The sequence below is a fragment of the Pseudomonas sp. PSPC3-2 genome (genome assembly GCF_049897085.1).
Taxonomy (GTDB): Bacteria; Pseudomonadota; Gammaproteobacteria; order Pseudomonadales; family Pseudomonadaceae; genus Aquipseudomonas; species Aquipseudomonas paraveronii.
The window spans coordinates 678,065-791,385 of sequence record NZ_JAFCVO010000001.1; the positions used below are offsets into that span (position 1 = coordinate 678,065).

105 protein-coding genes and 2 pseudogenes (2 of these 107 running past the window's edge) are annotated in these 113,321 nt (G+C 58.8%); 71 read left to right on the forward strand and 36 right to left on the reverse strand.

What is annotated here, in order from left to right; all coding sequences use genetic code 11:
- The 3 genes from topA to ACP7CJ_RS03150 all read left to right on the forward strand — a co-directional run.
- Positions 1-1,048: the end of a type I DNA topoisomerase gene (topA, locus tag ACP7CJ_RS03140; protein ID WP_276197040.1), read on the forward strand. It extends 1,574 nt beyond the left edge of the window; the window shows 1,048 of its 2,622 coding nt (coding positions 1,575-2,622); its start codon lies beyond the left edge, outside the window; it ends in the stop codon at positions 1,046-1,048.
- Positions 1,049-1,174: 126 nt separating this feature from the next.
- Positions 1,175-1,696, forward strand: a complete 522-nt coding sequence (locus tag ACP7CJ_RS03145; protein ID WP_247401998.1) for a DUF6586 family protein — start codon at positions 1,175-1,177, stop codon at positions 1,694-1,696.
- Between the two features lie 178 nt (positions 1,697-1,874).
- Entirely contained in the window at positions 1,875-2,108 is a 234-nt protein-coding gene (locus ACP7CJ_RS03150) for a hypothetical protein (RefSeq protein WP_053255041.1), read from the forward strand.
- A 118-nt stretch (positions 2,109-2,226) separates the two neighbouring features.
- Here ACP7CJ_RS03150 and sulA read toward each other — a convergent pair whose 3' ends face one another.
- Both sulA and lexA read right to left on the reverse strand, forming a co-directional pair.
- Complete coding sequence (gene sulA / locus ACP7CJ_RS03155; protein ID WP_426099487.1) at positions 2,227-2,700, reverse strand: SOS-induced cell division inhibitor SulA; 474 nt, start codon at positions 2,698-2,700, stop codon at positions 2,227-2,229.
- A gap of 10 nt (positions 2,701-2,710) precedes the next feature.
- On the reverse strand, positions 2,711-3,319 hold the full coding sequence (lexA, locus tag ACP7CJ_RS03160) for a transcriptional repressor LexA (RefSeq protein WP_247401992.1): 609 nt from the start codon (positions 3,317-3,319) through the stop codon (positions 2,711-2,713).
- Positions 3,320-3,582: 263 nt separating this feature from the next.
- Here lexA and ACP7CJ_RS03165 point away from each other — a divergent pair, with 263 nt between their 5' ends.
- Together ACP7CJ_RS03165 and nagZ are read left to right on the forward strand one after the other, a co-directional pair.
- Positions 3,583-4,290 carry a TetR/AcrR family transcriptional regulator gene (locus ACP7CJ_RS03165; RefSeq protein ID WP_253394130.1) on the forward strand — a complete coding sequence of 236 codons (708 nt, stop codon included), beginning with the start codon at positions 3,583-3,585 and terminating at the stop codon, positions 4,288-4,290.
- Between the two features lie 143 nt (positions 4,291-4,433).
- Positions 4,434-5,444, forward strand: a complete 1,011-nt coding sequence (nagZ, locus tag ACP7CJ_RS03170; RefSeq protein WP_426099486.1) for a beta-N-acetylhexosaminidase — start codon at positions 4,434-4,436, stop codon at positions 5,442-5,444.
- A 49-nt stretch (positions 5,445-5,493) separates the two neighbouring features.
- On the opposite strand, the gene ACP7CJ_RS03175 is transcribed toward nagZ, so the two are convergent.
- From ACP7CJ_RS03175 to mfd, 3 genes are read right to left on the reverse strand one after another with little or no spacing between them, the layout of a single operon-like run.
- Positions 5,494-8,187, reverse strand: a complete 2,694-nt coding sequence (locus ACP7CJ_RS03175; RefSeq protein ID WP_426099484.1) for a DEAD/DEAH box helicase — start codon at positions 8,185-8,187, stop codon at positions 5,494-5,496.
- A gap of 9 nt (positions 8,188-8,196) precedes the next feature.
- A complete protein-coding gene (locus tag ACP7CJ_RS03180; protein ID WP_426099483.1) occupies positions 8,197-8,763 on the reverse strand; it encodes a CsiV family protein in 567 nt (188 codons plus the stop codon).
- Between the two features lie 11 nt (positions 8,764-8,774).
- Positions 8,775-12,224 (reverse strand): transcription-repair coupling factor, encoded by a 3,450-nt coding sequence (gene mfd / locus ACP7CJ_RS03185; protein ID WP_276197046.1) that lies wholly within the window; start codon positions 12,222-12,224, stop codon positions 8,775-8,777.
- Between the two features lie 340 nt (positions 12,225-12,564).
- Between mfd and ACP7CJ_RS03190 the strand changes: the two genes are divergently transcribed.
- Positions 12,565-14,028, forward strand: coding sequence for a glyceraldehyde-3-phosphate dehydrogenase (locus ACP7CJ_RS03190; RefSeq protein WP_247399966.1), 1,464 nt, complete (start codon positions 12,565-12,567; stop codon positions 14,026-14,028).
- A gap of 205 nt (positions 14,029-14,233) precedes the next feature.
- Here ACP7CJ_RS03190 and ACP7CJ_RS03195 read toward each other — a convergent pair whose 3' ends face one another.
- Positions 14,234-14,767: a chalcone isomerase family protein gene (locus tag ACP7CJ_RS03195; RefSeq protein ID WP_276197047.1), complete on the reverse strand. Its 534-nt coding sequence runs from the start codon at positions 14,765-14,767 to the stop codon at positions 14,234-14,236.
- Between the two features lie 64 nt (positions 14,768-14,831).
- On the opposite strand from ACP7CJ_RS03195, the gene ACP7CJ_RS03200 reads away from it, so the two are divergent.
- Together ACP7CJ_RS03200 and sthA are read left to right on the forward strand one after the other, a co-directional pair.
- Positions 14,832-15,842, forward strand: a complete 1,011-nt coding sequence (locus tag ACP7CJ_RS03200; RefSeq protein WP_426099482.1) for an FAD:protein FMN transferase — start codon at positions 14,832-14,834, stop codon at positions 15,840-15,842.
- Between the two features lie 188 nt (positions 15,843-16,030).
- Positions 16,031-17,425 (forward strand): Si-specific NAD(P)(+) transhydrogenase, encoded by a 1,395-nt coding sequence (sthA, locus tag ACP7CJ_RS03205; protein ID WP_247399972.1) that lies wholly within the window; start codon positions 16,031-16,033, stop codon positions 17,423-17,425.
- Between the two features lie 42 nt (positions 17,426-17,467).
- Here the strand turns inward: sthA and ACP7CJ_RS03210 are convergent, their stop codons facing one another.
- Both ACP7CJ_RS03210 and ACP7CJ_RS03215 read right to left on the reverse strand, forming a co-directional pair.
- Complete coding sequence (locus ACP7CJ_RS03210) at positions 17,468-18,190, reverse strand: glycerophosphodiester phosphodiesterase (protein WP_276197049.1); 723 nt, start codon at positions 18,188-18,190, stop codon at positions 17,468-17,470.
- 44 nt (positions 18,191-18,234) lie between these two features.
- Positions 18,235-18,819: a PilZ domain-containing protein gene (locus ACP7CJ_RS03215; RefSeq protein ID WP_426099480.1), complete on the reverse strand. Its 585-nt coding sequence runs from the start codon at positions 18,817-18,819 to the stop codon at positions 18,235-18,237.
- A gap of 94 nt (positions 18,820-18,913) precedes the next feature.
- Between ACP7CJ_RS03215 and ACP7CJ_RS03220 the strand changes: the two genes are divergently transcribed.
- From ACP7CJ_RS03220 to ACP7CJ_RS03230, 3 genes are read left to right on the forward strand one after another with little or no spacing between them, the layout of a single operon-like run.
- Entirely contained in the window at positions 18,914-20,164 is a 1,251-nt protein-coding gene (locus tag ACP7CJ_RS03220; RefSeq protein WP_247399978.1) for a lipoprotein-releasing ABC transporter permease subunit, read from the forward strand.
- A gap of 7 nt (positions 20,165-20,171) precedes the next feature.
- A complete protein-coding gene (gene lolD, locus ACP7CJ_RS03225) occupies positions 20,172-20,855 on the forward strand; it encodes a lipoprotein-releasing ABC transporter ATP-binding protein LolD (RefSeq protein WP_017477213.1) in 684 nt (227 codons plus the stop codon).
- Between the two features lie 60 nt (positions 20,856-20,915).
- Entirely contained in the window at positions 20,916-22,160 is a 1,245-nt protein-coding gene (locus ACP7CJ_RS03230) for a lipoprotein-releasing ABC transporter permease subunit (protein WP_276197051.1), read from the forward strand.
- Between the two features lie 136 nt (positions 22,161-22,296).
- On the opposite strand, the gene ACP7CJ_RS03235 is transcribed toward ACP7CJ_RS03230, so the two are convergent.
- Positions 22,297-23,652: a heavy metal sensor histidine kinase gene (locus ACP7CJ_RS03235; RefSeq protein ID WP_426099728.1), complete on the reverse strand. Its 1,356-nt coding sequence runs from the start codon at positions 23,650-23,652 to the stop codon at positions 22,297-22,299.
- Positions 23,649-24,329, reverse strand: a complete 681-nt coding sequence (locus ACP7CJ_RS03240) for a heavy metal response regulator transcription factor (protein ID WP_426099479.1) — start codon at positions 24,327-24,329, stop codon at positions 23,649-23,651. Before ACP7CJ_RS03240 ends, ACP7CJ_RS03235 begins: the two co-directional genes overlap by 4 nt.
- 156 nt (positions 24,330-24,485) lie before the next feature.
- Between ACP7CJ_RS03240 and ACP7CJ_RS03245 the strand changes: the two genes are divergently transcribed.
- Both ACP7CJ_RS03245 and queF read left to right on the forward strand, forming a co-directional pair.
- On the forward strand, positions 24,486-25,007 hold the full coding sequence (locus ACP7CJ_RS03245; RefSeq protein ID WP_276197052.1) for a cupredoxin domain-containing protein: 522 nt from the start codon (positions 24,486-24,488) through the stop codon (positions 25,005-25,007).
- Positions 25,008-25,093: 86 nt separating this feature from the next.
- A complete protein-coding gene (gene queF / locus ACP7CJ_RS03250; RefSeq protein WP_276197053.1) occupies positions 25,094-25,924 on the forward strand; it encodes an NADPH-dependent 7-cyano-7-deazaguanine reductase QueF in 831 nt (276 codons plus the stop codon).
- A gap of 138 nt (positions 25,925-26,062) precedes the next feature.
- On the opposite strand, the gene ACP7CJ_RS03255 is transcribed toward queF, so the two are convergent.
- Together ACP7CJ_RS03255 and ACP7CJ_RS03260 are read right to left on the reverse strand one after the other, a co-directional pair.
- The gene (locus tag ACP7CJ_RS03255; RefSeq protein ID WP_247402236.1) at positions 26,063-26,329 is read right to left on the reverse strand and encodes a DUF4404 family protein; all 267 of its coding nucleotides are present in this window, start codon (positions 26,327-26,329) and stop codon (positions 26,063-26,065) included.
- A gap of 110 nt (positions 26,330-26,439) precedes the next feature.
- Positions 26,440-27,048: an HAD family phosphatase gene (locus ACP7CJ_RS03260; RefSeq protein ID WP_276197054.1), complete on the reverse strand. Its 609-nt coding sequence runs from the start codon at positions 27,046-27,048 to the stop codon at positions 26,440-26,442.
- A 195-nt stretch (positions 27,049-27,243) separates the two neighbouring features.
- Here ACP7CJ_RS03260 and ACP7CJ_RS03265 point away from each other — a divergent pair, with 195 nt between their 5' ends.
- Entirely contained in the window at positions 27,244-27,933 is a 690-nt protein-coding gene (locus tag ACP7CJ_RS03265; protein WP_426099478.1) for an MlaA family lipoprotein, read from the forward strand.
- Between the two features lie 60 nt (positions 27,934-27,993).
- On the opposite strand, the gene ACP7CJ_RS03270 is transcribed toward ACP7CJ_RS03265, so the two are convergent.
- Positions 27,994-28,290, reverse strand: coding sequence for a PilZ domain-containing protein (locus tag ACP7CJ_RS03270; RefSeq protein ID WP_247402245.1), 297 nt, complete (start codon positions 28,288-28,290; stop codon positions 27,994-27,996).
- Between the two features lie 277 nt (positions 28,291-28,567).
- Between ACP7CJ_RS03270 and rssB the strand changes: the two genes are divergently transcribed.
- Together rssB and rssC are read left to right on the forward strand one after the other, a co-directional pair.
- The gene (rssB, locus tag ACP7CJ_RS03275) at positions 28,568-29,749 is read left to right on the forward strand and encodes a two-component system response regulator RssB (RefSeq protein WP_247402248.1); all 1,182 of its coding nucleotides are present in this window, start codon (positions 28,568-28,570) and stop codon (positions 29,747-29,749) included.
- A complete protein-coding gene (gene rssC / locus ACP7CJ_RS03280; protein WP_017848891.1) occupies positions 29,749-30,231 on the forward strand; it encodes an anti-sigma factor antagonist RssC in 483 nt (160 codons plus the stop codon). Before rssB ends, rssC begins: the two co-directional genes overlap by 1 nt.
- Positions 30,232-30,355: 124 nt before the next feature.
- On the opposite strand, the gene tal is transcribed toward rssC, so the two are convergent.
- Both tal and dusA read right to left on the reverse strand, forming a co-directional pair.
- Positions 30,356-31,282, reverse strand: a complete 927-nt coding sequence (tal, locus tag ACP7CJ_RS03285; RefSeq protein WP_247402250.1) for a transaldolase — start codon at positions 31,280-31,282, stop codon at positions 30,356-30,358.
- Positions 31,283-31,490: 208 nt separating this feature from the next.
- A complete protein-coding gene (gene dusA / locus ACP7CJ_RS03290; protein ID WP_247402252.1) occupies positions 31,491-32,477 on the reverse strand; it encodes a tRNA dihydrouridine(20/20a) synthase DusA in 987 nt (328 codons plus the stop codon).
- Between the two features lie 468 nt (positions 32,478-32,945).
- On the opposite strand from dusA, the gene ACP7CJ_RS03295 reads away from it, so the two are divergent.
- On the forward strand, positions 32,946-33,311 hold the full coding sequence (locus ACP7CJ_RS03295; protein ID WP_247402254.1) for a DUF6124 family protein: 366 nt from the start codon (positions 32,946-32,948) through the stop codon (positions 33,309-33,311).
- 144 nt (positions 33,312-33,455) lie between these two features.
- Entirely contained in the window at positions 33,456-33,677 is a 222-nt protein-coding gene (locus ACP7CJ_RS03300; RefSeq protein ID WP_426099476.1) for a hypothetical protein, read from the forward strand.
- Positions 33,678-33,774: 97 nt separating this feature from the next.
- On the opposite strand, the gene ACP7CJ_RS03305 is transcribed toward ACP7CJ_RS03300, so the two are convergent.
- Positions 33,775-34,962: an MFS transporter gene (locus ACP7CJ_RS03305; RefSeq protein ID WP_276197100.1), complete on the reverse strand. Its 1,188-nt coding sequence runs from the start codon at positions 34,960-34,962 to the stop codon at positions 33,775-33,777.
- Positions 34,963-35,465: 503 nt separating this feature from the next.
- Here ACP7CJ_RS03305 and mqo point away from each other — a divergent pair.
- On the forward strand, positions 35,466-37,112 hold the full coding sequence (gene mqo, locus ACP7CJ_RS03310) for a malate dehydrogenase (quinone) (RefSeq protein WP_276197101.1): 1,647 nt from the start codon (positions 35,466-35,468) through the stop codon (positions 37,110-37,112).
- 64 nt (positions 37,113-37,176) lie between these two features.
- On the opposite strand, the gene ACP7CJ_RS03315 is transcribed toward mqo, so the two are convergent.
- On the reverse strand, positions 37,177-37,848 hold the full coding sequence (locus ACP7CJ_RS03315; RefSeq protein WP_276197102.1) for an NADPH-dependent F420 reductase: 672 nt from the start codon (positions 37,846-37,848) through the stop codon (positions 37,177-37,179).
- A 99-nt stretch (positions 37,849-37,947) separates the two neighbouring features.
- Here ACP7CJ_RS03315 and ACP7CJ_RS03320 point away from each other — a divergent pair, with 99 nt between their 5' ends.
- Both ACP7CJ_RS03320 and ACP7CJ_RS03325 read left to right on the forward strand, forming a co-directional pair.
- Positions 37,948-38,844, forward strand: a complete 897-nt coding sequence (locus ACP7CJ_RS03320; protein ID WP_276197103.1) for a LysR family transcriptional regulator — start codon at positions 37,948-37,950, stop codon at positions 38,842-38,844.
- A 176-nt stretch (positions 38,845-39,020) separates the two neighbouring features.
- Positions 39,021-39,350 carry a hypothetical protein gene (locus tag ACP7CJ_RS03325; protein WP_276197104.1) on the forward strand — a complete coding sequence of 110 codons (330 nt, stop codon included), beginning with the start codon at positions 39,021-39,023 and terminating at the stop codon, positions 39,348-39,350.
- Between the two features lie 7 nt (positions 39,351-39,357).
- On the opposite strand, the gene ACP7CJ_RS03330 is transcribed toward ACP7CJ_RS03325, so the two are convergent.
- The 4 genes from ACP7CJ_RS03330 to ACP7CJ_RS03345 form a co-directional block, all read right to left on the reverse strand.
- On the reverse strand, positions 39,358-39,753 hold the full coding sequence (locus ACP7CJ_RS03330) for a PIN domain-containing protein (RefSeq protein WP_276197105.1): 396 nt from the start codon (positions 39,751-39,753) through the stop codon (positions 39,358-39,360).
- Entirely contained in the window at positions 39,750-40,064 is a 315-nt protein-coding gene (locus ACP7CJ_RS03335; RefSeq protein WP_276197106.1) for an AbrB/MazE/SpoVT family DNA-binding domain-containing protein, read from the reverse strand. The genes ACP7CJ_RS03330 and ACP7CJ_RS03335 overlap by 4 nt, the downstream gene beginning before the upstream one ends.
- A 111-nt stretch (positions 40,065-40,175) precedes the next feature.
- The gene (gene ppnN, locus ACP7CJ_RS03340) at positions 40,176-41,549 is read right to left on the reverse strand and encodes a nucleotide 5'-monophosphate nucleosidase PpnN (protein ID WP_426099475.1); all 1,374 of its coding nucleotides are present in this window, start codon (positions 41,547-41,549) and stop codon (positions 40,176-40,178) included.
- 151 nt (positions 41,550-41,700) lie between these two features.
- On the reverse strand, positions 41,701-42,525 hold the full coding sequence (locus ACP7CJ_RS03345) for an aspartyl/asparaginyl beta-hydroxylase domain-containing protein (RefSeq protein ID WP_276197108.1): 825 nt from the start codon (positions 42,523-42,525) through the stop codon (positions 41,701-41,703).
- A 320-nt stretch (positions 42,526-42,845) separates the two neighbouring features.
- On the opposite strand from ACP7CJ_RS03345, the gene fabV reads away from it, so the two are divergent.
- A complete protein-coding gene (gene fabV / locus ACP7CJ_RS03350) occupies positions 42,846-44,039 on the forward strand; it encodes an enoyl-ACP reductase FabV (RefSeq protein ID WP_276197109.1) in 1,194 nt (397 codons plus the stop codon).
- Between the two features lie 159 nt (positions 44,040-44,198).
- Entirely contained in the window at positions 44,199-44,822 is a 624-nt protein-coding gene (locus tag ACP7CJ_RS03355) for an HAD family hydrolase (protein ID WP_426099474.1), read from the forward strand.
- Here the strand turns inward: ACP7CJ_RS03355 and ACP7CJ_RS03360 are convergent.
- Positions 44,819-45,724 (reverse strand): LysR family transcriptional regulator, encoded by a 906-nt coding sequence (locus ACP7CJ_RS03360; protein ID WP_276197111.1) that lies wholly within the window; start codon positions 45,722-45,724, stop codon positions 44,819-44,821. The two genes, ACP7CJ_RS03355 and ACP7CJ_RS03360, sit on opposite strands and share 4 nt — an antisense overlap.
- A gap of 102 nt (positions 45,725-45,826) precedes the next feature.
- On the opposite strand from ACP7CJ_RS03360, the gene ACP7CJ_RS03365 reads away from it, so the two are divergent.
- Positions 45,827-46,996 (forward strand): aspartate aminotransferase family protein, encoded by a 1,170-nt coding sequence (locus ACP7CJ_RS03365; RefSeq protein ID WP_247401556.1) that lies wholly within the window; start codon positions 45,827-45,829, stop codon positions 46,994-46,996.
- Positions 46,997-47,112: 116 nt separating this feature from the next.
- Here the strand turns inward: ACP7CJ_RS03365 and punR are convergent, their stop codons facing one another.
- Entirely contained in the window at positions 47,113-48,027 is a 915-nt protein-coding gene (gene punR, locus ACP7CJ_RS03370; protein WP_247395832.1) for a DNA-binding transcriptional activator PunR, read from the reverse strand.
- A 122-nt stretch (positions 48,028-48,149) separates the two neighbouring features.
- Here punR and punC point away from each other — a divergent pair, with 122 nt between their 5' ends.
- Both punC and ACP7CJ_RS03380 read left to right on the forward strand, forming a co-directional pair.
- A complete protein-coding gene (punC, locus tag ACP7CJ_RS03375) occupies positions 48,150-49,334 on the forward strand; it encodes a purine nucleoside transporter PunC (RefSeq protein ID WP_426099472.1) in 1,185 nt (394 codons plus the stop codon).
- 309 nt (positions 49,335-49,643) lie between these two features.
- Positions 49,644-51,146 (forward strand): nucleobase:cation symporter-2 family protein, encoded by a 1,503-nt coding sequence (locus ACP7CJ_RS03380; RefSeq protein ID WP_426099471.1) that lies wholly within the window; start codon positions 49,644-49,646, stop codon positions 51,144-51,146.
- 38 nt (positions 51,147-51,184) lie between these two features.
- On the opposite strand, the gene ACP7CJ_RS03385 is transcribed toward ACP7CJ_RS03380, so the two are convergent.
- Both ACP7CJ_RS03385 and ACP7CJ_RS03390 read right to left on the reverse strand, forming a co-directional pair.
- Complete coding sequence (locus ACP7CJ_RS03385; RefSeq protein WP_276197114.1) at positions 51,185-52,117, reverse strand: proline iminopeptidase-family hydrolase; 933 nt, start codon at positions 52,115-52,117, stop codon at positions 51,185-51,187.
- A 93-nt stretch (positions 52,118-52,210) separates the two neighbouring features.
- Positions 52,211-52,975 carry a LuxR family transcriptional regulator gene (locus ACP7CJ_RS03390; protein ID WP_276197115.1) on the reverse strand — a complete coding sequence of 255 codons (765 nt, stop codon included), beginning with the start codon at positions 52,973-52,975 and terminating at the stop codon, positions 52,211-52,213.
- A gap of 183 nt (positions 52,976-53,158) precedes the next feature.
- Here ACP7CJ_RS03390 and ACP7CJ_RS03395 point away from each other — a divergent pair, with 183 nt between their 5' ends.
- From ACP7CJ_RS03395 to ACP7CJ_RS03420, 6 genes are read left to right on the forward strand one after another with little or no spacing between them, the layout of a single operon-like run.
- Entirely contained in the window at positions 53,159-54,046 is an 888-nt protein-coding gene (locus ACP7CJ_RS03395) for a proline iminopeptidase-family hydrolase (protein WP_276197116.1), read from the forward strand.
- Positions 54,047-54,049: 3 nt separating this feature from the next.
- Positions 54,050-54,997: an ABC transporter permease gene (locus tag ACP7CJ_RS03400; protein WP_426099470.1), complete on the forward strand. Its 948-nt coding sequence runs from the start codon at positions 54,050-54,052 to the stop codon at positions 54,995-54,997.
- On the forward strand, positions 54,994-55,851 hold the full coding sequence (locus ACP7CJ_RS03405; protein WP_426099469.1) for an ABC transporter permease: 858 nt from the start codon (positions 54,994-54,996) through the stop codon (positions 55,849-55,851). The genes ACP7CJ_RS03400 and ACP7CJ_RS03405 overlap by 4 nt, the downstream gene beginning before the upstream one ends.
- Positions 55,848-56,804, forward strand: coding sequence for an ABC transporter ATP-binding protein (locus ACP7CJ_RS03410; RefSeq protein ID WP_426099467.1), 957 nt, complete (start codon positions 55,848-55,850; stop codon positions 56,802-56,804). Before ACP7CJ_RS03405 ends, ACP7CJ_RS03410 begins: the two co-directional genes overlap by 4 nt.
- Positions 56,801-57,808: an ABC transporter ATP-binding protein gene (locus ACP7CJ_RS03415; RefSeq protein WP_426099466.1), complete on the forward strand. Its 1,008-nt coding sequence runs from the start codon at positions 56,801-56,803 to the stop codon at positions 57,806-57,808. The genes ACP7CJ_RS03410 and ACP7CJ_RS03415 overlap by 4 nt, the downstream gene beginning before the upstream one ends.
- A gap of 15 nt (positions 57,809-57,823) precedes the next feature.
- Positions 57,824-59,338 carry an ABC transporter substrate-binding protein gene (locus ACP7CJ_RS03420; RefSeq protein ID WP_276197121.1) on the forward strand — a complete coding sequence of 505 codons (1,515 nt, stop codon included), beginning with the start codon at positions 57,824-57,826 and terminating at the stop codon, positions 59,336-59,338.
- 130 nt (positions 59,339-59,468) lie between these two features.
- Here the strand turns inward: ACP7CJ_RS03420 and ACP7CJ_RS03425 are convergent, their stop codons facing one another.
- The 4 genes from ACP7CJ_RS03425 to ACP7CJ_RS03440 form a co-directional block, all read right to left on the reverse strand.
- On the reverse strand, positions 59,469-60,209 hold the full coding sequence (locus ACP7CJ_RS03425; RefSeq protein WP_128192170.1) for a YciK family oxidoreductase: 741 nt from the start codon (positions 60,207-60,209) through the stop codon (positions 59,469-59,471).
- A 187-nt stretch (positions 60,210-60,396) separates the two neighbouring features.
- Positions 60,397-61,068, reverse strand: a complete 672-nt coding sequence (mupP, locus tag ACP7CJ_RS03430) for an N-acetylmuramic acid 6-phosphate phosphatase MupP (protein WP_276197122.1) — start codon at positions 61,066-61,068, stop codon at positions 60,397-60,399.
- A 4-nt stretch (positions 61,069-61,072) separates the two neighbouring features.
- Positions 61,073-61,771: a bifunctional 2-polyprenyl-6-hydroxyphenol methylase/3-demethylubiquinol 3-O-methyltransferase UbiG gene (ubiG, locus tag ACP7CJ_RS03435; RefSeq protein ID WP_276197123.1), complete on the reverse strand. Its 699-nt coding sequence runs from the start codon at positions 61,769-61,771 to the stop codon at positions 61,073-61,075.
- Between the two features lie 62 nt (positions 61,772-61,833).
- Entirely contained in the window at positions 61,834-63,165 is a 1,332-nt protein-coding gene (locus tag ACP7CJ_RS03440) for a TRZ/ATZ family hydrolase (RefSeq protein WP_426099465.1), read from the reverse strand.
- Between the two features lie 109 nt (positions 63,166-63,274).
- Between ACP7CJ_RS03440 and mtnA the strand changes: the two genes are divergently transcribed.
- From mtnA to ACP7CJ_RS03575, 27 genes and pseudogenes are all read left to right on the forward strand, one after another.
- Positions 63,275-64,351 carry an S-methyl-5-thioribose-1-phosphate isomerase gene (mtnA, locus tag ACP7CJ_RS03445; protein ID WP_426099464.1) on the forward strand — a complete coding sequence of 359 codons (1,077 nt, stop codon included), beginning with the start codon at positions 63,275-63,277 and terminating at the stop codon, positions 64,349-64,351.
- Between the two features lie 423 nt (positions 64,352-64,774).
- Complete coding sequence (gene gyrA / locus ACP7CJ_RS03450; RefSeq protein ID WP_426099463.1) at positions 64,775-67,429, forward strand: DNA gyrase subunit A; 2,655 nt, start codon at positions 64,775-64,777, stop codon at positions 67,427-67,429.
- Positions 67,430-67,539: 110 nt separating this feature from the next.
- A complete protein-coding gene (serC, locus tag ACP7CJ_RS03455) occupies positions 67,540-68,625 on the forward strand; it encodes a 3-phosphoserine/phosphohydroxythreonine transaminase (protein WP_426099462.1) in 1,086 nt (361 codons plus the stop codon).
- Positions 68,625-69,719, forward strand: a complete 1,095-nt coding sequence (gene pheA, locus ACP7CJ_RS03460) for a prephenate dehydratase (RefSeq protein ID WP_247403410.1) — start codon at positions 68,625-68,627, stop codon at positions 69,717-69,719. The genes serC and pheA overlap by 1 nt, the downstream gene beginning before the upstream one ends.
- A 9-nt stretch (positions 69,720-69,728) precedes the next feature.
- A complete protein-coding gene (hisC, locus tag ACP7CJ_RS03465) occupies positions 69,729-70,841 on the forward strand; it encodes a histidinol-phosphate transaminase (RefSeq protein WP_426099460.1) in 1,113 nt (370 codons plus the stop codon).
- A gap of 28 nt (positions 70,842-70,869) precedes the next feature.
- Complete coding sequence (locus ACP7CJ_RS03470) at positions 70,870-73,080, forward strand: bifunctional prephenate dehydrogenase/3-phosphoshikimate 1-carboxyvinyltransferase (protein WP_426099459.1); 2,211 nt, start codon at positions 70,870-70,872, stop codon at positions 73,078-73,080.
- Entirely contained in the window at positions 73,077-73,766 is a 690-nt protein-coding gene (gene cmk, locus ACP7CJ_RS03475; protein ID WP_177031808.1) for a (d)CMP kinase, read from the forward strand. The genes ACP7CJ_RS03470 and cmk overlap by 4 nt, the downstream gene beginning before the upstream one ends.
- Before the next feature lie 119 nt (positions 73,767-73,885).
- Entirely contained in the window at positions 73,886-75,580 is a 1,695-nt protein-coding gene (gene rpsA, locus ACP7CJ_RS03480) for a 30S ribosomal protein S1 (RefSeq protein WP_253394215.1), read from the forward strand.
- A 162-nt stretch (positions 75,581-75,742) separates the two neighbouring features.
- A complete protein-coding gene (locus ACP7CJ_RS03485) occupies positions 75,743-76,027 on the forward strand; it encodes a hypothetical protein (RefSeq protein WP_426099458.1) in 285 nt (94 codons plus the stop codon).
- Positions 76,028-76,158: 131 nt separating this feature from the next.
- Entirely contained in the window at positions 76,159-76,455 is a 297-nt protein-coding gene (ihfB, locus tag ACP7CJ_RS03490) for an integration host factor subunit beta (RefSeq protein WP_017848846.1), read from the forward strand.
- 24 nt (positions 76,456-76,479) lie between these two features.
- Entirely contained in the window at positions 76,480-76,722 is a 243-nt protein-coding gene (locus ACP7CJ_RS03495; RefSeq protein WP_426099457.1) for a LapA family protein, read from the forward strand.
- Positions 76,723-77,149: 427 nt separating this feature from the next.
- On the forward strand, positions 77,150-78,499 hold the full coding sequence (locus ACP7CJ_RS03500; RefSeq protein ID WP_426099456.1) for a Wzz/FepE/Etk N-terminal domain-containing protein: 1,350 nt from the start codon (positions 77,150-77,152) through the stop codon (positions 78,497-78,499).
- A 610-nt stretch (positions 78,500-79,109) separates the two neighbouring features.
- Positions 79,110-80,003, forward strand: a complete 894-nt coding sequence (gene rfbA, locus ACP7CJ_RS03505; RefSeq protein ID WP_426099455.1) for a glucose-1-phosphate thymidylyltransferase RfbA — start codon at positions 79,110-79,112, stop codon at positions 80,001-80,003.
- Positions 80,000-80,542, forward strand: a pseudogene (rfbC, locus tag ACP7CJ_RS03510) (dTDP-4-dehydrorhamnose 3,5-epimerase); the annotation flags it as partial. The gene rfbA and the pseudogene rfbC, both read left to right, overlap by 4 nt.
- A 36-nt stretch (positions 80,543-80,578) precedes the next feature.
- Positions 80,579-80,977, forward strand: coding sequence for a sugar 3,4-ketoisomerase (locus ACP7CJ_RS03515; RefSeq protein WP_426120542.1), 399 nt, complete (start codon positions 80,579-80,581; stop codon positions 80,975-80,977).
- Positions 80,978-81,125: 148 nt separating this feature from the next.
- Positions 81,126-82,256: a DegT/DnrJ/EryC1/StrS family aminotransferase gene (locus ACP7CJ_RS03520; RefSeq protein ID WP_426099454.1), complete on the forward strand. Its 1,131-nt coding sequence runs from the start codon at positions 81,126-81,128 to the stop codon at positions 82,254-82,256.
- A 1-nt stretch (position 82,257) separates the two neighbouring features.
- Positions 82,258-83,517: an O-antigen translocase gene (locus tag ACP7CJ_RS03525; protein ID WP_426099453.1), complete on the forward strand. Its 1,260-nt coding sequence runs from the start codon at positions 82,258-82,260 to the stop codon at positions 83,515-83,517.
- Between the two features lie 13 nt (positions 83,518-83,530).
- Positions 83,531-84,979 carry a hypothetical protein gene (locus ACP7CJ_RS03530; protein ID WP_426099452.1) on the forward strand — a complete coding sequence of 483 codons (1,449 nt, stop codon included), beginning with the start codon at positions 83,531-83,533 and terminating at the stop codon, positions 84,977-84,979.
- Entirely contained in the window at positions 84,976-86,211 is a 1,236-nt protein-coding gene (locus ACP7CJ_RS03535) for a hypothetical protein (RefSeq protein WP_426099451.1), read from the forward strand. The genes ACP7CJ_RS03530 and ACP7CJ_RS03535 overlap by 4 nt, the downstream gene beginning before the upstream one ends.
- Positions 86,186-87,061: a hypothetical protein gene (locus tag ACP7CJ_RS03540; protein WP_426099450.1), complete on the forward strand. Its 876-nt coding sequence runs from the start codon at positions 86,186-86,188 to the stop codon at positions 87,059-87,061. Before ACP7CJ_RS03535 ends, ACP7CJ_RS03540 begins: the two co-directional genes overlap by 26 nt.
- Positions 87,061-87,750, forward strand: a complete 690-nt coding sequence (locus ACP7CJ_RS03545) for an acyltransferase (protein WP_426099449.1) — start codon at positions 87,061-87,063, stop codon at positions 87,748-87,750. The genes ACP7CJ_RS03540 and ACP7CJ_RS03545 overlap by 1 nt, the downstream gene beginning before the upstream one ends.
- Positions 87,751-87,763: 13 nt before the next feature.
- Positions 87,764-88,858, forward strand: a complete 1,095-nt coding sequence (locus ACP7CJ_RS03550) for a glycosyltransferase family 4 protein (RefSeq protein ID WP_426099448.1) — start codon at positions 87,764-87,766, stop codon at positions 88,856-88,858.
- Complete coding sequence (locus ACP7CJ_RS03555; RefSeq protein WP_426099446.1) at positions 88,848-89,954, forward strand: DUF1972 domain-containing protein; 1,107 nt, start codon at positions 88,848-88,850, stop codon at positions 89,952-89,954. Before ACP7CJ_RS03550 ends, ACP7CJ_RS03555 begins: the two co-directional genes overlap by 11 nt.
- A 2-nt stretch (positions 89,955-89,956) precedes the next feature.
- Positions 89,957-90,967, forward strand: a complete 1,011-nt coding sequence (locus ACP7CJ_RS03560; RefSeq protein WP_426099444.1) for a UDP-glucose 4-epimerase family protein — start codon at positions 89,957-89,959, stop codon at positions 90,965-90,967.
- Positions 90,960-92,066, forward strand: a complete 1,107-nt coding sequence (locus ACP7CJ_RS03565) for an acyltransferase family protein (RefSeq protein ID WP_426099442.1) — start codon at positions 90,960-90,962, stop codon at positions 92,064-92,066. The genes ACP7CJ_RS03560 and ACP7CJ_RS03565 overlap by 8 nt, the downstream gene beginning before the upstream one ends.
- 26 nt (positions 92,067-92,092) lie before the next feature.
- A complete protein-coding gene (locus ACP7CJ_RS03570) occupies positions 92,093-92,653 on the forward strand; it encodes a sugar transferase (RefSeq protein ID WP_426099440.1) in 561 nt (186 codons plus the stop codon).
- A 122-nt stretch (positions 92,654-92,775) separates the two neighbouring features.
- Entirely contained in the window at positions 92,776-94,773 is a 1,998-nt protein-coding gene (locus ACP7CJ_RS03575) for a polysaccharide biosynthesis protein (RefSeq protein ID WP_426099439.1), read from the forward strand.
- Between the two features lie 277 nt (positions 94,774-95,050).
- Here the strand turns inward: ACP7CJ_RS03575 and ACP7CJ_RS03580 are convergent.
- Together ACP7CJ_RS03580 and ACP7CJ_RS03585 are read right to left on the reverse strand one after the other, a co-directional pair.
- Positions 95,051-95,175: pseudogene (locus ACP7CJ_RS03580) on the reverse strand (IS5/IS1182 family transposase); the annotation flags it as partial.
- 65 nt (positions 95,176-95,240) lie between these two features.
- Positions 95,241-95,762: a GNAT family N-acetyltransferase gene (locus tag ACP7CJ_RS03585; protein ID WP_426099438.1), complete on the reverse strand. Its 522-nt coding sequence runs from the start codon at positions 95,760-95,762 to the stop codon at positions 95,241-95,243.
- Positions 95,763-96,009: 247 nt separating this feature from the next.
- Between ACP7CJ_RS03585 and ACP7CJ_RS03590 the strand changes: the two genes are divergently transcribed.
- The 3 genes from ACP7CJ_RS03590 to ACP7CJ_RS03600 all read left to right on the forward strand — a co-directional run bounded on the left by ACP7CJ_RS03590 (position 96,010) and on the right by ACP7CJ_RS03600 (position 98,030).
- On the forward strand, positions 96,010-96,342 hold the full coding sequence (locus ACP7CJ_RS03590; protein ID WP_426099437.1) for a ComEA family DNA-binding protein: 333 nt from the start codon (positions 96,010-96,012) through the stop codon (positions 96,340-96,342).
- 179 nt (positions 96,343-96,521) lie between these two features.
- Positions 96,522-97,166, forward strand: coding sequence for a GntR family transcriptional regulator (locus ACP7CJ_RS03595; protein WP_426099436.1), 645 nt, complete (start codon positions 96,522-96,524; stop codon positions 97,164-97,166).
- Between the two features lie 15 nt (positions 97,167-97,181).
- Positions 97,182-98,030 (forward strand): urea carboxylase-associated family protein, encoded by an 849-nt coding sequence (locus ACP7CJ_RS03600; RefSeq protein WP_426099435.1) that lies wholly within the window; start codon positions 97,182-97,184, stop codon positions 98,028-98,030.
- A 73-nt stretch (positions 98,031-98,103) separates the two neighbouring features.
- Here the strand turns inward: ACP7CJ_RS03600 and ACP7CJ_RS03605 are convergent, their stop codons facing one another.
- Together ACP7CJ_RS03605 and eat are read right to left on the reverse strand one after the other, a co-directional pair.
- Positions 98,104-98,271 (reverse strand): DUF2897 family protein, encoded by a 168-nt coding sequence (locus ACP7CJ_RS03605; protein ID WP_177033373.1) that lies wholly within the window; start codon positions 98,269-98,271, stop codon positions 98,104-98,106.
- Between the two features lie 110 nt (positions 98,272-98,381).
- On the reverse strand, positions 98,382-99,746 hold the full coding sequence (eat, locus tag ACP7CJ_RS03610; RefSeq protein WP_276197151.1) for an ethanolamine permease: 1,365 nt from the start codon (positions 99,744-99,746) through the stop codon (positions 98,382-98,384).
- Positions 99,747-100,158: 412 nt separating this feature from the next.
- Between eat and kdpF the strand changes: the two genes are divergently transcribed.
- The 6 genes from kdpF (at position 100,159) to ACP7CJ_RS03640 (ending at position 108,163) form a co-directional block, all read left to right on the forward strand.
- On the forward strand, positions 100,159-100,248 hold the full coding sequence (gene kdpF / locus ACP7CJ_RS03615; RefSeq protein WP_003218754.1) for a K(+)-transporting ATPase subunit F: 90 nt from the start codon (positions 100,159-100,161) through the stop codon (positions 100,246-100,248).
- Between the two features lie 9 nt (positions 100,249-100,257).
- A complete protein-coding gene (kdpA, locus tag ACP7CJ_RS03620) occupies positions 100,258-101,952 on the forward strand; it encodes a potassium-transporting ATPase subunit KdpA (RefSeq protein ID WP_426099433.1) in 1,695 nt (564 codons plus the stop codon).
- Positions 101,953-101,957: 5 nt separating this feature from the next.
- The gene (gene kdpB / locus ACP7CJ_RS03625; protein WP_276197153.1) at positions 101,958-104,021 is read left to right on the forward strand and encodes a potassium-transporting ATPase subunit KdpB; all 2,064 of its coding nucleotides are present in this window, start codon (positions 101,958-101,960) and stop codon (positions 104,019-104,021) included.
- 67 nt (positions 104,022-104,088) lie between these two features.
- Entirely contained in the window at positions 104,089-104,634 is a 546-nt protein-coding gene (gene kdpC / locus ACP7CJ_RS03630; protein WP_276197154.1) for a potassium-transporting ATPase subunit KdpC, read from the forward strand.
- A gap of 150 nt (positions 104,635-104,784) precedes the next feature.
- A complete protein-coding gene (locus ACP7CJ_RS03635; protein ID WP_276197155.1) occupies positions 104,785-107,436 on the forward strand; it encodes a sensor histidine kinase in 2,652 nt (883 codons plus the stop codon).
- 37 nt (positions 107,437-107,473) lie between these two features.
- Positions 107,474-108,163, forward strand: a complete 690-nt coding sequence (locus ACP7CJ_RS03640) for a response regulator (RefSeq protein WP_276197156.1) — start codon at positions 107,474-107,476, stop codon at positions 108,161-108,163.
- A 68-nt stretch (positions 108,164-108,231) separates the two neighbouring features.
- Here ACP7CJ_RS03640 and ACP7CJ_RS03645 read toward each other — a convergent pair whose 3' ends face one another.
- The gene (locus tag ACP7CJ_RS03645) at positions 108,232-109,269 is read right to left on the reverse strand and encodes a patatin-like phospholipase family protein (RefSeq protein ID WP_177033360.1); all 1,038 of its coding nucleotides are present in this window, start codon (positions 109,267-109,269) and stop codon (positions 108,232-108,234) included.
- A 217-nt stretch (positions 109,270-109,486) separates the two neighbouring features.
- On the opposite strand from ACP7CJ_RS03645, the gene ACP7CJ_RS03650 reads away from it, so the two are divergent.
- From ACP7CJ_RS03650 to ACP7CJ_RS03660, 3 genes are all read left to right on the forward strand, one after another.
- Entirely contained in the window at positions 109,487-109,765 is a 279-nt protein-coding gene (locus ACP7CJ_RS03650) for a hypothetical protein (protein WP_177033358.1), read from the forward strand.
- Between the two features lie 83 nt (positions 109,766-109,848).
- On the forward strand, positions 109,849-110,610 hold the full coding sequence (locus ACP7CJ_RS03655; protein WP_247401550.1) for a CHAD domain-containing protein: 762 nt from the start codon (positions 109,849-109,851) through the stop codon (positions 110,608-110,610).
- Between the two features lie 90 nt (positions 110,611-110,700).
- A complete protein-coding gene (locus ACP7CJ_RS03660; RefSeq protein WP_426099432.1) occupies positions 110,701-111,498 on the forward strand; it encodes an acyl-CoA thioesterase in 798 nt (265 codons plus the stop codon).
- A 3-nt stretch (positions 111,499-111,501) separates the two neighbouring features.
- Here ACP7CJ_RS03660 and ACP7CJ_RS03665 read toward each other — a convergent pair whose 3' ends face one another.
- Positions 111,502-111,864 carry an Mpo1-like protein gene (locus ACP7CJ_RS03665; protein ID WP_426099430.1) on the reverse strand — a complete coding sequence of 121 codons (363 nt, stop codon included), beginning with the start codon at positions 111,862-111,864 and terminating at the stop codon, positions 111,502-111,504.
- A gap of 109 nt (positions 111,865-111,973) precedes the next feature.
- On the reverse strand, positions 111,974-113,321 hold the 3' portion of the coding sequence (locus ACP7CJ_RS03670) for a methyl-accepting chemotaxis protein (protein ID WP_276197159.1). 134 nt of this gene lie beyond the right edge of the window; 1,348 of the gene's 1,482 nt are visible here — the last part of the coding sequence; the start codon falls outside the window, past its right edge; its stop codon occupies positions 111,974-111,976.

Below are 113,321 nucleotides of genomic sequence, written 5' to 3' on the forward strand. Positions count from 1 at the left end.
TTCGGAAAAGATGGGCGACATCGTCACCGAGCGTCTGTCCGAGAGCTTCTCCAACCTGATGGACTACGGCTTCACTGCCGGCATGGAAGAGAACCTCGACGACGTGGCCCACGGCGAGCGCGACTGGAAGAGCGTACTCGACGAGTTCTACGGCGACTTCAAGAAGAAGCTCGAAGTGGCCGAAAGCCCGGACAGCGGCATGCGTGCCAACCAGCCGGTGATGACCGACATCCCGTGCCTGACTTGCGGCCGGCCGATGCAGATTCGTACCGCGTCCACCGGCGTATTCCTCGGTTGCTCGGGCTACAGCCTGCCGCCGAAAGAACGCTGCAAGGCCACCGTCAACCTGGTGCCGGGCGATGAAATCGCCGCCGACGACGAGGGTGAATCCGAATCGCTGGTCCTGCGTGGCAAGCACCGTTGCCCGATCTGCAGCACGGCGATGGATGCCTACCTGTTGGACGAGAAGCACAAGTTGCACATCTGCGGTAACAACCCGGATTGCGACGGCTACGAGATCGAAGAGGGCAGCTACCGCATCAAAGGCTACGAAGGCCCGAGCCTGGAATGCGACAAGTGCGGCAGCGAGATGCAGCTCAAGACCGGCCGTTTCGGCAAGTTCTTCGGGTGCACCAACGCGACGTGCAAGAACACCCGCAAACTGCTGAAAAGCGGTGATGCGGCGCCGCCGAAGATGGACCCGGTGAAGATGCCTGAGCTCAAGTGCGAGAAGGTCAACGACACCTACATCCTGCGTGATGGCGCTTCGGGGCTGTTCCTGGCTGCCAGCCAGTTCCCGAAAAACCGCGAGACCCGTGCGCCGCTGGTGCTGGAGATCGCGCCGCACAAGGATGAGATCGATCCGAAGTACCACTTCCTGTGTGAAGCGCCGAAGAAGGACCCGGACGGTCGCCCGGCCGTGATCCGCTACAGCCGCAAGACCAAGGAGCAGTACATACAGTCCGAAGTGGACGGTAAGCCTACCGGTTGGAAGGCGTTCTACGACGGCGGCAAGTGGAAGGTCGAGGACAAGCGCCAGGGCGCTTGATCCGTTAAGCTGCGAAAAACAAAGGCCGCCTGCCCAGGCGGCCTTTTTTTGCCCTTGCAGTGGGGTCGGCTGATCCGTGACACTGTTGAGCCAGCATCACGTCTATTCGTTGTGGAGATTGCCGTCATGGCCAACGAACTCTATACCCGTACCAATCAGAAAATTTACTTCGCGGGTTTGTCCCTGGAAGCCCTTGGCCGCGCCGAGGCAGGGAAGGAGATGAACGCCATCGCGCTGGTCCAGGCGGGACGTGAGGCGGCCTTGTTTCACCTCTACGGCGCCTTGCTGGGGTTGTGTCATGAAATCGCCGGGTTCTACCGTTTACCCCAGGCCGGTTCGCCGCGTGCGGAAATGATCATGAATCGCGAAGTGCTGGACAGCATGGCGATTCCTGAGCTCGCCGAGCTGGTGGAAATGGCGCAAAGCCCCGACAGTTGGGTCGCGCGCCTGCTCAAAGCGCATGCCGATATGTTCCAGCCGCCGCGTGTTCCTCATGTCCCCAAGGGCGATGTGACCCAGCCGTTGATCGTGGCGCTGGCGCTGGAAGAGGATGAACCGAAGCCGTTGAGCCGCGAAGAGCTGGAAGGCTGGCGCCAAGAGCTGAAAAAGATGGCGCTGCGTTTTCGCGAAGGTTTGAACGAGTGCTGAGCTAAGTTATCTGCCAATTGCTCTGGGCAATGTGGGAGCAGGCAAGCCAGCTCCCACCGCGGCAGCGGTGATCCAAAGGACACCATTCATCCAGCCGTAAAGAAACCTCGCCAGATCCTCTGCGAGGCCCGGCAGATGACTGATATAATCCCCCGCCTTTCGTGGAGAATAGACTTTTATGCCGACGTCCTTTCTGGAAATTGTTGAATTGCCTGACGGCCGAATCGAGCTGCGCCGGGCTGAGGACGAGGGTTCTCTGGTTATCTTGGACTTTTCCGAGGACGCCAAGGCGTTCCTGCAAGGCCAGCACGTGGAAGTGGCAAAAGCCATGTTGAGCGTTGGTGTGCAGATGGCTGGCCGCCTGGCGGAAGGCGAACCGGAGAAGGACGACGGTCCACGGGTTCTGCACTGAGTCTCGTTGGTCGCTTTTTTTGGCTGTATGTTGCAGATCGGCTTCTCAGCCTGAAGAAGCCTCGCGTCGATCGCGGGCACTGACCAAGGTCAGCTAGCCGCGAGTCTGACTGTTGCATTTACCCCAAACGAATATTCAAGCTCTGTGCATCGCCAGTGCGCGCTGCACTGATCAACTGCTGCTTGGCGTTCGCATTCAGCGGGTTCAACCAGCTCACGACCGTATGGCTGCGGCCCAGGCGCAGGGCTTCGCAGGTCAACTGCTGCGCGCTTTGCGCTCCGCGTGGTTGTAGCAACAGGATGCGCTCGCGGTTGAGACCGGCATCCCGCAACCAGGCTTGGGTCAGGCTGGCGGGCGGGGCGATCAGCGTCAACCAGCGTGCATCCTGTTCCTGGCTCAGTTCGCGAAGGATCGGCGCCAGCAGGCTCAGGCAGCTCCCGGCCGCACCGCGCAACGACAGTTCACTGAACGCCTCAGGCTCGGCGCTCCAGGGCGCCTCGACCGTTTCCTTGAGGATGGGCGCAAGGGGTTGGGCCATAAAGGCCTCGAACAGCGACAGTTGTGTGTGTTGGGGTGTGTGCACGAGCTGCATGATGCCTCCTTTAGCGGCGAATGACGCCGACGCTCAGGCCTTCGATCACCAGGTCCTGGTCTTTCAGGTTGACTTCAATCGGGGCGAACTCAGGGTTCTCGGCCAGGAGCCAGACCTTGCTGCCTTCGCGCTTGAAGCGTTTGACGGTGACTTCGTCGCCGATACGGGCGACGACGATCTGGCCATTACGGGCTTCGCGAGTGGTGTGGACAGCCAACAGGTCTCCGTCGAAAATGCCCACGTCCTTCATGCTCATGCCATGGACCCGCAACAGGTAGTCGGCGCGAGGATGGAAGAAGGTCGGGTTGATGTTGCAGGACTCCTCGACGTGCTGCTGCGCGAGGATCGGCGCACCGGCAGCGACGCGGCCGATGATCGGCAGGGTCGATTCGTCGGCCTTGGCTTCGAAACCGGGGATACGAATGCCCCGCGAAGCGCCCGGGGTCATCTCGATCGCGCCTTTGCGAGCGAGGGCCTTGAGGTGTTCTTCGGCGGCGTTGGGGGATTTGAACCCCAGTTCCAGCGCAATTTCCGCGCGCGTCGGCGGGTAGCCGTTGTCGTCGAGGCAGCGCTTGATAAAAGCCAGAATCTCAGCTTGGCGTGGCGTCAGTTTTATCATGTTGATCGCTCTGTCTTTTTATACAGTGACTGGGATTATATACAGTGAACTGCGCTTGGCAATCATCCTTTTTTTAGCGTCCGCTGGACGGTCATTTGTTATCTCTCCTACAAGGTAGAGACAGCGCTGCCTACAGAGTTGAAAGGATGTGATTAAATAGCGCTCAAATAGATGACTGCCCGGCCGGAAAGCGAACCCGCAGGCTTGACAAGACACAACCTGAAACGTATGTTTCAAACAAGTGTTTGTCAGGCGGAGTAGCCATGGCCCAGTCGGAAACCGTTGAACGCATTCTCGATGCTGCCGAGCAATTGTTCGCGGAAAAAGGATTTGCTGAAACTTCATTGCGGCTGATCACCAGCAAGGCCGGGGTCAACCTCGCCGCCGTGAACTACCATTTCGGCTCGAAAAAAGCCCTGATCCAGGCGGTCTTCTCGCGTTTCCTAGGGCCGTTCTGTGCGAGTCTCGACCGTGAACTCGAGCGCCGCCAGGCCAAGGCTGACCATAAGCCAAGCCTTGAAGAACTGCTGGAAATCCTCGTTGAGCAAGCGCTGGTGGTACAGCCCCGCAGCGGCAACGACCTGTCGATCTTCATGCGCCTGTTGGGCCTGGCGTTCAGCCAGAGCCAGGGCCACCTGCGGCGTTACCTGGAAGACATGTACGGCAAGGTATTCCGCCGCTATATGTTGCTGGTCAACGAAGCCGCCCCGCGCATCCCGCCGATCGAATTGTTCTGGCGCGTGCACTTCATGCTCGGTGCAGCGGCATTCAGTATGTCCGGGATCAAAGCGTTGCGGGCAATTGCCGAGACTGACTTTGGCGTCAACACCTCCATCGAACAGGTGATGCGCCTGATGGTGCCGTTCCTCGCTGCGGGCATGCGCGCCGAAACCGGCGTGACCGACCAGGCCATGGCCGCCGCCCAATTGCGTCCGCGCAGCAAATCCACGCCAATCCCCGCGAAGGTTTGACCGCCCCGGGTGTGCGCGGCCGCTGGCATCCGCTAAGCTAGCCGCCCATGCCGAATTCAGCTATTTACTCGCAACCTGTTGTTCTCGCCGCGCCCGTCGCGCCGCGAGAGTAACGGGCTGTGTGCGTTATATAAGGAAGGTTTATGACTGCTGCCCTGCAAGGTTCTTTGATGGTCGACGTTGCCGGTACCTGGCTGACGGCCGAGGATCGCCACCTGTTGCGCCAGCCTGAGGTGGGCGGCCTGATCATTTTTGCACGCAATATCGAGCATCCGCGCCAGGTGCGGGAATTGAGCGCGGCGATTCGTGCCGTGCGCCCGGACCTGCTGCTGGCGGTCGACCAGGAAGGCGGTCGTGTGCAGCGCCTGCGCCAGGGCTTTGTGCGTCTGCCGGCCATGCGCGCGCTGGCGGATAACCCCAACGCCGAATATCTGGCCGAGCAGTGTGGCTGGATCATGGCCACCGAAGTCCTGGCCGTTGGCCTGGACCTGAGCTTCGCCCCGGTGCTGGACCTGGACTACCAGCGTAGCGCCGTGGTCGGCACCCGCTCCTTCGAGGGCGACCCCGAGCGCGCTGCACTGCTTGCCGGTGCGTTCATCCGCGGCATGAACAGCGCGGGCATGGCCGCCACGGGCAAGCATTTCCCGGGGCACGGTTGGGCTGAGGCGGATTCCCACGTTGCAATTCCCAATGACGAACGCAGCCTGGAACAGATTCGCGCCAATGACTTGGTGCCTTTCGCACGCCTGAGTCAGCAATTGGCGGCGGTGATGCCGGCACACGTCATTTACCCGCAAGTCGACGCCCAGCCTGCCGGTTTTTCGCGCCGCTGGTTGCAGGACATCCTGCGCGGCGAGCTGCAGTTTGACGGGGTGATTTTCAGTGACGACCTGTCCATGGCCGGTGCCCATGTTGTCGGGGATGCGGCCAGCCGTATTGAAGCCGCACTGACGGCAGGTTGCGACATGGGCCTGGTGTGCAATGATCGGGCGGCTGCCGAACTGGCACTGAGTGCGGCCCAGCGCATGAAGGTCATACCCTCGGCGCGGATTGCGCGGATGCGTGGGCAAGCGATTGCGTCGACGGACTATAAGCAAGATCCGCGTTGGCGGGTGGCGCTCGGGGCACTGCGCGAGGCGCAGTTGATCGATTAAGGCGGCGGCGCGCCTATCGCGGGCAGGCCCGCGATAGGCGACCTAACCGTCAGCGCTTTTCTTGTTTATTGGGCAACGGCGCAAACAGCGCCTCGATATCCTCGTTGCCCAACTGCCAATCCCCGGTGGTCCGTCCATCCAGGACGCCCGCTGCCAGATCGGACTTTTCCTTCTGCAGGTGCTGGATTTTCTCCTCCACCGTGCCCCGCGCAATCATCTTGTAGACGAATACCGGCTTCTCCTGGCCGATGCGATACGCACGGTCGGTGGCCTGGTTTTCCGTGGCCGGGTTCCACCACGGGTCATAGTGGATCACGGTGTCGGCTTCGGTCAGGTTCAGGCCCACGCCACCCGCCTTCAGGCTGATCAGAAAGATCTGCAGCTTGCCGCTCTGGAAGTCCTTCACCGGCGTGCGCCGATCGCGGGTCTGGCCGGTCAGCAGCGCGTAGGCGACGCCGCGTTTTTTCAGCTCGACTTCAATCAAGCTCAGCATCGAGGTGAACTGGGAAAACAACAGAATTCGGCGACCTTCGGCAAACAGTTCTTCGAGCATCTCCATCAAGCTGTCGAGCTTGCCCGAGCTGCTGCCGCGCGCCGGTAGGGTGGCATCGTTGACCAGGCGCAAGTCGCAGCACACCTGGCGCAACTTGAGCAGCGCTTCAAGAATGATGATCTGGCTGCGCGCCACGCCTTTGCGGGTGATCTCGTCGCGGACTTTTTTGTCCATGGCCAGGCGCATGGTTTCGTACACGTCGCGCTGGGCTTCATTGAGCTCGACCCAGTGGATGATCTCGGTCTTCGGCGGCAATTCCGTCGCCACCTGTTCCTTGGTACGACGCAGCAGGAAGGGTTTGATCCGACCGTTCAGGTGCTGCAGTCGCACATCACTGGCGCGTTTTTCAATGGGTACGCGGTAATCGCGGTTGAAACTTTTTATGTCGCCCAGCCAGCCCGGCAGCAGGAAGTGGAACAGCGACCACAGCTCGCCCAGGTGGTTTTCCAACGGCGTGCCGCTCAGGCACAGACGCTGCCGTGCGTTGAGCTCACGTGCCGCCTGGGCCGCCTTGCTCGAAGGGTTCTTGATGTACTGCGCTTCGTCGAGGATCAGCACATGCAAGGGCAGGGCGGTGAGCTGCTCGATGTCTTTGGGCAGCAACGCATACGTGGTCAGCAGCAGGTCGTAGTCCTGCAAGTTCGCGAAGTGCTTTTTGCGCGTGGCGCCGTACAGCGCCAGGACCTTGAGTTGCGGCGTGAAGTGCGCGGCTTCGTCAAGCCAGTTGGGAATCAGGCTGGTGGGCATCACCACCATGCACGGGCGGTCCAGGCGCCCGGCGATCTTTTCGCTGAGAATATGCGCCAGGGTCTGTAGGGTTTTGCCCAGGCCCATGTCGTCCGCAAGAATGCCGCCCACATCCAGCTGGCGCAGCGACTGCATCCAGCTCAAACCCTCCAACTGATAGGGGCGCAAGGTCGCGTTCAAGCCCTCGGGCGCGACGCAGGTGAAATCCTTGATGTCGCGCAGGCGCTGGGCGAAGTTGCGGATTTTCTCGCCGCCTTCCCATTGCAGGGGCAGGTCTTCCAGCGGGTTGAGGCGGATCGCGTCGGCTTTGGCCAGGCGCAGCGTGGTGGTGCCGGGTTCCTGCAGGTAAAACTCGCCGAGGGTGGCCAGTACGGGTTTCAAACGGCCGTAGGGCAGTGCCACTTGCAGCGGGCCATGGCCACCGTTGGGCAGGCCGGGGATGTTTACCAGGATCAGTTCGTCATCGCGGCGCCGCGCGAGTTTTTCCGGGTTGAGGATCTCGGTGTGGGAGCGCATCAGGTTCAGCAGGATCGGTAGCAGGCTCAGGCGCTCACCGTTGACGATGATCCCCAGTTCCAGATCGAACCAGTCACGCTCCGGCCCTTCGTCGACGGTGGCATACCAGTCGTCCACCGGGCTCAGGTCGAAGCCGAAGTCGTCGTCGATCTGCAACTCCCAACCTTCGGCCCGCAGTGTCGGCGATGCGTTGAGGGTGAAGTTCAGCCAGGCGCTGTCGTTGACCATCTCGAACAGCTCGCCGGCACTTTCCGGCAGCGCTTTGCTCTGGCGCGTGGCGATCTTGAAGCCGAGCAGGCGCAGTTGCTCGCGATAGCGCTGTTCCTGCTCGGGGTGCCGCTTGATCCGCAGGCTCTGGGTTTCCTGGCGGACGATGATGTCGGCGTTCTTTTGCCCGCTGACGTAGTTGCCCAGATAATTGAACGACAGCGCCGCACGGTGCTGGATATAGCGCTGCATCTTGCCGTTGCGCGGCTCGAAGGCGCTGAACTCGACACTCGCCAGCCACAAGCGTGGCACCGGCAGCACATCGTCCATCACCACTTGCGGCAGCACTACGCGGTTGTCCAGCACGGCCTGGAGTTTTTCCAGCAGTTCGGCGTCCTGGGCCGCCGCCGGGTAGGCCAGGGTTTCCTGGACCTTGAGCAGCACCGCCGCGATGTGTTTGCAGTTGGTGTGTACCGGGCAGGTACAGCGGCTGTCCACCAGGATCAGCGTGCCCTTGGCCGATTCGCGCAACGAGATGGTCTGCCGGTAGACGTTGCTGCCCGAGCCTTCGCAACTGGCGATGATGGTGCTGTCGCCCGACTCGACGATGCGCACGCGGTTTTCCAGGGCATAGCGCCGCCCGCGCTCCAGGCTTTGTTCTTTAAAGCGATTGGCCCACGAAGGGGCCAAGGGCTTGGTCAGCGGCGACGTCAGGGGCATGGCGCTGGATCAGTCCTGAAGGTCGGTGGGCGGTGCGCTGGGCTGCTTGGCGGTCAACGAGGTGATCTTGATCAGCAGCGCCAGGTGGCCGCCATCCAGGTAGTTGAGCTGGTTGTTCTTGGTGCGCACGTCTTTCTGCGCCAGGTGCTCGCTGGCGATGACGCTGCCGTTGCCGTCGAACTGGTTGATCCAGAAGTCGGCGTCGATATCGGTAAAACGGCCCAGTTGCAGGTTCAGCACGCCCTCGATGGGAAACTGGCCGAACTGCTCCTGGCCGTCGGTGATCGCGATTTTTACCGGCTGCTCACCGAGGTTCTGTTCCCAGGCCTTGTGTGCGAGCACGGTGTAGTTGGTGTCTGCGCGAAGTTTGTCGACGATCGTACCCAGGCGCGGCGGGCTCTTTCTGTCGCCCAGGCGCACGGCACCGGCATCCCAGTCTTCCGGCGCGGCGCGACTGTTGATCACCGGCTCCATGTTCTGGCGCACCAGAACCATTTCCACTTGGTACAGGCTGTCGGCAAACGCCGAGGGTGCGAGTACCACTAATAACAAGCTCAGAATGCGGAACACGCGCATTGGGGCGTCCTTCAAGCAGATTTCGGGATGAGGCGCTCAAACAGCGCCTCCAGGGTGTTGAAGCGTTCTTCGGCGCGTTCCATCGGAATCATGAACTTGAACAGCGTAGCCCCTTCGAACTTGTAACGGTTGGGCTGGCCCTGGATCAGCTTGATCAGCACCAGCGGGTCCACCGGCGTCTGCGCTTCGAACTCGATGCGCCCGCCCTGCGGCCCGGCGTCGACCTTCTTGATGCCCAGTTGCTCGGCCTGCAATTTGAGCAGGGTCAGACGCACCAGGTTCTTGGTCGGTTCCGGCAACAGGCCGAAGCGGTCGATCATCTCTACTTGCAAGTCCTTGAGGCCTTCTTCGTCGGTGGCCGAGGCGATGCGCTTGTACAGGATCAGCCGTGCGTGGACGTCCGGCAGGTAGTCTTCGGGAATCAACGCCGGCAAGCGCAAGTTGATCTCCGGGCCGCCGCCCAGCGGTTGGTCGAGGTTCGGTTGCTCGCCCTTGCGGATGGCTTTCACCGCACGTTCGAGCATTTCCATATACAGGGTGAAGCCCACGGCCTGGATCTGCCCGCTCTGGCCGTCGCCGAGCAGTTCGCCGGCGCCACGGATTTCCAGGTCGTTGGTGGCCAGCACAAAGCCGGCGCCCAGGTCCTGGGTGTTGGCGATGGCTTCCAGGCGTTTTTCCGCGTCGCCGGTGATTTGCTGGCGCGGTGGCGTCAGCAGGTAGGCGTAGGCCTGGTGGTGACTGCGTCCTACGCGGCCGCGCAGTTGATGCAGTTGCGCCAGGCCGAACTTGTCGGCGCGCTCGATGATGATGGTGTTGGCGCTTGGCACGTCGATGCCGGTCTCGATGATGGTCGAGGCGATCAGCACGTTGAAGCGCTTGTGGTAGAAGTCGCTCATCACCTGTTCGAGGTCGCGCTCGCGCATCTGCCCGTGGCCGATCGCGATGCGCGCTTCCGGCACCAGTTCGGCGAGGTCGGCGGCGCATTTCTCGATGGTCTTCACGTCGTTGTGCAGGTAATACACCTGCCCGCCGCGCAGCAATTCACGCAGCAGCGCTTCCTTGACCGTGCTGTTGTTCTGCTCCATCACGAAGGTGCGCACCGACAGGCGCCGCGCCGGCGGGGTGGCGATGATCGACAGGTCGCGCATGCCCGACACCGCCATGTTCAGCGTGCGCGGAATCGGCGTGGCGGTGAGGGTCAGAATGTCGACTTCGCTGCGCAGGGCCTTGAGCTGTTCTTTCTGGCGCACCCCGAAGCGGTGTTCTTCGTCGATGATCACCAGGCCCAGGTTCTTGATCTTCACATCGTCCGACAGCAGCTTGTGCGTACCGATCACGATGTCGATCTTGCCCTCCGCCAGGTCGGCGACGGCGGCATTCACTTCCTTGGCGGACTTGAAGCGGCTCATCACTTCCACGGTCACCGGCCAGTCGGCAAAGCGGTCACGGAAACTGTTGTAGTGCTGCTGGGCGAGTAGGGTGGTCGGCACCAGGATCGCCACTTGCTTGCCGCCATGCACCGCGATGAAGGCTGCGCGCATCGCCACTTCGGTCTTGCCGAAGCCCACGTCGCCGCACACCAGGCGGTCCATCGGCTTGGGCGCGAGCATGTCGGCGCGCACGGCGTCGATGGTGGTTTGCTGGTCCGGGGTTTCTTCGAAGGCGAAGCCGGCGCTGAAGGTGGCGTAGTCGGCTTTTGGGTCGGCGAAGGCGTAACCTTCGCGCGCTGCACGCCGGGCATAAATGTCGAGCAGCTCGGCCGCGACGTCGCGCACCTGTTCGGCGGCCTTGCGCTTGGCTTTCTGCCAGGTCTCGGAACCGAGGCGGTGCAACGGCGCCAGGGCATCGTCGCTGCCGGTGTAGCGGGCGATCAGGTGCAAGTTGGCCACCGGCACATACAGCTTGGCGCCTTCGGCGTACTCCATGGTGAGGAATTCGGCGGCCTGGTTGTCGATTTCCAGGGTTTGCAGGCCGAGGTAGCGGCCGACGCCATGGTCGATATGCACCACTGGCGCGCCTTCGCGCAGCTCGGTGAGGTTCTTGATCACGGCGTCGTTGTTGGCGTCGGCGCGTTTATCGCGGCGACGACGCTGCATCACCCGTTGGCCGAACAGCGGGCTTTCGGCGATCAGTGCCAGGGCCGGATCGTCCAGCAGCAGGCCTTCATTCAGCGGCGCGATGGTGATCGCCAGGCGCTCTTTGCTGGCGATGAAGTCCGGCCAACTGTCGACGGTTTTCGGGCGCAGCTTCAGGCGTTCCAGCAACTCCAGCAGCACTTCGCGGCGCCCGGCCGATTCGGCGGTAAACAGCACGCGACCGGGGAAATCGCCGAGGAAGTTGGACAGCGCTTCGAGCGGCTGGCTGGCCTTGGCTTCAATCGCCAGGTTAGGCAGGTTTTGCGCGGGGAAGCGCGCGCGGCCCGTGCCAGCGTCCACATCCTCTTGGCTGGCGACGACGCGCGGCCAGTTTTTCAGGCGGGCGAAGCACTCTTCCACCGGCAGGAACAGTTCGGCGGGCGGTAATAAAGGCCGGGACGGATCGACGCGACGCTCTTCATAGCGGTTGCGCACGTCGTTCCAGAAGTTTTCCGCCGCTTGCTCGATGCCCGGCAGCGAGAACACCTGGGTGTCCTGGGGTAGGTAGTCGAACAGGGTGGAGGTTTCGTCGAAGAACAGCGGCAGGTAGTACTCGATACCGGCGGGGGTAATTCCGCTGCTCAAGTCCTGGAAGATCGGGCAGCGCCGGAAGTCCACGTCGAAGCGCTCACGAAAGCGCGCCTTGAAGCGCGTCACCGCGTCTTTTTGCAGCGGGAACTCCCGCGCCGGCAGCAGTTTGACCGACTCGACCTTGTCGATGGAACGCTGGTTTTCCGGATCGAAGGTGCGCAGGGTCTCGATTTCGTCGTCGAACAGGTCGATGCGGTACGGCAACTTGCTGCCCATCGGGAACAGGTCGATCAGCGCACCGCGCACTGCGAATTCGCCGTGCTCATATACCGTGTCGACGCAGCGATAGCCGCTGGCTTCCAGGCGCGTGCGCATTTGCTCCACGTCGAGCTTCTGGCCGATATCCAGCACCAGGCTGCTGCCCAGCAGGAACTTGGTCGGCGCCAGGCGATGCAGCGCCGTGGTGATCGGCACCACCAACACGCCGTGGGCCAGTTCCGGCAGGCGGTACAGGCTGGCGATGCGCTGGGAAATGATGTCCTGGTGCGGCGAGAACAGGTCGTAGGGCAGGGTTTCCCAGTCGGGAAAGTGCAGCACCGGCAAATCGGGGGCGAAGAAGCTCAGCTCCTGCTCCAGCCGTTCGGCACTTTGGCTGTCGGCGGTAAGCAGCAGGGTAAAGCGCTTGGCTGCGCTGGCAGCCTCGGCGATGGCCAGGCTCAGGGCGGCACCGGGCAAGTTACCCCAGTGCTGTTTACCTGCCGCGGCAGGGAGTAACGGTAGACGCAGAACGGGCACGGAAGGTTGAGCTCCAAGCGTTGCGACAAAGTCGGTAATTGTAACGGCCCGAGGTGCCGCCTGTCAGTTGCTGACTGAGCCTATTACGGTTTGTGGGAAATGTAGTGGCTAAGACAAACAATGGCGTGTTTTGACTCAATATGTAGTGCTGAAATACACATAGTTTTCGGAGGGTTACGGACAAGTCGTCCCGCCTGCTCCACTAGTGGCCTTCTGGAACCCGCGTATTTACTGGGCTGCAGCGGGGTGGCTTTTTTGGATAAGGGCTTTTTGTTGTGGGACGCGCATTGCTCCTGGGGCGGTCGGGCGGCATAATGTAGCCCCTTTTTTCAGCCCCTACATGTGGAAGGTTCCCGTGACTCAGAAGCCCGACCAGTGTCTTGGTGAATGGATCGACCGTGAAGCACTCGCTGAAGCGATGATCCCGCTTATCGGTCAGCTATACCGCAATAACAATGTGGTGAGCTCGATCTATGGCCGCAGCCTGATCAACCAATCAGTCATCGCGATTCTCAAGGCGCATCGCTTTGCTCGCCATCGTTCTGCCAACGACAGCGAACTCTCCGTCCACGAAACATTCCCTCTGCTCAAAGCCATGAGCGAGCTCAAGCTCGGCGCGGCCTCGGTAGACCTGGGCAAGTTGGCCGCCAAATTCCGCGCTGAAGCCAACGGCCGTTCCGTCGAGCAGTTCGTGCGTGAAGAAATGGCCGACGTGGTGGGCAAGCAGAACGCCTCCGCCCGCAAAGGCACTGACGTTGTGCTTTACGGCTTCGGTCGTATCGGCCGCCTGCTGGCACGCATCCTGATCGGCAAAACCGGTGGCGGCGATGGCTTGCGCCTGCGTGCCATCGTGGTGCGCAAAGGCGCCGAGAACGACCTGGCCAAGCGCGCGAGCCTCTTGCGTCGCGACTCGGTACACGGTCCGTTCAACGGCACCATCGTCATCGACGAAGAAAACAACACCATCACCGCCAACGGTAACCTGATCCAGGTGATCTACGCGAAGAACCCGACTGAGGTGGATTACACCCAGTACGGCATCAAGGACGCCCTGCTGGTGGATAACACCGGCGTATGGCGTGATGCCGAAGGCCTGGGCCAGCACCTGACCTGCCCGGGTATTGCCCGCGTTGTCCTGACTGCGCCTGGTAAAGGCAAGCTGAAGAACATCGTTCACGGCATCAACCACGCGGAAATCACCGCTGACGACAAGATCGTGTCCGCCGCTTCCTGCACCACCAATGCCATCGTGCCGGTGCTGAAGGCCGTCAATGACAAGTTCGGCATCGTCAACGGCCACGTCGAGACCGTTCACTCGTACACCAACGACCAGAACCTGATCGACAACTTCCACAAGGGCGATCGCCGTGGCCGCAGCGCCGCGTTGAACATGGTGATCACCGAGACCGGTGCCGCCACCGCTGCCGCCAAGGCCCTGCCTGAGCTGGCCGGCAAGCTGACCGGCAACGCGATCCGCGTGCCGACGCCTAACGTATCGATGGCGATTCTCAACCTGAACCTTGAGAAAGCCGCTACCCGTGAAGAGATGAACGAGTACCTGCGCTACATGGCGCTGCACTCCGATCTGCATAAGCAAATCGACTTCGTCAACTCGCAGGAAGTGGTCTCCACCGACTTCGTTGGCTCGCGCCACGCCGGCGTGGTGGACGCGGAAGCGACCATTTCCCAGGACAACCGCGTTGTGCTGTACGTGTGGTACGACAACGAGTTCGGCTACAGCTGCCAGGTCGTTCGCGTGATGGAAGACATGGCCGGGGTCAACCCGCCTGCATTCCCGCGCTAAGCGTTCAGGTTGAATGAAAAAGCCCCGACTGGTTCGGGGCTTTTTTCTGGCTGGGGATTTATGTTGTTTGCACAGGCCTCATCGCGGGCAAGCCCGCTCCCACTGGGGAGTGCAGTGCGTCAGGCGGTACGCCGTCAAATGTGGGAGCGGGCTTGCCCGCGATAGCGGTGGATCAGTCGCAGCCTTTGCCACGGCCCCGACGCCATCAGTTCAGCAACTTGCTGCGCAAACTATCGGACAGCCCCTTCGGCGCCAGCCAGATGCCCAGGTACGCCCTCGCCAGTTCCTCATCGCGACTGCTGAACACCACCTGGCCATTGATCTCCAGGTTCAGGCCGCGTCCCGGACGAAAATCCAGGGCGTAGCGATCACCGCTGCGGATGTTGCGAAAACGCGCATGCAGTTGCGCAAGCTCTGGTTTCAGGCGGGCGCTGGCCTGCTGGCGTTCAAGGGTGGCGTTCGCGGCTTTAATCACATCGTTGCGGTCGATATCGCGAAAGTAATACAGCACCAGGCGCAGGTCTTTTTGCCGATCCCAGGACTGCTTTGCGCTGATCTCGGCCGGGGCATACAGCGCCGCGGCATACACATCCGCCCAGAGGTAAGTCAGCAGCGCCTGGTTTTTCAGTACCAACTGCTCGGACTGCGCCGGAAAGTTCGCCTGGGTGAGACGATCCGCCTCATTGGCGAACGCCGGGATCGAGAACATCAGCCATAAACAGATAACTGCATGCCGCATAATGGTGGGTCCTGCAAAGGTGTGTGCCTACAGGGTAATTCAATTTTCGACGGCGATTAAGTTTATGGGCAGGCTGCGACAGATAGCGATGGTGTGCGGTTTTGCGGCGCTGGCCGGCTGTGGCGGCGATACGCTGGAGCAGTTTGGTGGCCCGACCATGGGCAGCACCTATTCGATTCAGTATGTCAGAAGCTCGACGGCACCCGCGCCGAAAGAGCTCCAACGCAAGGTGCAAAATATCCTGGCGGATGTCGACCGACAGATGTCGACCTACCGCAGCGACTCCGATATCGAGCGTTTCAACAACCTGCCGGCCAATAGCTGCCAGCCGATGCCGGCGCCGGTTCTGCAACTGGTGCGTACCGGCGAGCAGCTGTCCCAGGCCAGCGCGGGTGCGTTTGACCTGACGGTGGAACCGCTGCTGAACCTGTGGGGGTTCGGGCCTCAGGCCCGGCAACTCAGGGTGCCGGACGCCGCGACGCTGGCGCAGGTGCGCCAGCGGGTCGGTCATCAGCATCTGCGTATCGACGGCGAGCAACTGTGCAAGGACGCCGCCGTCGAAGTCGATTTCAACAGCATTGCTGCCGGTTACGCGGTGGATCGCATCGCCGAGCTGTTGAGCGGCCTGGGTATTCATCACTACCTCGCCGAAGCCACCGGCGAACTCAAGGCTGCCGGTCACAAACCTGACGGCTCGCCCTGGCGCGTGGCGTTGGAAGAACCCCGTGACGATCAACGGGTCGCCGAAAGAGTCATCAACGTCGACGGCTTTGGTGTGTCCACGTCTGGTGACTATCGTAATTATTTCCAGCAGGATGGTCGGCGCTATTCCCACACCCTGGATGCGCGGACCGGTGCGCCGATTACCCATCAACTGGCATCGGTGACGGTGTTGCATCCGTCGGCGCTGATGGCCGATGGGGTGTCGACGTTGCTGTTGATCCTTGGGCCGGAGCAAGGCTGGGATTACGCTGAGCAGCACCAGATCGCTGCGTTTTTTGTGCTTCGCGAGGGCGATGCTTTCGTCACGCGCAGTAATCAGGCGTTCGAGCAACTGACTGCGGTGAAACCGTAATCCGCGCCATGTAGTAAAGGCAAAACTGGCCTACGACGCGACCAAGGGTTAATGTGCGCGGCATTGAGCCTTATATAGACTGTGCCCCGGTTCACACACTTGAGCCAAATTGTCCTTCATGACCGCTGGCCGCGGCATGATTTAGCCAGGCGTCCAACCGTGGGCCTGGCCTGTTCTGAGGAGTATGCATGGCTGTCTACAACTACGACGTGGTAGTACTGGGTTCCGGCCCGGCTGGAGAAGGTGCGGCGATGAACGCCGCGAAGGCAGGGCGCAAGGTGGCGATGGTCGATAGCCGTCGTCAGGTCGGCGGTAACTGCACCCACCTGGGTACCATCCCGTCCAAGGCCTTGCGTCACTCAGTGCGCCAGATCATGCAGTTCAACACCAACCCGATGTTCCGGGCCATTGGCGAGCCGCGTTGGTTTTCGTTCCCGGACGTGCTGAAAAGCGCGGAAAAAGTCATCTCCAAACAGGTGGCGTCGCGGACCGGCTATTACGCCCGTAACCGTGTCGACCTGTTCTTCGGCACCGGCAGCTTCGCCGACGAGCAAACCATCGAAGTGGTCTGCCCCAACGGTGTGGTCGAGAAGCTGGTGGCCAAGCACATCATCATCGCCACCGGGTCGCGCCCGTATCGCCCGGTGGATCTCGATTTCCACCACCCGCGTATCTACGATAGCGACACCATCCTCAGCCTGGGCCACACCCCGCGCAAACTGATCATCTATGGCGCCGGCGTGATCGGCTGCGAATACGCCTCGATCTTCAGCGGCCTGGGTGTGCTGGTAGAGCTGGTGGACAATCGCGAGCAGTTGCTGAGCTTCCTCGACTCGGAAATTTCCCAGGCGTTGAGTTACCACTTCAGTAACAACAACATCACCGTGCGCCACAACGAAGAGTACGAGCGGGTCGAAGGCCTGGACAACGGTGTGATCCTGCACCTCAAGTCCGGCAAGAAGATCAAGGCCGACGCCTTGCTGTGGTGCAACGGCCGTACCGGTAACACCGACAAGCTGGGCATGGAGAATGTCGGGGTCAAGGTCAACAGCCGTGGCCAGATCGAAGTGGACGAGAACTATCGCACCTGTGTGCCGAATATCTACGGTGCCGGTGACGTGATCGGCTGGCCAAGCCTGGCCAGTGCCGCTCATGACCAGGGCCGTTCGGCCGCTGGCAGCATTGTCGATAATGGCAGCTGGCGCTATGTGAACGACGTGCCGACCGGTATCTATACGATTCCGGAGATCAGTTCGATCGGTAAGAACGAACACGAACTGACCAAGGCCAAGGTGCCTTACGAAGTGGGCAAGGCGTTCTTCAAGAGCATGGCGCGTGCGCAGATCGCCGGTGAGCCGCAAGGCATGCTGAAGATTCTGTTCCACCGTGAAACCCTGGAAGTCCTCGGCGTGCATTGCTTCGGTTACCAGGCCTCGGAGATCGTACACATCGGTCAGGCCATCATGAACCAGCCGGGCGAGCAAAATACCCTCAAGTATTTCGTCAACACCACGTTCAACTACCCGACCATGGCCGAAGCCTATCGGGTAGCGGCCTACGACGGCCTCAACCGGCTTTTTTGAGCGGCTCCGGCCGGTGGCCTGAGCCGGCCGGGGAGACCGATTTCAGTAATTCTCGAGGGTGGCAGTGGCCAAACCGGGAAAGTCTGTAATCAGGCTATCTACGCCGAAGTCGGCGAGCCTGCGCATCAGCGCAGGTTCGTTGACTGTCCACACCGACACGTGCAATCCCTGGCGCTGGGCTTTTTCCAGACGTTCAGGGGTACACAGCGTCCAGTTCAAGGCCAGATACTCACAGCCGTAGTTTTGCGCGACCTTCAGCGGGTCGAGCCAGGCGTATTCGGCCACCAGCCCGCGCGACAGGTCCGGGGTGAGTTCCACGGCCGCTTTCAACACTTCCCGTGAGCTTGAGGTCACCGTGACCTTGTCCATGATGCCGAAACGCACGGCCATTTCCCGAATCGCCAGCACGGTGGTCGCGGCACGGGTGCGCGAGGCGCTTTTGACTTCCAGTTGCCAGTGATCGAAGTCGCACTTTTCGAACAGCTCTTCCAGGCGCGGGATCGGGCAGGGGCTGACCCAGCCGGGGCCGCCTTTGCGTGCGTCCATCTTCATCAAGTCTGCCGCCGAATACTCGACGACTTTGCCGCGCCGGTCGGCGGTGCGCTTGAGGGTCGGGTCGTGGATGACCATCAGTTCGCCGTCCATGGACAGGTGCAAATCCAGTTCGCAACGGCGTACACCGTGCTTGAGGCACTGCTGGAAGCTGGTCAGGGTGTTTTCCGGTGCTTCGCCTTTGGCACCGCGGTGGCCGTAGATCAGGGTCACAGTTGCTCCTTTACGCCAGGTCGTCTGGCGGGGTGAATACGAATTCAGGTGTCTTGGTCATCGCTCTGTTCCCGCGCCAGGCGCCGTTCCTGCGCCTGTTTCTGCAGGATGTAGCGCGCCAGTAATTGGCGTTGGGCGTCGGTCATGGATTCGAATTCCGTGCCGATGGCAAACGCGGCGCCCTTGGCATCGCAATGGGTGACCCGGGCCCGCAACAACAGGCCCAGCGCCTGGGGCATCAGCACCAGCTTGACCGCCAGGTGGGTACCGAGTGTCAGGGCGGTCGGGTGCTGGAAGTCGATGCCACCTTCGGAAATGATCACCGGCTGCGGGGCGCCGACTTCGTCCAGCAGGCCGCGCGCCATGATCTGGCTGAGCAGATCCATGCGTTTGTTCTGGACTCTGAGGAGGGCGGCCAGGCTGCGATCTTTCTCGCTGAGCTGGCGCAACAGGTGCTGGGCTTCGAATTCGCTCAGGTGCAGTTCACTGAGCAGGTTGAACAGCGGCGAATCATCCAGTAGCACTTCCTTGCTCGCCGCTTCGGGGGCGGACAGGCTTTTGATTTGAAGTGCGATCATGTCGTCGATACGGTAGTATTCGCGGCGTTCTTCTTCATCTAATGTCGACATGGCGAACCCAAGGTAGCGGTAATGGTCTGAGTGTAAAGCTGCTTACCAGACCCCGCCACCGGGACGTCTTCTTTTCCTCCGAACAAGCCCCGACATGTTCAGACCTCTCTTCGTATTTATTGGCACGCGTTATACCCGTGCAAAGCGTCGCAATCATTTTGTGTCGTTCATTTCCTTGACCTCGATGATCGGTCTCGCCCTTGGCGTGGTCGTGATGATCGTGGTGCTGTCGGTGATGAACGGCTTCGATCATGAGATGCGCACCCGCGTGCTGGGCATGGTGCCCCACGCGACCATCGAGTCGGGTGAACCGATCAGCGACTGGCAAAGCCTGGCCGACAAGGTCAAGCAGAACCCCAAGGTCGTGGCCGTGGCACCGTTCACCCAGATGCAAGGGCTGCTGACGCATGATGGCAAGGTGCAGAAAATCCTGCTCAACGCCATCGACCCGGTTCAGGAGCGCAACGTCTCGATCATCGACAAGTTCATGCTGCAGGGCAAACTCGACGATCTGGCGCCCGGCAGCTTTGGCATCGTGATCGGCGACAAAGCCGCGGCCAAGCTCGGCGTGGGCATCGGCGACAAGCTGACCTTCGTCGCCCCGGAAGTCACCGTGACCCCGGCCGGCATGTTCCCGCGCATGAAACGCTTTACCGTGGTTGGCACCTTCCACGTCGGCGCCGGCGAGATCGACGGCTACCTTGGCCTGACCAACCTCACCGACCTCGCGCGCCTGCATCGCTGGAAGCCGGACCAGGTGCAGGGCCTGCGCCTGAAGTTCAACGACTTGTTCGACGCCCCGCGCGGCGCCTGGGAAATCGCCCAGCACCTGGGTGAAAGCCAGTTCTACGCCCGCGACTGGACCCGTACCCACGGCAACCTGTACCAGGCCATCCGCATGGAAAAAGCCATGATCGGCCTGCTGTTGCTGCTGATCGTCGCGGTGGCGGCCTTCAATATCATTTCCACACTGGTGATGGTGGTGAACGACAAGAAGGGTGACATCGCCATCCTGCGCACCCTGGGGGCCACGCCGGGGCAGATCATGGCGATCTTCATGGTGCAGGGTACGGTGATCGGCGTGGTCGGCACCTTGATCGGCACCGCAGTGGGCATTCTGGCTGCGCTCAATGTCAGCGCGGCCATCGCTGGCCTCGAAACCCTGATCGGCCACAAGTTTCTCAACGCCGACGTCTACTTCATCGACTACTTGCCGTCCCAGGTTCAGGCCCAGGACGTGCTGATGGTGGGCGGCGCTGCGTTGGTCCTGAGTTTCCTTGCCACCCTGTATCCAGCCTGGCGCGCGGCACGTACCCAGCCAGCACAGGCCTTACGTTATGAGTGAATCGGGCATGAGTGAAAAAGCAATCCTGAGCTGCCGCAACCTGGGCAAATCCTACGAGGAAGGCCCGGAATCGGTAGTGGTGTTGTCCAACCTGCAACTTGAGCTGCACCCCGGCGAGCGCGTGGCGATCGTTGGCAGTTCCGGTTCCGGCAAAAGTACCTTGCTCAACCTGTTGGGCGGCCTTGATACGCCGTCCCAGGGCAGCGTGTGGCTGGCGGGCGAAGAGCTGTCGGCCCTCGGTGAAAAGGCTCGTGGCCAACTGCGTAACCGTTCGTTGGGCTTCGTGTACCAGTTCCACCACCTGTTACCGGAGTTCACCGCTCTGGAAAACGTGTGCATGCCGCTGCTGATCGGCAAGACCGCGATCCCGGAGGCGCGCCAGCGTGCCAAGGCCTTACTGGAGCGCGTCGGCCTCGGTCACCGCCTGGAGCACAAACCGGCCGAATTGTCCGGTGGTGAGCGCCAGCGTGTGGCGATTGCCCGTGCGCTGGTGAACAACCCGGGCCTGGTGATGCTCGACGAGCCGACCGGCAACCTCGACTCCCACACTGCCCAGGGCATCAAGGACTTGATGCTGGAACTGAGCACCCAGATGCGCACCGCGTTCCTGGTGGTGACCCATGACATGAGCATGGCCCGGCAGATGGACCGCGTATTGCACCTGCAGGAAGGTCATCTGGTCGCCATCTGACCTGTTTCAAGCCCGGGGCATGACGCCGGGCTTTTTCATTTTTTCAGGCGGTGTACGCGAATGTTCAGACCGTTATCGATTTTCATCGGCATGCGCTATACCCGCGCCAAGCGCCGCAACCGTTTTGTTTCGTTTATCTCGATGACCTCGATGATCGGCCTCGCCCTGGGCGTGCTGGCGATGATCGTGGTGTTGTCGGTGATGAATGGCTTTCAACGCGAAATGAGCTCGCGCATCCTCGGCATGGTGCCTCACGCCACCGTCGTCGGTGTGAAGCCGATCGACGATTGGCAGCCGGTAGCCGCCGCCGCGATGAAGAATCCCGAAGTGACCGCCGCAGTACCGTTCACGCAGATGGACGGCATGTTCTCCTACAAGGGCGCGATGCAGCCGATCGAGATCAGCGGCGTCGACCCGGCCCAGGAAGGCAAGGTGTCGATCGTGGCCCAGCATATCGTGCAGGGCAAACTCGAAGACTTGAAGCCCGGTGAGTTCGGCGTGGTGGTCGGCGAAATCACCGCACGGCGCTTTCGCCTGAACGTGGGCGACAAGCTGACCCTGATTGTCCCGGAAATCAGCAGCGCGCCGGGCGGCATTACCCCGCGCATGCAGCGTTTGAACGTGGTCGGTATCTTCAAGGTCGGCGCCGAGTTGGACGGCTCCATGGCGTTGATCCATATGGCCGACGCCGCAGAAATTCAGCATTGGCAGCCGAACCAGGTGCAGAGCGTGCGCCTGGCGGTGAAGGACTTGTATGCGGCGCCCAAGGTCTCGGCGGACATCGCCGCCAGCCTCGGTGCGGCCTACAAGGCGGATGACTGGACCCACACCCAGGGCAGCCTGTTCAGCGCGATGAAGATGGAAAAAACCATGATCGGCCTGCTGTTGCTGATGATCGTCGCGGTAGCGGCGTTCAACATCATCGCCACGCTGATCATGGTGGTGAACGACAAGGGCGCGGACATCGCGATCCTGCGTACCATCGGCGCCACGCCACGGCAGATCATGGCGATCTTCATGGTGCAGGGCACGGTGATCGGTATCGTCGGCACCCTGATCGGCGGCGTGCTGGGGGTGATTGCGGCGCTGAACGTCAGTGAACTGGTGGGGTGGCTGGAGCGGGTGAGCGGGCAGCATATCTTCAGTTCGGACGTGTATTTCGTCAGCAACCTGCCCTCGCAATTGCAGGGTGGGGATGTGCTGCTGATTTGCTCGGCCGGGTTTGTGTTGAGCTTTTTGGCGACGATTTACCCGGCGTATCGGGCGGCGAAGATTGAGCCGGCGCATGCCCTCAGGTATTCGTAGGATTTAAGACCGCTATCGGGAGCAAGTCGAATCGTCGCACCGCCCCTCGCACATTTTGAAGGTGTTCACAGATCAAAATGTGGGAGGGGCGGTGCGACGATTCGACTTGCCCCCGATAGCGCCAACACAGCTTGCATCAAACTCCCCGTGGCAACTCGATCACAAACCGCGTCCACCCCGGCTCAGACTCGCAATAAATCCGCCCCCCATGCGCCCGCACAATCGACTGGGTAATCGCCAACCCCAGCCCCGCATGCTCGCTGCTGCCTTCATGGCGCGCCGGGTCGGCCCGGTAGAAGCGGTCGAACAACCTCGGTAACACGTCCGCCGGGATGCCTTCCCCGCTGTTCTCCACCGTCAGCGTCACGCCGTGTGCCCCTTCCGTCAGATGCACCCGCACCTCGCCGCCCGCCGGAGTAAAGCGCAGCGCGTTATCCAACAGGTTCGACAATGCCCGGCGCAACATGCCGCGATCGCCAGTGGTGTGGGCCATACCCTCGCGCACCAGGCTGACGTGCGCGTCTTCCGCCAGCAAGACGAAGAACTCCAGTAGCGCGTCCACTTCATCCGCCAGCTTCAACGGTTCGCGCGTGGGCGCCAGCAGCCCGTGATCGGCCTTGGCCAGGTACAACATGTCGTTCACCAGTTGCGCCATCCATTGCAGCTCTTCCAGGTTGCTGTGCAGCGCCTCGCGGTAATCCTCCAGCGGGCGCGGCTGGGTGAGGATGACTTGGGTGTGGGTCAACAGGTTCGACAGGGGGGTGCGCAGTTCGTGGGCGATATCGGCGGAGAACGCCGAGAGGCGTTGGAACGCGTCGTCCAGTCGGCCCAGCATGGCGTTGAAGGCTTGGGCCAGTTCTGCCAGTTCCACCGGCATACCCTGCTCGGGCAAACGCTGGGTCAGGGAATGGGCCGACACGCCGGCCGCCACTTCGCCCATGCGCCGCAACGGCCGCAGCCCGCTGCGCGCTGCCCAGGCGCCGAGCAGCGCGGTGGCCAGGGCCGAGAAGCTGACCGTGAGCCAGATCAAATGCTGCATGCGTTGCAGGAAGTGTTGGTGGTGGGTGATGTCGAGCATCAGGCTCAGTTGCGGCGAGTCGGGTTGGCCCGGCCTTAACGGCGCGTTGTACACGCGGTAGTCGGTGCCGGCGTTCTGCAGGCCGTGCAGGCCAGGCGATTCGGGCAGGCTGATGTTCGGTGCGCCGTCAAACCAGCGCTGGCCGGCGGCGGTGATGCGTAATGCGAGGTCAGGCTGGCGATTGAGCTCGGCGCGCAGTTGCGCTTCGCGTTGGGCGAATAATTGCAGCGAGTCGACGCCCTGCAAGGTGCTGCGCAGCGCCACCAGTTTGCTCTCGAGCAATTGCTGGTCCAGTTCGACAAAATGCGCCTCGCTGGCCCGGTTGAACAGCACGCCGGCGAGCAACGAGACCACGGCGGTGCAGGCCGCAAACAGCAGAGCCAGGCGGCTGCTCAGGGACAGGTGCTTGATCAACTGCATCGTTCCTCCAGCACATAACCCATACCGCGCACGGTGTGGATCAGCTTATTGGGGAAGTTGTCGTCGACTTTCAGGCGCAGTCGGCGGATCGCCACTTCGATGATGTTGGTGTCGCTGTCGAAGTTCATGTCCCAGACCTGGGACGCGATCAGCGACTTGGGCAGCACTTCGCCCTGGCGCCGCAGTAGCAGTTCGAGCAAGGCGAATTCCTTGGCGGTGAGGTCGATGCGCTGGCCGTCGCGCTCGACGCGGCGGCGGATCAGGTCCAGGCGCAGGTCGGCCAGTTGCAGCGCGGTTTCCTGCGGTGCGCTGCTGCCACGGCGCAACAGGCTGCGCACCCGCGCGAGCAGTTCGGAAAAGGCGAACGGCTTGACCAGGTAATCGTCGGCGCCCAGTTCCAGGCCGCGTACGCGGTCTTCCACGGCGTCGCGGGCGGTGAGAAACAGCACCGGGATGTCGAGTCCGGCGCTGCGCACGGCCTGGAGGATCTGCCAACCGTCGCGGCCGGGCAGCATCACATCGAGGATCAGCAGGTCGTAGTCGCCGGTCAGCGCCAAGTGTTGGCCGCTGGTGCCGTCGGCCACCAGTTCGGTGGTAAAGCCGGCCTCGGCCAGGCCTTGGCGCAGGTACTGGCCGGTTTTGGGTTGGTCTTCGACGATCAGCAGTTTCATGGGCAGCTCTTGGCGGCGGGTCACGTCGGACTTTATACCGTGGTGGCCAGGGGAGGGGCGCAACCTGACAAAGTTGTAATCTAGCAGTCAGCTAGCTGGCAGGGGTGCAATCTTAGAGTGGTCCTCAGACCGATCCCACACCTTTGGAGAATTGAGATGGCATTGCGTACCCCCCTGTTGTTGGCAGGCTGCCTGTTGGCGTTGAGTGTCGGGGCAATGGCTGACACGGCCCACACCTATGCATTCGGCCAGCCGGCATCTGCCGATAAGGCCACGCGCACCGTGGAAGTGGTGCTGCAGGATATGTCCTTTTCGCCCAAGTCCCTGGATGTGAAGGCCGGTGAGACCGTGCGTTTTGTGCTGGTCAACAAAGGCCAGTTGCTCCACGAGTTCAACCTGGGCGATGCGGCCATGCATGCTGAGCATCAGAAGCAAATGATGCAGATGCAGTCGAGCGGCATGCTGAACGCCACCGGTATGGGCAAGATGGACCACGGCGCCATGGATCACGGTGCTATGGCCAGCATGAAGCACGATGACCCCAACAGCGTACTGGTAGAACCCGGTAAAACCGCCGAATTGACCTGGACGTTCACCAAGGCCTCCGGCCTTGAGTTTGCCTGCAATATTCCCGGGCATTACCAGGCGGGCATGGTCGGCAAGCTCAACGTCCATTGAGCCTGCGAGGGCGCGCGTGCTGTGTTTCTTAGGGGCGGGGGCAAAGGCTGGTAGACTGCCAGGGTTTATTTAGCCAGGTTTCCGCCATGCATCCCGCAGCCGAACATTCGCCGCTGGGCAAGTCCAGTGAATACATCAGCACCTACACCCCCTCGTTGCTGTTCCCGATCCCTCGCGCCGCGAAATGGGCCGAGCTGGGCCTGAGCGCCGAGACCCTGCCTTACAAAGGCGTGGATTTCTGGAACTGCTTCGAACTGTCCTGGTTGCTGCCGTCGGGCAAGCCGGTGGTGGCCATCGGTGAATTCAGCATTGCAGCCGACTCGCCGAATATCATCGAGTCCAAGTCCTTCAAGCTGTACCTCAACTCACTGAACCAGACCGCGTTTGCCGATACGCAAAGCCTGGAGGCGACGTTGCGCACCGACCTCAGCGCTGCTGCCGGCAAGCCGGTGGGCGTGCGCATCCGCAGCCTGGCCGAGGTTGAGGCCGAAGGCGTGGTGACGTTGCCGGGGGTGTGCATCGATGACCTGGATATCAGCGTCAGCAACTACGAACACCCGCGTCCGGAACTGCTGCGTTGCGATGACTCGCGCATTGTCGAGGAGAGCGTGCACAGCCACCTGCTCAAATCCAACTGCCCGGTCACCAGCCAGCCCGATTGGGGCAGCGTGGCGGTGCAATACCGCGGCGCACAACTGGATCACGCCAGCCTGCTGGAATACCTGGTGAGCTTTCGCCAGCACTCGGACTTCCATGAACAGTGCGTGGAGCGGATCTTCCTGGACTTGCAGCGCTTGCTGAAACCGGAGAAGTTGACGGTGTTTGCGCGCTATGTGCGGCGGGGTGGGCTGGATATCAACCCGTATCGCAGTACTGAGGATGTGGAGTTCCAAAACCTGCGCCTGGCGCGCCAGTAACCTTTACACAAACAAAAAATGTGGGAGGGGGCTTGCCCCCGATAGCGGAGTGTCAGTCACAGTCTCTGTGCCTGACCCACTGCAATCGGGGGCAAGCCCCCTCCTACCTGTTGGTTCTGTGCTTGGCTTGGGCTCGGGTTAAATGCCGATGTTGCCCAAGGTGATCACAATATTGCGCAACGTCCCGGCAATGCCCGGATGGTCCAACTCGAAACTTTCTACCGCCCGGTTCACATCATCAGCGATGCTCGGCGGCTGAGTGGCCGGTTCCAGTTCAAGTTGCACTTCAAACTTGGCAAGCAAGGCTTCCAGCGCTTCACGTTTTTCGGACGGCAGCGGTGGTTCTTGTTCCAGTTGCTCGCGCAGGATGTTGACCTGTTCTTGCAGTTTTTCGCGGGCAGGCATGGTGTTCTTCCTTTTATCGATAGGCACTGGCGTAGACCACGGCACGCCGAGAAAGGTCTACGAGAGGAGCTGTAGATTAATCTACCGGCGCCGTCTGTGCATGATCTCAATCAGGGCTTTTCGCCTTTGAGCTGGCGCAGGCTGATGTCCGCCAAGCAGGTACCGAGCTCGCCGAGGTGATCGATCACCGAATGCACCCCCAACCCATACAGCGCCACGGTGGCCTTGCCGCGTTTGTATTCGCGCTGTTGCTCGGTCAGTGCCTGCCATTGCTCTGGCGCCAGGCCGCACAGCGAACCGCAGGACGCCAGGCCGATAGTCCACAGCCCAGCGTTCAGGCCCGATTGCAGCAGGCGCGGCTCGCCGCTGACCAGTACGCAGCCTTCCAGGCGTTCGATGTTCAATTCCATCAAGGCTTGCCAGCACGCATGGGGCGCGGGCCAGCGGATGGAAGACGGTGACGTCGCCTTGAGCCAGTCGGGCAGCGCAGCGGCCAGCGGGGTTGTCACCGAGGGCGGCAGCTCATCCAGCCAGGCGCAGGGCACGCCTTGTTCCTTGAGGCTGCGCAGGCTCTTCAATGCTCCTGGCGTGGCCTCGGAATGCGGGGAGGGTGAATCGGTGCGCGCCTGGGAACCAAAATCCACCAGGCAGCCACTCAGGCCAAACAACACGGCGGTCAAGGTGGGGGCAGTGGCGATGGCAATCTCGGCGTGAGGCATTTCGACATCCCTGAAATAGCTGTGACGCTATCGGGGTGGTGTGACAAGTCGATGACACTCTCGAGTAATTGTAGGAATTTTGTACATTTTCTGTATGTCGTTTCTTGGCAGATGCCTAAAAGGACACTTCCGTCATATACTGGCGCCTTATTCAGGGCATAGCGCCCATGACAGACTATTCAAGGAGCAAAAGCTATGCGCTGGAGCCACTACTTCGCTCAGCTTTCGGTGTGTGCCACTGTCCTGCTGGCCCCTTTCGCCGTAAACGCTGCGTCGGAAGATGATCCATGGGAAAGCGTCAACCGCCCGATCTTTACGTTCAACGACACCGTTGATACCTACGCCCTAAAACCATTGGCCCAAGGCTATCAGTTTGTGACCCCGCAATTCGTGCAGGACGGCGTTCACAACTTCTTCCGCAATATCGGCGATGTCGGCAACCTGGCCAACAACGTGCTGCAACTCAAACCTCACGCCGCCGGTGTGGATACAGCCCGCCTGTTGATGAACACCACCATAGGCGTGCTGGGCTTCGTCGACGTAGGCACCAAAATGGGGCTGCAACGCAGCGATGAAGACTTCGGCCAGACCCTCGGTTACTGGGGCGTGCGCAGCGGTCCTTACGTGATGCTGCCGTTGCTGGGTCCAAGCACCTTGCGCGACGCACCGTCCAAATACGTGGACAGCTACACCCAACCGTACCGCTACATGAACGACATCGGCTGGCGCAACAGCACCTTTGGCCTGAACATTGTCGACACCCGTGCCAGCCTGCTCGACAGCGAGAAGCTGATCACCGGCGACAAGTACACCTTCATTCGCAACGCCTACCTGCAGAACCGCGAGTTCAAGGTCAAGGATGGGAAGGTCGTCGACGACTTCTAAGTCGAGACGTCTTGAAACGAAAAAAGGCGACCGCATGGTCGCCTTTTTTGTGCGCAGGTATTAGCGCATTTTCAGGATCTTCAGCCCCAAATGTTGTTTATCGCCCTCGTTCTTCGCCCATACCACCTGGGTGTCCGCTTCCAGGCCCGTGAGGGCGGCATGTTCTGACTCGATGCGCACGGTCAGCAGGTCGCCCACGGTGAACTGGCGAGGTGCCTGCACTTGCATGCCGGAGCTGGAAAGGTCCACGCAAACCCCGTCAATTTCCTGCCCGGCGTGGATCAAAGAGACATCGGCATCCACTCGCATGCGGATGAAATCGCGCTTTTCAGCGTAGTCGCGCTCGTGTTCGCTCACAGCTTCCATCCTTACTTTGTGTTGTGGTGATGGCTGTTCTTATAACTCCCTGTGATTTGCGATGTAAAGACGCCCGGCGACCATCGGCATGAGCTTGAAACCCCTGGCGGATGGGAGTACCGTCTGCGCCTTAGAAGGGCACCTCTGCTTTACAGTTGTGCGTGGGCAAAAAGCCTATGCTTTGTAGGACAGAGAGGCTAGAAAGCGAATCCAGTAGCGTGAGCACGGCCATTGCCGAGCCGCCTACGCCAACCTAATTCTGGCGCCGTTTGCCCACATGCCAAAAACCAGTGCCACGCTGCTGATAATCGATGACGACGAAGTAGTGCGCGCAAGCCTTGCGGCCTATTTGGAAGACAGTGGCTTCAGCGTCCTGCAGGCCAGCAATGGCCAACAGGGTCTCCAGGTATTCGAGCGCGATAAGCCCGACCTCGTGATCTGCGATCTGCGCATGCCTCAGATGGGCGGCCTCGAGTTGATTCGCCAGGTGACCGAGCTTGCTCCGCAGACGCCGGTGATTGTCGTGTCCGGTGCCGGGGTGATGAACGATGCCGTCGAGGCCCTGCGCCTGGGCGCCGCCGACTACCTGATCAAGCCCCTGCAAGACCTGGCGGTGCTGGAGCACTCGGTGCGCCGTGCCCTGGATCGTGCACGCCTACTGGTGGAAAACCAGCGCTACCGCGAAAAGCTCGAAACCGCCAACCGCGAACTCGAAGCCAGCCTGAATCTGCTCCAGGAAGACCAGAACGCCGGTCGCCAGGTGCAGATGAACATGCTGCCGGTCAGCCCGTGGACCATCGATGAATTCAAGTTCGCGCACCAGATCATCCCGTCGCTGTACCTGTCGGGTGATTTTGTCGACTATTTCCGCGTAGACGAGCGGCGGGTTGCGTTCTACCTGGCCGACGTGTCCGGCCATGGTGCATCCTCGGCGTTTGTCACCGTGTTGTTGAAGTTTATGACCACACGGCTGTTGTTCGAATCCAAGCGCAGTGGCACCTTGCCGGAATTCACCCCCTCCCAGGTGCTGGGCCACATCAACCGAGGCCTGATCAGCTGCAAGCTGGGCAAGCACGTGACGATGGTGGGCGGCGTGATTGATGAAGAAACCGGTCTTTTGACCTACAGCATCGGCGGTCACCTGCCGATGCCGGTTTTGTACACTCCTGACAGTGTGCGCTACCTGGAAGGGCGTGGTCTGCCCGTCGGCTTGTTCAATGAAGCCACCTACGAAGACCACATCCTGGAGCTGCCGCCGACCTTCAGCCTGACGCTGATGTCCGACGGTATCCTGGACCTTCTTCCAGAGCCTACACTCAAAGAGAAAGAAGCCGCCTTGCCCCAACGGGTCAAGTCGGCGGGCGGCAGCCTGGATGGTCTGCGGCAGGTTTTTGGATTGGCCACGCTAGGGGAGATGCCGGATGATATCGCCCTATTGGTGTTGAGCAGGAATCTTTGATGAGTACCGGAAGAATCCAATTCGCCGAGCAAGACGGGACCTTCGTCCTGAAGTTTGTCGGTGAAGTGCGCCTGACCTTGTGTTCGGCGCTGGATGCAACGATTGAGCGGATTTTCACAGCACTGAATTTCTCGGCGATCGTGATCGATCTGACCGAAACCCGCAGCATCGATAGCACCACCCTTGGGTTATTGGCCAAGTTGTCCATTCTGTCTCGGCAGAAGGTCGGCCTGTTGCCCACCGTCGTCACCACCCACGAAGACATCACCCGTCTGCTGCAGTCCATGGGCTTCGATCAAGTGTTCAACATCGTTGACCGCCCGATCCCCTGCCCGGAGTGCCTGACCGACCTGCCGTCCCAGGACCAATCCGAGGAAATCGTGCGGATCAAGGTGCTGGAAGCGCACAAAATCCTGATGGGCTTGAACGAGTCCAATCGCGAAGCCTTCCACGACCTCGTCAACGCCCTCGAACGCCACTGACCGCCCTGTTGGAATGCACTCCCAGTGTGGGAGGGGGCAAGCCCCCTCCCACATTTGACCGAGTTCCTAACTGAAAAAAAGGGCGGCACCCTCACAGGTGCCGCCCTTTTTGCTGCCGCCGCTTTTACAGCTTGGCAGACAACAACGCTTCGAGCTTCTCTTGATCCCGAGCAAACTGACGAATCCCCTCGGCCAGCTTCTCAGTCGCCATCGCATCTTCGTTGGACTCCCAACGGAACTGCGCTTCAGTCAGATGCACCCGCGCTTCACCGGCATGGCCTGGCGACAGCTTGCGCTCCAGCTTGCCGGTATCGGCCGCCAGTTTCTCCAGCAGGTCCGGGCTGATCGTCAGGCGATCACAGCCGGCCAACTCTTCGATCTGGCTCAGGTTGCGGAAGCTCGCACCCATCACCACGGTTTTGTAGTCATTGGCCTTGTAGTAGTTGTAGATGCGCGTCACCGATTGCACGCCGGGATCATCGGCGCCGGTGTAGTCGTTGCCGTTGGCTTTCTTGTACCAGTCGTAGATACGGCCCACGAACGGCGAAATCAGGAACACACCCGCTTCGGCACAGGCCACGGCCTGGGCGAAGGAGAACAGCAGGGTCAGGTTGGTCTGGATGCCTTCTTTTTCCAGCTTCTCCGCCGCGCGGATACCTTCCCAGGTGGAAGCGATCTTGATCAGTACGCGATCACGGCCAACCCCGGCTTTGTCGTACAGGTCGATCAGACGGTGCGCGCGCTTGAGTACGGCGTCAGTGTCGAACGACAGGCGTGCATCCACCTCGGTGGAGATACGGCCGGGCACCACTTTCAAGATTTCTTGACCCACCGCCACCGCAAAACGGTCACTGGCCAGGCCAACATCACCGTTGCAGTCCTTCACGCATTCATCCAGCAACTTGGCATAGCCCGGAATCGACGCGGCCTTGAGCAGCAGGGAAGGGTTGGTGGTGGCATCTTGCGGCTTGAGATTGGCGAGGGCCGCGAAATCGCCGGTATCGGCGACGACGGTAGTGAACTGTTTGAGTTGTTCCAGCTTGGAAGTCATGGGCGTGCTCTGTCCTATGGGTCTGATGACATTACCCGAGCGCTGGCAGGCGCTCAAGGGCGCAAATGCGTTCGATCGTTTGCGAGGGCAACAACCTGAAAACAGCCGTTTGAATGACTGGCCTTGCTGCTAAATAGGAGGGCAAGATCGCCCGCAGGTTCAACCCAACAGCCCAATGAACACCGCGATAAACAGGTGGGCGCCGGTTTCACCGGCCCTCCAGCAACCCCGCCGCCTGATCCAGCAACGCCAACGGATCACTCGCTTTATGAATATCCACCGACAACAACTGCCTGAACTTGCGCGCCCCAGGGAAACCCGTCCCCAACCCCAGCACATGCCGCGTAATGTGATGCATCGAGCCACCGCTCGCCAAATGCTCCGCGATATAAGGCCGCAACTGCGCCAACGCCTCTGCCCGACTGATCACCGGCCGCGCACTGCCAAACAACTGCTGATCCACCTCCGCCAGCACATACGGATTGTGATAAGCCTCCCGGCCCAGCATCACCCCGTCAAACGTCTGTAAATGCTCTTGGCACTGTTCCAGCGTCTTGATCCCACCGTTGAGAATAATCTCCAACTCGGCAAAATCCCGCTTCAACTGCGCCGCCACGTCATACCGCAACGGCGGAATGTCGCGATTCTCCTTCGGCGACAACCCCTCCAGAATCGCAATCCGCGCATGCACGGTAAAACTGGTACACCCCGCATCCTTCACCTGCCCGACGAAATCACACAACTGGGCGTAACTGTCCCGCCCATTGATCCCGATCCGGTGCTTCACCGTCACCGGAATCGACACCGCATCGCGCATCGCCTTCACGCAATCCGCCACCAACGCCGGATGGCCCATCAGGCACGCGCCGATCATGTTGTTCTGCACCCGATCGCTGGGGCAGCCGACGTTCAGGTTCACCTCGTCGTAACCGGCAGCCTCGGCCATTCGGGCACAGGCGGCCAGATCGGCGGGAACACTGCCGCCCAATTGAAGCGCAAGCGGGTGCTCGGCGTCGTTGTGGCGCAGGAAGCGGTCATGATCGCCGTGGAGGATCGCGCCGGTGGTGACCATCTCGGTGTAGAGCAGGGCGTGTTTGGAGAGCAGGCGTAGGAAGAACCGGCAGTGGCGGTCGGTCCAATCCATCATCGGGGCGACAGAAAAGCGGCGGGAAAGTGGAGCGGTTTGTAGGGACATTGGCGATCTGAGTCAGCGAGGCGAATGGCGCAGTTTATCAGGGATGTCTCTTAGGTGTCGGGGAGGTGTATTTAGTGCACTTCAACACTTCTAGCGGGGGGCGGGTGTGGCATATGCCGGGAATATCGGGCTCAGACCCCCAGTATTACGGAGGCAGACCAGTATCTCCCCCCGGGAAATATCCCACACTTTTCTCAGCTTGCCCCTCAGACTTCCCATAGCTAACCTCCTCAAGCCGCTGCCAACCCAGCGGCCGGATGTGGAAGTCCGATCAAGCTGAAGGCGCTCAATCGCCCATAAACACCTACCGGCGTTTTTTTACGTCTGTATGATTGCGTTATGGCGGCTGTGCGCGGGGCACTTCGGTGCGCCGGGTCCTTTAGCCCTGGTCTTCCACACCTGCGTACAGCTGCCACCCTCATGTGGAAGTGAGATGGGCAGTTCCTGAAACGCTAAAGGAGCTTCGCCATGTACAAGGTCACACCTAATCCGCCTTATGCTTCAAACGCTTTACCCGCTGACGCCAAACTTCATGCTGCGGCTCAACGAGCGATTCCTCATTACTTGCCACCCTCTGAAGACGAATCACCGGTCGAACACCCAACCCACAACCTATTCCTCGTCAGCCCCGACATAGACACCGAAACCCTCCTGGCCAACGCCTCCGAAAACCTCGCGTCCGCCAGCGAAATGGCCGCTACCGTGGCTTTTAACCTCGACGACTCCCAGCGCGCCATTGTCTTGGGCATTCAGCAACTGATCGACCTGAGCGCTCTACTCGTTGACCGAGCCCAGGACCAAGTCGCTCGTGTCATCAGCCCGGCTACAGCCTGACAACCGCTCCCGCCGCCTTACCCCAAGGCGGCAACCTGAACCCATCCTGTCCCCTGGCGAAGTTTCATCATTCCCCGCGCCTTCGAGGCCTACGATCGTCTCCACGGGAAGCCCCCGCGCTTCCAGCCCATAGGGAACTGAAAAATGATCTCGAACCTCGTCAAAGTCGTGATGATCGCCGGCGCGTTGCTGTTGAGCGCTTGTTCGTCGGGTTCGTCGGGCGTGAGTAGCGACCCTTGCTTTTCAGGGGGATGCCAGGCGTTTGGTGACCACAGTCCCAACAAAGCGGCCAAGATGAATTTTGGCGGCAGCGGGCTGGGGAGTAGTTATGGTGAGTACGGTTCGGGGTTGTTGCATGATGACTGATGGGGCGGGGCAGTCATTGATGTGTTGACTGACCCACCGCTATCGGGAACAAGCCCTCTCCCACATTGAAGCGTGCAGTGGTTTCGCAAGTGTGGGGTTAGTGGCCGCCTTTCATGCGGCGGGCGATCAGGTAGATGACTAGGCCGACGAGCGCTGTGGCTGCGCCGATATAGCCGGTACTTGTCCAGCCGAGCCCAGCGGTGATCGCCATCCCGCCAAACCACGGCCCCAGTGCGTTCGCCAGGTTGAACGCCGCGTGGTTGGACGCTGCCGCCAGGCTTGGCGCTTCGTGGGCGATGTCCATCAGGCGGATCTGCAACGGGGCGGCCAGGGACACCATGGTGCCGACCAGGCCCATGCTCAGCAGCACGCTCCACAGCGAGCCGGCGGCGAAGGGGAAGAACAGCAGCACCGCCATCGACCACACCAATATCAAACCCACCGCGCGAAACTGCAGGCGATCGAACAGCTTGCCGCCGGCGATGTTGCCGATGATGCCGCCCACGCCAAACGCGGCCAGGCCAAAGGGAATCCATTGCGGCGTGACTTTGGTCACTTCGAGCATGGTCGGGGCCAGGTAGCTGAACACGCAGAACATCCCGGCAAAGCCGATGGCGCCAATGGCCAGGGCCATCCACACCTGCGGTTTGGTGAACGCGCGCAGTTCTTTGCGTGGGTCGCTGCGCGGTTCGTCGCGGCGGTCGGGGACGAACTGCCAGACGAGGGCGATGGTGCACAGGGCGAGCACGCTGACGAGGGCGAAGGCCGAGCGCCAGCCGAGGTGTTGGCCGAGGAAGGTGGCGATGGGGTTGCCGAGCAGCATGGCCAGGGTCAGGCCCATCATGACCCGCGCGACGGCGCCGGCGCGTTTGTCGGTGGGCACCATGCTGGAGGCGACGACGGCGGCGATGCCGAAGTAGGCGCCGTGGGGCAGGCCACTGATAAAGCGGAAGGCTACCAGTGAGCCGAAGGTCGGGGTGAACGCAGTGGCGAGGTTGCCCAGCGCATACAGGCCCATCAGCAGCAGGAGCATGTGTTTGCGCAGCAACTTGGCGCCGAGGATGGCCAGCAGTGGCGCGCCGACCATCACGCCCAGCGCGTAGGCGCTGATGGCATGGCCGACCTGGGGTTCGCTTAAACCCAGGTTGTGGGCGATGTCGGGCATCAGTCCCATGATGGCGAATTCGCCGGTACCGATCGCGAAAGCGCCCACGGCCATGGCAGCTTCCATTTTGGCGGCGCTGCGCGCGGGCAGGACGTGCCCGGGTGTTTGGTGGATAGACATGGATCGCTCTGTGTGGAAGGGGGTACGAGGCGGAGCCGCCGATGCTACGCAAGCGGCAGTGAGGGTGTCTAGAACCGCCTTTTACACGAGAGTTCCCTGCCGCTGACAACCCTGTGACCCCACGTCGCGCCCGTCGGGCTTGACACTAACCCTGATCAACCTTGTCAAAACCCCTGTTTTAGAGCTGTCTATTAGCCAAACAGCGCATATCGGCGGTATGGCGTGATATTCTGCGCGCCATCTTGGTCTAGTCTTTCTCCGGAACGTACACCCGTATACGTCCCGGCGGCTGGCTGTCGCCCAGGTAGCTGAAGCCAATAATGATAAGAAGTCAGCGCAGAAGGGACATAAAAGTGAGGTCGATACGTCGGCCTTGTGTGCCCACCCTGCGGTCCTTGAATGAATGTGCAAACCCCACGGTGCGTTGCCTGGCGCAGCGTCATCGAGGGTTCGCCAGGCTCAGGGGCAGTGGGGCGGATGGCGTTTTATCATAGGTGCTACTGATGTTTAAGAAAGTAAACACTGCCCTGCTGGGGTTGGCTTTGTCGATGGGGATCACGTCCGTTCACGCGGAAGAGGCAAAGAAAGTCGATGTGCTGCTGATCGGCGGCGGCATCATGAGTGCGACCCTGGGTGTCTGGCTTAACGAGCTGGAACCGAGCTGGTCGATGGAAATGGTCGAGCGCCTCGATGGCGTCGCCGAAGAAAGCTCCAACGGTTGGAACAACGCCGGTACCGGTCACTCGGCCCTGGCTGAGCTGAACTACACCCCGGAAGACAAGAACGGCAACGTTGAGATCCCGAAAGCGGTCGAAATCAACGAAGCGTTCCAGATCTCCCGTCAGTTCTGGTCCTGGCAGGTCCAGCAGGGCGTGCTGAAGAACCCGCGTTCGTTCATCAACTCCACACCGCACATGAGCTTTGTGTGGGGCGATGACAACATCAAGTTCCTGAAAAAGCGTTACGAAGCCTTGCAAGCGAGCCCGCTGTTCGCCGGCATGCAGTACTCCGAAGACCCGGCGCAGATCGCCAAGTGGGTTCCGCTGATGATGGAAGGGCGTGACCCGAACCAGAAAATCGCGGCCACCTGGAGCCCGCTGGGTACGGACATGAACTTCGGCGAGATCACCCGCCAGTTCGTCGCTCACCTGCAAACCACGCCCAAGTTCGACCTGAAACTGTCGAGCGAAGTGCAGGACATCACCCGCAACGCCGACGGTTCGTGGCGTGTGAGCTACAAAAACCTGAAAGACGGCACCAAGACCGAAACCGACGCCAAGTTCGTGTTCATCGGCGCGGGCGGCGGTGCACTGCACCTGCTGCAAAAGTCGGGCATTCCTGAAGCCAAGGACTACGCTGCCTTCCCGGTTGGCGGTTCGTTCCTGGTGACCGATAACCCAGCCATCGCCGAGCAGCACCTGGCCAAGGCCTACGGTAAGGCTTCGGTTGGCGCGCCGCCGATGTCGGTTCCGCACCTGGACACCCGTGTGCTGGATGGCAAGCGCGTGATTCTGTTTGGCCCATTCGCGACCTTCTCGACCAAGTTCCTGAAAGAGGGCTCGTACCTGGACCTGCTGACCAGCACTACCACCCACAACATCTGGCCAATGACCCGCGTCGGTGTGCGTGAATACCCACTGGTCGAGTACCTTGCTGGCCAGTTGATGCTGTCGGATGACGACCGCTACAACGCCCTGAAAGAGTACTTCCCGAACGCCAAGAAAGAAGACTGGCGCCTGTGGCAAGCCGGTCAGCGCGTGCAGATCATCAAGCGTGACGAAGAGCAGGGCGGCGTGCTGAAACTCGGCACCGAAGTGGTCAGCTCTGCTGACAACACCATCGCCGGCCTGTTGGGCGCATCGCCAGGCGCGTCGACCGCGGCGCCGATCATGCTGACCGTGCTGCAGAAAGTGTTCAAGGACAAGGTGGCGACCCCGGCCTGGCAGGAAAAACTGCATCAGATCGTGCCAAGCTATGGCACTAAGCTGAACGACAGTCCTGAGGCTGTTGCCAAAGAATGGGCCTACACCGCCGGTATCTTGCAACTGACCCCACCACCTGCGATTCCGCAGATGACCGCTCCCAAGGCCACCGAGGCCGCCAAGCCTGCGGCTGAGCCGAGCAAGCCGGCGTCTGATCTGGCGCTGTAAGAAACACCCAATAAAAAGCTCGCTGAACCGTTAACGGTCAGCGAGCTTTTTAGTGGGCGGCTGTTTAAGTCAGGGTGTGCGCCCGGTTGACCGCAGGCAGCTCAACGGTGCGTTCGGCCGCAGCCAGGGCCACCCTCAGATCGGCCTGGTCCAGCGCCACGCAATACGCCGGTTTGGCCCGCTCAAACCGCCAGCTTTCATCCAGCCCACCGGCATCCACGGCGTCAAAGCCGAGCTCATCGAGCAACTGGATCACTTGCGCTTTTGCCGCAGCGTCATCCGCAGCCACCGGCAGTGCGCGGCGGTCGGGGGCGCCGTGAGGGCGGGCATCCTGCGCCAGGTCTGGCGCGAAGATCGCGTTGAACACCTTCACCACGTGCGAATGCGGCAAATGCTCGGCGAGCAACCGGCTGGTGGTGGTTTCAAAACGGTCCAGCTCAGGGATGTGCCCGTCGCGATCGGGGTAGTAATTGTTGGCGTCCATCACTGTTTTGCCTTCCAGCCACTGCGCGGGCACGCTGCGGTAATGTTCCAGGGGGATCGCCACGAGCACCACGTCACCAAATTGTGCCGCGTCTTGCGCGCTGCCCACTTGAACGCCCCAAATGCCGCTGAGTACGCTGCTCATGGTCTGGGGGCCACGGGAGTTGCTCAACATTACTTCATGCCCGGCCGCCAGCGCCAGTTGGGCCACCGCGCGCCCGATGAAACCTGCTCCAATCACGCCAATCTTCATGGCCTAGCTCCTGCAAAGTAGGGGAGCGGTTATGATGATTGGTAGCCAATGGGTGATAAATGAGCGTTGTGACGTGGCTGTTATTACTGGGAGTGGGGAATGATGGACCGTCTTTCGAGCATGAATGCCTTTGTGACTGCCGCTGAGTTGGGCTCTTACGCGCGAGCCGCGGTGCGTTTGAACATGTCAGCGCAGATGGTGGCCAAGCATGTCGCCGCGCTGGAACAGCGCCTGGGCGCGCGCTTGCTCAATCGCACCACGCGCCGGCAGAGCCTGACGGAGTTGGGTAGCGCTTACTACGAGCGTTGCAAACATATCCTGACGGAGGCCGAGGCCGCCGACTCCCTGGCGCAGATCATGAATGACACCCCACGCGGCAAGCTGAAAATTACCGCCCCGGTGACCTTCGGCTCCTACAGCCTGATGCCTCTGGTGACCGCGTTTTTGCGTGACAACCCTGAGGTAAGCATCGACCTGCACCTCACCGATCGTTTCGTCGATCTGGTGGAAGAAGGCTACGAAGCCGCCTTCCGCATTGGCCCCCCAGCGATCACGGGGTTAACCGCCAGACCCCTGGCGCCGTATCGTCTGGTGGCCTGCGCGGCGCCTGCCTACTTGGCGGCACGGGGCACACCGCTGCGGCCGGCGGACCTTCAACAGCATGAATGCTTGGGCTATGCCTTCTGGTCACGTCCGGCGGATCGCGAATGGGTGTTCCACCAGGGCTCGGTCCCGCACACCGTACAGGTTGCCAGCCGTTTGCAGATCAACGAAAGCAGGGCCTTGATGTCGGCTGCGCTGGACGGGTTTGGCATTGTGCTCGGAGCGGAAGATTTTCTGCGCCCCGCCCTAGCCAGGGGCGAGTTGGTACAGGTGCTGCCGGACTTTGAGGCGCCGAGCCGGCCCATGCATTTGGTCTACACCGCCAACCGCCAGCGTACCGCCAAGTTGCGAGGCTTTGTCGAGGCTGTGCTGGAGCGTTTCGGCCCGGCTTGAGTGTTCAAACCGCGACGCTGCCTCCCGTCTGTTCCTGTGGATGCACTGTCAGCAGGTTCAGCAACCTGACAGACACCACCTGTTAAAAAGTACCCAGGCCTTGCAGGAGCGCGGCTGCAACAAAGGGGGATTTTTTACTGATGCAGGTGTTGGGCGTTAGCGCCCGAGGGGTTTATATGTTGCTACGTTATGCAGCATTGGTGGCCATGGTCGTCGCGGCATCCGGCTGTGTGCAAGAGCGTGTCGTGCATGAGCGGCGACCGGTGCAACGTGAGTACGTCGAAGTGGTCGCCCCACAACCGCCGCCGATGCAAGTGATCGAAGTCGAGCCGGTTGTACGCGAAGGTTATGTATGGTCACGCGGGTATTGGCGTTGGGAAGGTGGACGCTATGTGGCTGTACATGGCCATTGGGAGGCGGTGCGTGAGGGCTACCGCTATGTGCATCCGCACTGGGTGCAGCGAAATGATGGTTACCACTGGCAGCATGGTGGCTGGGTTCGCTGAACCCCGCTCAGGCCAATCGCTTCATGCCCGGGGCCTTGGCCGCGTCGAGGTCAAAGGTGGCGGTGTACTCGCAGCCGGCTGCGTGGGCGCAGCGCGCGATCAAACAGTCGGCGAAATCGGCTTTGTTTGCCGAGAACCGCCGGAGCGCCTGCCAGACGATCTCGGCATGTTCGATGATCAATTCACGGGTACGCAGCAGCGTTTCCAGCACCGTCACCACGTCGCTCTTGGCGCACTGATAGCAACTTTGTAAAACCCATACCAACTCCACCACCGACACCAGGCTGACAAAGCCTGGCGACAGGGTGGTGAGGGATTCGATCAGCTCGGACGCCTTGGCGGATTGGACCGGATCATCCTGAGTGACATAGCGCACCAGCACATTGGTATCCAGGCCGATCATTGGGCTTTTGCTCCCTGTGCCGCAATGGCGCGGTTCATGTCCTCGATGGAGATGGCCTGGGCAGGCTTGCTGATCAACCCCTTGAGGTCGTGAACGGTTTTGCTCGCGGCAATAATGGAAAATTTGCCGTCTTCCATTTCGACGAATTCGACCCGGTCTCCCGTTTCCAGGCCCAGGGCGGTCCTGACTTGGACGGGGATGGTGATTTGTCCTTTTGAAGTAAGCGTGGCGGTCGCCATGTTGAAGGTCTCCAGCGTGATGCTCCTTACCTTAGGGTAAGGAGTGTGGGAGAACAAGATCCGTTGGTCCATAGGTCGCTCCTCGGGTGTGGGTCAGTCGGGCTTCGTAAAAACGATAGCCCGACGCTTCCCGCCGACAAGCCTGAACACAAGGTTAAAGCGCTACAGCATGTGTGGGCTGACTTACTGCACCACGCGGTAGCACGGCACATACGCCGCGCCGCCCGGCAACTTCATGCGGTGCTGGGCGACGAACGACTGGAGCAGTTCATCCAGTGGCTTCATGATGGCCGGGTCGCCATGGATCTCGTAAGGGCCGTTCTGTTCGATCAGGCGAATGCCCTTGTCCTTGACGTTGCCCGCCACGATCCCCGAGAACGCGCGACGCAGGTTGGCCGCCAGTTCATGGGGCGGCAGCGCGTGACTCAGTTGCAGGCTGGCCATGTTTTCGTGGGTCGGGTCGAACGGGCGCTGGAAGCCTTCGTCGATCTTCAACAGCCAGTTGAAGTGGAACGCATCGTTGCGCTCGCGGCGGAACTGCTTCACGGCCTTGAGCCCGGCGGTCATCTGGCGGGCCACTTCGGCTGGATCGTCGATGATGATCTGGTAGTGCGCCTGCGCCGCTTCGCCCAGCGTGGCGCCGACGAATGCGTGCAACTGTTGCAGGTACGGCGCCGCGTGTTTTGGCCCGGTGAGGATGACCGGGAACGGCACGTCGCGGTTGTCCGGGTGCATCAGGATGCCGAGTAAGTAGAGGAACTCTTCCGCCGTGCCGGCGCCGCCCGGGAAGATGATGATGCCGTGGCCGACGCGCACGAAGGCTTCCAGGCGCTTCTCGATGTCCGGCAGGATCACCAGCTCATTGACGATCGGGTTCGGCGCTTCGGCGGCGATGATGCCCGGCTCGGTCAGGCCCAGGTAGCGCCCGCCGCTGATGCGTTGCTTGGCGTGGGAAATAGTCGCGCCCTTCATCGGGCCTTTCATCACGCCGGGACCGCAGCCTGTGCATATGTCGAGGCTGCGCAGGCCCAGTTCGTGGCCGACTTTCTTGGTGTATTTGTATTCTTCGGTGTTGATCGAGTGCCCACCCCAGCACACCACGATCTTCGGCTCGACACCCGGGCGCAGCGTGCGGGCGTTGCGCAACAGGTGGAACACGTAGTCGGTGATGCCCTGGGAGTTGCTCAGGTCGATGCGTTGGCTGTCCAGTTCGTTCTCGGTGTAGACGATGTCGCGCAGCGCGCTGAACAGCATTTCACGGGTACTGGCGATCATTTCGCCATCGACGAAGGCGTCGGCCGGCGCGTTCAGCAGTTCCAGGCGCACGCCGCGATCCTGCTGGTGGATACGCACTTCAAAGTCTTTATAGGCGTCGAGGATGGTCTTGGCGTTGTCGATGTGTGCGCCGGTGTTGAGGATGGCCAGGGCGCACTGGCGGAACAGGGTATAGATGCTGCCGGAGCCGGCTTCGCTCAGTTGCTGGACTTCACGCTGGGAGAGTGTTTCGAGGCTGCCCTTGGGGCTGACGGAGGCATTGATGACTTGACGTTGGGGCATTCTGATTCCTTGAAAACGCAGCCACCGCGCCCTTCAGGGTGGCGCGATGGCTTGAGAATGGTGGGCGCCGAATTCGGTCGCACGAGACGGTTATTCTGGCCGCCTCGCGGGCAGGGCGCAAACACCGTCCAGCACCATCATGCCGCAGAACCTACTGAATCAGCTTCCAGTTTTTGTAGAAAAACCGCCGCAGCGTGAACACCACGCCTGCAAAACCTGCGATCACGGCATTGAGGACGGAGGGCAACACGGTCGGCCGCACGATATCAATGAACAGGCAGTAGCGTTTGGCGTCGTTCTTGTTGAAGGATGCATGCATCAGCGTGTCATCGAAAATAAACAGCGGATCGTCGTGCCAGTAATGTTTGTGCTTGCCCACTTGGATGTACACGCCCTCGTGGTGGGGCGCCGGGGCCATGTTGTAGAGCACCCGGAACATCATGCGCAGTGGGCCGAAGTGGAAGGACGTCGAGCGGTTTTCGTTGAACACCGACACGCCGATGGTCTTCACGAACGGCAACTTCTTGCGCAGCTCCGGGATATCCAGGGTGGTTTCGATCGGTCGGCCGTACCATTGGAAAAACAGCATGCCGCGTTTCTTTTCGGCCATGCGCTCGTCCAGGTAGCCGATGATTTCATCCTTGTGGGCCATGGCGTCGTCGATCACCTGTTGCAGGTCTTCACGCCAGGCGGGCGGCAGGTCGCGCATCGTGTAGACGTGGCGGTTGCGGTTGCTCAGCAGGTCGAACAGGGTGTTGAACGGTGCCAGCAGCCAGGTATTGCGGCCGCTGCCGATGAAATATTTCTTGAACGTGTCGCCGTCATACAGACCGTTGCGCAGGAAATCATAGACCCCGCAGACCAGTACCAGGCCGAGGAACACCACGGTGGTCAGGGGGAAGAGGTAAATAATCAGCAAAACGCCGAGTGCCCAGGCGATCGACACGGCTTTTTTGCGTAAGGCAGACTTGTTCATGAAACTCAGCTCCAGCTGGACGCCATTCGACAGATCCAGGTCCGTGGCTGCGAGTGGTGGGGTGGCGAAACATATTGAAATAACCCCGTCATGATAAGGCGTTCTCAGCTAGATGGGCGTGTTAAATATTGCGAAATTGTGAAGAATTGACACGGTTTTTCACCCAAGACGAGGCTTATTCGGCGAGTTTTGGATTGGATTTTGTAAACAGAAGATTTGCGACTATCGTGACGCTTCGGTTTTTTGGACGTCATAGACCGGTACGATTACGTTGAATGGCCACCATTGGCCTTCGGCACCTTGGAAGAGGCAGAAATTTTATGATCATCAAACCGCGGGTTCGTGGCTTTATCTGTGTGACCGCTCACCCTGTTGGCTGTGAAGCGAACGTCAAGGAACAGATCGACTACGTGACTCAACACGGCGTCATCGAAGGCGGCCCGAAAAAGGTGCTGGTCCTCGGTGCTTCCACCGGTTATGGCCTGGCCGCGCGCATCAGTGCCGCGTTTGGCTGCGGCGCCGATACCCTGGGCGTGTTTTTTGAGAAAGAAGGCGAAGAAGGCAAGCTGAGCTCCGCCGGCTGGTACAACAGCGCCGCGTTTGAGAAGTTTGCCGTCGAAAAAGGCCTGTACGCCAAGAGCATCAATGGCGACGCGTTCTCCGACGAGATCAAGCGCCTGACCATCGAGACCATCAAGAAAGACCTGGGCAAGATCGACCTGGTGGTCTACAGCCTGGCCGCGCCACGCAGGACTGACCCGCAGGGCGTGGTGCACAACTCCACCCTCAAGCCGATCGGCAAAGCCGTGACCCTGCGCGGAATCAACACCGACAAGGGCGTCGTCGTCGACACCACCCTTGAGCCAGCCACCCAGGAAGAAATCGACGGCACCGTGAAAGTCATGGGCGGCGAAGACTGGCAGTTGTGGATCGACGCCCTGCGTGATGCGGACGTGTTGGCCGAAGGCGCCAAGACCACGGCATTCACTTACCTCGGCGAGAAGCTGACCCAGGATATCTACTGGAACGGTTCCATCGGCGAAGCCAAGAAGGACTTGGACAAAAAAGTCCTGACCCTGCGCGACAACCTGGCCGCACTGAAGGGCGACGCCCGGGTGTCGGTGCTCAAGGCAGTGGTCACCCAGGCCAGCTCCGCGATCCCGATCATGCCGCTGTACCTGTCGTTGCTGTTCAAAGTGATGAAAGAGCAGGGCACCCACGAAGGTTGCATCGAGCAGGTCTATGGCCTGTTCAAGGACAGCCTGTACGGCCGCGAGCCGACGCTCGACGCCGACGGCCGCCTGCGTGCCGACCTGGCCGAGCTGGAGCCGAAAGTCCAGGACGCCGTGGCCGCGCTGTGGAACCAAGTCACCGACGACAACGTCAACGAAATCAGCGATTTTGCCGGCTACAAGGCTGAGTTCCTGCGCTTGTTCGGTTTTGAGATCGACGGCGTGGACTACGAGGCTGACGTGAATCCGACCGTGAAGATCAACGGCCTGGTCCAAGCCTAAGTACGTTCGAAAAAAATGTGGGGGCGGGCAAACCCGCCCCACATTGGTTCTGCATAAGCCTCCCTATTTCGGAGTCTTCCTACACTCCATCGCGCTCCCGCTGCCGCCCTCGATCTGCCAGACTCCGTCCGCTATCAACTCACGCTAACGGAGGATCTGATGACGATTCGTGCAGTCGTTTTTGATTTTGGCGGTGTTCTGTTCGATTGGAGCCCGCAGCACCTGTACCGCAAGCTGATCGCCGATGAAGAGGAACGGCAATGGTTCCTCGAGAACATCTGCACCCAGGCCTGGAACACCGAGCAAGACGCCGGGCGCACCCTGGCCGAGGCGACGCGCAGCCTGATCGCGCAATACCCCCATCACGAAACCTTGATCAAGGCCTACTACGACCGCTGGCATGAAATGCTGCGCGGGCCATTGTCGGAGGGCGTGGCTATTCTCAGGGCGCTGCATCACGCCGACATGCCGCTGTTCGGGCTCACCAACTGGTCGGCCGAGACGTTCCCCTATGCGCGGGCCAACTACCCGTTCCTGCAGTGTTTTCGCGACATTGTGGTTTCCGGCGAGTTGAAGCTGATCAAGCCCGACGCAGCGATTTATCACGCCAGCCTCGGCCAGGTGCGCGCTCACCTGCCGGATATCCAGCCTAGCGAAGTGGTGTTTATCGATGATGTCGCGGGCAACATCGACGCGGCCATTGCCCTGGGCTGGCAAGGCATTCACCACGTTTGCGCCGAGCGTACCGCTGAGCGACTGCGCGAATTGGGCGTGGGCTTTTAGCGCGCCCACTTCTCCAGGGCGAAATCCACGAAAGCCCGTAGTTTAGGCAGGCGATAACGATCCTGCCCGTACAGCAGATGCATGGGGCGGCAGGGCAGTTGATAGGTGGTCAGTAATGCCTCCAGCTTCCCGCTCTGCAGGTCGGGCTGCACCAGGGCATCGGGCAGCATGACGATGCCCATGCCTTGCACCGCCGCCTGGCGCAGGGCTTGCGAGCTGTTGATGGTCAGCGAGCCGGACACGGGGATCTCCACTTCGCCGTCCGCGCCGCTCATGCGCCACAGTTTGTCGGCGTTACGCCAATCGTCGCTTGAGGGGTAGGCGAATGCCAGGCAGTCGTGCTGTTGCAGATCTTCCGGCGTTTGCGGCGTGCCGCGTCGCGCCAGGTAATCCGGCGCGGCGCACAGGGTGATGGTGTAGTCCTGCAGGGGCCGGGCGATCAGGCTTGAGGGTTCCAACTCGCCCAGGCGGATGGCCACGTCAAAGCCGCTGTCGACCAGGTCCATGCGCTGATTACTGAGCACCACGTATAACTTGATCAGCGGGTAACGCTGGGAGAATTCGCTCAAGGCCGGCGCCAGGCGTTCGGTGCCGAAGGCGGGCGGTGCGGTGATGCGCAGGGTGCCCTTGGGCACGTCGCTGTGGGCCTGTTCGGCCAATTGCTCGGAGTCGGCCACCAGCCCCAGCACTTCGAGGCAGCGCTGGTAATACTGCCCGCCGAATTCGGTGAGGCTTTGCTTGCGCGTGGTGCGCTTGAGCAGGCTGACCCCCAGGCGTTGCTCCAGGGCGCGCAAGTGGTTGCCGACCATGGTGGTCGACATCCCGCAGGCCTGGGCCGCGGCGGTCATGCTGCCGGTCTCGACCACCTTTACGTACACCGACATCGCCTGGAACAGGTCCATTATCAAACCCTGGTTTAAAGTCATTGCATGAAAGCGCAGTTTATCCAGCTTGGGTGGCTAACGATACTGTCCCCATCCCAACCTGCACTGGAGCTTGCCACCATGACCGCCGCTTGCCTGATGACCACTTACCAACCCTTGGCCTTGAGCTTTGTGCGTGGCCTGGGCACGCGCCTGTGGGACCAGCAGGGCCGCGAATACCTGGACGCCGTGGCAGGCGTGGCCGTGACCAACGTCGGCCACTCGCATCCGAAACTGGTGGCTGCCATCAGCGAACAGGCTGGGTTGCTATTGCACACCTCCAACCTCTACAGCATCGATTGGCAACAACGCTTGGCCCTGCGTCTGACCCAACTGTCCGGGCTGGATCGCGCGTTCTTCAACAACTCCGGCGCCGAGGCCAACGAGACCGCGCTAAAACTGGCGCGGCTGCACGGCTGGAAAAAGGGCATTGAGGTGCCGTTGGTGGTGGTGATGGAGAACGCTTTCCACGGCCGCACGCTGGGCACCATGGCGGCCAGCGACGGGCCCTCGGTCCGCTTGGGGTTCCAGCGCTTGCCGGGGGATTTTCTCAAGGTCGGCTTTGGCGACCTGGCGGCGCTGGAGGCGATCACGCGAGCGTTTGGCACGCGCATTGCGGCGGTCTTGCTGGAACCGATCCAGGGCGAAAGCGGGGTGCAGATGGCGCCAGCCGGTTACCTGAAGGCCCTGCGCGCTCACTGCACGCGCCACGGTTGGCTGATGATGCTCGATGAAATCCAGACCGGCATCGGCCGCACCGGCGCCTGGTTTGCCTTCCAGCACGAGGGCATCGTGCCGGACGTGATGACCCTGGCCAAAGGCCTCGGCAACGGCGTGCCCATCGGCGCTTGTCTGGCCAGGACCGCCGTGGCCGAGTTGTTCACGCCGGGCAGTCACGGCAGCACCTTCGGCGGTAACCCATTGGCCTGCCGCGTAGGTTGCACCGTGCTGGACATTATCGAGGCGCAAGGCCTGTTACAGAACGCCGCGCAACAAGGCGAACGCTTGCTGGCGCGGCTGCGGGTGGAATTGAGTGAGCACCCGCAGGTCCTGGCGATTCGTGGGCAAGGCTTGATGATCGGGATCGAATTGGCCAGCCCTTATCGCGACCTGGCCCTGCGCGCCGCCCAGGAGCACGGGCTGCTGATCAACGTGACCCGGGGTAAGGTGATTCGCCTGCTGCCACCGCTGACCCTGGAGGCCAAGGAGGTAGACATGATCGTGCGGGCCATCACCCGCTTGCTGGATTGAAATGAGAGCCCCTGTGGGAGGGGGCTTGCCCCCGAGGGCGGTGTGTCAGTTGCAGATTGGCCGACTGACACAGCGATCGGGAGCAAGCCCCCTTCCACAAGGGATTCCGCTGATCTTCAGAGGTCACTCCCATTCAACCACTCTTGGTTCATCGTCTCGCTATCCCCCAGGTATTCCAGCAACCAACTCATCGCCGGGGACAGTTTGTTCTGCGCCCACGCCACGCACGACGGGCTGGCCGGGAACGGCCGGCGCAGTTGCAGCGCGACCAACTCTCCACGTTCGATCCACGGCAACACCTGATGCGCCGGCGCCATGCCGACGCACAGACCGTCGCGCAGGCAGTCAATGGCCGAGGCCCAGTTCGGCACTACCAGACGGCGCTGGTTGTCCAGGGTCCAGGTATCGCGCTTGGGCAGGTTGCGCGACGTGTCGGTCATGCACAGGGACGCGAACGGGCGCAGTTGATCGTCACTGAGCAAACCGTCCAGCGCCGCCAGCGGGTGTTTCGCGCTGACCACACACAACCAGTTCAACAGGCCCATATCGCGAAACGTGAAGTGACTCGCCACCGGCACCGCGCTGGTGGCGCCGATCACGATGTCGGTGCGCTCATCGGCGAGGGCATCCCACACGCCGTTGTACACCTCGTACTCCAGCAGCAATTCCACGTCTGGGAACTGCCGATAGAAATCCAGCACCAACTGCCGGCAGCGCTGCGGCTTGACGATGGAGTCCACTGCGACCTTCAACTGGCCGCTCCAGCCATTGGCCACTTGCTGGCATAGGCGCCGTGTGCCGAGCATGGTTTTCATCACGCTACGGGCTTCGTCTATAAATAGACGGCCGGCGGGGGTGAGCTCTACGTCACGATGGCGCCGCACAAATAGGGGCACGGCCAGCCATTCTTCCAACTGACGCACCGTGTAGCTGATGGCTGACGGCACCCGGTGCAATTCCTGGGCGGCGGCGCTGAAGCTGCCATGGCGTGCGACGGCATCGACCACATCCAGGGAATATTCGGACCACATGGCGGCTGCCTTCAAATTAATTGATAGAAGTGTCCAATTATTATCGCTTCACAGAGAAATTGTCAGCTTCATAATGGTTAGTAGTCAGCAAATTGTTTGATGGCAAGATCTACAAGGCTTCAATGAAAAATTCTTTTGGTTTCACCTGGTACCTGGCGGGGCTGAGCATGCTCGGTTATCTCGCCATGGACATGTACTTGCCGGCGTTCGGCGCCATGGGCGAGCAATTACAGATCGGCGCGGGCGCAGTGGGCGCCAGCTTGAGTATTTTCCTCGCCGGCTTTGCCGTGGGGCAGTTGTTGTGGGGGCCGTTGTCTGACCGACTGGGGCGCAAACCGATCCTGCTCACGGGCCTGAGCCTGTTCGTGCTGGGTTGTATCGGCATGTTCTGGGTCGAGACCGCAGCGCAGTTGCTGGCACTGCGCTTTATCCAGGCGATTGGCGTGTGTTCCGCTGCTGTGAGTTGGCAGGCGCTGGTGATTGACCGCTACCCGGCCGATAAGGCTCACCGCGTGTTTGCCAGCATCATGCCGCTGATGTCGTTATCGCCGGCCCTGGCGCCACTGCTGGGCGCCATGGTGTTGAATCACTTTGGTTGGCAGGCGATTTTCGCGGTGTTGCTGGGGGTGTCGCTGCTGTTGCTGCTGCCGACTCTATTCCTGCGCACTGCGCCGAAACGGCTGGCGGAGGAGGGCGAACCTACGCGCCTCGGTTATGGGCAGTTGCTCGGCTCGCGCGTGTTCACCGGCAACGTCATGATCTTTGCCGCCTGCTCCGCCAGTTTCTTCGCCTGGTTGACCGCCTCGCCGTTCATCCTGGGCGACATGGGCTACAGCCCGAATGACATTGGCCTGAGTTATGTGCTGCCGACCCTCGCGTTCCTGATCGGTGGTTACAGTTGCCGCAGCGCTTTGCAGCGGTTCCAGGGCAAGACGCTGTTGCCCTGGCTGCTGGTGGTCTACTGCATCAGCATGCTCGCGTTGTACCTGGTCGCCACCTTGAGCGTGCCGACCCTGACCACCTTGCTGATTCCGTTCTGCCTGATGGCCCTGGTCAACGGTGCCAGTTACCCCATCGTGGTGGCGAATGCGCTGATGCCGTTTGCGGAAAACTCCGGCAAGGCGGCGGCGCTGCAAAATACCCTGCAACTGGGCCTGTGTTTTCTCAGCAGCCTGTTGGTGTCGTCAATGCTCGAGCAGCCGCTGCTGATCACCGTGATGGTGATGCTGGCGACCGCACCGCTGGCGGTGCTGGGCTATTGGCTGGCGCGGCCGAAAACCGATCATTCGCAGCTGGAAAACGCTTGAGTTGACTATGCATTCCAGCATGTGGGCACTGGCTTGCCTGCGCTGGCAGCGGCTCGGTGAACCTGATGCGCCGCGTTGTCTGCATCGCAGGCAAGCCAACGCCCACATGTGTTTGCGCTTTCTTCAGCGTCTTGAGCGATATGCCCTGGAACGTCACGTCCAGATTCAGCGTGGTCGTCGACGTGCGATTGCGGTTTTTGTAACGCCGTGGGATGGGATCTTGTTCGGTTGATTGTATACAACTCTATGGACATATGGTCTCGGTATTGCATACAGTGGCCCCACAACAAAAACAGAGACCCGCTCACCATGACTATCCCGAAGGCGTCACCGCAACGGCCCGAAGATGAGAATCTCGGCGTCGCCGCCAACATGGCTTACGGCCTGCAGCATGTGCTCACTATGTATGGCGGCATCGTTGCCGTGCCGTTGATTATTGGCCAGGCGGCCGGGTTGTCGCCGGCGGATATTGGCCTGTTGATCGCCGCGTCGCTGTTTGCCGGCGGCCTGGCCACGCTGTTGCAAACCCTTGGCCTGCCGTTCTTTGGCTGTCAGTTGCCGCTGGTGCAGGGGGTGTCGTTTTCCGGGGTGGCGACGATGGTGGCGATTGTCGGCAGTGATGGCGCCGGTGGGGTGCCGGCGATTCTCGGCGCGGTGATGGCTGCGTCGTTTATCGGGCTACTGATCACGCCGGTGTTCTCGCGGATCACCCGGTTTTTCCCGCCGTTGGTGACCGGCATTGTGATCACGACCATCGGCCTGACCCTGATGCCGGTGGCCGCGCGCTGGGCCATGGGCGGCAACAGCCGCGCGGCGGATTTCGGCAGCATGGCGAATGTTGGCCTGGCCGCGCTGACGCTGGTGCTGGTGTTGTTGCTGAGCAAAATCGGCAGCGCGGCGATCTCGCGGTTATCAATCCTGTTGGCGATGGTGATCGGCACCGTGATTGCGGTGTTCCTCGGCATGGCGGACTTTTCCGGCGTGAGCCAGGGGCCGATGTTCGGCTTCCCTGCGCCCTTTCATTTCGGCGTGCCGACCTTCCATGTGGCGGCGATCATTTCCATGTGCATTGTGGTGATGGTGACGCTGGTGGAGACCTCGGCGGACATCCTGGCCGTGGGCGAGATCATCGACACCAAAGTCGACTCCAAACGCCTGGGTAACGGCTTGCGTGCCGACATGCTGTCGAGCGTGTTTGCGCCGATTTTTGGTTCGTTTACCCAGAGCGCGTTCGCCCAGAACGTAGGCCTGGTCGCGGTTACTGGGGTGAAAAGTCGGTTTGTGGTCGCGACGGGCGGGGTGTTCCTGGTCATCCTCGGCCTGCTGCCGTTTATGGGGCGGGTGATTGCGGCAGTGCCGACCTCGGTATTGGGCGGTGCCGGGATTGTATTGTTCGGCACCGTGGCGGCGAGTGGCATTCGCACCTTGTCCAAGGTGGATTACCGCAACAACATGAACCTGATCATCGTTGCCACCTCGATCGGCTTCGGCATGATCCCCATTGCCGCGCCGAATTTCTATGATCACTTTCCCGGCTGGTTCGCGACCATTTTTCATTCGGGCATCAGTTCGTCGGCGATCATGGCGATTCTGCTGAACCTGGCGTTCAACCACTTCACTGCCGGCAACTCGGACCAGCAGTCGGTGTTTGTGGCGGGGACTGAGCGCAGCCTGTGTTTCCAGGACGTGGCAGTCTTGCGCGAAGGCGATTACTTCAGGGGTGGCAAGCTGTTTGATGCCGAGGGGAAGGAGATTCCGCTGCTGGCCGAGGTGTTGAAAAAAGCGCCGAAGGCCGAGACCAGCGAGGCCTGAATGGGTGGGAGCGAGCAAACTCGCTCCCACAGTGGACCTCAGCCAGCCTTAAGGGCTTTGTGCGGCACAGAACACGCCTCGTCCAGAAACTTCACCACGGTCCCCATGCACGCCTGGCGCTCTTCCACATGGGGCATGTGGCTGGAGTCTTCAAACAGCGCCCAGCGCACATCCGCGATTTCATCCAGAAACGGCTTGACCACCAACGGTGTGGCTTCGTCATGCCGGCCGGAGATCACCAGGGTCGGTACCTTGATTGCCGACAAACGGCCAATCACGTTCCAGTCCTTTAAGCTGCCGATCACATGAAACTCGGTCGGGCCGCTCATGGCGTGGTACACGGTCGGGTCTGCATCGACCTGGGCGAAGGTGCGCGCGACCTCGTCCGGCCATGGGTTGACCCGGCAGACGTGCTGGTCGTAGAACATTCGCGAGGCGGCGAGATACTCTGGGTCTTGGTAGGTGCCGGCGGCTTCATGCTTGAGCAGGGTTTCATCCACGCCTTCGGGCAGCAGCTTACGCAGGCGGTTGGCTTCGCTGACCCAGGTGCGCATGCAGGTGGGCGAGTTGGCCGGGATAAACGCACGCAGGCCCTTGGGTTGCAGAATCGCATGTTCGCTGCCGAGCATGCCGCCCCAGGATTGCCCGAGAATTGCGTAGTTCTGGCTGATGTGCAGGTGGTCCAGCAGGTTGTTCAGTTCGTCGAGGAACAGGCTGACAGTCCAGAAGGACGGGTCTTTGTCGGGCAAATGGGTGGAGCGGCCGTTGCCCAGTTGGTCGTAGTGAATGACGGCATGGCCACTGGCGGCAACGTCCTTGAAGGCGTCGACATAATCATGGGTGCAGCCGGGACCGCCGTGGATGATCACCAGCGGTGTACGGCCGGAGGTCAGGTCGCCGGTGATGCGGTACCAGGTCTGATAGGGGCCGAAGGGCGCATACCCTTCGCGGACTTTCTCGATGAATTCCATTTCGTACCCTGCTTTGAAAAAAAAGGATCAGGACACGATAATCGGCACGGAACGTTTAGGTAACTAGCAAAACAGCTAGGTTTTGCCGAGGGGTCAACCCTCCAGCAAGCGGTAATGGGTGGCGCGCACCACGGCCTGTACGCGATTTTTTGCCCCCAGTTTGTGCATCGCCGAGGCGAGATGCAGGGTGACTACCGCCAGTGAGCGGCTCAGTTGCGTGGCGATTTCGGCGGCGGTCAGGCCGTCGGCGGCCCATTTCAGGCACTCGCGCTCGCGTTTGGTCAGACGGATATGTGGGTAGGTGCGTAGTTCATTGCTGAACAGCGGGTAGGCCGCTTCCTGCAAAGCATGGGAAATCAGGTTGAAATCCGACAAGGTTTGCTGCGCATCCTCCAGCACCGTGTGCGCCTTGCCGGTTCGCAAGCCGGTCAACGATGCGAAGCCGCCCCGGGGCAGATGAATCGGCACGCTGACGCCGCAGGTCAGTTGCTGATCATGCAGGTAAGACGAGACAGGGGCGTGGCACGGGTCGATGATCTTCTGCAGCGCGGTTTGCGCCTTGGCCTCGTAGGACCAGACAAACGGCGACACCGTGCTCAAGGCCAGGTGCTGCACCGGATCGATCTGGTAAAACCCTTCGCTGCACCATAAGGCGTGCCAATCGGAAGGGGTGTTGCGCAGTTGCAGCACCGAAGGTGTGATCAGTGCACCGTTGAGGTCGATGGGCACCGGCGAATAGTCATACACCAGCGCATCGAAACCCAGCTGTTGGGCGAGGATAAACGTATTGTCCATCTGCTCATCCAGGCTCCTGCCCGGCATGAGACGGTGATTGAAGGCAGTTAGCTTGGCCAGCATCCGTTCTGCTCCCGAATTCATTTGAATCTCGACTTCCTGCAAGTAGAATGCCACGCCCCGGCGAAGGACTGCCAGGCCAAACCTATAAGAAATACTAGGTTATGGATGCACGGCATCCTCGGTAGTGTTGGCCTCATAAGCGGCCGCACCCCGCCAGGCTGATACAACACAAGGAATGTATGGATGTGGCGTGAAATTGCCCCCGACCAGCAGTACACCGTGCAAGTCGATGGCCATGACCTCATGGTCTACAGCTTTGGCGCAGGCGATGAGGTGCTGTTGTGCCTCAACGGCGGGCCGGGGCTGCCGTGTGACTACTTGCGCGACGCCCATGGCTGGCTCAAAGAGCATGACCTGCGAGTGGTTGCATTCGACCAGCTTGGCACCGGTGCTTCAGCCAGACCGACCGATGTTTCCCTGTGGGAAATCGGCCGTTATGTCGAAGAAGTCGAAACCGTGCGCCAAACCCTGGGCCTGGGCCGTGTGCATCTGCTCGGGCATTCCTGGGGCGGCTGGCTGGGCATCGAATACGCCATCCGTTACCCCGATGCGCTGAAAAGCCTGATCCTGGAAAACACCGTCGGCGACATTCCGCACCTTTCCCGGGAGCTTGAACGCCTGCGCGGCGCCCTCGGCAGCGAAACCGTGGCGATGATGCAGCGCCATGAAGCGATGGGCACGCTGGATCACCCGCAGTACCAGGCCGCGATCACCTTGCTCACCTACCGCCACGTGTGCCGCCTGGACGAATGGCCGGCGCCGCTCCGGCGCTCCCTCGACGACTGGAACATGGGCCCCTACGAAACCATGCAGGGCCCCAACGAATTTCTGTATATCGGCAACCTCAAGGACTGGAACCGCATCGCCGAGATGGCCGACTTCAACATGCCGATGCTCATCACCACAGGCCAGCACGACGAACTCACCCCGGCCTGCGCCCTGCGCATGAAGCAGGCCGCCCGGCACGCCGAGCTGCATGTGTTCCCCAACAGCAGTCATATGCCCTTTTATGAAGAACCCCAGGCGTACTTTCCGGTACTGCTGGACTTCCTCGCGCGTCACCGAGGCTGACGGATGAACCTGGCGCGCTACCGTTTCGTGCTGTCCCGGCCGCTGCAATTGCTGCCGGTGCTGTTTGGCATCAGCCTGATCACCTTCGTGCTGGTGCGCTCGATTCCCGGTGACCCGGCGCGCGCGCTGCTCGGCTCGCGCAGCACGCCGGATGCGTTACTGAAGATCCGCGCACAGTTCGGACTCGACCAGCCCCTGTGGCTGCAATATTTTTACTTCCTGAAAAACCTACTCAAAGGCGACCTCGGCCAGTCGCTGCTGTACAAGGTCGATGCGTTGAAGCTGATCGTCACCCGTATCGAGCCGACTCTGGTGCTGGTGCTCGGCAGTGTGCTGCTGGCGCTGCTGATTGCAGTGCCGCTGGCCACCGTCGCGGCGCGTCACAAAGGCGGCTGGGCGGACAACCTGATCCGCGTGTTCACCACCGTCGGCCTGGGCATGCCGGCATTTTGGCTGGGGTTGATGCTGATCCTGCTGTTCAGTGTGCAATGGGGTCTGTTTCCGGTGTCCGGCTACGGTCGCACCTGGCTGGACAAGGCGCACCATATGGTCCTGCCGTGCCTGACCATTGCCCTAGCCCTGTCGGCGGTGCTGGTGCGCAACCTGCGGGCGAGCATGTTGATGGAGTTGCAGGCGGACTATGTCACCGCCGCCCGGGCGCGCGGGTTGTCGGAAGCGGCGGTGTTTCGCCGGCATGTACTGCCCAATTCCCTGGTGCCGGCGGTCAACCTGCTGGCGGTGAATATCGGTTGGCTGATCAGCGGCACGGTGGTCATCGAAAGCCTGTTCGCCATTCCCGGCATCGGCCAGTTGCTGGTGCGCGGCATCTTTACCCGCGACTACATGGTGGTGCAGGGCGTGGCCATGGTGCTGGCCTGTGCGACGGTGCTGGTCAACTTCGTGGCGGATGTAGTGACCGTCGCCCTCGACCCGCGGGTGAAGATGCAATGAGCAGCCGTCCGCTGATTGCCCCATGGCGCTTGCGCCTGCGCTTTGGCTTTCGCGACGGTCGGCTGACCGCCGCGTGGGGCTTACTGATTCTGTTGACGTGGCTAGGCCTGGCGCTATTTGCGCCGTGGATCGCGCCGTTCGACCCGATTGCGCAGAACACCGATATGAGCTTGCTCGGGCCGAGTCTGGGCCATCCCCTCGGTACGGATAACTACGGTCGCGACATTCTCTCGCGGGTGATCTGGGGCGCACGCATCGATCTGCAATTGGCGATTGTCGGGGTGATCTTCCCGCTCATGATCGGCACCTTTATCGGCGCGGTCTCCGGCTATATCGGCGGGCGTTTCGACAGCGTCTGCATGCGCATCATCGACGTGATCCTGGCGTTCCCGTTCCTGGTGTTGATGCTGGCAATCATGGCCATCCTCGGTCCGGGCTTGAAGAGTTTCTATATCGCCATGGCACTGGTGGGCTGGGTGTCGTATGCGCGGTTGATCCGTTCGCAGATCCTGGTGCTCAAGGAAAGTGACTTCGCCCTGGCGGCGAAAAGCCTCGGCTTTGGTCACGGGCGCATTCTGTTCCGGCATTTGCTGCCGAATGCGATGTTTGGCTCGATTGTGTTTTCCATGTCTGACGCGGTGCTGGTGCTGCTCAATGGCGCGGCCGTGAGTTACCTGGGCCTGGGCGTGCAACCGCCGACCGCCGAGTGGGGGACGATGGTCGCCGAAGGGCAAGCCTTTATCACCACTGCCTGGTGGATCTGCACCTTCCCGGGCCTGGCCATCGTGACTTTGGCCATGGGCTTCAGCCTGCTGGCCGATGGCGTGGCGCAAGTGCTGGGAGCGCGCGCATGAGCCTGCTTCAAGTGCGCGATCTGAGCGTAATTGCCAACAATGCCGGGCGCGAGGTGACCCTGGTCGACCGCGTCTCCTTCGACTTGGCCGAAGGCGAAATCCTCGGCCTGGTGGGCGAAAGCGGTTCGGGCAAGACCATGGCCTGTCGCGGGCTGATACGTCTGTTGCCGTCGCCCAACCTGCGCGTGCAGGGCGGGGCGGTGCGTCTGGCCGGCCAGGACTTGCTGCAACTGGACGACGCGGGCATGCGCGCAATACGCGGCGGGCAATTGGGCATGATTTTCCAGAACCCCAGCAGTCACCTCGACCCGCTGATGCGCATCGGCGAGCAGATCGCCGAGGGCATTCGCCTGCATCAAGAGGCGTCGAAAAAAGACGCGCGCCGGCAAGCCATCGAGGTATTGCGCCAAGTGGGCATTCCCGATCCCCAGGCACGGGTCGACAACTACCCCCATGAGTTTTCCGGCGGCATGCGCCAGCGCGCCATGATCGCCGTGGCATTGGGCTGCAACCCGAGAGTGCTAATTGCCGACGAACCCACCACGGCCCTCGATGTGACCGTGCAAGCGCAAATCCTGCGGCTGTTGCTCGACCTGCGCGACCAGCGCGGTCTGTCGATCATCATGATCACCCACGACCTCGGCGTGGTGGCGCAAACCTGCGACGCCATCGCGGTGATGTACGCCGGGCGCCTGTGCGAGCACGGCAGTAAATACGAGCTGCTCGCCCATCCCCGGCACCCGTATACCGCGGGCCTGATCGACTGCCAGCCGGCCCACAGCAGCGGCCACGCCTTGCTGCGCACCATCGCGGGTCAGCCGCCATTGCTGGATGCGTTGCCCGCCGGATGCCGCTTCCACCCGCGTTGTCCGCAGGTCGGCAGCGGGTGTGCCGAAGTGTTGCCGGAAGGTGCGCGGGTGGCCTGTCACTATCCGTTGGGAGGTCGCCCATGAGCCTGTTGCAGATCAAGGACTTGGAGGTGCGGTTTGCCGCGTCCGGCAGCGGCATGTTCGGCCTGAACAAGCAGTGGGTGAGGGCGGTCAACGGTGTGTCGCTGAACCTCGCGGCGGGCGAGACCCTGGGCCTGGTGGGCGAATCCGGCAGCGGCAAAAGCAGCCTTGGCCGGGCGATTTTGCACCTCAACCCGATCAGCGCCGGGCAGGTGCTGTTCGACGGCATCGACATGGCACACGGCAGCGCCATCGACATCGCCCGCCTGCGCCATGAAACCGCGATGATCTTCCAGGACCCGTATGCCGCGCTCAACCCACGCCACACGGTCGGCGAAACCCTTGCCGAAGTGTTACGGGTACAGCGCAAAGTCGCGCCGCAGCAGATCGCGCGGCGTGTCGACGAGTTACTCGAGCTGGTCGGCCTGCGCCCTGAATTGGCCGCTCGTAAGCCCGGCTCCCTCAGCGGCGGCCAGTGCCAGCGGGTCGGCATCGCCCGGGCGCTGGCGGTGGAACCGCGCTTGATCATTGCCGATGAGTGCGTGGCGGCCCTGGATGTATCGATCCAGGGCCAGATCATCAACCTGTTGCTGGAACTGCAACAGCGCATGAACCTGGCGATCCTGTTTATCGCCCATGACCTGGCCATCGTGCGCCGCCTGTGTGACCGGGTAGCGGTGATGTACCTGGGCAAGATCGTCGAGGAGGGGCCGGTGGAAGCGGTCTTCACCTCACCGCGTCATCCGTATACGGCGGCGCTGATCCAGGCGATTCCCGAGATCGATCCGCATCGGCCGTTGCCCACAGAACTGTTACCCGGCGAGCCACCGAGCCCGCTGAACTTGCCTACAGGCTGTGCGTTTCACCCGCGTTGCCGGTATGCCCAAACCCTGTGTTCCGTGGTATTGCCGCCTACTCGTTTCCTGCACGAGCATCGGTACAGTTGCGTGCTTGAAGAACCTTTGCTTCAGCCCACCCCTGCCATTCTTGAACAACCGCCGTTATAAACAAGGAGTTATGACATGCAATCACACCACTTGAAGTTGCTCGCCGCCGCGACATTGACCGCCTGGTCGCTGACCGCCGGTCTTGCCCAGGCCGCCGGTGTCCTCACCATCGGTTGCCGTGAAGACAGCACCACGTTCGACCCGATCAAAAGCGCGCAAAACCGCGACACCTGGGTATTCGCCAACGTCTACGACACCCTGGTACGCGTGGATAACCTGGGCACCAAGATGGAGCCGGGGCTGGCAGAAAACTGGGAGATTTCCAAGGACGGCCTGACCTACACCTTCAAGCTGCGTGCGGCGAAGTTCTCGGATGGCACGCCGATCACGGCAGAGGATGCGGCGTTCAGCCTGTTGCGCATCCGCGACAACAAGGCCTCGCTGTGGAGCGACCCATTCAGCCTGATCGACACGGCCAAGGCCGCCGACCCGCAGACCCTGGTGGTTACGCTGAAGACCCCGGCGGTGGCCTTCCTCTCGCAACTGGCGTCGCCGACGGTGTCGATCCTGTCGGAAAAGGCCATGACCAAAATGGGCGAAGACGCCTACGCGCAAAACCCGGTGACCTCCGGTGCGTTCACCGTGGACGAATGGCGCAAGGGCGATCGGGTGATCCTGAAGAAAAACCCGAACTTCTGGCAGGCCAAGAACGTCAGCCTGGATGGCGTGGAGTGGGTCTCGGTGACCGACGACAACACGCGCATGCGCATGGTGCAGAACAACGAACTGGACACGGCGATCTTCGTGCCGTTCTCGCGGGTTGAAGAGCTGAAAAAAGACAAAAACGTGGTGATCCATTCCGACCCGTCCACCCGTGAAGATCACCTGTTGATCAACCATGAGCACGGCCTGCTGGCCAAACCGGAAGTTCGCCAGGCGCTGGACATGGCCATCGATAAACAATCGCTGGTGAAGACGGCCACTTACGGTCAAGGCACCGTGGCCTATTCCTACATCCCCAAAGGCTCGCTGTACCACTACGCCAACAACCTGCAACGCCCGTATGACCCAACCGCCGCGAAGAAACTGCTGGCCGATGCCGGTGCCAAGGACTTGAAGCTGAACTACGTGGTCAACGCTGGCAACGAAGCCGACGAGCAGATTGCGGTGATCATCAAGGACCAGTTGGCCAAGGTCGGCGTGACGGCCAACCTGCAGAAAGTCGACCCGACCCAAAGCTGGCAGATGCTGGTGGACGGTGAGTACGATATTTCGGTGATGTACTGGACCAACGACATCCTCGACCCGGACCAGAAGACCACCTTCGTACTGGGCCACGACACCAACCAGAACTACATGACCCGCTACAAGAACGACAAGGTCAAGGCGTTGGTGACGGCGGCGCGTATCGAGGCCGACCCGGCCAAGCGTGAGCAGATGTATGTCGAACTGCAGAAACTGGCGAAACAGGATGTGAACTGGATCGACCTGTACTACAGCCCGTACATCAACATCTCACGCAAGAATGTGAGCAACTTCCTGCAAAACCCGCTGGGCCGTTTCACCCTCGAGGACGTGGTGAAAAACTAAAGAACACTGCTAAATAAATGTGGGAGGGGGCTTGCCCCCGATAGCGGTGGGTCAGTCACAGATACAGTGACTGACACCCTGCCATCGGGGGCAAGCCCCCTCCCACATTTTATTCCGGTTGTGTCAGCGGTTACTGCGCGTCGAACGCCTGTCCGTTGATCCCGGTACTGTCCGGCCCCATCAGGTACAAGTACACCGGCATGATGTCTTCCGGCGCCGGGTTGTCGGCCGGGTTTTCCCCCGGATAGGCCTGGGCCCGCATGCTGGTGCGCGTGGCGCCGGGGTTGATGCTGTTGGCCCTTACCGGCGCAACGGTGTCGAGCTCGTCAGCCAGGGTTTGCATCAGGCCTTCGGTGGCGAATTTCGACACGCCATAGGCCCCCCAATACGCCCGGCCCTTGCGCCCGACGCTGCTGGAGGTGAATACCACCGAGGCGTCCTGGGACAGCTTGAGCAGCGGCAACAGCGTGCTGGTCAGCATGAACATCGCGTTGACGTTGATGTGCATCACCCGCATGAAGTTCTCACCGGATAGCTGCTCGATCGGCGTGCGTGGGCCGATGATCGAGGCGTTGTGCAGCAGGCCGTCGAGGTGGCCGAACTCCTTTTCGATCATCGCCGCCAGCTCATCGTACTGATGGGGCAGGGCCGTCTCCAGGTTGAACGGGATCACCACGGGTTGCGGGTGGCCGGCGGCTTCGATCTCGTCGTACACCTGGGCCAGGTTGGCTTCGGTCTTGCCCAGCAACAGCACGGTCGCGCCATGGGCGGCATAGGTTTTCGCCGCCGCCGCGCCAATCCCGCGACCGGCACCGGTCACCAGGATGACGCGGCCTTTTAGCAGTTCGGGACGTGCAGAGTAATCAAACATAAATAGCCTCGACAAAATTCAGTAGGTGACCAACACGGAGCTGGAAAACACTGAAGATCCCCTGTGGGAGGGGGCTTGCTCCCGATTGCGGTGGTTCAGTCAATGAATGTGTTGAATGACACACTGCAATCGGGAGCAAGCCCCCTCCCACATTGGATCTTCATAGGTCAGCAAGACCGGTAGACCATCAGCAACTGCACAGCGCGTTATCCAGCACCTTGCGCAATTCCAGCGGGTGGTCCACCACCACATCCGCGCCCCAGTGACGCGGGTTGTCGTCCGGGTGGATGTAGCCATAGGTGACCGCCGCCGTGCGGGTTCCGGCGTCGCGGCCGGACTCGATGTCGCGCAGGTCATCGCCGACAAACAGCACGCTGGCTGGGTCCAGGTTGAGCATCTGGCACGCCAGGATCAGCGGCTCCGGGTGCGGCTTGCTGTGTGTCACATGGTCCGGGCAGATCAGCAGTGCCGAGCGCTCGGCCAGGCCCAACTGCTGCATGATCGGCTCGGCAAAACGCAGCGGTTTGTTGGTGACCACGCCCCAGATCAGCTTGGACTTTTCGATGTCTTCCAGCAGCTCGGCCATGCCGTCGAACAGCACGCTGTGGATCGCGCAGCCCTTGAGATAGCGCTCGAGGAACTCCAGGCGCAGTTCTTCAAAACCTGGGGATTCGGGGTCCATCGAGAACGTCACGGCGACCATCGCCCGTGCGCCGCCGGAGATTTCATCGCGGATATGCTGGTCGTTGATCGGTGCCAGGTTGCGGTCGGCGCGCATGGCCTGGCAGATGGCGATAAAGTCCGGCGCGGTGTCCAGCAGGGTACCGTCCATGTCGAAGAGAACCGCTCGCAACTTCACAGGCTTACTCCTCGCGCAGGGTCTGGATCATGTAGTTGACGTCGACGTCGCTGGCCAGCTTGTAGTGCTTGGTCAGCGGGTTGTAGGTCAGGCCGATGATGTCCTTGACGGTCAGCCCGGCCTGACGGCTCCAGGCGCCCAGCTCGGACGGACGGATGAATTTCTTGAAGTCGTGGGTGCCGCGCGGCAGCAGCTTCATGATGTATTCGGCGCCGATGATCGCGAACAGGTAGGCCTTGGGGTTGCGGTTGATGGTGGAGAAGAACACCTGGCCGCCGGGCTTGACCATGCGGAAGCAGGCGCGGATCACCGAAGACGGGTCCGGCACGTGTTCGAGCATTTCCAGGCAGGTGATCACGTCGAACTGCTCGGGCATCTCCTCGGCCAGGGCTTCGGCGGTGATCTGGCGGTATTCGACACTCACCCCGGATTCCAGCTGATGCAACTGGGCCACGGCCAACGGCGCTTCGCCCATGTCGATGCCCATCACGGTAGCGCCGCGCTGAGCCATGGCTTCGCTGAGGATGCCGCCGCCGCAACCGACGTCCAGCACCTTCTTGCCGGCCAGGTTGATGCGCTCGTCAATCCAGTTGACCCGCAGCGGGTTGATGTCGTGCAGGGGTTTGAACTCGCTTTCGCGGTCCCACCAGCGGTGGGCCAGGGCTTCGAATTTGGCGATTTCGGCGTGGTCGACGTTGCTCATGGTGGTTCCTCTAAATCTGATAAATCGGTTTGTCGGCCCTGAACACGGGTTCAGGACCGGCGTTATTCGCGGTGCCCGCTGATGCGCTGGCCCCAGGCAATGGCCGTGGCGGTCAACTGTTGTTCATCCATGCGGGTCAATTGCCGGTTGTCGAGCAACTGCTTGCCGGCGACCCAAAGGTGTTTCACGCAATCGCGTCCGGTGGCATATATAAGCTGTGAGACCGGATCGTAGATCGGTTGTTGCGCCAACCCTGAAAGATCAAAGGCGACGATATCGGCCGCTTTGCCGACCTCCAGCGAGCCAATCTCGCTCTCCTGGCCCATGGCACGGGCACCGTTGAGCGTCGCCATGCGCAAGGCGCGGTGGGCATCCAGGGCGGTAGCCGAGCCGGCGACGGCCTTGGCCAGCATCGCCGCGGTGCGGGTTTCGCCCAGCAGGTCGAGGTCATTATTGCTGGCGGCGCCGTCGGTGCCGATGGCCACATTGACGCCAGCCTGCCACAGACGCTCCACCGGGCAGAAGCCGCTGGCCAGTTTCAGGTTCGATTCCGGGCAATGGATGACGCTGGTGTTGCTTTCTACCAGCAAAGCCAGGTCGTCCTCGCTGATTTGGGTCATGTGAACGGCCTGGAAGCGTGGGCCCAGCAGGCCGAGGCGACCGAGGCGCGCCAACGGGCGTTCGCCGGTCCGCTCGACAGCCTGTTGTACCTCAAGCGCGGTTTCGTGCACATGCATATGGATCGCGGCGTCCAGCTCCTCGGCGATCACCCGGATCTTTTCCAGGTTGGCATCGCTCACGGTGTAGGGCGCGTGGGGGCCGAAGGTGATCTTGATGCGCGGGTGATGCTTGAGGTCGCCGAACAGCTCGATGCCCTGGCGAATCGCCTCATCGGCGGTGCTGGCGCCGGGAATCGGGAAGTCGAGGATCGGAATGGCGATCTGCGCGCGCATCCCGCTGTTGTGGACGCAGTCACTGGCAATCTTGGGGTAGAAGTACATGTCCGAGAAGCAGGTAATGCCACCCTTGAGCTGTTCGGCGATGGCCAGGTCGGTGCCGTCGCGCACGAAGGCTTCATCGACCCACTTGGCCTCCGCGGGCCAGATGTGCTTTTCCAGCCAGGTCATCAGCGGCAGGTCATCGGCCATTCCGCGAAACAGGCTCATCGCCGCGTGGCCATGGGCGTTGATCAGGCCGGGGCTGAGCAGCATGCCCGGCAGCTCGCGCACTTCGCCGGCGGAAAGTTTCAACGCCGCGGCCCGTGGGCCGATAAAGGCAATGCGCCCATCGCGGATGCCCAGGCCATGCTCTTTGAGCACCACGCCGGCGGGTTCGACAGGTACCAGCCACGTCGGCAGTAGCAATAAGTCGAGCGGGGCGGCAGTGGAGGTCATCGCAGGCTTCTTCCCGGGCAGCTATAAAAGAAGGGCGAAGTATACCCGAGCGTCCTGGCTGGCGGATCGCTATAATCGGCGGCTTTTGTTCATGAGTGCGGGGTGAGGGATGCGCGATCGACTGTTGGCTGCGGAGAAAGTGAAGGCCATCGATTGGCGCGATGGCGCACTGCACCTGCTCGACCAGCGTGTTTTGCCGTCCCGGGAAAGCTGGGTGATCTGCACCACGGTCGAGGAGGTGGCCACGGCGATTCGTTCGATGGTCGTGCGCGGCGCCTCGGCCATCGGCATCAGTGCAGCCTACGGCCTGGTACTCGCCGCCCGCGAACGGATCGCCGAAGGCGGCGATTGGCAGGCCGCATGGGAAGAAGACTACGCACTTCTGGCCGATACTCGCCCGACCGCTGCGAACCTGTTCTGGGCCCTCAAACGCATGCGCGACCGCCTGGACCGCCTCAAGAAACACGCCAATTCGCTGGCTATGCTGGAAGCCGAAGCGATTGCGATCCATGAAAGCGACCGCGAAGCCAACCTCGTCATGGCCCAGTTGGGCGTCGAGCGGATTCGCAAGCACCAGGGCAACGCTCAGGCGATCCTGACCCACGGCAACGCCGGCGCCCTGGCGACGGGAGGGTTCGGTACGGCCCTCGGGGTGATTCGTGCTGCCTTTCTGGAGGGATTGGTCGAGCAGGTCTACGCCAACGAAACCCGGCCCTGGCTGCAAGGTTCGCGGCTGACCGCCTGGGAACTGTCGGGCGAGGGCATCCCTGTCACGGTCAACGCTGACTCGGCGGGCGCGCATATCCTCAAGACCAAGGGCGTGACCTGGGTGATCGTCGGCGCCGACTGCATTGCGGCCAATGGTGATGTGATCGGCAAGATCGGCACCTATCAATTGGCGGTGTGCGCCATGCACCATGGCGTGCGTTTCATGGTGGTGGCGCCGAGTTCGACCCTGGACCTGATGATGGCTGCGGGCGACGACGTGGCCCTGGAAGAGCGCGATGCGGGCGAGTTGCTGGAAGTCGCCGGCCAGCGCTTCGCCGCCGATGTGAATGCCTTCAACCCGGTATTTGACGTGACCCCGGCCGACTTGATCGATGTGATCGTGACTGAAAAGGGCATTGTCGAACGGCCGGACACCGCCAAAATCGCCCAGTTGATGTGCCGTAAGCGGCTGCATTGAGGGCGTTGGTGCCTGCCAGATTGCTATCGGGGGCATGCCCCTTCCACATTTTGACGGTGTTCACAATTGGAGTGTGGGAGGGGGCTTGCTGCCGATTGGCGTTAAAAGGCCATAAATCCTTCGGATCTGCACCGCAAAAACAGCACCACCCTAGCTCTGAGGCCCTCTCGTCGTCCTCAAGCCTGTCATCCGTCAACTTACTACGCTCCATGCCCGTCAGGGGGATAGGTGCGTGGCGGCGATTGTGATAACATCCGGCGGTTTCCAGGGCCGCCCCGAGGGGCTGCCCTTAACGTGCAGATCCGTGTCATAACTCGTTGATTTGTCGTAAGTCGTTGCCAGGCACCATGCCGGCAGCGGCGAGCTTCGTTCGTCCCATATGGATGTGACGAGGTTTCACCCGAAAAAGGAATCAGGCTTCTCATGGGCGAACTGGCCAAAGAAATCCTCCCGGTCAATATCGAAGACGAGCTGAAACAGTCCTACCTCGACTACGCGATGAGCGTAATTGTCGGTCGGGCACTGCCTGATGCGCGCGATGGCTTGAAGCCCGTGCACCGGCGTGTGCTGTTCGCGATGAGCGAGCTGGGTAACGACTGGAACAAGCCGTACAAGAAATCTGCCCGTGTTGTCGGTGACGTGATCGGTAAGTATCACCCTCACGGCGACACTGCGGTGTACGACACCATCGTTCGGATGGCCCAGCCGTTTTCCCTGCGCTACCTGCTGGTAGACGGCCAGGGCAACTTCGGTTCGGTCGACGGCGACAACGCCGCGGCCATGCGATACACCGAAGTGCGCATGACCAAGCTGGCGCACGAACTGCTGGCCGACCTGCACAAAGAAACCGTGGACTGGGTGCCGAACTACGACGGCACCGAAATGATCCCGGCGGTCATGCCGACCCGGATTCCCAACCTGCTGGTCAACGGCTCCAGCGGTATCGCCGTGGGCATGGCCACCAACATCCCGCCGCACAACCTCGGTGAAGTCATCGACGGTTGCCTGGCCCTCATCGACAACCCTGAGTTGACCATCGATGAGCTGATGCAATACATCCCCGGTCCGGACTTCCCGACCGCCGCGATCATCAACGGTCGCGCCGGCATCATCGAAGCCTACCGCACCGGTCGTGGCCGCATTTACATGCGCGCCCGCTCGATGATCGAAGACATCGACAAGGTCGGTGGCCGCCAGCAAATCGTCATCACCGAACTCCCTTACCAGTTGAACAAGGCGCGTCTGATCGAGAAGATCGCCGAGCTGGTCAAGGAGAAGAAGCTCGAAGGCATCACCGAGCTGCGCGACGAGTCCGACAAGGACGGTATGCGCGTCGTGATCGAGCTGCGTCGTGGCGAAGTGCCTGAGGTGATCCTCAACAACCTTTACGCCCAGACCCAGCTGCAAAGCGTGTTTGGTATCAACGTCGTGGCCCTGATCGACGGTCGCCCGCGCATCCTGAACCTCAAGGATCTGCTGGAAGCCTTCGTCCGTCACCGTCGCGAAGTCGTGACCCGCCGTACCGTATTCGAACTGCGCAAGGCCCGCGAGCGCGGCCACATCCTGGAAGGCCAGGCGGTTGCGCTGTCGAACATCGACCCGGTCATCGCCCTGATCAAGGCTTCGCCGACCCCGTCGGAAGCCAAAGAAGCGCTGATCAAGATGCCGTGGGAATCCAGCGCCGTCGTGGCGATGGTTGAACGTGCCGGCGCCGATTCCTGCCGTCCCGAGACCCTGGACCCGCAATACGGTCTGCGCGAGGGCAAGTATTTCCTATCGCCGGAACAGGCCCAGGCCATCCTGGAACTGCGCCTGCACCGCCTGACCGGTCTGGAGCACGAGAAGCTGCTGGCCGAGTACCAGGAGATCCTCAACCAGATCGGCGAGCTGATCCGCATCCTCAACAGCGCCGTGCGCCTGATGGAAGTGATCCGCGAAGAACTGGAAGTGATCCGCGCCGAATACGGCGACGTGCGCCGCACCGAAATCCTCGATGCCCGTCTCGACCTGACCCTGGGTGACATGATCCCGGAAGAAGAGCGCGTCGTGACCATCTCCCACGGTGGCTACGCCAAGACCCAGCCATTGGCTGCGTACCAGGCCCAGCGTCGTGGCGGTAAAGGTAAATCGGCTACCGGCGTGAAGGATGAGGACTACATTGCTCACCTGCTGGTCGCCAACAGCCACACCACGCTGCTGCTGTTCTCCAGCAAGGGCAAGGTGTACTGGCTGAAAACCTACGAAATCCCGGAAGCCTCCCGCGCCGCCCGTGGTCGTCCGTTGGTCAACCTGCTGCCGCTGGACAGTGATGAATACATCACCACCATGCTGCCGGTCGATGAATACACCGAAGGTCACTTCATCTTCATGGCCACCGCCAAGGGCACCGTGAAGAAGACCCCGCTGGAATCCTTCAGCCGTCAACGCAGTGTGGGCCTGATCGCCCTGGAGCTGGATGAAGGCGACGTACTGATCTCCGCGGCCATCACTGATGGCGAGCGTGAAGTCATGCTGTTCTCCGATGGCGGCAAAGTGACGCGCTTCAAAGAGTCCGACGTGCGAGCCATGGGCCGTACCGCCCGCGGTGTGCGCGGCATGCGTCTGCCGGAAGGACAGAAGCTGATTTCCATGTTGATCCCGGAAGAAGGCAGTCAGATCCTCACCGCTTCGGCGCGTGGTTATGGCAAGCGTACTGCCATCAGCGAGTTCCCGGAGTACAAGCGTGGCGGCCAGGGTGTTATCGCCATGGTCAGCAACGATCGCAACGGCCGTCTGGTCGGCGCGGTCCAGGTGCTCGATGGCGAGGAAATCATGCTGATTTCCGACCAGGGCACCCTGGTGCGTACCCGTGTCGCCGAAGTGTCGAGCCTGGGTCGTAACACCCAGGGCGTGACGCTGATCAAGCTGGCCAGCGACGAGACGCTGGTAGGTTTGGAACGCGTTCAGGAACCGTCGGAAGTCGAAGGCGAAGAACTGGAAGGCGAGGAATTTGACGGCGAGGTGATCGCAACCGGCGATGACAACGTCGACGAACCGACCCTCGACGCTGCCGCAGACGAAGAAGAACCGCAGGAATAAGCGGACAAGCAGGGGGCGGATGAAGATTCGCCCCCTTGTTGTTTGTCCCTTGTGAAAGTATTAAAAACCGATTTATTGCACCACCCCACCAGATCAGAGTGAGATTGGATGTGAGCAAGAGAGCCTATAACTTCTGTGCCGGTCCCGCGGCGCTTCCTGAAGCAGTCCTGCAGCGCGCGCAGGGTGAACTCCTCGATTGGCATGGAAAAGGCCTCTCTGTGATGGAAATGAGCCATCGCAGTGATGAGTTCGTGTCCATCGCCACCAAGGCCGAGCAGGACCTGCGCGACTTGCTGGACATCCCCTCCGACTACAAGGTGCTCTTCCTGCAGGGCGGCGCGAGCCAGCAGTTCGCCCAGTTGCCGCTGAACCTGCTGCCGGAAGACGGCACCGCCGACTACATCGACACCGGTATCTGGTCGCAGAAAGCCATCGAAGAAGCCGCGCGCTACGGCAACGTCAACATCGCCGGTACCGCCAAGCCTTACGATTACTTCGCGATTCCAGGTCAGAACGAGTGGAAGCTGTCGAAGGATGCGGCCTACGTACACTACGTGGCCAACGAAACCATCGGCGGCCTGGAATTCGACTGGGTGCCTGAAGTGGGTGATGTGCCGCTGGTGTGCGACATGTCCTCGGACATTCTCTCGCGGCCGATCGATGTGTCCCGCTACGGCATGATCTACGCCGGCGCGCAGAAGAACATCGGCCCGAGCGGCGTCGTGGTCAACATCGTCCGGGAAGACCTGCTGGGTCGCGCCCGCTCGCTGTGCCCGACCATGCTCAACTATAAGGTCGCGGCCGATAACGGCTCGATGTACAACACGCCGCCGGCGTTTGCCTGGTACCTCTCGGGCCTGGTGTTCGAGTGGCTCAAGGAGCAGGGCGGTGTTGCTGCCATGGGCAAGCTCAACGAAGTGAAGAAGCGCACCCTGTACGACTTCATCGACGCCAGCGGCCTGTACAGCAACCCGATCAACCTGACCGACCGCTCGTGGATGAACGTACCGTTCCGCCTGGCCGATGACCGCCTGGACAAGCCGTTCCTGGTGGGTGCAGAGGCGCGTGGCCTGCTGAACCTCAAGGGTCATCGTTCGGTGGGCGGCATGCGCGCCTCCATCTATAACGCTGTCGATATCAACGCCATCAACGCGTTGGTGGCCTACATGGCAGCGTTCGAAAAGGAACACGGCTAATGTCTGAGCAAGAACTCAAGGCCCTGCGCGTGCGCATTGACAGCCTGGACGAGAAAGTCCTGGAGCTGATCAGTGAGCGCGCGCGCTGCGCCCAGGAAGTGGCGCGGGTGAAGATGGCGTCCCTGGCGGAAGGCGAAGTGCCGGTGTTCTACCGTCCGGAGCGTGAAGCCCAGGTGCTCAAGCGCGTGATGGAGCGCAACAAGGGGCCGTTGGGCAACGAAGAGATGGCGCGGTTGTTTCGTGAAATCATGTCTTCCTGCCTGGCGCTGGAGCAGCCGCTGAAAGTGGCTTACCTCGGCCCGGAAGGCACCTTCACCCAGGCGGCGGCCATGAAGCACTTCGGTCACGCGGTGATCAGCAAGCCGATGGCGGCGATCGACGAAGTGTTCCGTGAAGTGGCGGCCGGTGCGGTGAACTTTGGCGTGGTGCCGGTGGAAAACTCCACCGAAGGCGCGGTCAACCACACCCTGGACAGCTTCCTTGAGCACGACATGGTGATCTGCGGCGAAGTCGAGCTGCGCATCCACCACCACTTGCTGGTGGGTGAAAACACCAAGACCGACAGCATCAGCCGCATCTACTCCCACGCCCAGTCCCTGGCCCAGTGCCGCAAGTGGCTGGATGCGCATTACCCGAATGTCGAGCGCGTGGCGGTGTCCAGCAACGCCGAGGCGGCCAAGCGGGTCAAGGGTGAGTGGAACTCGGCGGCGATTGCCGGCGATATGGCTGCGGGCCTGTATGGCCTGACGCGCCTGGCCGAGAAAATCGAGGATCGCCCGGACAACTCCACGCGCTTCTTGATGATCGGCAGCCAAGAAGTGCCGCCCACTGGCGACGACAAGACTTCGATCATCGTCTCCATGAGCAACAAGCCCGGCGCGCTGCATGAACTGCTGGTGCCGTTCCACGACAACGGGATCGACCTGACGCGCATCGAGACTCGTCCTTCGCGCAGCGGTAAATGGACCTACGTGTTTTTTATCGACTTCGTCGGCCATCACCGTGACCCGCTGGTCAAAAGCGTGCTCGAGAAAATCAGTCAGGAAGCCGTGGCACTCAAGGTGCTGGGCTCTTACCCGAAAGCGGTTTTGTGAGGCGTTAACATGAGTGGCAACTTCCTCGCCCTGGCGCAGCCGGGCGTGCAACAACTGTCGCCTTACGTGCCAGGCAAGCCTGTGGACGAGCTGGCGCGTGAGTTGAACCTGGACCCGTCGAAGATCGTCAAGTTGGCCAGTAACGAGAACCCGATGGGCCCAAGCCCCAAGGTGCTGGCGGCGATTCGTGAAGAGCTGGCCGAGCTGACCCGTTATCCGGATGGTAATGGCTTTGCACTCAAGTCCCTGCTGGCGCAAAAGTGTCGGGTCGAGCTGAATCAGGTGACCCTGGGCAATGGCTCCAACGACATTCTTGAGTTGGTCGGCCGTGCTTATCTGGCGCCGGGCCTGAACGCCGTGTTCAGCGAGCACGCGTTTGCGGTCTACCCGATCGTCACCCAGGCCGTCGGTGCCGAAGCGCGGGTGATTCCTGCCAAGGACTGGGGCCACGACCTGCCGGCCATGCTGGCGGCGATCGATGCGCAGACCCGTGTCGTCTTTATCGCCAACCCGAATAACCCGACCGGCACCTGGTTTGATGCGCAGGCATTGAACGACTTCCTGCAGGATGTGCCGGAGCATGTGCTGGTGGTGCTGGACGAGGCCTACATCGAGTACGCCGAAGGCAGCGACATGCCCGACGGCCTGGATTTCCTCGCGGCCTACCCGAACCTGCTGGTTTCGCGCACGTTCTCCAAGGCTTATGGCCTGGCATCGCTGCGCGTCGGCTACGGCCTGTCGACGGCGGTGGTGGCCGATGTGCTCAACCGTGTGCGCCAACCGTTCAACGTCAACAGCCTCGCCCTGGCGGCGGCCTGTGCGGCGTTGCAGGATGCCGAGTACCTGGAAGAAGGGCGTCGCATCAACGAAAGCGGCATGCTGCAGTTGCAGGCCGGCTTTGGTGATCTGGGCCTGGGCTGGATTCCGTCCAAGGGCAACTTCATCTGCGTCGATCTCGGCCAGGTGGCGGCCCCGGTGTTCCAGGGCTTGCTGCGCGAAGGCGTGATCGTGCGTCCGGTGGCCAACTACGGCATGCCGAACCACCTGCGCATCACCGTCGGTCTGCCGGCTGAGAACAGTCGCTTCCTGGAGGCGCTGGCCAAGGTTCTGGCTCGTGGTTGATGTCACTGCATTGCAACCTGCTGTGCCTATGATCGGTCGCCTAGTGGTGGTCGGTCTGGGCTTGATCGGTGGTTCCTTCGCCAAAGGCCTGCGTGAGAGCGGGTTGTGTGGCGAAGTGGTCGGCGTGGACCTGGACCCGCAATCGCGCAAGCTGGCGGTTGAGCTGGGGGTCGTTGATCGCTGTGAAGCCGACCTGGCGCTCGCGTGCCAGGGCGCCGATGTGATTCAGCTCGCCGTGCCGATCCTGGCCATGGAGAAGTTGCTGACGGTGCTGGCCGGCATGGACCTCGGCCAGGCGATCCTCACCGACGTCGGCAGTGCCAAGGGCAATGTGGTGCGTGCGGCGCAGCAGGCCTTTGGCGGCATGCCCGCGCGTTTTGTGCCGGGCCACCCGATTGCCGGTTCCGAGCAGAGCGGGGTGGAGGCGTCCAATGCGCAGTTGTTCCGTCGGCATAAAGTGATTCTGACACCCCTGGCGCAAACCGATCCGGCAGCCTTGGCCCTGGTCGATCGTCTGTGGCGCGAGCTGGGCGCGGATGTGGAACATATGCAGGTCGAGCGCCACGATGAAGTGCTGGCGGCGACCAGTCATCTGCCCCATCTGCTGGCGTTCGGCCTGGTGGATTCGTTGGCCAAGCGCAACGAAAACCTCGAGATTTTCCGCTATGCCGCCGGTGGCTTTCGCGATTTCACGCGGATCGCCGGCAGCGACCCGGTGATGTGGCACGACATCTTCCTCGCCAACCGCGAGGCTGTGTTGCGCACCCTGGACACCTTCCGCAGCGACCTTGACGCCTTGCGCGACGCGGTCGATGCCGGGGATGGCCACCAGTTATTGGGCGTGTTTACCCGTGCGCGGGTGGCGCGTGAACATTTCAGCAAGATCCTGGCGCGCCGGGCCTACATGGAAACCGCTGTGAACGCCGATGACCTGACCTTCCTCGCCAACCCGGGCGGCCGCTTGAGCGGGCGTATTCGGGTGCCGGGCGACAAGTCGATCTCCCATCGGTCGATCATGCTGGGTTCGTTGGCTGAGGGCGTGACCGAAGTCGAGGGTTTCCTTGAGGGCGAAGATGCCCTGGCGACCTTGCAGGCGTTTCGCGACATGGGCGTGGTGATCGAGGGGCCGCACCACGGGCGCGTGATCATTCATGGTGTCGGCTTGCACGGTTTGAAGCCTGCGCCGGGGCCGATCTATCTCGGCAACTCCGGCACGTCCATGCGCCTGTTGTCCGGCTTGCTCGCCGCACAGCGCTTCGACAGCGTGCTGACCGGCGATGCTTCGCTGTCCAAGCGCCCGATGAATCGCGTGGCCGAGCCGCTGCGGGAAATGGGCGCAGTGATCGAGACGGGCCCGCAAGGGCGTCCGCCGCTGACCATTCGTGGTGGCCAGAAGCTGAAAGGCCTGACCTATACGCTGCCGATGGCCAGCGCGCAGGTCAAATCCTGCCTGCTGCTGGCGGGTCTGTATGCCGAGGGCAAGACCTCTGTCACCGAGCCGGCCCCGACCCGCGATCATACCGAGCGCATGTTGCGCGGTTTTGGGTATCCGGTGGAGGTGGTAGGCGCAACGGCGACGGTCGAGTCGGGTCATGCGCTGACTGCCGCCCATATTGAAGTGCCGGGGGATATTTCCTCGTCGGCGTTTTTCCTGGTGGCGGCTTCGATTGCCGAAGGTTCCGAACTGTTGCTGGAACATGTCGGGATCAATCCGACGCGCACCGGGGTAATCGACATCCTGCGGCTGATGGGCGCGGATATCACCCTGGAAAACCCGCGCGAAGTAGGCGGCGAGCCGGTGGCCGACCTGCGGGTACGTGCTGCCGCGCTGAAAGGGATCGAGATCCCCGAAGCGCTGGTGCCGTTGGCGATTGATGAGTTTCCCGTGCTGTTTGTTGCTGCGGCCTGCGCCCAAGGGCGAACCGTCTTACGTGGTGCGCAAGAGCTGCGCGTCAAGGAGTCTGACCGTATCCAGGTCATGGCCGACGGTCTGCTGGCGCTGGGCGTGAAGTGTGAACCCACCCCTGATGGGATTATCATTGACGGTGGCCTGATGGGCGGTGGTGAGGTCCATGCCCATGGCGATCATCGGATTGCGATGGCGTTCAGCGTGGCTTCGCTGCGAGCAACGGCGCCGATTCGTATCCGTGACTGCGCCAATGTTGCTACGTCTTTTCCGAACTTTCTTACACTGTGTGCCCACGTCGGCATCCGTGTTGCCCAAGAGGCTCAATTGTGAATATCAAAGCACCGGTGATTACCATCGACGGGCCAAGCGGCTCGGGCAAGGGCACGATCGCCGGCATCCTGGCCAAGCGCCTGGGCTGGTGCCTGCTGGATTCCGGCGCGCTGTACCGTCTGCTGGCGTTTGCTGCCCGCAACCACGGCGTCGACCTGACCAACGAAGAATCCCTGAAGCTGCTGGCGGCGCACCTTGACGTGCAGTTCGTCGGTGCGACAGAAGGTCATCCCCAGCGCATCATCCTGGAAGGGGATGATGTGACCGATGACCTGCGTAATGAGCAAGTCGGTTCCTGGGCCTCCCAGGTTGCCGCGCTGCCCGCCGTGCGTGATGCGCTGCTGCAGCGCCAGCGGGCGTTTCAGGAGCCGCCGGGCCTGGTGGCCGATGGCCGCGACATGGGCACGGTGGTGTTTCCCGAGGCGCCGCTGAAGATTTTCCTGACCGCCAGTGCCGAGGAACGTGCGCGTCGCCGCTACTTGCAGTTGAAGGGCAAAGTCGATGGTGTTAGTCTGTCGAGTCTGCTAGATGAGATCCGTGCACGCGACGAGCGTGATACCCAGCGCGCAGTAGCCCCGCTCAAACCGGCGGCTGATGCCATACAGCTGGATTCCACGGAGTTGTCCATCGAGCAGGTGCTGGAACGCATCTTGAGTGAAATCGCCCTTCGCGATATCGCCGGGTGACCAAGAAGTCTGCAGGGGACCAGTCATAGTCCTGCGGTGCTTCTTTTAATTGAAACTAACCCACACCGTCTGGGGCGTGGAGATGGGCGTATTCTTCGCCCTTATCAACAGGAATTAAAATGAGCGAAAGCTTTGCGGAACTCTTTGAAGAAAGCCTAAAAACCCTGAACCTTCAGGCAGGCTCCATCATCACCGGTGTTATCGTTGATATCGATTACCAAGCTCGCTGGGTAACCGTTCACGCTGGTCTGAAGTCTGAAGCACTCATCCCGCTTGAGCAGTTCTACAACGACGCTGGCGATCTGACTATCAATGTCGGTGACGAAGTTCACGTTGCTCTGGACTCGGTTGAAGACGGTTTCGGTGAAACCAAGCTGTCCCGTGAAAAAGCCAAGCGCGCTGAATGCTGGATTGTTCTCGAAGCAGCCTTCGCAGCTGAAGAAGTGGTCAAGGGCGTTATCAACGGTAAGGTTAAAGGCGGCTTCACTGTCGACGTTAACGGCATCCGTGCGTTCCTGCCAGGTTCTTTGGTCGACGTCCGTCCAGTGCGCGACACCACGCACCTGGAAGGCAAGGAACTCGAATTCAAGGTCATCAAGCTCGATCAGAAACGCAACAACGTTGTCGTTTCCCGTCGCAGCGTCCTGGAAGCAGAGAACTCCGCCGAGCGTGAAGCTCTGCTGGAATCCCTGCAGGAAGGCCAACAAGTCAAAGGTATCGTCAAAAACCTCACCGATTACGGCGCATTCGTCGATCTGGGTGGCGTCGATGGCCTGCTGCACATTACCGACATGGCTTGGAAACGTATCAAGCATCCTTCCGAAATCGTCAACGTTGGCGACGAGATTGATGTCAAGGTTCTGAAATACGATCGCGAACGCAACCGTGTTTCCCTGGGCCTGAAGCAACTGGGTGAAGATCCATGGGTCGCTATCAAAGCCCGTTACCCAGAAAGCACCCGCGTCACCGCGCGTGTTACCAACCTGACTGACTACGGCTGCTTCGCTGAGCTGGAAGAAGGCGTTGAAGGCCTGGTACACGTTTCCGAAATGGACTGGACCAACAAAAACATCCACCCTTCGAAAGTCGTACAAGTCGGCGACGAAGTGGAAGTTATGGTTCTGGACATCGACGAAGAGCGTCGTCGTATCTCCCTGGGCATCAAGCAGTGCAAATCTAACCCATGGGAAGATTTCTCTGGCCAGTTCAACAAGGGCGATAAAATCTCCGGCACCATCAAGTCGATCACCGATTTCGGTATCTTCATTGGTCTGGACGGCGGCATCGACGGCCTGGTTCACCTGTCCGACATCTCCTGGAACGAAGTGGGCGAAGAAGCTGTTCGTCGCTTCAAGAAGGGCGACGAGCTGGACACCGTTATCCTGTCGGTTGACCCAGAGCGCGAGCGCATCTCCCTGGGTATCAAGCAACTGGAAAGCGATCCGTTCTCCGAGTACGTTCAAGAGAACGACAAAGGCGCAATCGTTAAAGGCATCGTGAAAGAAGTTGACGCTAAAGGCGCCATCATCACCCTGGCCGACGATATCGAAGCGACTCTGAAAGCCTCCGAAATCAGCCGTGACCGCGTTGAAGACGCGCGCAACGTTCTGAAAGAAGGCCAGGAAGTAGAAGCCAAGATCATCAGCGTTGACCGCAAGAGCCGCGTGATCCAACTCTCCATCAAGTCCAAGGACGAGATCGAAGAGAAAGAAGCTATCCAGAGCCTGCGCGACAAGCCAGCTACCTCTGACATCGCTTCGGGTCCGACCACTCTGGGCGACCTGCTGCGTGCACAAATGGAAAAACAGAACTAAGTTCTGTCAGACCATAGAAAAAGGGCGACTTCGGTCGCCCTTTTTTGTGCCTGAAATTTGTTGAATCAACAACTTAGAACGACGTAGAGCCGACTGATGTCAGAACTGATTATAGTCTTCAGAGAAGCTATTCACGTGTTGCTGATTCAGTAAGGATTTTCAATGAACAGGCTCATTTTAGTGTTCTCAATCGCAATGCTTGCAGGCTGCACCGCCACCAATGCCAAGACTTACGCCCGGCATGGCGTCAGCGGCATCGAGATCGACTGCTCAGGCTTGGGTTCCAATTGGGAGAAGTGCGAGAAGCGTGCGGCTCGAGAGTGCAAGATGCAGGGGTACAAGGTCATCACCAAGTCCAGTGATGCTAAGGACGAGGAGGGCGATTACTTGTTTGGCTGGAACCCGGCAGGCGCAGTTACCCGCACGATGCTGGTGATCTGCAATTGAGCGTGTAAGCGCTTGATAGTGGAGTCGATCTAGCGCGTAGATAAGTTATTGCATGGGCTGTTCAAATTCATCAAGTCATGCTAAAACCTTTGAAGCGCTTTTCCTAGCTGCTTGAAAAAGAAGGGAAAAATATGACGAAGTCGGAGTTGATCGAACGAATTGTCACCCATCAAGGGCTGCTCTCATCCAAGGATGTGGAGCTGGCCATCAAGACCATGCTTGAACAAATGTCCCAATGCCTGGCCACAGGCGATCGCATTGAGATCCGAGGGTTCGGTAGCTTCTCGCTGCACTACCGCGCCCCACGCGTAGGTCGTAACCCTAAAACCGGACAGTCCGTCAGCCTGGATGGCAAGTTCGTGCCTCACTTCAAGCCGGGCAAGGAATTGCGTGATCGAGTGAACGAAGACGAAGAAGAAAACGTCTGAGTGTCTTTGGGGTAGGAGAAGAGTATGCGTGGGATTAAGCGCGCCGTAGTGTTGCTGACAGTGCTGGTGGTTGCACTGGTGGTTATAGCGTTTGTACTCGAAAACCAGCAGGGTGTGTCTCTCTCGTTCCTTGGCCTGGCGACCGGGCAGGTGCCGGTGTCGGTGTTTGTGATCGTGGCGTTGATTGTCGGCATGCTGATAGGGCCATTGTTAGGCGTATTGGTGCGGAGTCGGCGTCATAAGCCGGTTTCTGTAGGGCGTGGCTAGGAGGGGCACTCTGCCGTTCTACAAAATTCGTGCGCATGCTGAGGCAACCACTCGTCAGAAAATTGCCTCAAAATAGCCCGTCAATTTCAGCGCCGCCTTGTAATGATGCGGCCACCCTCAAGTAGAAATCCCTCGGATTCATTGGGTTTTAGCTCGATAATTCGGAATTTTCTTTCTGTTTTAAGATTCCTTGTGCGTGTTCCATGAGGTTTGGCGCTATACGCGCAAGAAAACCTGATGGCTATGTCAATACTTGCAATATGTCAGAGAGATGGCAAAATGAAATCTGTTCTCGATAACGGGCAATTTGTGCGCTCAAAATTTGGCAACGACGCTGGGTTTTGACGGTCATCTAATTAGAATAAAAAAGACACAATTTTGTCTGCATAACGAGCCCGCAGTTTCTTTTTGAAGGCAGGTTTTTGTTGTGAGTAGTAGCTTCCGTATTCCCTCTACATCGTCGCACGGCGAAATTGACATTTCCGCAGTGTTTCAGGCGGTTTGGCAGCAGAAGAGCCTTGTTTTATTTGTGACTCTCGGGATAGCTTTGATTGCAGCAGTCTATGCTTTTACCGCAACTCCTGAGTACGAAGTAAGTAGCGTTTTGCGCCCCGCGGCCATTAACGAACTTGACGCCTTAAATCGTTCGGAAGTCTATCGATTGCCTCCAGGGGATGCGCTTATTAAAGTAGGTGCGTCCTTGGAGTCCTATGAGACTCGACTGAATTTTTTTAGGGCTAATCAGGCTTTGTTCAAGCCATTCGAGCGTCCTGGCAGGACGCTTGAGCAAAGCTTTGATGCCTTTAATCGTGACTCCCTCAAGCTGGTTCTCCCAGATCCGAAAAAATCTGATTCTCTGAGTGCGTACATCGGCCTTGGGCTCAATTACCCAAAGGGTGTTGACGGGGTGAGTGTCCTTAATAAGTTTATTGATTATGCTATTGATGCTGAGCGTCAACAGATTGCTGCGGATTTGCGAGTCATTGTTAGAAATCGTTTGACCGAGCTAGAAGGCAAGATTGAAGCTGCTCGATCCAGCTACAGGACGGAAAAAGAGGCGCGAATAGCGAAGCTTCGGGAAGCTGATAACCTCAAGCGAGCGCAGTTGCAAGACGAGTTGAAAGCTCTTCGCCAGCAAATCAAAACCGCCCGGCAAGATCGGGTTGCACTATTGGCAGAGGCTATCGAGATTGCCAAGTCTCTTGGGGTCGTGAAGCCGACGACGCCGTCTGCACTGGGTGAGAAAGCTTCTGGCTCAGGTGAGAGCAGCGTAATGCGCACAGAGATCAATAATCAGCAGATACCACTTTATTTTATGGGGGTTGAAGCACTAACAGCTGAGCGCACTGCGCTGTTGCAGCGCAAGTCTGATGATTTTACTGAAGGCCGTATCGCCCAAATTGCTCGTGAGCTGCAGTTGTTGCAGAGTAATCGTGAAATTGAGGTGCTGAAACTGCGCCAGAATGAAGACCTCTTTCTCTCGGGGGTTGAACCTCTGAGGTCTGAAGTTGTGCGCCTGAAAAACTTAGGCAATCTTGATATTAGCAATATGAAACTGGTCTCGATTGATCGCAAAGCCCTTGAGCCGCTACATCCAATCAAACCCCAAAAAATACTAATATTTTTAGCTGGGCTGCTAGGGGGGGGGATTTTTGGTGTTTTAGCCGCGCTGGCAAGGCACTTTTTCGTCAGTGGTCGGCGCGCCAAACAGCAAGATGTCACACCTTTGCTTCCTGTTACCGCAGGTAAACCGTTGCGCGGGAGTGCGACGCTTTAATTGTGTTCTCCTCGCACACAGCAAGTCATGATCATATGGAGGTCATATCTCATTATAGATCGCGGGTTTTCGGTTTTACCGGACATCTTTGTTGAGTTTTCATCTATCGAAGCCGGGCTCCCTGGGCGGGGAGGCGACAACCGCTTCCAGCTTCAACTCCCGGTGCTCAGCTCGTGCCGCCCTCGATGCAGTTCTTGGGGGGGGCAAAACGCCGGTATTTAGAGGCGGCATCTCGCTGCGGGCTGGCGTATTGATGTCACTGTAGGCAGCCTCGAAGCCATTGAAGCCTTTTCACTGCTCGTTTTGTTGAATTGGAGGGTGAGCGCTGTATCATCACGTTCTTTGTAGCGCTCGTGAATACAGTGCGGCGCACACAGGCAAGGCTTTTACGCAAAGGGTTGTCTGGACGAAAACCGGCCGCTCGCTATGCCTGGCTTTAAAAAGCAACTGAGGCAAGCACTGCGATGAATGTTTTGGCGAGGTGTAGTGGTCCAACGCTCTCAACATGTGAGCGATGGGCTCGAGATGAGTAGTGCATTTTGTCGGTAATAATCAAGTGAACCTCTGTCCGAATGGTGGGGGAGCTGAACGTTAAGGACGTGTTTTAGATATGACAATGTTGAAGCGTAAGGGGATCATTCTTGCTGGAGGCGCGGGCACCCGCCTCTACCCACTGACGCTGGGAGTGTCGAAGCAAATGCTCCCGATCTACGACAAGCCGATGATCTTCTACCCGCTGTCAGTACTGATGCTGGCAGGCATTCGTGAAATTTTGATTATCTCGACTCCCGATGACCTGCCAGGATTCAAGAAATTGCTGGGTGACGGTAGTCAGTACGGTGTGCAATTGAGTTATGCGGAACAACCGAACCCCGATGGCTTGGCGCAGGCATTCATCATCGGCGAAGAGTTTATTGGCAAAGCCCCTGTATGCCTGATCCTGGGCGACAACATTTTCTACGGCCAGCATTTTTCCGACAATCTGCGATCTGCTATGTCACAGTCGTCCGGCGCCACGGTGTTTGGTTATCACGTATCGGATCCAGAACGCTTTGGCGTGGTTGAGTTTGACCAGACTGGACGTGTGCTCAGTATCGAAGAGAAACCCGTCAAGCCTAAGTCGAACTATGCTGTCACGGGGCTGTACTTTTACGATAATCAAGTAGTGGAGATCGCCAAAAGCATCCATCTATCCTCACGTGGCGAGCTTGAAATTACCGATGTAAATCGTGCTTATCTTGAGCAGCAAAATTTGACTGTCGAAATGTTGGGTCGAGGCTTTGCTTGGCTTGACACAGGAACCCATGAGTCACTGTTGGAGGCGAGTCAGTTTGTGCATACCATTGAGCACCGGCAGGGCTTGAAAGTGGCTTGCCTCGAAGAAATCGCCTTCCATTCTGGCTGGATTACGACAGAACAACTGACCAATCAAATACAGCATTTGAGCAAAACAGGATATGGCCAATACCTGCAGAACATCCTGACAGAGCATAAGAGCAGATGAAGTTTATAGAAACCAAGCTGGCCGGTTTGGTCATCATTGAACCCAAAGTATTCGCGGATGACCGTGGGTGGTTTATGGAAAGTTTCAATGAGCCGTTGTTTCATCAGCAACTCGCCGCGCTTGGTCACCCGGTTCCGCGCCCTTTTGTGCAAGACAACCATTCCTGCTCAAAAAAGCATGTCTTGAGGGGGCTTCATTTTCAGCGTGATCCCCATGCCCAGGGGAAGCTGGTGCGGGTTACTGCAGGCAGCGCCTATGACGTGGCGGTTGATATTAGAAAGGGTTCGGAGACATTTGGTCAGTGGGTGGGCGTCGAACTATCAGCAAGCAATGGTCGGATGCTTTGGATTCCAGAAGGCTTTGCCCACGGTTTTTTGGCGCTGGAAGATAACACCGAGTTTCTCTATAAGGCCACGGATACCTATTTCAAAGCCTGCGAGCAATCGATTAACTGGAGTGATCCTGCCATTGGTATCCAATGGCCAGTGACTGAAGGTTTGATCATCAGTCAGAAAGATAACGAAGCTCCGTTGCTCTCGAGTGTGATTTCCTCTGTTTTAGCACTGACAGGCAATGTGACGTCGAGTGAACTGCAAATAATTGGAGATGATCGTGGCAGCCTGATTGCCTTGGAGCAAGGGCGCGATATCCCTTTCGACGTCAGGCGAGCCTATTATATTTTTAATACCAAAACGGGTGTCAGCAGGGGCTCGCACGCGCATTTCAGATTGGAACAGTACATTATCTGTTTATCGGGTAAGTGCAAAATCTTGATCGATGACGGTGTGACACAGGAATCAATATGGCTGGACGCGCCGAACAAGGCCATTCATATCAAGAAGCTGATTTGGCGCGAGATGCACGATTTCAGCGAAGATTGCGTTCTCCTAGTATTCGCTAGCAATCATTATGATGAAGGCGACTATCTGAGAAATTACGACGATTTCCTGCGTGCGGTGAAACGATACGCTTGATTGAATAGTATGCTTGATGCGACCTGGTATTAGAAAACTGGTCTTTTAGAGCCCAAGCCTATCAAGCGGCATACAGATTTGCGATGGCACGGCGATGGCTGCGCCTTTATGAACCTAATAACGAAGCACCGACGTCAGGTATTTTTTGATGATTCCATTTCTCGATCTAAAATCATTGAACAAGGCTCACCGTGAAGAGCTCATAGAAGCTGCGACACGTGTTATTGATTCGGGTTGGTATATTCAGGGTGAATGCCTCAAACACTTCGAGGAGGAGTTCTCAGCCTACACCGGAACGCTTCACACGATGGGCGTGGCGAATGGTTTGGATGCGTTGACCTTGACCATTCGCGCCTGGAAAGAGCTGGGTAAGCTCAAAGATCACGATGAAGTGATAGTCCCGGCCAATACATACATAGCGACGTTATTGGCCGTCACCGAAAATAACCTGACGCCGGTTTTGGTTGAGCCTGACCCAGATACTTACAATCTGTGCCCTAAGAACATCGAGCGCGCGTTGACTGACAAAACTCGGTTGATTATGCCAGTTCATCTCTATGGGCAGTTGGCTGACATGCCTGCAATTGATGCGATCGCCAAGCGCGAGAATCTGCTGGTACTGGAAGACTCTGCTCAAGCTCACGGCGCGCAAGTGGCGGGTAAGAGTGCGGGCAGCTGGGGAGATGCCTCCGGATTCAGTTTTTATCCAGGAAAGAACCTTGGGGCGCTGGGGGACGCAGGGGCCATTACCTCCAATGACGCTCAGCTGATCAATATGATTCAGGCGCTGCGAAACTATGGTTCCCATGAGAAATACAAGAACCTGGTGCAGGGCGTAAATAGCCGACTGGACGAAATTCAGGCCGCAATGTTGTGCGTAAAGCTCAAATATCTGCCGGCTCAGACCGAGGCGCGTCGACATATTGCAGCCATTTACATGAACGAAATAAAGCACCCTTTGATTAAGTTGCCGTTGGATTCCAGCGTTGATGTGATGAATCATCTTTCGCACGTGTGGCATCTTTTCGTCGTGCGATCAGAGGTGCGAGAGGCGTTGCAGCGCCATTTGGCGGAGTCAGGTGTTCAAACATTAATTCATTACCCTATACCGCCTCATCAGCAACAGGCTTATGCCAAGTCCGACTTTTTCAATAAGTCATTCCCTATTACTGAATGTATTCACCGCGAAGTCTTGAGCTTGCCAATCAGTCCGGTCATGACTGACGTTGAGGCTCGCCGTGTCGTTGAAGCCTGCAATAGTTTTTCTGTAGAAGCCTGATATGACGCTGCTTCGAACAAGCTTCCTCAACGGTATTGCCGTCATCATCAAGATGCTCACTTTGTTGGGTATCAACAAAATGCTGGCCATCTACGTCGGGCCTTCTGGTTACGCCGCGTTAGGCCAGTTTCAAAATGCTGTGCAAATGGTGACGACGTTCTCTACGGGCGCCATTAGCAATGGAGTGACCAAATACACCGCTGAATATAATGACGATGAGGAGGCGCAGCGTCGAGTGTGGCGCACCGCGGGTACGATTGCATTTATCGGTTCAGTTGTAACATCCGTCCTGATTGTTTGCTTCAGCAAGCCGTTGGCCGTGTTGTGTTTTAATGATGAGTCTTTGTACAGCGTCTTTATCTGGTGCGCTGCTACAGTCGTGTTCTTCTCGTTCAATACCTTACTGCTCGCTATTCTCAATGGCAAAAAGGAAATCAGTCGATATATTTTGGCCAATATCGGGGGCAGTCTCTTGTCCCTTTTGGTCACTATTGTCATGGTTGTGCAATACGGGTTATATGGTGCATTGATTTCCCTGGTGCTCTATCAATCCATCGCCTTTTTCGTCACGTGTTTGCTTTGTTATAAAACCGCCTGGTTTCGATTTTCGAATTTACTAGGGCGGTTGGACAAACAGATCGCCATAAACTTGACTAAGTTTACTGCTATGGCGCTCACCACAGCTGCATGCGTGCCGGTCAGTCATATTTTAGTACGAAACTATCTGGGGTCGGAATTTGGTTGGGAAACAGCTGGGTATTGGGAGGCGATGTGGCGTCTAAGTACTGCGTATTTAATGCTTGTGACAACGACATTGGGTTTGTATTTTTTACCGAAGTTATCGGAGCTGGTCTGTCCAGAGGATATCAAGAAGGAGATATTGCAAGGGTATAAGCTAATTCTACCTGTTGCGACGATCTGTGGTTTGGTGATCTACCTCTTGAGAGACTTCATTATTGGGCTTCTATTTACTAGTGCGTTTAGCCCTATGAGAGATTTTTTCGCTTGGCAGATGCTGGGTGATACGCTGAAAATCGCAAGCTGGATACTCGCTTATCTAATGCTGGGTAAGGCAATGGTTAAGATGTATATCGTAACGGAAGTAATTTTCGCATTCTGTTTTTATCTTTTGACGGTAGTGCTGACGAAGGTGGGTGGGCCGATTGGTGTGACGTGGGCTCATGCAGTTAACTACGGTGTTTATTTGGTCGTTATGTACTTTCTTATTTACAGAAAGCTAAATCAAAATAATGCAGGATGAGGTCTTTTTGCCCATGAGTCGCTTGCTATCCTCGATTCGCGATTTAATTTTAACGCAAAAAGATATCAATAAGAGTATAGAGCTGGCTGAGGTCTATGGGGCAGTGCTCTGGGCTGTTGATAAAGGCGTTTACGATGAGCCTGAGTTAGAGGATATATTGACTGCACGGTGTATGAGCGTTGTTCAAAAAGGCGACGCTCATTTGCCGTTGAAAGATTGCATTCATCTTATATCTGAGCCCTATTTGATCGGTGGGCATACCCGATTGATGGAGCAGCTTTCTACGATGCATTCAGAAAAGCCTGACCTCCTGATAACCCGCCAAAGTGATGAAAGGGCGATCGAACGTACCCGAATTTTCTTTAATGAGTGCACTTTCGTTAAGCCCGGCACGCCGTTGAAAAAAATAGCTGAAATTATAGAATACCTGAAGTCATATAAGAGAGTGGTTTTACATATCCACCCTGATGACATGGTCACGGTCATTGCATGCAATATTCTAAAAACTATCACAGGCGCAAAAGTTTTCTTTGTGAATCATGCTGATCATGTGTTCACTTATGGCAGCACGGTCGCTGATGTGTATTTTGAAATCAGTACGTTTGGCCAGCAACGGGATATGAAAAAAAATATTTCTGGGATGAAGTCTTTTTTGGGCATTCCCTTGAGCAGCAACTGGGTACCAAAAAAACATCGTCTACCTGAGAGAGACGACGAATTAAATTTTTTTAGCGCAGCATCGCCCTTTAAGTTTAAGCCAGTTAAAAACTACGATTCAAGGCCAACAATACACAGGGTTTTGTCTGAATTTAAAAATGCCACATTTTGGATAGTCGGAGCCAACCCATATACAAATGTTTGGTGGTGGTCATTAAAAATTAGATATTGGCGCCGTTTCAAAATTCTATCCTCAGTACCCTATGAGAGTTATTTGAAGCTTCTGGAAAAGGCTGATTTTTACGTTGATAGTTATCCTGCTCCCGGTGGAACTGCATTTGCCGAGCAGCTCGTAAGCGGCCGCCGCTGCGTTGGTCTTAGCGCGCCGATACAAGGTTATTCGCCCGCAGATAATCTTAAAAGTAAAAGTTTGGACGATTTAATTACTAGTATTTTTCAATGTGACAATGATGAGTCGGTTATTGAGTCGGTTTACGCCGTTAATGGTTATGATGCAGTTAAGGCTCGCTATCGGGCGTGTCTCTATGAGAATGTACTTTGCGCAAATGAAATGGAAAAGCATGTGGAGTGGGCGGGCGATATTGCCATCTATGAGCAGGCAGGAAAAATTACCTCAGCTATTCCACCCGCAGTGATCGTTAAGTTGATGAGTTTCGATAAGGGATTTTTATGGGCTGTGCTGCATGAGTTAAGTCTCGCGCAGAAGATAAAAATGGTGATTAAGTTGGTACTTTTGAAACTCAAAAGTGTGGCGAGAAAGGGCGTAAGGTCGAATAACGTATGAGGGCGTTAGGGCTGCGTTTTTTTATAATATTGCTATTGCTCTCGGATTACGTCGTCTTAACGCTTCACGCGCCTGCTGCTTTTGGGGCTTGGCGCGAAGGGGTAGTATTGTTTTATATTCTTATGACGGCGTTAATCGTATTTTTTCAAGTGGGGACCCGTCACTCTATACCACGTAAATATAGAGAACAGCTTTTAGTATTTGTATTCTTTATCGCCTTTTATTTGATCTGTGGAGAACTTTCCGATGCCTCATTTCGGATGTTTCGTTCTTTTGCGATGCCCATTCTTTTTGCGTTGATGGTGAATGCGGTATGTCGGGATTTAGAGCTTGAAATGAAGCTGAAAGTGATGTTTTTCACGCTAGTGGTGATGACATATATTTCTGGAAGCTATGCCATTTATCAATACATCACCATCCATGATGCTGAACAATTTTGGTATTGGCCTTTGCTGACGGAGAAAGGCTTTGAATTAGAAACATACAATTCCATGAGGGAAGGGAACGCCCGGATGTCAGGGTTCTTTACAGGGACTCTTGAATTCAACGCTTTTGTCTTGAATACTGCATTATTCGCCTGTTGTCTACTCGTGCAGGCGGTCAGGAAACGAGAATACAACTTAAGTTTTATAGGGTATATTCTGATTGCTTTTTTTTCGACAGTACTGATTTTTTATGGTTCAGTCAGAACCGCTGTTGTCGGAATGATATCCTCTGTATTCTTTTTGAGTCTGTTGCAACTGTTCAAACGGAAAATATTTGTTAGTTTATTGGGTTATAGCTATTTCCTATTCTTTACATGCTCGATATTTCTCTATCTTGCCCTTGGATACACGGACGACTTGTCAGCTCTCGACCGTGAAAGGCAATGGTATGTGGTACTCGAGTCACTTAATTCCATACCGCTGGGCCTTGGGTTCGGAGCCATCGGACCTGGTCAGTCATACTGGTATGACTCGTTTTGGTTGAATCTTCTGGCCTCCGCTGGCTACCTTGGTTTAGCCATCATGATTGGTCTGATCCTGTTTTACGGTAAGATCGTCGCTGTTACTCAGCAGTTACGTGTAGGCGGAAGCGCCTTTATGGCGGGCGTTGCCGACTATCTGGTGATCAGTTACCCGTTCTTCCTTAGCAGTTTCTTCTTTCAGTCCTATACCAATAGTGTTGTCTTGTATCTTTTTGTGCTGGTTATAGTGGTGGTGATGTATGACTCAAAATATCGTAAAAATTAAGCTTTCGATATTGGTTGTTCTTTATAAGCGGCATTATATAGATTCGACTGCTATAACAACATTGTTGGAGTGTGTTAGTTGTTTTCAAGAAAAAGGAGTTCAAGTAGATTTTTTCGTGTGGAATAACACACCACAGTGTTCACCAATTTTGGTTAGGGAGAACTTGACGTGGCTGGAAGGCAATAATGTAGGATTGTCTCATATTTATAACTGTGTTGCCGCAAAAGCTTTTGAAGCCGGTGCGACGCATTTTATGATTTCGGACGATGATACCGATTATTCTACGCAGAATTATGTCAGCGCGATTACCAAAGCGGTTGAGTTTGAGGCGAAATCACCGCCTGATGCATTTGGTGTAATGTTGCCGAAAGTCTACTCGGGGGAGAAACTGGTCAGTCCGGGCGAACGCTTCTGGTTTTTCGGCCGTTTGTCGCCGACGGTCGATAGCGGCCTGAATACCTCGCTTAATAAGCTCGCTATCAACAGCGGTGTAATATTCACGAGAGCATGTTATAAGCGGATTTCGCCACTCTTTGATGAGCGTCTTAAATTTTACGCCACTGATACAGAGTTTTTCGTGAGATATGAGTCTTATTATTCGCAGTTTTACGTTCTGGATACAGTGCTGCAACATGATCTTTCTGAACATACTTCGGATAGCGCCGAGCGTGCTGTTTTTCGCTTTCAGGAAATGATCCGTGGTTTTCGGGTGATATTTGAACGAAAAGGCTACTTATTTCGCTGTCTGATGGAGACTTATTTGTTGGTTTCCTCGTTGAAAAAGAGCATCACGTATAAAGAATCTGATTTTTTTTGTTCATATATTTCGTCTTTTAGAGAGAGAAAATAATGTTGATAGAACTGGTCGAATTTCTTTCTTTGAAAATCAGGCGGCGAGGAATAAAAATTGATAGGCGTATCCCAGACGGTTATCTCTTTAACTTCGTATTATCTAAAGCTTTCATGGTGATCAACGGCTTTTTAAAGTTCAGGCGGCTCTCGGTCATCTTGGTCGGTAAGCGCGTTACCGTGAAGGCACGATCGCTGATCTTCGGCGGGAAAGGGCTTATGGTCGATGATGGGTGCTTTATCGATGCTTTGGCAGTCAAGGGCATTACCCTAGGCCAAGGGGTTTCTTTGAAGAAAAATGTTATTATCGAGTGCACTGGTAGCCTGACCAAATTAGGTGAGGGGCTATCGATTGGTAATAATGTTGGTATCGGCAGCGGCAGTTTTTTGGGCTGCGCAGGCGGTATTACCATTGGCGATGACACGATCATTGGTAACTATGTATCATTTCACTCGGAGAATCATAATTTCTCTGACCCTGCAATGCCTATTCGCCTTCAGGGGGTAAATAATGCAGGGATCCACATCGGTAGTAATTGCTGGATTGGCGCTAAGGTGACAGTACTGGATGGAGTCTTCCTTGAGGACGACTGTGTGGTCGCGGCAGGAGCGGTGTTGAAGGCTGGGCGATACGCCGCTAACTCTATTTATGCAGGCGTTCCTGCAAAGCGAATAAAAGAACGTAGCTAAAAAAGGATGTGTAGTGAAAAAAATTATATTTTTTCATTTGCTCAATGACTATAGCGGGAGCCCCAAAGTTCTTTCTCAAGTGATTGAAGCTGTATCGAAGAAAGGATTTGACGCCGAGTTGTTTTTGGGCGGGCAGGGAAGTGCTGGCTTTCTGTCTTCGGTGCCTTGTGTTCAGCGACGCTATTTTTACAGGCGTTTTGATAATAAGTTTATGACGTTAATAAGCTACACGCTTTCGCAAGTTATTTTATTTTTCAAGTTGCTGAAGTACAGGAAGTCTTCGGTGGTTTTTTACGTCAATACTTTACTACCATTTGGTGCAGCGTTGGCGGGAAAGCTGCTTGGGATTCAGGTTTTTTATCATATTCACGAAACGTCTATTCGCCCAAGGCCTTTAAAGGTTTTTCTGCGTTGGATCGTTGAAATATGTTCAAGCAACAATATATTTGTTTCGCATTTTCTGGCGCGAGCTGAAGGCTTTTCAAATGTTGGGGGCAAGGTTGTTTATAACTCTATCCCGCGGGAAATGAGTAGCGTCGCTGCCCGTCATGTTTATCAACCCTTACCTGATGGACGGTTCGGAGTGTTGATGATTTGCTCTTTGAAAACCTACAAGGGCGTCAATGAGTTTGTACAAATTGCTCGTTTGTTAAGGGGGCATCAGGTATTCAAATTTACTTTGATTCTCGGGACAACTCAGACTGAAGTTTCTGATTTTTTTTCGAGTACTACGATTCCCGATAATTTGACTATTATTTTTGGCTGTGCTGATGTCATGCCTTATTATCAAAAGGCGAGTGTTTTACTCAGTCTTTCGAAGCCGGACGAATGGGTGGAGACATTCGGTTTGACAATTCTCGAGGGGCTTTCATTTGGGATTCCATGCATTATTCCTCCGGTAGGGGGGCCCATTGAACTGGTGTCCGAAGACTGTGAGGGGTACTTGATGGCCTCTGATAGAGTTGAAGATATTTCTGCCAAACTCGTGTTTCTCCGAGAGAATTCGGATGTCTGTTATCGCCTGTCTAATGCGGCAAAGGTGAAGTCGCTTAATTTCTCAAGTGAAAAATTTGAAAGTGGTGTGCTCGGGGTGTTTGATGGGATTTAAATTTGCAGTCATTGGCACAGTTGGTCTTCCCGCACAATACGGTGGCTGGGAGACTCTTTCAGAACAATTAGTTACATATCTGGATCATGAGTACGAGATTTCGGTGTATTGCAGTTCGAAATTCTATGTGTCTCAACCCAAGAAGTATGGCAATGCTGATTTGATTTACGTTCCGTTAAAAGCTAACGGTGTGCAAAGTATTCCCTATGATGTTTTCAGCATGCTGCATGCCTATCGCAAGAATGATGTGCTGCTGATTTTGGGGGTCTCCGGTTGTATTGCACTTCCATTCATAAAAATGCTTACAAAAAAGAAGATCGTCGTCAATATTGATGGCTATGAATGGAAGCGAGCGAAGTGGTCGCCCCTGGCCAAGAAATTCTTGAAGTTTTCAGAAACTGTGGCAGTCAGGTATTCTGACGCAGTGGTCACTGATAATCAGGTTCTTCAGGATTATGTGCGGAGCGAGTACGGCCGAGAAAGTACCCTTATTGCCTATGGCGGTGATCAGGCCAAGACACGCTCATTAACCGAATCTGATCGAGAGCGCTATCCGTTTCTACGTAGTCCTTATGCATTTTCTGTGTGCAGGATTGAACCTGAAAATAATATCCATATTGTTGTCGAAGCCTTTCACTCCAGCGGACTCCCCTTGGTCATCGTAGGCAATTGGAAGCAGAGTGAATATGGGAAGGCGCTCCAGGATAAGTACTCAAATGCAGAGAACCTCCATCTGCTGGATCCCATCTACAACGGTGATGAACTGAGCCCGTTGCGCAGCAATGCTACTATTTATATTCATGGTCATAGCGCCGGTGGAACCAACCCGTCGCTTGTGGAAGCGATGTGGTTGAGCTTGCCTGTCATCGCGTTCGATGTGTCATTCAATCGTGCTTCTACGGAAGATAGCGCCAAATTTTTCGCTTCCCATGAGTCACTTATAGATCATGCGACCATGCTTTTTGCCGACGAAACCGAACGTGCGGCCCTAAGTGAAAAAATGCGTGAAATTGCGGTGCGTCGTTATCGTTGGGAAGGGGTGTCTTCTCAATACGATAAGCTATTCAAACAACTGTTATCGTCTGATAGGGTTTGATAATGTCCGATGTTTTGAGTGCCGCGTCTATTTCTCATACACCGAAAATTCTTCTTACCGGCGGTACTGGTTTTGTTGGGCGCCCACTGCTCGATGCCCTGGTTAATGCTAAGTATCCGGTTATCAGTGTCACTCGAAAAAGATGCGCCACTGCGCTACCAGGTGTACAGAGTTGCGTTATCCCGCCGTTGTCTGGAGAGATTAACTGGAGTGTTCCGTTGCAGGGAGTGGAAGTAGTGATCCACTCTGCTGGTCGTGCTCATATTATGAACGAAACGCATAGCAACCCGTTGCAGGCTTTTCGGGAGGTGAATGTGAATGCCACGCTTAATCTTGCCCGGCAGGCTGCTGAAGCTGGCGTTAAGAGGTTTATTTTTATCAGTTCCGTCAAGGTTAATGGTGAGGCGACCGAGGGAAATCGTGTCTTCAAGCCTTCGGACACTCCAGCACCGCTTGACGACTATGGGGTGTCTAAGCTTGAGGCCGAGCAGGCGCTGATGGCGTTGGCGGGGGAAACCTCGATGAAGGTTGTAATCATCAGACCTGTTTTGGTGTACGGCCCGGGCGTAAAGGCAAACTTTGAAAAAATGTTAGCTGCTGTAAATAAAGGCCTGCCGTTGCCATTTCGCACGATTAAAAATTGCAGGAGCCTGGTGTTTATAGATAATCTGATCGATTTGATCTGCTTGTGCATTCATCATCCTGAGGCAGAAAATCGCGTATTTATGGTTAGTGATGGCGAAGACTTATCCATCGGGCAGACTATAGAAAAACTCGCCGTGGCGATGAACAAGAAGTCCCGCATATTCGCGTTTCCACAATCCCTCTTGAGGCTTCTTGCATCTGTCGCGGGTAAGAAGGAGTTCTTTCAACGTCTGTGTGGGTCGCTCCAAGTAGATATTACAGACACGCGAGAGCTTTTAGGTTGGACACCCCCTGTCAGCATTGATGAAGCCTTTGCTATTACGGCTCGTTATTATCAAGAGAAACATAATGGTACCTCCCATGGCTAATTTGGCTGAGATGCTTAAAACCCGGGATAATAATTTCAATTTTATCCGCGTTGTTGCAGCCCTTTTTGTCCTTGTTTCTCACGCCTATCCGCTTTCGCGTGGGGCAGCTGAGGTTGAGCCGCTGGCGGCACAGCTCGGTATCTCGCTTGGAGGATTAGGTGTATTTACCTTTTTTTGCATTTCAGGATTCTTTATATCGCTGAGTTACCAGAGATCAAGAACCAAGGTAGATTTTGTCGTTGCGAGATTTTTAAGATTGTATCCAGCGCTGCTGGTTGTTCTGGTTTTAAGTGCATGTGTTGTGGGACCTTTGTTTACGAATATGAGCCTGCACGACTACTTTACTTCAAGTGAGGTCTATAGTTATGTGGCCGCTAATTTGAAATTGAAGAGTATTCAATTTCAATTGCCAGGCTTGTTTCAGGATAACCCTTATCCTGGGATTAATGGGTCGTTGTGGACGTTGTATTACGAGGTTTTATTGTACGCTTTGGTTTTGATATTGGGTGTTGTCGGTTTTTTGAAGAGTTCGCCTCGAATATCGGTGTTTTTTGTACTGTATTTTTTGTTTTATTTTGCATTTGGATTTTTGCTCGCAGAGGAGCGCATTAGCCCTAGTTTTCAGATGCGCATGTGGGTGCAGTGGAGTTTCGCATTTGTAATAGGCATGCTGCTTTATGCGTACAGGTTCAAAATTCGTCTGGATTATCGTATTTTAAGCGTTTGTTGGTTGGTTACATTATTTTTGTACAAGTCACCTGTTTTTGTTGAGGCTTTTGTGGTCGCCTGGAGTTATTCTGTATTCTGGGCTGGCTTCAACACACAATGGTTTGCTCGTAATTTTAATAGACTAGGTGACTATTCTTACGGCCTGTATATCTACGCATTTCCCACGCAAGAGATTTTAGCGCACCTCTGGAAGGGTATATCGCCAGTGACAATGATTTTGGTGGCTTTACCCTTAGCGCTTATTCCCGCAGTACTTTCCTGGCACTTTATAGAACAGCCTTGTATTTTGCGTAAAAAGGCAATGGCGGAAAGATTGTCTCAGTCACTCGCTAAGCTTTCTGGAATGTTAACTAAGTACTCAACTAAATAACTCTGAATTGAAAGGTTGGTTCTGAAATGAAGCGTTTTTTTGATCTTTTACTGAGCCTTTTTGCACTGCTCATACTATTGATTCCAATCGTGCTTGTTACCATTGCGGTAAAGTTGACGTCAAAAGGGCCCGCTCTATATTGGTCTAACCGTGTGGGCGTGAATAATACCGTATTCAAAATGCCAAAGTTTCGCTCAATGCGCACGGGAACCCCAGCGGTGGCCACGCATTTGTTGCAGAACCCTGCCCAGTATCTTACGCCGATTGGAAATTTCCTGAGAAAGTCCAGTCTGGATGAGTTGCCTCAGTTGTGGAGCATCATTGCTGGCGACATGAGTTTTGTCGGGCCCAGGCCCGCGCTTTTTAACCAAGCGGACCTTATTGCATTGCGCACAGAGCAAGGTGTGCATCTTATTCGTCCAGGCCTCACAGGCTGGGCACAGGTGAACGGACGGGATGAGTTGCCGATACCGGTTAAGGTTGGCTATGATGCTTATTACGCGGAAAATATGGGTTTATTTTTCGATCTGAAAATCCTGTTTTTGACAGCTTTGAAGGTGCTCAAACGCGATGGCGTTTCCCATTAACGCTGTGGGAGGCGTCAATGAGTAGCTTATTTGGGCAGGCAGCATATAGTTTGTTTTTTGTTCTGCGTTTATTGCGCGGTCGACAAGAATTTTGATCTAACGCAAGGACACGTAGGTGAATCATGATTAACCGGTTGCGCACTTGGCTATTGAAACTGCCTCGTCACCAAAAACGACTGATACAGGTTTTTGCGGACGTTGTTTTGGTTTTGTTGGCTCTGTGGATGGCGTTTGTTGTCCGTCTCGGCATCGATGAGATGATCAACCCTGTCAAAATGCATCTTTGGTTGTTTTTGGCAGCTCCGGTGATCGCGATTCCGCTTTTCATTCGCTTTGGGATGTATCGTGCTGTCATGCGCTATTTTGGCAATGACGCGCTGGTAGCGATTATCAAGGCCGTGAGTCTTTCATCTCTGATCCTCGGTGTAGTCGTCTATTGGTATAGCAACCATCAAAATGTCGTGCCCAGATCAATTATCTTCAACTATTGGTGGTTGAGCTTGATCATGGTCGGTGGGCTGCGCTTGACCATGCGGCAATATTTCTTGGGCGATTGGTTTGCCGCCGCCCAACATGTGCCCTTTACCAGTCGTGAGGATGGCCTTCCGCGTGTTGCGATTTATGGTGCCGGCGCGGCGGGCAACCAATTAGTCGCGGCGCTGCGCATGGGGCGCGTCATGCGACCAGTGGCGTTTATCGATGACGATACCACTATCTCGGATCGTGTCATTTCAGGTCTTCAAGTCTATAAGCCCAAGCATATTCAACGGATGATCGATGCCACGGGCGCCCAAGAAATTCTCTTGGCAATTCCGTCGTCCAGCCGTGGACGGCGTCGTGAGATTCTCGGTTTTCTGGAAGGCTTTCCACTCCACGTTCGCAGCGTTCCAGGTTTTATGGATCTCGCCAGTGGCCGGGTCAAGGTTGACGATATTCAAGAAGTCGATATAGCTGACTTGCTCGGTCGTGATTCGGTGCCCGCGCAAGATGAACTGCTCGAGCATTGCATTAAGGGGCAGAGTGTCCTTGTAACTGGGGCGGGTGGCTCAATTGGTTCTGAGCTGTGCCGGCAAATCCTGGAACTCAAGCCTAGGACCCTGTTGTTGTTCGAACACAGTGAATTCAATCTCTACAGCATTCTTTCTGAATTGGAACAGCGCATTGCTCGAAATTCTTTGCCGGTCAAGTTATTGCCTATATTGGGATCGGTACGTGATCAGGCCAAGCTGCTTGATGTAATGAAAACCTGGCGTGTCGACACGGTTTACCATGCTGCAGCCTATAAGCATGTGCCAATCGTTGAACACAATATTGCAGAAGGTGTGTTGAATAATGTTATCGGTACACTGAATACCGCCCAGGCTGCACTTCAGTCTGGTGCATCTAATTTTGTGCTGATCTCTACAGATAAGGCTGTGCGTCCAACGAATGTAATGGGTAGCACCAAGCGCCTTGCTGAACTGACGCTTCAAGCTTTGAGCCGTGAGCTTGCTCCCGTGCTGTTTGGTGATAAGTCCAATGTCTCACGAGTGAACAAAACCCGCTTTACCATGGTGAGATTTGGCAATGTATTGGGCTCTTCCGGTTCTGTGATTCCGTTGTTTCACAAGCAGATCAAGTCCGGTGGGCCCCTGACGGTTACGCACCCGAAAATTACCCGCTATTTCATGACCATTCCCGAAGCTGCTCAACTGGTCATACAAGCCGGTTCCATGGGGCTTGGAGGCGATGTGTTCGTTCTGGATATGGGCGAACCTGTCAAGATTGTCGAGCTTGCCGAAAAGATGATTCATTTGTCCGGGTTGAGTCTACGTTCCGACAAAAATCCTCACGGTGATATCGCTATCGAGTTCTCCGGTTTGCGCCCCGGTGAAAAGCTGTACGAAGAGTTGTTGATCGGCGACAACGTCGTGGCAACGCAGCACCCGATGATTATGAGTGCCAATGAGGATCATCTTCCGTGGGAGACCCTCAAGATCAAGTTGTCGGAATTGCTCACAGCGGTTGATCAGGACGACTATAGCCGAGTCCGCCAATTGCTACGAGACACCGTTAGTGGCTATACGCCGGATGGTGAAATTGTTGATTGGATTTATCAGCAACGGCGGTTGGAACCATAGTTTATAGAGTCCAGTGCTTAGGGATGCTCTGAAACAGCCGGATATTTTCCGGCTATCGAATCGTAAGCATTTTTCGAAAACGACACACGTCGAAAATTGATCAATCTTTTTTAATTTTCAGCACTATAGGCTGCTGCAAAGCAACTTCGCTACCGCGCATCATGGCGGCGGGGCTCCAGAAAGAAATCGGGAGCACAGCATCCGGAATCAGTTAAGCGCTTTGAATCTGGGGTTTATGGCGCGCTTACGCTGGGTCACTGTAGCCGAACCAGTTCTACATCAGATGCACGCGCAGCATCGCCATCATCGGGTAGGCCGGACGATCACCTCCGCTCTTGGGATAGTGCGGCTCTACTTGCGCTTGCCGGCATACTCGGCGTCAGCGAAGGCTATTTGCGTTATCGGAAAACTCGGCGGGTGGAGTCCGGGTATTTTGCCAAAATCAGGAAGTTTTCTTCAGCGCGCCCTTAGAGTATTTTACTTATTAGTCTTGATTTCGTGCGCGATACGGCTTCTTTTTCTATTTCAAAAAGCAGGTCTAATTCGGTCTCTCCAGTCTTAATTGCTCCCATTTTTTCATGAAAAGAAATGACACGGTCATTTCCCTTTCTAACATCGAAATGTGATTTTTTGAAGTTTAGATTTTCAAAGGCAAATTGATATACTAGGAAGGCACTTTCTAAGGCAGCATATCTTGTTTTGTTCTCGTTAAGTATCCAACTTCCCCAGCAAAATGAATCTTCTTTTAAATCGTATATTCTGACGGTGCCGCATGGTGTGCCATCGAGGCGCTCGATAATGAAATAGTATTGAGTGCCTTCGGCTTCGTCGGTTTTATATTTTTTAATCCACTCTTTTTGGGCCACAACACTTGGGCTTACTGAGGAGAGAAATTGGTTGTATCTATCATCAAGGCGTAGTGTCAGAACGAACTCAGCATCCTGCTCCTCAATGAGTCGCAGTCTTACGGTCTTCGATTGCAAGTCCATGGTTTTTCTCATTTACTGAATGGCGTTCATACATGATACAGATTTTTGAACGTTCGTTGAAAGTCAGAAGTCGTTCGCGGAGAGACTGCGCTCTTACAGCCTCACATTCGACGCAAAAGATTGAGTCTCGGTCTGTTCATACCTTGCAATACCCCCACTTTTGACTCTCTCCACCCATCGCCTAACGTAGAAAAGCAGCTCCGGAAAAGCTGCCTTTCTACCTCATCAATGTCATGGAGCCTCACCAATGCAAAACACCTACATCTCCTCCCTAATCTTCGCCGTCCTTACCACTATCTCCGTAGCCACCACCGCAGCCCCATCGATCAAACCCGAACCCCCAACCCCCATCACCACCCAAATGACCCAATCCGAACAATCCACCAAGGTCAACCTCAACGCCGCCGACGCCGAAACCTTGCGTCGTGACCTCTTCGGCATTGGTGCCGCCAAGGCCAATGCAATCATCGCTTATCGCGAAGGCAACGGTCCGTTCATGGCAGTGGATGAGTTATTGGAAGTAAAGGGCATCGGCAAGGCGTTGCTGGAGAAAAATCGGGACAGGTTAGAGATCAAATAAGTATCGAGAGGCCGGTCAGTGACCGGCCTTTTTTTCATCCGGGCTCTGCGCTTTCATACCGTCACGCACGATTTCCACGATGCATGTTAACCAAGCGGAATCTTTTTGCACCGCACAGCTCTTGGCATGGAAAGTGATTACTGTCACAGGGAGGATTGTTCAACAATCGTGAGGTAACGATGCCACTCAGCTTGTCCTTAGCCGACCAGATCGCCCTGGAACTGCGTGCCGATATCATCGGTGGCCGACTGTTGCCGGGAATGGCGCTGGTCGAGGCGGAGTTGGTCAAGGCCTATAACGCGTCGCGCAATACGATTCGTGAGGCGTTGCACCGTTTGGGGCAGGAAGGGTTGACGCGGTATGTGCGTAATAAGGGCGTGATGGTGCGTCGGTTGGAACGCGAAGAGGTGCGGGATTTATTTGTCGTTCGTCGCACCCTTGAATTGCAGGCCATTGCCCAGAGCGGTGCGCTGACCCGAGACCAATCCGAGCGTATGCAAGACGCCATCGAGGCCACCGCGCTGGCTCGGGAGCGGGAGGATTGGCGTTCCGTGGCCACCCACAGCTTGTTGTTTCACCAGCAGATTGTCGGGCTGATGCGCAGCCCGTTGTTCGATGAGTTTTTCGCCCAGGTGATCGCGCAATTGCGTCTGGTGTTTTGCGCCGCGCCCGATGAGCAGCGCTTTCAGTCGCCCTGGCTGGAGCGTGATCGTGAAATATACGAGTTACTGATCCACGGAAATAAACCGGCGGCAGGCGAGGCGATGAGCCTGTACCTGGATGATTCCGAACGCCTTTCGTTAGCCCTGTTTACGCACCCTTGATCGAGGATCCGCAGCATGTACAAAGACTATCCGGCCGCTTACCAGGTCAGCAAAGGTTCGGCGTTGCAGGTCGACACAGCGTTTTATGAGCGTATTCGTGAGCGCAAGGATCAACGCACTTTGATCGAGCAGTTCGAGGTGCCGATTCGCACGGGCAGGGCCTGGAAGGTACCGGCCGGGCATGTGTTCCGCGTGACCACGCCGGTCGGCCCCCAGGTCGGTGACTTCAACGTGTGGAACGCCAACGACCCGCGCGAACGCCTGTGGGCCGCGCGCACGCGCCAGTTGCAGGGCGCGCATGTCAGCACCCATGACCGGCTGTGGTCTAACCTGCCGTTCCTGCGGCCGCTGGTGACCATTACCGACGACAGCCTGGCCAGCTATGGCATTGATGAACACGGCGGGCGCCTGCACGATTTACTCGGTACGCGCTGCGATCCGTATGTGAACCGCATGCTCACCGGCGAAGATTTCCATCATCACTGCCACTCGAACCTGACCCGCGCGGTATTGCCTCACGGTCTGACGGAATTTGACGTGCATGACGTGCTGAATATTTTCCAATGCACGGGCCTGAATCACGACGACATGTATTTCATGAAGGCGTGCCCGGCGCAGAAGGGCGATTACCTGGAATTTTTTGCCGAGATTGATTTGCTATGTGCGCTGTCGACCTGCCCGGGTGGGGATTTATCGCTGCCGATGTGGGGGCCGGAGGCGCAGGACCCGCTGACGGTGTGCCGTCCGCTAGGGGTTGAGATCTATAAATTGGAGGAGGGGTTGCTGCAAGGCTGGCACCAGCCTGAGCGTGCTGCCTATAAGGGACAGCACGGGTTGCAGATTGCCAAGGCGGATTGGGAGTAACCGGGGGAGAGGGCTGCTTCGCAGCCCGACGGGAGCAAGCTCCCTCGCCACAGGATAGGTCTCACCCATTGGATCAGCGGTCTTGCCCATCCTTGGCATCCGCCTGGGCGTTGCGCTCGGCCACGCGTTTGCGCTGTTCGTCGGTGAGTTCCACTTTGTTGGCGCTGTCACGCAACATCATCAGCCCGCCGACGATCGACCCGATCGCAACCACCATAATCAACCATGCATACCACGGCATAACGCTCTCCTTGAGGCAGATTGCCGTGGGAGGTTTTTCCCACGGTAATAACTGCTTTGAGTTACAGGCTTTCTGAGTAGTTCAGTGTAGGCCTGTTCCGCCTCAAAACCTTAGAGCCCGGTCAACATTGCATCCGCTGGTGCATCGGCACGGTCTTGCGCGGTCAGCTGGAAGTAGATGAAACCGACCACCATGAAACCGAGGAAGATCATCCCGATCAGCGCATTGAACCAGGCCATGGCTACCAGGCACACCACCGCCAGCACCAGCGCGATGCCCGGCACGATCGGGTAGCCCGGTGCGCGAAAGGTGCGTTCCAGTAGCGGTTCGGTCTTACGCAGTTTGAACAGGCTGAGCATGCTCATGATGTACATCACGATGGCGCCGAATACGGCCATGGTGATCATTGCTGCAGTCAGGGTCATGCCGCCCAGATTGATCAGGCCGTCGCTGTAGATGGCGGCAATGCCGACCACTCCACCGGCGATGATTGCCCGGTGTGGTGTGTGAAAACGCGACAGTTTGGCCAGGAACGACGGCAGATAGCCGGCCCGAGCCAGGGCGAAGAATTGGCGCGAGTAGCCCAGGATGATGCCGTGGAAGCTCGCCACCAGCCCGAACAGGCCGATCCACACCAGCATGTGCAACCAGCCGGAGCTTTCACCGACCACGGTTTTCATGGCCTGCGGCAGCGGGTCGTTGATGTTCGACAGGGTGCGCCAGTCGCCCACGCCACCCGCGAAGAACATCACGCCCATGGCCAGGACCACCAGGGTCAGGATGCCGCTGATGTAGGCTTTTGGAATGGTGCGCTTGGGATCTTTCGCTTCCTCGGCCGCCATGGCCGCGCCTTCGATGGCGAGGAAGAACCAGATGGCGAAGGGGATCGCTGCGAACATCCCGGCAATCGCCGGGGCGCCAAAGGTGTCGGAGCCGGCCCAGCCATTGAGGGCGAAGTTGCTGAAGCTGAACGCGGGGGCGACTACGCCCATGAACACCAGCAGTTCGGCGACGGCGAGTACGCACACCACCAGCTCGAAGGTAGCGGCGAGTTTTACGCCGAGTATGTTCAGGCCCATGAACACGATGTAGGCGCCGACGGCTGCGTGTTTCGGGTCCAGTGCGGGAAACTGCACATTCAGATAAGCGCCGATGGCCAAGGCGATGGCGGGCGGGGCGAACACGAATTCGATCAGCGTCGCCAGGCCCGCGATCAGGCCGCCTTTCTCACCGAACGCGCGGCGGCTGTAGGCAAAAGGCCCGCCGGCGTGGGGAATGGCGGTGGTCAGCTCGGTGAAACTGAAGATAAAGCAGGTGTACATCGCGGCGACCATCAACGAGGTCACCAGGAAGCCCAGCGTTCCCGCCACGCCCCACCCGTAACTCCAGCCGAAGTATTCCCCGGAAATCACCAGCCCGACCGCTATACCCCATAAATGCAGGGTGCCCAAAGTGGGTTTGAGTTGTGTGTTCATCGTGCTGCGCTCCCTGAACGGTTTGGAATGATTCAAGGTGTTGCAGCGGCCATGCCACTCCAGAAAACCGTGTCGTAAAGATGCGCAACTGTCGTGTGGGGGATGGTTTGGCGTTTGAAATTTCCCAGCGTTGCACCAGATAGGTGCGGCGGTGACTGTGCCGGCGCTATCGGGAGCAAGCCCCCTCCCACAGGTTGATCGGCGCTCGGCATGACAACTCGGTCAAGTGTGGGAGGGAGCTTGCTCCCGATAGCGCCCGTCCAGCTGCCACAAATCCCCCTGTAAACCCCGCATAAACCCACTCTTTACGCCATCTTTACGCCCCGCCCACCCCCTCGCTCTCGTTCCTTTACACCACTCCTGCCGACAATTGCCCCACACGCGGCACTCGCCGCTAAACGGAGAGACTTCCATGAGCGTTCTGGACGGGGTGTCACTGCTATTGGCCGTGGCGCTGTTCATTTATCTGCTGGTTGCGCTGTTACGCGCGGATCGGAACTAGGAGCAGGCTATGCACAGTTATGACTATTGGCTGATCATCGCCTTCTTCGCTTTGGTGCTGGTGCCGGCCCCCTTCCTGGGGCGGTTCTACTACAAGGTCATGGAAGGCCAGCGCACTTGGCTCACGCCGCTGCTCGGTCCCGTGGAGCGCGCGTGCTATCGCCTCTCGGGCGTGGACGAGCAGCAGGAACAGAGCTGGCAGAAATACATGCTGGCTTTGCTCGCGTTCAACCTCGCCGGATTTGTGTTGCTGTTCGCGATCCTGTTGTTCCAGGGCTACTTCCCACTGAACCCGCAGAAGTTGCCGGGCCTGGAGTGGACCCTGGCCTTCAACACAGCAGTCAGTTTCATCACCAACACGAACTGGCAGTCCTACAGCGGTGAGGCGTCCCTGAGCTACCTCAGCCAGATGGCCGGCCTCACCGTGCAGAACTTCGTCAGTGCCGCCACCGGCCTTGCCGTCCTGGTCGCGCTGTGCCGTGGGATCGGTCGCAAATCCACCAAGACCTTGGGCAACTTCTGGGTCGACATGACCCGCGCCACGCTTTATGGCCTGTTGCCGTTGTGCCTGGTGATGGCGTTGTTCCTGGTGTGGCAGGGAGTGCCGCAAACCTTCGCGCATTACGTTGATGCCGTGACCCTGCAGGGCGTTGACCAGGTGATCCCTTTGGGCCCGGCGGCCAGCCAGATTGCGATCAAGCAACTGGGCACCAACGGCGGTGGCTTCTTTGGCGTGAACTCGGCGCACCCGTTTGAAAACCCGACGGCCTGGGCCAACCTGTTCGAGTTGTCGGCGATCATCCTGATCCCGGTGGCGCTGGTGTTTACCTTCGGCCACTACGTGAAGGACCTGCGTCAAAGCCGGGCGATCCTCGGTTGCATGCTGGCCCTGTTCCTGATCGGCGGCGCAACCTCGCTGTGGGCCGAATACCAGCCCAACCCGAGCCTGAACAACCCGGTGGTTGAGCAAACCGCACCGCTGGAAGGTAAAGAAGCGCGCTTCGGCACCACCGGCACCGTGTTGTGGTCGGTGACCACCACCGCGGCATCCAACGGTTCGGTCAACGGCATGCACGACAGCCTCAACCCTCTCAGTGGGATGGTGGCACTGGTCAACATGATGGTCGGCGAAGTGATCTTCGGCGGCGTCGGTGCCGGTATGTACGGCATGTTGCTCAACGTGTTGATCGCGGTGTTCCTCGCCGGCCTGATGATCGGCCGCACTCCGGAATACCTGGGCAAGAAGCTGCAGGCCAAGGAAGTGCAATTGCTGGTGGTGACCTTGCTGGTGATGCCGGTGGGTGTGCTGGTGCTCGGTGCCATTGCTGCCAGCCTGCCTGGCCCGGCCGGTGCGATCAGCAACCCTGGTCCCCACGGCTTCAGCCAGTTGCTCTATGCCTACACCTCGGCCAGTGCCAACAACGGTTCGGCGTTCGGCGGCTTCAGTGGCAACACCCCGTTCCACAACTTGATGATGAGCCTGGGCATGTTGATTGGGCGCTTTGGCTACATCCTCCCGGTACTGGCCCTGGCTGGCAGCCTGGCGATGAAGAAGACCGCTCCGATTGGCCAGAACAGCTTCCCCACCCATGGCCCGCTGTTCGTGACCCTGTTGACCGTGACCATTTTGCTGGTGGGCGGCCTGACCTTCCTGCCGACACTGGCACTGGGCCCTATTGCTGAACACCTGAGCATGGGCTTCTGAGGGATATGAAAATGAATATGCCTGCAAAAAACGCGACGCCGGTCAAAACCCACGAGCCCGCCAAAACCGCGATCTCCGCGCTGTGGCGCGCGGCGCTGGTCCAGGCGTTCGTCAAGCTCGACCCTCGCCAACTGCAACGCTCGCCGGTGATGCTGGTGGTCGAGCTGACCGCGATCCTCACCACCGTGCTGTGCTTCGTCCCCGACACCGCCGTGCCGACCTTCGTCGCCGCGCAAATCGCCGTGTGGCTGTGGTTCACCGTGCTGTTCGCCAACTTCGCCGAAGCCCTGGCCGAAGGGCGTGGCAAGGCCCGCGCCGACAGCCTCAAGGCCGGCAGCGAAGGCCTCAGCGCACGTCGCAAGGAGGCCGATGGCAGCTTCAAGGTCGTGCCGGCCACCGGCCTGCGCAAAGGCGATGTAGTACGCGTTGCCGCCGGGGAAATGATCCCCGGCGACGGCGAGGTCATCGAAGGTATCGCGGCGGTCAACGAAGCGGCGATCACCGGCGAATCCGCGCCAGTGATCCGCGAATCCGGCGGCGATCGCTCGGCCGTCACCGGCAACACGCGCCTGGTTTCGGACTGGCTGCTGATCCGCATCACCGCCAACCCCGGCGAGTCCACGCTGGACCGCATGATCGCGCTGGTCGAAGGCGCCAAACGCCAGAAAACCCCCAACGAAGTGGCGCTGGATATCCTGCTGATCGGCCTGACGCTGATCTTCCTGCTGGTGGTCGTGACCCTGCAGCCGTTCGCCCACTTCGCCAATGGCAGCTTGCCTTTGGTGTTCCTGGTCGCACTGCTGGTGACGCTGATTCCTACGACCATCGGTGGCTTGCTGTCGGCCATCGGTATTGCCGGCATGGACCGCCTAGTGCGCCTCAACGTGATCGCCAAGTCCGGTCGCGCCGTGGAAGCGGCGGGGGACGTGCATGTGTTGCTGCTGGACAAGACCGGCACCATCACCTTTGGTAACCGCCGCTGCTCGGCAGTGGTTGCGGCGCCGGGTGTGAGCGGTCGGGAATTGGCCGAGGGCGCGCTGCTGGCGTCCCTGGCGGACGACACCGCCGAAGGCAAATCCATCGTCGAATACCTGCGTGCCTTGCACCCGCAGGCCGAACCTTCACTGGAGGAATTGACCGCCGTACCGTTCACCGCCGAAACCCGCTTGTCTGGCGTCGACTATCAGGGCCGCGTATTTCGCAAAGGCGCCGTGGACTCGCTGCTGGCGTTTATCGGTCAACCCCGCAGCGACCTGCAACCGGCCCTGTCGCGGGAAATCGACAAGATCGCTCAGAGCGGCGGCACGCCGTTGCTGGTGTGCGCCGATGGCAAGTTGCTCGGTGCGATCCATCTGAAGGACGTGGTCAAGCCCGGCATCCGCGAACGGTTTGCCGAGCTGCGCAAGCTGGGGATTCGTACCGTGATGGTCACCGGCGACAACCCGCTGACGGCGGCCGCGATTGCGGCTGAAGCCGGCGTGGATGACGTGTTGGCCGAAGCCACCCCGGAGAAAAAACTCGCGCGGATTCGTCACGAACAGAACGACGGTCGACTGGTAGCGATGTGCGGCGACGGCGCCAACGACGCTCCGGCGCTGGCCCAGGCGGACGTCGGCATGGCGATGAACGACGGCACCCAGGCGGCCCGCGAAGCCGCCAACATGGTCGACCTCGACAGCGACCCGACCAAGCTGCTGGACGTGGTGCAGATCGGCAAGGAATTGCTGGTGACGCGCGGCGCGCTGACCACCTTTTCCATCGCCAACGATGTGGCCAAGTACTTCGCGATCCTGCCGGCGCTGTTCGCCTCGATCTACCCGCAACTGGGTGTGCTCAACGTGATGCACTTGCAGAGCCCGCAGAGCGCGATCCTCTCGGCCATCGTGTTCAACGCACTGATCATCGTCGTGCTGATTCCCCTGGCGCTGCGCGGTGTGCGAGTGCAGGCGGCGAGTGCGGCGGCGTTGCTGCGGCGCAACCTGTTGATCTATGGCCTGGGCGGCCTGCTGGTGCCGTTCGTGGGCATCAAGGCGATCGACATGTTGCTGACCGCGCTGCACCTGGTTTGACCCGATTCCTGTGGGCACCGGCAAAGCGGTGGCCACAGGTTGCAATGACCGAATTGAGGAAATTGAAATGTCCAACATCATCCGCCCGGCCCTGAGCCTGCTGGTCCTCATGACCCTGATCACCGGCGTCGCCTACCCGCTGGTGGTGACCGGCGTCGCCCAGGTCGCCTTCCCGGACCAAGCCAACGGCAGCCTGGTGCGCGACGCCAGCGGCAAGGTGCGCGGCTCCAGCCTGATCGCCCAGGACTTTACCGGTGACAGCTGGTTCCACCCGCGTCCTTCGGCGGGCGCGTTCGCGACCGTTTCCAGCAGCGCGAGCAACCTGGGGCCAAGCAACCCGGCGCTGGCCACGCGCGTGTTCGATGACGCGAATAAACAGTTCGTGCCCGCTCAAGGCCCGGTGCCGTTAGCTTTGCTGACGACCTCCGGCAGCGGTCTTGATCCACACTTGCCACCGTCGGCGATTGCCTATCAACTGGCGCGGGTAGCCGCCGCACGGAATGTGCCGGTGTCCACCCTGCAGCGCTTGCTGGATGAGCACATCGAAAGCCCGCTGGTGGGCCCGCCGGTGGTGAATGTGCTGGCGCTGAATATGGCCCTGGAAAAACTCTGATCAGCCTGTGGGAACGGGCTTGCTCGCGATAGCATCACCTCGGTATTACTGTTAGACCGAGTCGCTTGCATCGCGAGCAAGCCCGCTCCCACATTTGATCTTCAGTGAATCTGCCTGCGACTTTATAAACCCCTGAAGGAACCCCCGCGCATGAGCGACTCCGGCCGTGCCGATGCCCTGTTAGCCGATCTGCCCCGGGACGGCCGTGGCCGGCTCAAAGTCTTCCTTGGCGCCGCCCCCGGCGTAGGCAAGACCTACGCCATGCTCCAGGCTGCCCATACCCAGTTGCGCCAGGGCGTCAGGTTGCTCGCCGGTGTGGTCGAAACCCACGGCCGCGCGGAGACCGAAGCGTTGCTCAGCGGCTTGCCGCAGCAACCGTTGCTGCGCAGTGAATACCGTGGCGTGATGCTCGAAGAAATGGACCTCGACGGCCTGCTCGGCGCCAAGCCGCAACTGGTGCTGGTGGACGAACTGGCCCACAGCAACGCGCCTGGCAGCCGCCATGAAAAGCGCTGGCAGGATATTCAGGAACTGCTCGCCGCCGGCATCAACGTGTTCACCACGGTCAACGTCCAGCACCTGGAAAGCCTCAACGATCAGGTGCGAGGCATCACCGGCGTGCTGGTGCGCGAAACCCTGCCGGATTGGGTGCTGCAGGAGGCCGATGAGCTGCTGCTGATCGACCTGCCGTCCCGCGAGCTGCTGGAGCGTTTGCGCGACGGCAAGGTGTACGTGCCGGAACAGGCCCGCGCCGCCATCGATGCGTTTTTCACCCAGACTAATCTGACGGCCCTGCGCGAGCTGGCGATGCAGACCGCCGCCGCCCACGTCGACGATGACTTGGCTCAGGGCTATCGCCAACTCGGCCAGGCCGCGCCGGCGGTGCGCGGTCGCTTGCTGGTCGGCGTCGACGGCGATGCGCAAGCCGAACGCCTGGTGCGCCATGCCAGCCGCGTGGCGCAGCGACGCCACCTGCCGTGGAGCCTGGTGCATATCGATAACGGTCGCGTGCGCGATGAACAAGCGCGCCTGCGCCTGCAAAACGCCCAGCAACTGGCCGAACGCCTCGGCGGTGAAGTGGTGCTGCTGCGCGCGGGGGAGGTGACCAAGACACTGATCCATCATGCCGCTGAGCGCCGCGCCAGCCTCGTGTTGGTCGGGCAGTCGCGGATGAACTGGCGACGTCGGCTGTTCGGTGGTGGCGTGGCCGAGCGCCTGTTGCGCAATGCACGCGGCCTGGAAATCAACATCCTCGACAGCGACGACGTGCCTGCACCGCCGCGCCTGCCGGATGTACGCGGGCTGGTGTGGTTCGACTATGCGCTGGCGGTGGTGGCGACCGTGATTGCGGCGGCGGTGGCCTGGGCGGTCGCCAGCGTGTTGCCGTTGCCGAATATCTCGCTGGTATTTCTCGCGGCGGTATTGCTGGTGGCGGTGCGCAGTAGTCTGGGGCCGTCCCTGGTGTGCGCGGCGCTGTCGTTTCTGACGTATGACTTCCTGTTTATTCCGCCAAAATTCTCCTTCGCCATCCAGCGTGAAGAAGACGTGCTGACCCTGTTGTTTTTTCTGCTGATGGCGGCACTCACCGGCAACCTCGCCGCACGCCAGCGTCGGCAGTTGCAGGCGTTGCGTGACACCCAGGAAGAAACCAGCGAGCTGCTCGACCTGTCGCGCAAGCTCACCGCTGCCACCGATCGCCAGGCGGTGATCAGCGCGGCGGCGCATCACCTGGAAGGTTGGAGCGACCTCGACCTGTGCCTAGTCAACCGCGATGGCCACGGCGGCTGGAAAGTCGAGACCGGCGGACCGCTGACCTTCACCGAAGCCGAACGCGCCGCCGCCGACTGGGCCTGGCAGCACGATCAGCCGGCAGGCAAGGGCACCGGCACGTTGCCGTTTGGGGGCTGGTGGTGGTGGCCGCTGTCGAGCGAAGAGGGCCCGCTGGGGTTGCTCGGTGTCAGTGCGAAACCGGGCCAGGAGCTGAGCGGCCAGCGCCGTCGCTTGCTGATCGCCTTGAGCCAGCCGCTGGCCCAGGCGTTGGCCCGCGCACAATTGGCGCAGGAGCTGGAGTCCGCGCGCCTGCACGGCGAGACCGAGCAACTGCGCAGTGCCTTGCTCGCGTCGGTGTCCCACGATTTGCGCACGCCGTTGACGTCCATGCGCGGCAGTATCGACAGCCTGCTGGCGCTCGGCGAAGCCATTCCGCTAGAGGATCGCCGCGAACTGCTCGAAGGCACCCGCGACGAAGCCGAGCGCCTCGATCGCTATATCCAGAACCTGTTGGACATGACACGCCTGGGCCACGGCGCGTTGAAGCTGGCGCGGGACTGGGTCTCGCCCGGTGATATCGTCGGCAGCGCCCTCGGCCGCTTACGTGCGGTGCTGGCGCCGCTGCAAGTGAGCATCGATGTACCGCCTGAATTGCCGTTGCTGTATGTGCATGCCGCGTTGATCGAGCAGGCGCTGGTCAACGTGCTGGAAAACGCCGCCCGATTCTCGCCGGCCCAAGGCCATTTGCAAGTGAGCGCCGGGGTGCTGGATAACCAATTGTTCTTCGCCGTGGCCGATGAGGGGCCGGGAATTCCTGAAGACGAGCGCGCGAAGATTTTCGATATGTTCTACACCGCTGCCCGTGGTGACCGCGGCGGGCAGGGCACTGGCCTTGGCTTGGCGATCTGCCAGGGCATGGTCGGCGCCCATGGCGGGCATATCAGCGTCGCCGATGGGATTGGCGGGCGGGGCACCTGCATCACGCTGTTCCTGCCGTTGCCGACACAGCCTGGCCTGGAACGCGAGGCGTGAGCTACTCTCTTTTTTTTATGGATTTTGATTGGACACCATGAGCCAGACCGCGACGATTTTGGTCATTGACGACGAACCGCAGATCCGCAAATTCCTGCGCATCAGCCTGGCCTCCCAGGGCTACAAAGTGATCGAGGCCGGCAGCGGCAACGAAGGCCTGGCCCAGGCCGCCTTGAGCAAGCCGGATCTGCTGGTACTCGACCTCGGCCTGCCGGACATGGACGGCCAGCAGGTGCTGCGCGAGTTTCGTGAGTGGTCGACGGTGCCGGTGCTGGTGCTGTCGGTGCGCGCCAGCGAGGTGCAGAAGGTCGAAGCGCTGGATGGGGGGGCGAACGATTACGTCACCAAACCCTTTGGCATCCAGGAGTTTCTCGCCCGCGTGCGCGCCTTGCTGCGCCAGGCGCCAGCGGGGGAGGCCCAGGAAGCGGCGCTGTGTTTCGGCCCGCTGACAGTCGACCTGGCGTATCGCCGGGTGCTGCTGGACGGCATCGAAGTGGCGCTGACCCGCAAGGAGTACGCGGTGCTGGCGCAATTGGCGCGTCATCCGGGGCGGGTGATTACCCAGCAGCAATTGCTCAAGGATATCTGGGGGCCGACCCATACCGAGGACAGCCACTACCTGCGCATCGTGGTGGGCCACCTGCGCCAGAAGCTGGCGGATGATCCGACCCAGCCGCGTTTTATCGTGACCGAGGCGGGGGTGGGGTATCGGTTGTTGGGGGCTTAAGGCCTGATGGATTTTCGTTGGCTGTCAGGGCCTCATCGGGGGCAAGTCGAATCGTCGCACCGCCAATCTCAGTGCTGCTCACTTTCATACCGATCCAACGTATCACTGGCAATCTCGCGCCCCAGGGCGATCAATTCTGGCGCCTTGTAGAACTCGAAAAACCGGCACACCCGCTTCGGCACGTTGATCAGGACGTCCGGCGGGTAGCCGGCGATCTTGTACTGCGCCAGCGATGTCTGCATCACCTCGAAGCTCTGGTTGATCAGGTCCAGCAACGATGCCGGGCCGACGTTATCGATGATGAACGAACCGGTCGCTGACTTCGGCGCCCCGGCGGTTTCCGGTGCGGCGGCGGGTTGCTGGGCTTCGGGTTCGGCCGACTCCAGCCACGGGTTGATCTCGGCCGCGTGGGCCTGCAAGGCTTCCTGTTCGAGCTTCATCAACTGCTCGGCCTGTTTGCGGCGAAACGGCAAGTGCGAACCCAGCGACTTCGCCAAGCTGTTGAAGCGGCTCTTGAACGCCGGCGGACGCTGGATCACCGGCAAGTGATAGTGCTTCTGGTTGGTCGCGTTGAGGTTGACCGCAATGATCAAGTCGCAATGGCTCGACACCACCGGCACGATCGGCAGCGGGTTGAGCAGGCCGCCGTCCACCAGCATGCGGTTGCCTTGCATCACCGGGGTGAACAGGCTCGGAATCGCCGCCGAGGCGCGCATGGCCTGGTGCAGGCAGCCTTCCTGGAACCAGATTTCCTGCTGGTTGGTGAGGTCGGTGGCCACGGCGGTGTAGGGGATGCGCAGCTCTTCGATGTTGATTTCGCCGACGATCTTGCGGATCTGCCCGAAGACCTTCTCACCGCGAATCGCACCCAGGCGAAAGCTCACATCGACCAGGCGTAATACGTCGAGGTAATCCAGGCTTTCGATCCAGTTTCGATACTCGTCGAGTTTACCGGCGGCGTAGATTCCGCCCACCACCGCGCCCATGGAACAGCCGGCGATACAGGCGATGTCGTAGCCGCGCCGTTCGATTTCCTCGATCACCCCGATATGGGCGTAGCCCCTAGCTCCACCGGAGCCCAGCACCAAGGCAACACGCTTCTTCATGGTCGATGTCCTTCGTTAAGCAGGCGCCCACAATGCACCCAATGAGGGGGCGGCTTCAATCTTCGCGCAACCGCGCAATATTTTTCCAGAATAACGGCCGCGCTCGGGTATGCTCTGGCAATAGGCGCTTCTGATTTCAGGTAGTGGACAAGGCACTTTTCTTTGTAGGCAACGTCTACAGAATCCGACTGTTTTTCTTTATTTTGAGGTGTCATCGATGAAAGCCTGGATGTGTGTGCCTGTGATCATGTTGGCTCTGGCCGGTTGTGCCGGGAAAAGCGCCTATCGCGACAGCTGCGGCAGCCAACTGGACGCCGCGTGGAAAGAACTGGACTTGGCCAAGGCCGAAGGCTTTGCCGGTACCGTGAGCTACTCCAAGGCCTTGTCCCTGCTGACCGGCGCCAAGACCCAGCAGCAATTCGAAGCCTTTGAAGGCTGTGCCAACAAAGCCGAAAAGGCGCGTTTCTATATTCGTGAGTCTCGCGCCGGCCGCTGATTCGTAGCCGTTGCCGAGTGCAATGAGGCTGCGTCACAGGTCTTGAGTGATGCAGGGATTATTCGTCGTCAGTGGAGTAAAGCATGTCAGCTTTGGTAGATCAGTTAGTCGCTCAGGTTATCGGCCTGGAAGTTGGGTTACTGAGCTGCCAGGCTCGGCTCGCCGCCGTCACCGACGATGAGGCCCTGCATGATTTGCGCACCACCGTGCGGCGCCTGCGCAGCCTTTTGCGGCCTTTGCGCGGGTTGCCGGGCGTCGAACAACTCGAATTGGCCGCCCGCACCGTCGGCCAATTGACCACGCCGTTGCGTGATCGTGAAGTGCTGGCCGCGTATCTGCTCCAGCATGGTCACCCTGCCGCCGCCGACCGTCGCCTGCGTCTGCAACCCGATGCCTATCGCCACGTCGCGCAGGGCCCGGAATTGGCCCACCTGCTGCAAATCCTCGATGCATTCCCGCGTTTTATCCGTGCGTCGCAACACCAGAAATTGCTCAAGGGCCTGCGCCTGCGTATCGACAAGCGCCTGGTCAAGCAATGGCGCAAACTCGATGACGCCCTGCAGGACCCAAGCCACGATCGCCATCGTCTGCGTTTGTTGATCAAGCGCGTGCGCTACGCCGCCGAAGCCTACCCCGAGCTGGACAAACTCCCGGCCAAGGCCATGTCGCGCTTGAAAGAAGCCCAAGGCGCCCTGGGCGATTGGCATGATTGCTGGCAGTGGCTGGTCCAGGCTGAACATCAAGCCGATCTGCAGCCGTGTGTCACGGTATGGCGTCGCACCATGGCCCAGGCCGAAGGCGAGGCGGATCGGGTGCTGGACAAACTCAGCGAGGATTGTTTCTGAACCGGTCCGGTTTTTGGCCGGAATAGGCGCTGTACCTGGCGGGCACGCTGGTTAAGATCGCACCTCTGGTCTTTTTGATGTGAGGTCGCCATGCGCTTTAGTGATTTGCTCGACGCCGCCCGTAGCCACCCGCAGGCGGTCATCATCCCCGCCGAATGGGCACAGGGCCGCGCGAGCTTTGGTGGCCTGGTGGCCGCATTGCAATACGAGGCGCTGCGTGCCCAAGTCCCCGCCGACCGGCCTTTGCGCTCGTTGGCAATCACCTTCGTCGGCCCGGTAGCACCGGGTGTGCCCGCCAGTTACCAAGTCGAAGTGTTGCGCGAAGGCAAGGCCGTCAGTCAATTGCTTGGCCGGGTGGTGCAGAACGGCGAAGTGGCGACCCTGGTCCAGGCCAGTTTCGGTGCCTCCCGTGAGTCGCAAGTCGTGGTGGCGAGCGAACCGCCGCCGACCTTCAAACACTGGGAGGAATGCCAGGAGCTGCCTTACATCCAGGGCGTCACCCCGGAGTTCATGCGGCACCTGGCGATGCGCTGGAGTGTCGGCGGCTTGCCGTTTACCGGCAACACCTCCCGCGACATGGGCGGTTGGGTGCGGTTGCGCGGCGATGTGAAAGAAGAGCCGCTGACCGAGTCGCACATCCTTGCCCTGGTGGATGCCTGGCCGCCGGCCGTGCTGCCGCACCTTAGAAAGCCCGCGCCGGGCAGCACGCTGACCTGGACCATCGAGTTTATCCAGCCGCTGCAAGACCTGAGCACACTTGACTGGTGCCAGTACCACGTCACCCTCGAACACGCCCGCGACGGCTACGGCCATGCCGCCGCCGCGCTATGGAGCCCGGCCGGCGAGTTGATCGCCATCAGCCGCCAGACCGTGGTGGTCTTCGCCTGACCCTCAGTGCTGGTGGCGCTTACGCCAGGCGCGCCACCAGCCGCCGCTCAACACAAAGCGCGGGAAGGTCACGAACTGCTCGACCACCAGGCGTTGGACCGCATCTTTACGATCACTGAAGGGTTCACTGGCCTGGGCTTCCAGGTTGTGGCCATGCCGCTGCAGCGCAAGGCCGGCCAGGATACCGACAACGCCCACGGCCAAACTGGCCAGGCTCAGGCTGAACACCCCGGAAACGACCAACAGAAACCCGATGATAAACAGCGGCACCGCGATCATGTGCAACGCCAGGTTGGTCGGGTGCTGGTGGTTTTGCGGGTACTGACGCCATTGCCAGGCGGGGATATTGGGATGACGTTTGCCCATGATGGTGAATCCTCTGTCCGTTGAAACAACTTGAACAGAGTTTAGGTCGGGTAGGGTGGCGCGGCGAATCAAGGCTGGCTATGGGGGTCATAGCCTCGCCTTGTATTGCTTATAGCTTCAACTGCCCGATCGCTTTGCTTAGCTCCCCGGCCAACGTGGCCAGTTCATTGCTGGTGGTTGCGGAATCGACAGTTTGTTGCACGGTGTTTTCGGTCACATCACGAATACTCACAACTGCGCGGTTCATCTCTTCGGCGACATGGCTCTGTTGCTCGGCGGCGACGGCGATCTGGGTGTTGCTTTCGCGCATCTGCGCCACGGCGCCGGTGATTTCGGCCAGTGCGGCGCCGGCTTCCTGGGCTTGTTGCACGCAGTCGTCGGCCTTGAACGAGCTTTCCTGCATGAAGTCCACCGCATCGCGGGTGCCGGCTTGCAGCGCCGAGACCATGTGGGTGATTTCGTCGGTGGAGGTTTGCACGCGCTTGGCCAGGTTGCGCACTTCGTCGGCGACCACCGCGAAACCGCGGCCCATTTCCCCGGCGCGGGCGGCCTCGATGGCGGCGTTAAGCGCGAGTAAGTTGGTCTGTTCGGCGATGCTGTGGATCACGCTGACCACACTGTTGATTTTCTGGCTGTCTTCGGCCAGTTTCTGGATCATTTCGGCGGTCTGTTGCACGCCGCTGGACAGCCCGGCGATCGAACGTTGCACCCGGTCTACCACTTCGCGGCCGCTGCCGGCGAGGGTGTCGGCGGTCTGGGACAAATCGCGAGTGGCGCCGGCGTGCTGGGCGATGTGGTAGACAGTGGCCGTCATCTCGTTGATGGCAGTGGCGGCCTGGTCGGTTTCGCTTTGCTGGCCGAGCATGCCGTGCTGCACCTCGTTCATGCTGCTGGCCAGCCGTGCGGCGCCTTCATCCAACTGCTTGGCGGTGCGGGCCACGGTGTTGACCACCCGCTGGTAGCCGGCTTGCATGGCGTTGAACGCGCTGGCCATCTGGCCGACTTCATCTTTGCAGGCCAGTGGGACACGCGCCGACAGGTCGCCGGTTTTCTCGACATGCAGCATCACGTCCTTGAGGGTGTTGAGTTGGCTGAGCAGGAAGCGGATCAGCAACTGCGACGCGCAGAGCATTGCCAGCATCAGGATCAGCACCGCTACGGCGTAGTGGGTGAAGCGTTCACTGAACACCTGGCTCAGGCTTGGCGCGTAAGCGAGCACTGCGATCTGTTGCCCGTCGGCGCGGGCGACCACTTCAGCGCCCATCAACGGGTTTTCGCCGAACAATGGCAGGTGATTGAGTTCGACCCAGCCGCTGGCACTGCTCAGGTCTGACAGATCTAGATCGGCCAACTGTGGGACTTGACCACGGGCAAACGTCAGCCAAGCCTCACCCTTGGGCAACGCCTTGTCGGTCGGCCAGGCGCTGAGCAAGCGCGCCTGAGCTTGTGCCGAGGTC

Bases quoted from the DNA above. Each gene is read 5' to 3' on its own strand.
- ACP7CJ_RS03145 (WP_247401998.1), top strand. From the start codon at position 1,175: ATGGCCAACGAACTCTATACCCGTACCAATCAGAAAATTTACTTCGCG.
- ACP7CJ_RS03150 (WP_053255041.1), top strand. From the start codon at position 1,875: ATGCCGACGTCCTTTCTGGAAATTGTTGAATTGCCTGACGGCCGAATC.
- sulA (WP_426099487.1), bottom strand. From the start codon at position 2,700: ATGCAGCTCGTGCACACACCCCAACACACACAACTGTCGCTGTTCGAG.
- lexA (WP_247401992.1), bottom strand. From the start codon at position 3,319: ATGATAAAACTGACGCCACGCCAAGCTGAGATTCTGGCTTTTATCAAG.
- ACP7CJ_RS03165 (WP_253394130.1), top strand. From the start codon at position 3,583: ATGGCCCAGTCGGAAACCGTTGAACGCATTCTCGATGCTGCCGAGCAA.
- nagZ (WP_426099486.1), top strand. From the start codon at position 4,434: ATGACTGCTGCCCTGCAAGGTTCTTTGATGGTCGACGTTGCCGGTACC.
- ACP7CJ_RS03175 (WP_426099484.1), bottom strand. From the start codon at position 8,187: ATGCCCCTGACGTCGCCGCTGACCAAGCCCTTGGCCCCTTCGTGGGCC.
- ACP7CJ_RS03180 (WP_426099483.1), bottom strand. From the start codon at position 8,763: ATGCGCGTGTTCCGCATTCTGAGCTTGTTATTAGTGGTACTCGCACCC.
- ACP7CJ_RS03190 (WP_247399966.1), top strand. From the start codon at position 12,565: ATGTGGAAGGTTCCCGTGACTCAGAAGCCCGACCAGTGTCTTGGTGAA.
- ACP7CJ_RS03195 (WP_276197047.1), bottom strand. From the start codon at position 14,767: ATGCGGCATGCAGTTATCTGTTTATGGCTGATGTTCTCGATCCCGGCG.
- ACP7CJ_RS03200 (WP_426099482.1), top strand. From the start codon at position 14,832: ATGGGCAGGCTGCGACAGATAGCGATGGTGTGCGGTTTTGCGGCGCTG.
- sthA (WP_247399972.1), top strand. From the start codon at position 16,031: ATGGCTGTCTACAACTACGACGTGGTAGTACTGGGTTCCGGCCCGGCT.
- ACP7CJ_RS03215 (WP_426099480.1), bottom strand. From the start codon at position 18,819: ATGTCGACATTAGATGAAGAAGAACGCCGCGAATACTACCGTATCGAC.
- ACP7CJ_RS03220 (WP_247399978.1), top strand. From the start codon at position 18,914: ATGTTCAGACCTCTCTTCGTATTTATTGGCACGCGTTATACCCGTGCA.
- lolD (WP_017477213.1), top strand. From the start codon at position 20,172: ATGAGTGAAAAAGCAATCCTGAGCTGCCGCAACCTGGGCAAATCCTAC.
- ACP7CJ_RS03230 (WP_276197051.1), top strand. From the start codon at position 20,916: ATGTTCAGACCGTTATCGATTTTCATCGGCATGCGCTATACCCGCGCC.
- ACP7CJ_RS03240 (WP_426099479.1), bottom strand. From the start codon at position 24,329: ATGAAACTGCTGATCGTCGAAGACCAACCCAAAACCGGCCAGTACCTG.
- ACP7CJ_RS03245 (WP_276197052.1), top strand. From the start codon at position 24,486: ATGGCATTGCGTACCCCCCTGTTGTTGGCAGGCTGCCTGTTGGCGTTG.
- queF (WP_276197053.1), top strand. From the start codon at position 25,094: ATGCATCCCGCAGCCGAACATTCGCCGCTGGGCAAGTCCAGTGAATAC.
- ACP7CJ_RS03255 (WP_247402236.1), bottom strand. From the start codon at position 26,329: ATGCCTGCCCGCGAAAAACTGCAAGAACAGGTCAACATCCTGCGCGAG.
- ACP7CJ_RS03260 (WP_276197054.1), bottom strand. From the start codon at position 27,048: ATGCCTCACGCCGAGATTGCCATCGCCACTGCCCCCACCTTGACCGCC.
- ACP7CJ_RS03265 (WP_426099478.1), top strand. From the start codon at position 27,244: ATGCGCTGGAGCCACTACTTCGCTCAGCTTTCGGTGTGTGCCACTGTC.
- rssB (WP_247402248.1), top strand. From the start codon at position 28,568: ATGCCAAAAACCAGTGCCACGCTGCTGATAATCGATGACGACGAAGTA.
- rssC (WP_017848891.1), top strand. From the start codon at position 29,749: ATGAGTACCGGAAGAATCCAATTCGCCGAGCAAGACGGGACCTTCGTC.
- tal (WP_247402250.1), bottom strand. From the start codon at position 31,282: ATGACTTCCAAGCTGGAACAACTCAAACAGTTCACTACCGTCGTCGCC.
- dusA (WP_247402252.1), bottom strand. From the start codon at position 32,477: ATGTCCCTACAAACCGCTCCACTTTCCCGCCGCTTTTCTGTCGCCCCG.
- ACP7CJ_RS03295 (WP_247402254.1), top strand. From the start codon at position 32,946: ATGTACAAGGTCACACCTAATCCGCCTTATGCTTCAAACGCTTTACCC.
- ACP7CJ_RS03300 (WP_426099476.1), top strand. From the start codon at position 33,456: ATGATCTCGAACCTCGTCAAAGTCGTGATGATCGCCGGCGCGTTGCTG.
- ACP7CJ_RS03305 (WP_276197100.1), bottom strand. From the start codon at position 34,962: ATGTCTATCCACCAAACACCCGGGCACGTCCTGCCCGCGCGCAGCGCC.
- mqo (WP_276197101.1), top strand. From the start codon at position 35,466: ATGTTTAAGAAAGTAAACACTGCCCTGCTGGGGTTGGCTTTGTCGATG.
- ACP7CJ_RS03315 (WP_276197102.1), bottom strand. From the start codon at position 37,848: ATGAAGATTGGCGTGATTGGAGCAGGTTTCATCGGGCGCGCGGTGGCC.
- ACP7CJ_RS03320 (WP_276197103.1), top strand. From the start codon at position 37,948: ATGATGGACCGTCTTTCGAGCATGAATGCCTTTGTGACTGCCGCTGAG.
- ACP7CJ_RS03325 (WP_276197104.1), top strand. From the start codon at position 39,021: ATGTTGCTACGTTATGCAGCATTGGTGGCCATGGTCGTCGCGGCATCC.
- ACP7CJ_RS03330 (WP_276197105.1), bottom strand. From the start codon at position 39,753: ATGATCGGCCTGGATACCAATGTGCTGGTGCGCTATGTCACTCAGGAT.
- ACP7CJ_RS03335 (WP_276197106.1), bottom strand. From the start codon at position 40,064: ATGGACCAACGGATCTTGTTCTCCCACACTCCTTACCCTAAGGTAAGG.
- ppnN (WP_426099475.1), bottom strand. From the start codon at position 41,549: ATGCCCCAACGTCAAGTCATCAATGCCTCCGTCAGCCCCAAGGGCAGC.
- ACP7CJ_RS03345 (WP_276197108.1), bottom strand. From the start codon at position 42,525: ATGAACAAGTCTGCCTTACGCAAAAAAGCCGTGTCGATCGCCTGGGCA.
- fabV (WP_276197109.1), top strand. From the start codon at position 42,846: ATGATCATCAAACCGCGGGTTCGTGGCTTTATCTGTGTGACCGCTCAC.
- ACP7CJ_RS03355 (WP_426099474.1), top strand. From the start codon at position 44,199: ATGACGATTCGTGCAGTCGTTTTTGATTTTGGCGGTGTTCTGTTCGAT.
- ACP7CJ_RS03360 (WP_276197111.1), bottom strand. From the start codon at position 45,724: ATGGACCTGTTCCAGGCGATGTCGGTGTACGTAAAGGTGGTCGAGACC.
- ACP7CJ_RS03365 (WP_247401556.1), top strand. From the start codon at position 45,827: ATGACCGCCGCTTGCCTGATGACCACTTACCAACCCTTGGCCTTGAGC.
- punR (WP_247395832.1), bottom strand. From the start codon at position 48,027: ATGTGGTCCGAATATTCCCTGGATGTGGTCGATGCCGTCGCACGCCAT.
- punC (WP_426099472.1), top strand. From the start codon at position 48,150: ATGAAAAATTCTTTTGGTTTCACCTGGTACCTGGCGGGGCTGAGCATG.
- ACP7CJ_RS03380 (WP_426099471.1), top strand. From the start codon at position 49,644: ATGACTATCCCGAAGGCGTCACCGCAACGGCCCGAAGATGAGAATCTC.
- ACP7CJ_RS03385 (WP_276197114.1), bottom strand. From the start codon at position 52,117: ATGGAATTCATCGAGAAAGTCCGCGAAGGGTATGCGCCCTTCGGCCCC.
- ACP7CJ_RS03390 (WP_276197115.1), bottom strand. From the start codon at position 52,975: ATGCTGGCCAAGCTAACTGCCTTCAATCACCGTCTCATGCCGGGCAGG.
- ACP7CJ_RS03395 (WP_276197116.1), top strand. From the start codon at position 53,159: ATGTGGCGTGAAATTGCCCCCGACCAGCAGTACACCGTGCAAGTCGAT.
- ACP7CJ_RS03400 (WP_426099470.1), top strand. From the start codon at position 54,050: ATGAACCTGGCGCGCTACCGTTTCGTGCTGTCCCGGCCGCTGCAATTG.
- ACP7CJ_RS03405 (WP_426099469.1), top strand. From the start codon at position 54,994: ATGAGCAGCCGTCCGCTGATTGCCCCATGGCGCTTGCGCCTGCGCTTT.
- ACP7CJ_RS03410 (WP_426099467.1), top strand. From the start codon at position 55,848: ATGAGCCTGCTTCAAGTGCGCGATCTGAGCGTAATTGCCAACAATGCC.
- ACP7CJ_RS03415 (WP_426099466.1), top strand. From the start codon at position 56,801: ATGAGCCTGTTGCAGATCAAGGACTTGGAGGTGCGGTTTGCCGCGTCC.
- ACP7CJ_RS03420 (WP_276197121.1), top strand. From the start codon at position 57,824: ATGCAATCACACCACTTGAAGTTGCTCGCCGCCGCGACATTGACCGCC.
- ACP7CJ_RS03425 (WP_128192170.1), bottom strand. From the start codon at position 60,209: ATGTTTGATTACTCTGCACGTCCCGAACTGCTAAAAGGCCGCGTCATC.
- ubiG (WP_276197123.1), bottom strand. From the start codon at position 61,771: ATGAGCAACGTCGACCACGCCGAAATCGCCAAATTCGAAGCCCTGGCC.
- ACP7CJ_RS03440 (WP_426099465.1), bottom strand. From the start codon at position 63,165: ATGACCTCCACTGCCGCCCCGCTCGACTTATTGCTACTGCCGACGTGG.
- mtnA (WP_426099464.1), top strand. From the start codon at position 63,275: ATGCGCGATCGACTGTTGGCTGCGGAGAAAGTGAAGGCCATCGATTGG.
- gyrA (WP_426099463.1), top strand. From the start codon at position 64,775: ATGGGCGAACTGGCCAAAGAAATCCTCCCGGTCAATATCGAAGACGAG.
- pheA (WP_247403410.1), top strand. From the start codon at position 68,625: ATGTCTGAGCAAGAACTCAAGGCCCTGCGCGTGCGCATTGACAGCCTG.
- hisC (WP_426099460.1), top strand. From the start codon at position 69,729: ATGAGTGGCAACTTCCTCGCCCTGGCGCAGCCGGGCGTGCAACAACTG.
- ACP7CJ_RS03470 (WP_426099459.1), top strand. From the start codon at position 70,870: ATGATCGGTCGCCTAGTGGTGGTCGGTCTGGGCTTGATCGGTGGTTCC.
- rpsA (WP_253394215.1), top strand. From the start codon at position 73,886: ATGAGCGAAAGCTTTGCGGAACTCTTTGAAGAAAGCCTAAAAACCCTG.
- ACP7CJ_RS03485 (WP_426099458.1), top strand. From the start codon at position 75,743: ATGAACAGGCTCATTTTAGTGTTCTCAATCGCAATGCTTGCAGGCTGC.
- ihfB (WP_017848846.1), top strand. From the start codon at position 76,159: ATGACGAAGTCGGAGTTGATCGAACGAATTGTCACCCATCAAGGGCTG.
- ACP7CJ_RS03495 (WP_426099457.1), top strand. From the start codon at position 76,480: ATGCGTGGGATTAAGCGCGCCGTAGTGTTGCTGACAGTGCTGGTGGTT.
- rfbA (WP_426099455.1), top strand. From the start codon at position 79,110: ATGACAATGTTGAAGCGTAAGGGGATCATTCTTGCTGGAGGCGCGGGC.
- ACP7CJ_RS03520 (WP_426099454.1), top strand. From the start codon at position 81,126: ATGATTCCATTTCTCGATCTAAAATCATTGAACAAGGCTCACCGTGAA.
- ACP7CJ_RS03525 (WP_426099453.1), top strand. From the start codon at position 82,258: ATGACGCTGCTTCGAACAAGCTTCCTCAACGGTATTGCCGTCATCATC.
- ACP7CJ_RS03530 (WP_426099452.1), top strand. From the start codon at position 83,531: ATGAGTCGCTTGCTATCCTCGATTCGCGATTTAATTTTAACGCAAAAA.
- ACP7CJ_RS03535 (WP_426099451.1), top strand. From the start codon at position 84,976: ATGAGGGCGTTAGGGCTGCGTTTTTTTATAATATTGCTATTGCTCTCG.
- ACP7CJ_RS03540 (WP_426099450.1), top strand. From the start codon at position 86,186: ATGACTCAAAATATCGTAAAAATTAAGCTTTCGATATTGGTTGTTCTT.
- ACP7CJ_RS03545 (WP_426099449.1), top strand. From the start codon at position 87,061: ATGTTGATAGAACTGGTCGAATTTCTTTCTTTGAAAATCAGGCGGCGA.
- ACP7CJ_RS03555 (WP_426099446.1), top strand. From the start codon at position 88,848: ATGGGATTTAAATTTGCAGTCATTGGCACAGTTGGTCTTCCCGCACAA.
- ACP7CJ_RS03560 (WP_426099444.1), top strand. From the start codon at position 89,957: ATGTCCGATGTTTTGAGTGCCGCGTCTATTTCTCATACACCGAAAATT.
- ACP7CJ_RS03565 (WP_426099442.1), top strand. From the start codon at position 90,960: ATGGCTAATTTGGCTGAGATGCTTAAAACCCGGGATAATAATTTCAAT.
- ACP7CJ_RS03570 (WP_426099440.1), top strand. From the start codon at position 92,093: ATGAAGCGTTTTTTTGATCTTTTACTGAGCCTTTTTGCACTGCTCATA.
- ACP7CJ_RS03575 (WP_426099439.1), top strand. From the start codon at position 92,776: ATGATTAACCGGTTGCGCACTTGGCTATTGAAACTGCCTCGTCACCAA.
- ACP7CJ_RS03585 (WP_426099438.1), bottom strand. From the start codon at position 95,762: ATGGACTTGCAATCGAAGACCGTAAGACTGCGACTCATTGAGGAGCAG.
- ACP7CJ_RS03590 (WP_426099437.1), top strand. From the start codon at position 96,010: ATGCAAAACACCTACATCTCCTCCCTAATCTTCGCCGTCCTTACCACT.
- ACP7CJ_RS03595 (WP_426099436.1), top strand. From the start codon at position 96,522: ATGCCACTCAGCTTGTCCTTAGCCGACCAGATCGCCCTGGAACTGCGT.
- ACP7CJ_RS03600 (WP_426099435.1), top strand. From the start codon at position 97,182: ATGTACAAAGACTATCCGGCCGCTTACCAGGTCAGCAAAGGTTCGGCG.
- ACP7CJ_RS03605 (WP_177033373.1), bottom strand. From the start codon at position 98,271: ATGCCGTGGTATGCATGGTTGATTATGGTGGTTGCGATCGGGTCGATC.
- eat (WP_276197151.1), bottom strand. From the start codon at position 99,746: ATGAACACACAACTCAAACCCACTTTGGGCACCCTGCATTTATGGGGT.
- kdpF (WP_003218754.1), top strand. From the start codon at position 100,159: ATGAGCGTTCTGGACGGGGTGTCACTGCTATTGGCCGTGGCGCTGTTC.
- kdpA (WP_426099433.1), top strand. From the start codon at position 100,258: ATGCACAGTTATGACTATTGGCTGATCATCGCCTTCTTCGCTTTGGTG.
- kdpB (WP_276197153.1), top strand. From the start codon at position 101,958: ATGAAAATGAATATGCCTGCAAAAAACGCGACGCCGGTCAAAACCCAC.
- kdpC (WP_276197154.1), top strand. From the start codon at position 104,089: ATGTCCAACATCATCCGCCCGGCCCTGAGCCTGCTGGTCCTCATGACC.
- ACP7CJ_RS03635 (WP_276197155.1), top strand. From the start codon at position 104,785: ATGAGCGACTCCGGCCGTGCCGATGCCCTGTTAGCCGATCTGCCCCGG.
- ACP7CJ_RS03640 (WP_276197156.1), top strand. From the start codon at position 107,474: ATGAGCCAGACCGCGACGATTTTGGTCATTGACGACGAACCGCAGATC.
- ACP7CJ_RS03645 (WP_177033360.1), bottom strand. From the start codon at position 109,269: ATGAAGAAGCGTGTTGCCTTGGTGCTGGGCTCCGGTGGAGCTAGGGGC.
- ACP7CJ_RS03650 (WP_177033358.1), top strand. From the start codon at position 109,487: ATGAAAGCCTGGATGTGTGTGCCTGTGATCATGTTGGCTCTGGCCGGT.
- ACP7CJ_RS03655 (WP_247401550.1), top strand. From the start codon at position 109,849: ATGTCAGCTTTGGTAGATCAGTTAGTCGCTCAGGTTATCGGCCTGGAA.
- ACP7CJ_RS03660 (WP_426099432.1), top strand. From the start codon at position 110,701: ATGCGCTTTAGTGATTTGCTCGACGCCGCCCGTAGCCACCCGCAGGCG.
- ACP7CJ_RS03665 (WP_426099430.1), bottom strand. From the start codon at position 111,864: ATGGGCAAACGTCATCCCAATATCCCCGCCTGGCAATGGCGTCAGTAC.